Source organism: Alcanivorax sp. IL2 (genome assembly GCF_047495475.1).
GTDB lineage: Bacteria > Pseudomonadota > Gammaproteobacteria > Pseudomonadales > Alcanivoracaceae > Alcanivorax.
The window spans coordinates 2,450,906-2,566,248 of record NZ_CP179932.1 but is presented as its reverse complement, the minus strand read 5'-3'; the positions used below and the strand labels follow the sequence as shown (position 1 = coordinate 2,566,248).

Annotated in this window: 98 protein-coding genes and 1 tRNA gene (2 of these 99 running past the window's edge); 58 read left to right on the top strand and 41 right to left on the bottom strand. The window is 56.8% G+C overall.

The window, feature by feature from the left end:
• The 7 genes from ACMG4N_RS11915 to gloB all read right to left on the bottom strand — a co-directional run.
• Nucleotides 1-1,503: the 5' portion of an ABC transporter ATP-binding protein gene (locus ACMG4N_RS11915; protein WP_414431803.1), read on the bottom strand. It extends 72 nt beyond the left edge of the window; only the first 1,503 of its 1,575 coding nucleotides appear in the window; its start codon is at nt 1,501-1,503; the stop codon falls past the left edge of the window.
• Nucleotides 1,500-2,543 (bottom strand): ABC transporter permease, encoded by a 1,044-nt coding sequence (locus ACMG4N_RS11910; RefSeq protein WP_297764171.1) that lies wholly within the window; start codon nt 2,541-2,543, stop codon nt 1,500-1,502. Before ACMG4N_RS11910 ends, ACMG4N_RS11915 begins: the two co-directional genes overlap by 4 nt.
• Nucleotides 2,543-3,619, bottom strand: a complete 1,077-nt coding sequence (locus tag ACMG4N_RS11905; RefSeq protein WP_366516902.1) for a microcin C ABC transporter permease YejB — start codon at nt 3,617-3,619, stop codon at nt 2,543-2,545. Before ACMG4N_RS11905 ends, ACMG4N_RS11910 begins: the two co-directional genes overlap by 1 nt.
• Nucleotides 3,619-5,436, bottom strand: coding sequence for an extracellular solute-binding protein (locus ACMG4N_RS11900; RefSeq protein WP_414431801.1), 1,818 nt, complete (start codon nt 5,434-5,436; stop codon nt 3,619-3,621). Before ACMG4N_RS11900 ends, ACMG4N_RS11905 begins: the two co-directional genes overlap by 1 nt.
• Before the next feature lie 163 nt (nt 5,437-5,599).
• A complete protein-coding gene (locus ACMG4N_RS11895) occupies nt 5,600-7,378 on the bottom strand; it encodes an extracellular solute-binding protein (RefSeq protein WP_414431799.1) in 1,779 nt (592 codons plus the stop codon).
• Nucleotides 7,379-7,412: 34 nt separating this feature from the next.
• Nucleotides 7,413-9,014 (bottom strand): LysM peptidoglycan-binding domain-containing protein, encoded by a 1,602-nt coding sequence (locus ACMG4N_RS11890; RefSeq protein ID WP_297764160.1) that lies wholly within the window; start codon nt 9,012-9,014, stop codon nt 7,413-7,415.
• A 69-nt stretch (nt 9,015-9,083) separates the two neighbouring features.
• Complete coding sequence (gene gloB, locus ACMG4N_RS11885; RefSeq protein ID WP_297764157.1) at nt 9,084-9,857, bottom strand: hydroxyacylglutathione hydrolase; 774 nt, start codon at nt 9,855-9,857, stop codon at nt 9,084-9,086.
• 57 nt (nt 9,858-9,914) lie between these two features.
• On the opposite strand from gloB, the gene ACMG4N_RS11880 reads away from it, so the two are divergent.
• The 3 genes from ACMG4N_RS11880 to dnaQ are packed head-to-tail and all read left to right on the top strand — an operon-like array spanning nt 9,915 to nt 11,888.
• Entirely contained in the window at nt 9,915-10,691 is a 777-nt protein-coding gene (locus tag ACMG4N_RS11880) for a class I SAM-dependent methyltransferase (RefSeq protein WP_414431796.1), read from the top strand.
• A 4-nt stretch (nt 10,692-10,695) separates the two neighbouring features.
• Nucleotides 10,696-11,151: a ribonuclease HI gene (gene rnhA, locus ACMG4N_RS11875; protein WP_297764151.1), complete on the top strand. Its 456-nt coding sequence runs from the start codon at nt 10,696-10,698 to the stop codon at nt 11,149-11,151.
• Nucleotides 11,151-11,888 (top strand): DNA polymerase III subunit epsilon, encoded by a 738-nt coding sequence (gene dnaQ, locus ACMG4N_RS11870; RefSeq protein WP_297764148.1) that lies wholly within the window; start codon nt 11,151-11,153, stop codon nt 11,886-11,888. Before rnhA ends, dnaQ begins: the two co-directional genes overlap by 1 nt.
• Nucleotides 11,889-11,970: 82 nt before the next feature.
• On the opposite strand, the gene nhaB is transcribed toward dnaQ, so the two are convergent.
• The gene (gene nhaB / locus ACMG4N_RS11865; protein WP_414431794.1) at nt 11,971-13,560 is read right to left on the bottom strand and encodes a sodium/proton antiporter NhaB; all 1,590 of its coding nucleotides are present in this window, start codon (nt 13,558-13,560) and stop codon (nt 11,971-11,973) included.
• A gap of 515 nt (nt 13,561-14,075) precedes the next feature.
• Between nhaB and ACMG4N_RS11860 the strand changes: the two genes are divergently transcribed.
• From ACMG4N_RS11860 to ACMG4N_RS11835, 6 genes are all read left to right on the top strand, one after another.
• A complete protein-coding gene (locus ACMG4N_RS11860) occupies nt 14,076-15,755 on the top strand; it encodes a hypothetical protein (protein WP_414431792.1) in 1,680 nt (559 codons plus the stop codon).
• Complete coding sequence (gene nudC / locus ACMG4N_RS11855) at nt 15,755-16,561, top strand: NAD(+) diphosphatase (RefSeq protein WP_297764139.1); 807 nt, start codon at nt 15,755-15,757, stop codon at nt 16,559-16,561. The genes ACMG4N_RS11860 and nudC overlap by 1 nt, the downstream gene beginning before the upstream one ends.
• Nucleotides 16,562-16,573: 12 nt before the next feature.
• The gene (locus tag ACMG4N_RS11850; protein ID WP_273009575.1) at nt 16,574-17,221 is read left to right on the top strand and encodes a hypothetical protein; all 648 of its coding nucleotides are present in this window, start codon (nt 16,574-16,576) and stop codon (nt 17,219-17,221) included.
• 138 nt (nt 17,222-17,359) lie between these two features.
• Nucleotides 17,360-18,412: a protease SohB gene (gene sohB / locus ACMG4N_RS11845; protein ID WP_272979932.1), complete on the top strand. Its 1,053-nt coding sequence runs from the start codon at nt 17,360-17,362 to the stop codon at nt 18,410-18,412.
• A 188-nt stretch (nt 18,413-18,600) separates the two neighbouring features.
• Complete coding sequence (locus ACMG4N_RS11840; protein ID WP_273009574.1) at nt 18,601-19,590, top strand: YhdH/YhfP family quinone oxidoreductase; 990 nt, start codon at nt 18,601-18,603, stop codon at nt 19,588-19,590.
• Nucleotides 19,591-19,729: 139 nt separating this feature from the next.
• The gene (locus ACMG4N_RS11835; RefSeq protein ID WP_414431789.1) at nt 19,730-20,686 is read left to right on the top strand and encodes a zinc transporter ZntB; all 957 of its coding nucleotides are present in this window, start codon (nt 19,730-19,732) and stop codon (nt 20,684-20,686) included.
• A gap of 42 nt (nt 20,687-20,728) precedes the next feature.
• Here the strand turns inward: ACMG4N_RS11835 and ACMG4N_RS11830 are convergent, their stop codons facing one another.
• From ACMG4N_RS11830 to ACMG4N_RS11820, 3 genes are all read right to left on the bottom strand, one after another.
• Nucleotides 20,729-21,220 (bottom strand): DUF934 domain-containing protein, encoded by a 492-nt coding sequence (locus ACMG4N_RS11830; protein ID WP_297764130.1) that lies wholly within the window; start codon nt 21,218-21,220, stop codon nt 20,729-20,731.
• Nucleotides 21,213-22,859: a nitrite/sulfite reductase gene (locus ACMG4N_RS11825; protein WP_414431788.1), complete on the bottom strand. Its 1,647-nt coding sequence runs from the start codon at nt 22,857-22,859 to the stop codon at nt 21,213-21,215. The genes ACMG4N_RS11830 and ACMG4N_RS11825 overlap by 8 nt, the downstream gene beginning before the upstream one ends.
• Before the next feature lie 146 nt (nt 22,860-23,005).
• Nucleotides 23,006-23,239 carry a DUF2970 domain-containing protein gene (locus ACMG4N_RS11820; protein ID WP_273009567.1) on the bottom strand — a complete coding sequence of 78 codons (234 nt, stop codon included), beginning with the start codon at nt 23,237-23,239 and terminating at the stop codon, nt 23,006-23,008.
• Nucleotides 23,240-23,648: 409 nt separating this feature from the next.
• On the opposite strand from ACMG4N_RS11820, the gene nfuA reads away from it, so the two are divergent.
• Entirely contained in the window at nt 23,649-24,248 is a 600-nt protein-coding gene (gene nfuA, locus ACMG4N_RS11815) for a Fe-S biogenesis protein NfuA (RefSeq protein ID WP_035244235.1), read from the top strand.
• 159 nt (nt 24,249-24,407) lie between these two features.
• Here the strand turns inward: nfuA and ACMG4N_RS11810 are convergent, their stop codons facing one another.
• Genes ACMG4N_RS11810 through ACMG4N_RS11800 form a run of 3 tightly spaced genes read right to left on the bottom strand, consistent with a single transcriptional unit; the run spans nt 24,408 to nt 28,283 of the window.
• Nucleotides 24,408-25,199 (bottom strand): M48 family metallopeptidase, encoded by a 792-nt coding sequence (locus ACMG4N_RS11810; protein WP_335625642.1) that lies wholly within the window; start codon nt 25,197-25,199, stop codon nt 24,408-24,410.
• 7 nt (nt 25,200-25,206) lie between these two features.
• Nucleotides 25,207-26,868 (bottom strand): ABC1 kinase family protein, encoded by a 1,662-nt coding sequence (locus ACMG4N_RS11805; RefSeq protein WP_414431786.1) that lies wholly within the window; start codon nt 26,866-26,868, stop codon nt 25,207-25,209.
• Nucleotides 26,865-28,283 (bottom strand): haloalkane dehalogenase, encoded by a 1,419-nt coding sequence (locus tag ACMG4N_RS11800; protein WP_414431785.1) that lies wholly within the window; start codon nt 28,281-28,283, stop codon nt 26,865-26,867. The genes ACMG4N_RS11805 and ACMG4N_RS11800 overlap by 4 nt, the downstream gene beginning before the upstream one ends.
• Nucleotides 28,284-28,372: 89 nt before the next feature.
• On the opposite strand from ACMG4N_RS11800, the gene ACMG4N_RS11795 reads away from it, so the two are divergent.
• A complete protein-coding gene (locus ACMG4N_RS11795) occupies nt 28,373-28,696 on the top strand; it encodes an SET domain-containing protein (RefSeq protein WP_035244240.1) in 324 nt (107 codons plus the stop codon).
• 119 nt (nt 28,697-28,815) lie between these two features.
• On the opposite strand, the gene ACMG4N_RS11790 is transcribed toward ACMG4N_RS11795, so the two are convergent.
• From ACMG4N_RS11790 to ACMG4N_RS11780, 3 genes are all read right to left on the bottom strand, one after another.
• Entirely contained in the window at nt 28,816-29,493 is a 678-nt protein-coding gene (locus ACMG4N_RS11790; protein WP_414431783.1) for a pseudouridine synthase, read from the bottom strand.
• Nucleotides 29,494-29,584: 91 nt separating this feature from the next.
• Nucleotides 29,585-31,957, bottom strand: a complete 2,373-nt coding sequence (lon, locus tag ACMG4N_RS11785) for an endopeptidase La (protein ID WP_414433313.1) — start codon at nt 31,955-31,957, stop codon at nt 29,585-29,587.
• A 107-nt stretch (nt 31,958-32,064) separates the two neighbouring features.
• Nucleotides 32,065-32,700, bottom strand: coding sequence for a class I SAM-dependent methyltransferase (locus ACMG4N_RS11780; protein WP_414431781.1), 636 nt, complete (start codon nt 32,698-32,700; stop codon nt 32,065-32,067).
• Between the two features lie 123 nt (nt 32,701-32,823).
• On the opposite strand from ACMG4N_RS11780, the gene ACMG4N_RS11775 reads away from it, so the two are divergent.
• Nucleotides 32,824-34,071 (top strand): ABC1 kinase family protein, encoded by a 1,248-nt coding sequence (locus ACMG4N_RS11775; protein ID WP_414431780.1) that lies wholly within the window; start codon nt 32,824-32,826, stop codon nt 34,069-34,071.
• 16 nt (nt 34,072-34,087) lie between these two features.
• Here ACMG4N_RS11775 and ACMG4N_RS11770 read toward each other — a convergent pair whose 3' ends face one another.
• The 3 genes from ACMG4N_RS11770 to rimO all read right to left on the bottom strand — a co-directional run bounded on the left by ACMG4N_RS11770 (nt 34,088) and on the right by rimO (nt 37,342).
• Nucleotides 34,088-35,038: an alpha/beta fold hydrolase gene (locus tag ACMG4N_RS11770; RefSeq protein ID WP_414431778.1), complete on the bottom strand. Its 951-nt coding sequence runs from the start codon at nt 35,036-35,038 to the stop codon at nt 34,088-34,090.
• A gap of 128 nt (nt 35,039-35,166) precedes the next feature.
• Nucleotides 35,167-36,054 (bottom strand): DMT family transporter, encoded by an 888-nt coding sequence (locus ACMG4N_RS11765; protein WP_414431776.1) that lies wholly within the window; start codon nt 36,052-36,054, stop codon nt 35,167-35,169.
• The gene (gene rimO / locus ACMG4N_RS11760; protein WP_414431775.1) at nt 36,017-37,342 is read right to left on the bottom strand and encodes a 30S ribosomal protein S12 methylthiotransferase RimO; all 1,326 of its coding nucleotides are present in this window, start codon (nt 37,340-37,342) and stop codon (nt 36,017-36,019) included. Before rimO ends, ACMG4N_RS11765 begins: the two co-directional genes overlap by 38 nt.
• Nucleotides 37,343-37,472: 130 nt before the next feature.
• Between rimO and thpR the strand changes: the two genes are divergently transcribed.
• Both thpR and ACMG4N_RS11750 read left to right on the top strand, forming a co-directional pair.
• Nucleotides 37,473-37,985, top strand: coding sequence for an RNA 2',3'-cyclic phosphodiesterase (thpR, locus tag ACMG4N_RS11755; RefSeq protein WP_297764092.1), 513 nt, complete (start codon nt 37,473-37,475; stop codon nt 37,983-37,985).
• 84 nt (nt 37,986-38,069) lie between these two features.
• A complete protein-coding gene (locus ACMG4N_RS11750; protein ID WP_414431773.1) occupies nt 38,070-38,699 on the top strand; it encodes a YbhB/YbcL family Raf kinase inhibitor-like protein in 630 nt (209 codons plus the stop codon).
• A 64-nt stretch (nt 38,700-38,763) separates the two neighbouring features.
• Here the strand turns inward: ACMG4N_RS11750 and ACMG4N_RS11745 are convergent.
• Nucleotides 38,764-38,840 (bottom strand) — tRNA-Pro (locus tag ACMG4N_RS11745).
• Between the two features lie 141 nt (nt 38,841-38,981).
• On the opposite strand from ACMG4N_RS11745, the gene ACMG4N_RS11740 reads away from it, so the two are divergent.
• The gene (locus ACMG4N_RS11740; RefSeq protein ID WP_414431772.1) at nt 38,982-40,088 is read left to right on the top strand and encodes a methyltransferase; all 1,107 of its coding nucleotides are present in this window, start codon (nt 38,982-38,984) and stop codon (nt 40,086-40,088) included.
• A gap of 104 nt (nt 40,089-40,192) precedes the next feature.
• On the opposite strand, the gene mtnC is transcribed toward ACMG4N_RS11740, so the two are convergent.
• From mtnC to ACMG4N_RS11715, 5 genes are all read right to left on the bottom strand, one after another.
• A complete protein-coding gene (gene mtnC / locus ACMG4N_RS11735) occupies nt 40,193-40,867 on the bottom strand; it encodes an acireductone synthase (protein ID WP_414431770.1) in 675 nt (224 codons plus the stop codon).
• 114 nt (nt 40,868-40,981) lie between these two features.
• Complete coding sequence (locus ACMG4N_RS11730) at nt 40,982-41,527, bottom strand: 1,2-dihydroxy-3-keto-5-methylthiopentene dioxygenase (protein ID WP_414431768.1); 546 nt, start codon at nt 41,525-41,527, stop codon at nt 40,982-40,984.
• Between the two features lie 4 nt (nt 41,528-41,531).
• Nucleotides 41,532-42,167 (bottom strand): methylthioribulose 1-phosphate dehydratase, encoded by a 636-nt coding sequence (locus ACMG4N_RS11725; RefSeq protein WP_414431766.1) that lies wholly within the window; start codon nt 42,165-42,167, stop codon nt 41,532-41,534.
• A 4-nt stretch (nt 42,168-42,171) separates the two neighbouring features.
• Nucleotides 42,172-43,200 carry an S-methyl-5-thioribose-1-phosphate isomerase gene (gene mtnA / locus ACMG4N_RS11720; RefSeq protein WP_414431765.1) on the bottom strand — a complete coding sequence of 343 codons (1,029 nt, stop codon included), beginning with the start codon at nt 43,198-43,200 and terminating at the stop codon, nt 42,172-42,174.
• Nucleotides 43,190-43,645, bottom strand: a complete 456-nt coding sequence (locus ACMG4N_RS11715) for a PGPGW domain-containing protein (protein ID WP_414431763.1) — start codon at nt 43,643-43,645, stop codon at nt 43,190-43,192. Before ACMG4N_RS11715 ends, mtnA begins: the two co-directional genes overlap by 11 nt.
• A 123-nt stretch (nt 43,646-43,768) precedes the next feature.
• On the opposite strand from ACMG4N_RS11715, the gene ACMG4N_RS11710 reads away from it, so the two are divergent.
• Entirely contained in the window at nt 43,769-44,227 is a 459-nt protein-coding gene (locus tag ACMG4N_RS11710) for a DUF2489 domain-containing protein (RefSeq protein ID WP_286827491.1), read from the top strand.
• Between the two features lie 120 nt (nt 44,228-44,347).
• Here the strand turns inward: ACMG4N_RS11710 and ACMG4N_RS11705 are convergent, their stop codons facing one another.
• Nucleotides 44,348-45,085 carry a DUF3108 domain-containing protein gene (locus ACMG4N_RS11705; RefSeq protein WP_297764064.1) on the bottom strand — a complete coding sequence of 246 codons (738 nt, stop codon included), beginning with the start codon at nt 45,083-45,085 and terminating at the stop codon, nt 44,348-44,350.
• A 27-nt stretch (nt 45,086-45,112) separates the two neighbouring features.
• Here ACMG4N_RS11705 and ACMG4N_RS11700 point away from each other — a divergent pair, with 27 nt between their 5' ends.
• Nucleotides 45,113-45,790: a hypothetical protein gene (locus ACMG4N_RS11700; protein WP_414431761.1), complete on the top strand. Its 678-nt coding sequence runs from the start codon at nt 45,113-45,115 to the stop codon at nt 45,788-45,790.
• A complete protein-coding gene (locus ACMG4N_RS11695) occupies nt 45,780-46,169 on the top strand; it encodes a PilZ domain-containing protein (protein ID WP_273009543.1) in 390 nt (129 codons plus the stop codon). Before ACMG4N_RS11700 ends, ACMG4N_RS11695 begins: the two co-directional genes overlap by 11 nt.
• Nucleotides 46,170-46,227: 58 nt before the next feature.
• Here ACMG4N_RS11695 and ACMG4N_RS11690 read toward each other — a convergent pair whose 3' ends face one another.
• The gene (locus tag ACMG4N_RS11690; protein WP_414431760.1) at nt 46,228-46,854 is read right to left on the bottom strand and encodes a hypothetical protein; all 627 of its coding nucleotides are present in this window, start codon (nt 46,852-46,854) and stop codon (nt 46,228-46,230) included.
• Nucleotides 46,855-47,259: 405 nt separating this feature from the next.
• Between ACMG4N_RS11690 and ACMG4N_RS11685 the strand changes: the two genes are divergently transcribed.
• Complete coding sequence (locus ACMG4N_RS11685) at nt 47,260-48,177, top strand: 5'-nucleotidase (protein WP_297764056.1); 918 nt, start codon at nt 47,260-47,262, stop codon at nt 48,175-48,177.
• A 116-nt stretch (nt 48,178-48,293) separates the two neighbouring features.
• Here the strand turns inward: ACMG4N_RS11685 and ACMG4N_RS11680 are convergent, their stop codons facing one another.
• Nucleotides 48,294-49,091 (bottom strand): sulfite exporter TauE/SafE family protein, encoded by a 798-nt coding sequence (locus ACMG4N_RS11680; protein WP_414431758.1) that lies wholly within the window; start codon nt 49,089-49,091, stop codon nt 48,294-48,296.
• 179 nt (nt 49,092-49,270) lie between these two features.
• Here ACMG4N_RS11680 and cysB point away from each other — a divergent pair, with 179 nt between their 5' ends.
• Together cysB and thrH are read left to right on the top strand one after the other, a co-directional pair.
• Complete coding sequence (gene cysB, locus ACMG4N_RS11675; RefSeq protein ID WP_414431757.1) at nt 49,271-50,245, top strand: HTH-type transcriptional regulator CysB; 975 nt, start codon at nt 49,271-49,273, stop codon at nt 50,243-50,245.
• A 193-nt stretch (nt 50,246-50,438) separates the two neighbouring features.
• Nucleotides 50,439-51,056, top strand: a complete 618-nt coding sequence (gene thrH / locus ACMG4N_RS11670) for a bifunctional phosphoserine phosphatase/homoserine phosphotransferase ThrH (protein ID WP_297764046.1) — start codon at nt 50,439-50,441, stop codon at nt 51,054-51,056.
• A 144-nt stretch (nt 51,057-51,200) separates the two neighbouring features.
• Here the strand turns inward: thrH and pabB are convergent, their stop codons facing one another.
• Nucleotides 51,201-52,358, bottom strand: a complete 1,158-nt coding sequence (gene pabB / locus ACMG4N_RS11665; RefSeq protein ID WP_414433312.1) for an aminodeoxychorismate synthase component I — start codon at nt 52,356-52,358, stop codon at nt 51,201-51,203.
• Nucleotides 52,359-52,662: 304 nt separating this feature from the next.
• Between pabB and ACMG4N_RS11660 the strand changes: the two genes are divergently transcribed.
• The 18 genes from ACMG4N_RS11660 (at nt 52,663) to ACMG4N_RS11575 (ending at nt 80,822) form a co-directional block, all read left to right on the top strand.
• Nucleotides 52,663-53,493: a DUF6160 family protein gene (locus tag ACMG4N_RS11660; RefSeq protein ID WP_414431756.1), complete on the top strand. Its 831-nt coding sequence runs from the start codon at nt 52,663-52,665 to the stop codon at nt 53,491-53,493.
• A gap of 126 nt (nt 53,494-53,619) precedes the next feature.
• Entirely contained in the window at nt 53,620-55,536 is a 1,917-nt protein-coding gene (locus ACMG4N_RS11655) for a tetratricopeptide repeat-containing sulfotransferase family protein (protein WP_414431754.1), read from the top strand.
• A gap of 149 nt (nt 55,537-55,685) precedes the next feature.
• The gene (locus tag ACMG4N_RS11650) at nt 55,686-56,495 is read left to right on the top strand and encodes a C39 family peptidase (protein ID WP_273009530.1); all 810 of its coding nucleotides are present in this window, start codon (nt 55,686-55,688) and stop codon (nt 56,493-56,495) included.
• A 9-nt stretch (nt 56,496-56,504) separates the two neighbouring features.
• The gene (locus tag ACMG4N_RS11645; RefSeq protein ID WP_414431753.1) at nt 56,505-57,557 is read left to right on the top strand and encodes a transporter; all 1,053 of its coding nucleotides are present in this window, start codon (nt 56,505-56,507) and stop codon (nt 57,555-57,557) included.
• 30 nt (nt 57,558-57,587) lie between these two features.
• A complete protein-coding gene (locus ACMG4N_RS11640) occupies nt 57,588-59,255 on the top strand; it encodes an outer membrane protein transport protein (RefSeq protein ID WP_297764031.1) in 1,668 nt (555 codons plus the stop codon).
• Nucleotides 59,255-60,070, top strand: a complete 816-nt coding sequence (locus ACMG4N_RS11635) for a MalM family protein (RefSeq protein ID WP_297764028.1) — start codon at nt 59,255-59,257, stop codon at nt 60,068-60,070. Before ACMG4N_RS11640 ends, ACMG4N_RS11635 begins: the two co-directional genes overlap by 1 nt.
• A 44-nt stretch (nt 60,071-60,114) precedes the next feature.
• Nucleotides 60,115-62,052, top strand: coding sequence for a hypothetical protein (locus tag ACMG4N_RS11630; protein WP_414431752.1), 1,938 nt, complete (start codon nt 60,115-60,117; stop codon nt 62,050-62,052).
• Between the two features lie 97 nt (nt 62,053-62,149).
• Nucleotides 62,150-62,845, top strand: a complete 696-nt coding sequence (locus ACMG4N_RS11625; protein ID WP_273009520.1) for a GntR family transcriptional regulator — start codon at nt 62,150-62,152, stop codon at nt 62,843-62,845.
• Between the two features lie 72 nt (nt 62,846-62,917).
• Complete coding sequence (prpB, locus tag ACMG4N_RS11620; protein ID WP_273009518.1) at nt 62,918-63,805, top strand: methylisocitrate lyase; 888 nt, start codon at nt 62,918-62,920, stop codon at nt 63,803-63,805.
• A 138-nt stretch (nt 63,806-63,943) separates the two neighbouring features.
• A complete protein-coding gene (gene prpC / locus ACMG4N_RS11615; protein WP_297764020.1) occupies nt 63,944-65,071 on the top strand; it encodes a 2-methylcitrate synthase in 1,128 nt (375 codons plus the stop codon).
• 152 nt (nt 65,072-65,223) lie between these two features.
• Entirely contained in the window at nt 65,224-67,815 is a 2,592-nt protein-coding gene (gene acnD / locus ACMG4N_RS11610; RefSeq protein ID WP_414431750.1) for a Fe/S-dependent 2-methylisocitrate dehydratase AcnD, read from the top strand.
• A 123-nt stretch (nt 67,816-67,938) separates the two neighbouring features.
• Nucleotides 67,939-69,117: a 2-methylaconitate cis-trans isomerase PrpF gene (prpF, locus tag ACMG4N_RS11605; protein WP_414431749.1), complete on the top strand. Its 1,179-nt coding sequence runs from the start codon at nt 67,939-67,941 to the stop codon at nt 69,115-69,117.
• A gap of 166 nt (nt 69,118-69,283) precedes the next feature.
• Nucleotides 69,284-70,768, top strand: coding sequence for a bifunctional 2-methylcitrate dehydratase/aconitate hydratase (locus tag ACMG4N_RS11600; RefSeq protein WP_414431747.1), 1,485 nt, complete (start codon nt 69,284-69,286; stop codon nt 70,766-70,768).
• A 370-nt stretch (nt 70,769-71,138) separates the two neighbouring features.
• Nucleotides 71,139-72,425: a hypothetical protein gene (locus tag ACMG4N_RS11595; RefSeq protein WP_414431746.1), complete on the top strand. Its 1,287-nt coding sequence runs from the start codon at nt 71,139-71,141 to the stop codon at nt 72,423-72,425.
• Nucleotides 72,422-73,216, top strand: a complete 795-nt coding sequence (locus ACMG4N_RS11590) for a hypothetical protein (protein ID WP_198030598.1) — start codon at nt 72,422-72,424, stop codon at nt 73,214-73,216. The genes ACMG4N_RS11595 and ACMG4N_RS11590 overlap by 4 nt, the downstream gene beginning before the upstream one ends.
• Nucleotides 73,217-73,218: 2 nt before the next feature.
• Entirely contained in the window at nt 73,219-75,642 is a 2,424-nt protein-coding gene (locus ACMG4N_RS11585; RefSeq protein WP_414431744.1) for a DUF6160 family protein, read from the top strand.
• A gap of 145 nt (nt 75,643-75,787) precedes the next feature.
• Entirely contained in the window at nt 75,788-77,299 is a 1,512-nt protein-coding gene (locus ACMG4N_RS11580) for a hypothetical protein (protein ID WP_414431742.1), read from the top strand.
• 106 nt (nt 77,300-77,405) lie between these two features.
• Entirely contained in the window at nt 77,406-80,822 is a 3,417-nt protein-coding gene (locus tag ACMG4N_RS11575) for an FG-GAP-like repeat-containing protein (protein ID WP_414431741.1), read from the top strand.
• A 416-nt stretch (nt 80,823-81,238) separates the two neighbouring features.
• On the opposite strand, the gene ACMG4N_RS11570 is transcribed toward ACMG4N_RS11575, so the two are convergent.
• Nucleotides 81,239-82,057: a pyruvate, water dikinase regulatory protein gene (locus ACMG4N_RS11570; protein WP_035244330.1), complete on the bottom strand. Its 819-nt coding sequence runs from the start codon at nt 82,055-82,057 to the stop codon at nt 81,239-81,241.
• Nucleotides 82,058-82,511: 454 nt separating this feature from the next.
• Here ACMG4N_RS11570 and ppsA point away from each other — a divergent pair, with 454 nt between their 5' ends.
• Together ppsA and ACMG4N_RS11560 are read left to right on the top strand one after the other, a co-directional pair.
• Nucleotides 82,512-84,884 carry a phosphoenolpyruvate synthase gene (gene ppsA / locus ACMG4N_RS11565; RefSeq protein ID WP_273009502.1) on the top strand — a complete coding sequence of 791 codons (2,373 nt, stop codon included), beginning with the start codon at nt 82,512-82,514 and terminating at the stop codon, nt 84,882-84,884.
• Nucleotides 84,885-85,094: 210 nt separating this feature from the next.
• Entirely contained in the window at nt 85,095-85,397 is a 303-nt protein-coding gene (locus tag ACMG4N_RS11560; protein WP_297763992.1) for a Rieske (2Fe-2S) protein, read from the top strand.
• A gap of 11 nt (nt 85,398-85,408) precedes the next feature.
• Here the strand turns inward: ACMG4N_RS11560 and ACMG4N_RS11555 are convergent, their stop codons facing one another.
• Nucleotides 85,409-86,059: a transglycosylase SLT domain-containing protein gene (locus ACMG4N_RS11555; protein ID WP_297763989.1), complete on the bottom strand. Its 651-nt coding sequence runs from the start codon at nt 86,057-86,059 to the stop codon at nt 85,409-85,411.
• A gap of 350 nt (nt 86,060-86,409) precedes the next feature.
• Here ACMG4N_RS11555 and gorA point away from each other — a divergent pair, with 350 nt between their 5' ends.
• Nucleotides 86,410-87,774, top strand: coding sequence for a glutathione-disulfide reductase (gene gorA / locus ACMG4N_RS11550; RefSeq protein ID WP_414431739.1), 1,365 nt, complete (start codon nt 86,410-86,412; stop codon nt 87,772-87,774).
• 64 nt (nt 87,775-87,838) lie between these two features.
• Here the strand turns inward: gorA and ACMG4N_RS11545 are convergent, their stop codons facing one another.
• Complete coding sequence (locus ACMG4N_RS11545) at nt 87,839-89,182, bottom strand: cytochrome P450 (RefSeq protein ID WP_414431738.1); 1,344 nt, start codon at nt 89,180-89,182, stop codon at nt 87,839-87,841.
• A gap of 471 nt (nt 89,183-89,653) precedes the next feature.
• On the opposite strand from ACMG4N_RS11545, the gene ACMG4N_RS11540 reads away from it, so the two are divergent.
• From ACMG4N_RS11540 to ACMG4N_RS11525, 4 genes are all read left to right on the top strand, one after another.
• Nucleotides 89,654-90,436, top strand: coding sequence for a ParA family protein (locus tag ACMG4N_RS11540; protein ID WP_414431736.1), 783 nt, complete (start codon nt 89,654-89,656; stop codon nt 90,434-90,436).
• Nucleotides 90,426-90,815 (top strand): YkvA family protein, encoded by a 390-nt coding sequence (locus tag ACMG4N_RS11535; RefSeq protein ID WP_414431735.1) that lies wholly within the window; start codon nt 90,426-90,428, stop codon nt 90,813-90,815. The genes ACMG4N_RS11540 and ACMG4N_RS11535 overlap by 11 nt, the downstream gene beginning before the upstream one ends.
• 271 nt (nt 90,816-91,086) lie before the next feature.
• Complete coding sequence (locus ACMG4N_RS11530; RefSeq protein WP_414431733.1) at nt 91,087-91,881, top strand: hypothetical protein; 795 nt, start codon at nt 91,087-91,089, stop codon at nt 91,879-91,881.
• Between the two features lie 80 nt (nt 91,882-91,961).
• The gene (locus tag ACMG4N_RS11525; protein ID WP_414431732.1) at nt 91,962-92,726 is read left to right on the top strand and encodes a hypothetical protein; all 765 of its coding nucleotides are present in this window, start codon (nt 91,962-91,964) and stop codon (nt 92,724-92,726) included.
• 84 nt (nt 92,727-92,810) lie between these two features.
• On the opposite strand, the gene ACMG4N_RS11520 is transcribed toward ACMG4N_RS11525, so the two are convergent.
• Nucleotides 92,811-93,935, bottom strand: coding sequence for an alpha/beta fold hydrolase (locus tag ACMG4N_RS11520; protein WP_297763970.1), 1,125 nt, complete (start codon nt 93,933-93,935; stop codon nt 92,811-92,813).
• A 136-nt stretch (nt 93,936-94,071) separates the two neighbouring features.
• Here ACMG4N_RS11520 and ACMG4N_RS11515 point away from each other — a divergent pair, with 136 nt between their 5' ends.
• The 3 genes from ACMG4N_RS11515 (at nt 94,072) to ACMG4N_RS11505 (ending at nt 96,416) form a co-directional block, all read left to right on the top strand.
• A complete protein-coding gene (locus ACMG4N_RS11515; protein ID WP_232221947.1) occupies nt 94,072-94,542 on the top strand; it encodes a PaaI family thioesterase in 471 nt (156 codons plus the stop codon).
• Nucleotides 94,539-94,988 carry a PaaI family thioesterase gene (locus ACMG4N_RS11510; protein ID WP_414431731.1) on the top strand — a complete coding sequence of 150 codons (450 nt, stop codon included), beginning with the start codon at nt 94,539-94,541 and terminating at the stop codon, nt 94,986-94,988. The genes ACMG4N_RS11515 and ACMG4N_RS11510 overlap by 4 nt, the downstream gene beginning before the upstream one ends.
• Nucleotides 94,989-95,303: 315 nt before the next feature.
• A complete protein-coding gene (locus tag ACMG4N_RS11505) occupies nt 95,304-96,416 on the top strand; it encodes a ferritin-like domain-containing protein (RefSeq protein ID WP_273009486.1) in 1,113 nt (370 codons plus the stop codon).
• A 179-nt stretch (nt 96,417-96,595) separates the two neighbouring features.
• On the opposite strand, the gene ACMG4N_RS11500 is transcribed toward ACMG4N_RS11505, so the two are convergent.
• Entirely contained in the window at nt 96,596-97,369 is a 774-nt protein-coding gene (locus ACMG4N_RS11500; protein WP_414431729.1) for a patatin-like phospholipase family protein, read from the bottom strand.
• On the opposite strand from ACMG4N_RS11500, the gene ACMG4N_RS11495 reads away from it, so the two are divergent.
• Nucleotides 97,360-98,613 (top strand): MFS transporter, encoded by a 1,254-nt coding sequence (locus ACMG4N_RS11495; RefSeq protein WP_414431727.1) that lies wholly within the window; start codon nt 97,360-97,362, stop codon nt 98,611-98,613. The genes ACMG4N_RS11500 and ACMG4N_RS11495 overlap by 10 nt on opposite strands.
• A gap of 89 nt (nt 98,614-98,702) precedes the next feature.
• Here ACMG4N_RS11495 and ACMG4N_RS11490 read toward each other — a convergent pair whose 3' ends face one another.
• From ACMG4N_RS11490 to ACMG4N_RS11480, 3 genes are all read right to left on the bottom strand, one after another.
• Nucleotides 98,703-99,605 (bottom strand): DNA-3-methyladenine glycosylase family protein, encoded by a 903-nt coding sequence (locus ACMG4N_RS11490; protein WP_414431725.1) that lies wholly within the window; start codon nt 99,603-99,605, stop codon nt 98,703-98,705.
• Nucleotides 99,602-100,669, bottom strand: coding sequence for a bifunctional DNA-binding transcriptional regulator/O6-methylguanine-DNA methyltransferase Ada (gene ada / locus ACMG4N_RS11485; RefSeq protein WP_414431723.1), 1,068 nt, complete (start codon nt 100,667-100,669; stop codon nt 99,602-99,604). The genes ACMG4N_RS11490 and ada overlap by 4 nt, the downstream gene beginning before the upstream one ends.
• Nucleotides 100,670-100,808: 139 nt before the next feature.
• Complete coding sequence (locus ACMG4N_RS11480) at nt 100,809-101,477, bottom strand: OmpA family protein (RefSeq protein WP_035244359.1); 669 nt, start codon at nt 101,475-101,477, stop codon at nt 100,809-100,811.
• Between the two features lie 318 nt (nt 101,478-101,795).
• On the opposite strand from ACMG4N_RS11480, the gene ACMG4N_RS11475 reads away from it, so the two are divergent.
• From ACMG4N_RS11475 to ACMG4N_RS11455, 5 genes are all read left to right on the top strand, one after another.
• Nucleotides 101,796-103,415 (top strand): FAD-binding oxidoreductase, encoded by a 1,620-nt coding sequence (locus tag ACMG4N_RS11475; protein WP_414431722.1) that lies wholly within the window; start codon nt 101,796-101,798, stop codon nt 103,413-103,415.
• Entirely contained in the window at nt 103,415-104,914 is a 1,500-nt protein-coding gene (locus ACMG4N_RS11470; RefSeq protein ID WP_414431721.1) for an FAD-dependent oxidoreductase, read from the top strand. Before ACMG4N_RS11475 ends, ACMG4N_RS11470 begins: the two co-directional genes overlap by 1 nt.
• Entirely contained in the window at nt 104,911-106,470 is a 1,560-nt protein-coding gene (locus ACMG4N_RS11465; protein ID WP_414431719.1) for an FGGY-family carbohydrate kinase, read from the top strand. The genes ACMG4N_RS11470 and ACMG4N_RS11465 overlap by 4 nt, the downstream gene beginning before the upstream one ends.
• Nucleotides 106,471-106,723: 253 nt before the next feature.
• Nucleotides 106,724-107,557, top strand: coding sequence for a hypothetical protein (locus ACMG4N_RS11460; protein WP_414431717.1), 834 nt, complete (start codon nt 106,724-106,726; stop codon nt 107,555-107,557).
• Between the two features lie 2 nt (nt 107,558-107,559).
• Nucleotides 107,560-107,982, top strand: a complete 423-nt coding sequence (locus ACMG4N_RS11455) for a MerR family transcriptional regulator (protein ID WP_297763928.1) — start codon at nt 107,560-107,562, stop codon at nt 107,980-107,982.
• Between the two features lies 1 nt (nt 107,983).
• On the opposite strand, the gene ACMG4N_RS11450 is transcribed toward ACMG4N_RS11455, so the two are convergent.
• On the bottom strand, nt 107,984-109,876 hold the full coding sequence (locus tag ACMG4N_RS11450) for a cation:proton antiporter (RefSeq protein ID WP_297763925.1): 1,893 nt from the start codon (nt 109,874-109,876) through the stop codon (nt 107,984-107,986).
• Nucleotides 109,877-110,203: 327 nt separating this feature from the next.
• Between ACMG4N_RS11450 and ACMG4N_RS11445 the strand changes: the two genes are divergently transcribed.
• A complete protein-coding gene (locus ACMG4N_RS11445) occupies nt 110,204-111,391 on the top strand; it encodes a multidrug effflux MFS transporter (protein ID WP_414431716.1) in 1,188 nt (395 codons plus the stop codon).
• 146 nt (nt 111,392-111,537) lie between these two features.
• On the opposite strand, the gene ACMG4N_RS11440 is transcribed toward ACMG4N_RS11445, so the two are convergent.
• The gene (locus tag ACMG4N_RS11440; protein WP_414431714.1) at nt 111,538-113,946 is read right to left on the bottom strand and encodes an ABC transporter permease; all 2,409 of its coding nucleotides are present in this window, start codon (nt 113,944-113,946) and stop codon (nt 111,538-111,540) included.
• Complete coding sequence (locus tag ACMG4N_RS11435; protein WP_414431713.1) at nt 113,939-114,616, bottom strand: ABC transporter ATP-binding protein; 678 nt, start codon at nt 114,614-114,616, stop codon at nt 113,939-113,941. Before ACMG4N_RS11435 ends, ACMG4N_RS11440 begins: the two co-directional genes overlap by 8 nt.
• On the opposite strand from ACMG4N_RS11435, the gene ACMG4N_RS11430 reads away from it, so the two are divergent.
• Both ACMG4N_RS11430 and ACMG4N_RS11425 read left to right on the top strand, forming a co-directional pair.
• Nucleotides 114,615-115,250 (top strand): arylesterase, encoded by a 636-nt coding sequence (locus tag ACMG4N_RS11430; protein WP_414431712.1) that lies wholly within the window; start codon nt 114,615-114,617, stop codon nt 115,248-115,250. The genes ACMG4N_RS11435 and ACMG4N_RS11430 overlap by 2 nt on opposite strands.
• A protein-coding gene (locus tag ACMG4N_RS11425) for a DUF924 family protein (protein WP_414431711.1) crosses the window boundary here: on the top strand, nt 115,243-115,343 show its start. 514 nt of this gene lie beyond the right edge of the window; only the first 101 of its 615 coding nucleotides appear in the window; its start codon is at nt 115,243-115,245; its stop codon lies beyond the right edge, outside the window. The genes ACMG4N_RS11430 and ACMG4N_RS11425 overlap by 8 nt, the downstream gene beginning before the upstream one ends.

Below are 115,343 nucleotides of genomic sequence, written 5' to 3'. Positions count from 1 at the left end.
GCCTTGCTCAACCACCTTGCCATCCTTCATGACCATCACCCGGTGACAGATGGATCGTATGACTTTCAGATCATGGCTGATAAACAGATAGCTGAGATCATGTTTCTTTTGCAGGGATTTCAGCAGTTCCAGAATCTGGTATTGCACACTGCGGTCCAGGGCTGAAGTGGGCTCGTCCAGGATAAGCAGCTCAGGTTCCATGATCAGGGCACGAGCAATGGCGATACGCTGTCGCTGACCGCCGGAAAACTCATGGGGGTAACGATGTCGTGCTTCCGCTGGCAGGTCGACTTCTTCGAGCATCTGGGTAACTTTGGCATCCCTTTCCTGTGGAGTCAGACTGCCCGCATGCACGGCGAGACCTTCCGCCACGATCTGGCCCACGGTCATGCGCGGATTGAGACTGCCGAACGGGTCCTGGAAGACCACCTGCAGTCGGCTACGCCAGCCACGCAGCTGCCGGTGGTTCAGTTGTCGCAGATCGGTGCCATCCATGAGGATCTGGCCCTGGCTTTTTACCAGGCGTAACAATGCCAGCGCCAGGGTGGATTTCCCCGATCCGGATTCGCCGACAATGCCCAGGGTCTCGCCGCGCCTGACGCATAGATCAATCTCATCCACGGCGCGCATCAAGGGGGCAGGGGAGAACAGGCTCTGACGCTTTTCCTTGAAGGTCACTGCCATGGCGTTGGCTTCCAGCAGCAGCGGTGCATTCTCCGCCAGTGGTGGCATCTGGCCACGGGGCTCCGAACCGATCAGGTGGCGGGTGTAGGCTTCCTTGGGCTCTGCCAGCACCTGTGCGGTGGGGCCGGCTTCCACCTTCTTGCCGTGGTGCATGACCAGGATGTCATCGGCAAAGCGGCTGACCACCGCCAGATCATGGCTGATCAGCAGGATCGACAGGTTCAGTTCGTTCTGCAATCGCTTGATCAGTGTGAGAATGGTCTCCTGAACGGTCACGTCGAGAGCGGTGGTGGGCTCGTCGGCGATCAGGATCTGCGGATCGTTGGCCAGGGCCATGGCAATCATTACCCGCTGGCGCTGGCCGCCACTGAGCTGGTGTGGATAGCGCCCCAGCATTTCCTTGGTGGCAGGCAGTTCCACCTGGCCGAGTAACTCCAGGCAGCGCGCACGGGCCTTTGCTCGGCTCATACCCTGATGAACAAACAGGCTTTCGCTGATCTGTTTTTCCACCGTATGCAGAGGATTCAGGGCCGTCAGCGGCTCCTGGAAAATGGTGCCGATACGGCCGCCGCGCAGGGCGCGCTTGCGGTTTTCCGTGAGCCCGAGCAGGTTTTCACCATCCAGGGTCAGGGTGTCAGCGTGCCAGCTGGCACTATCCGGCAACAGATCAAGCATCGACAGGGCGGTCAGAGACTTGCCGGAGCCGGACTCACCGACCAGCGCCAGCATGTGGCCGGGTTCCAGATCCAGGGACAGGTTATCTACGGCCACATCCTGGCCGAATCGAATGGTCAGACCACGCAGGGATAGGAGGCTCATTGCAGAAACTTCCTCGTGTCGAAGGCATCACGGACGGCTTCGCCGATAAACACCAGCAGGGTCAGCATGACCGTGAGCGTGGCAAAGACGCTGATTCCCAGCCAGGGAGCGTGCAGATTGGCCTTCCCTTGACCCACCAGGCGGCCCAGGGATGGCGCATCCGGGGGTAGACCGAAACCAATAAAGTCCAGGGAGGTGAGCGTCACCACGGCACCGTTGAGAATGAAAGGCAGGAAGGTGATGGTGGCAACCATGGCATTGGGCAGCATATGGCGGAACATGATGACCGGTGTGCGCACGCCCATGGCGTGGGCAGCGCGCACATAATCCATATTGCGACAACGGAGAAATTCGGCTCGCACCAGATCCACGAGTGTCATCCAGGAAAACAGCAGCATGATGATCAGCAGGGTCCAGAAACTGGGTACCACGAAGCTGGAAATAATGATGATCAGGAACAGGATCGGCATGCTTGACCAGATTTCCAGAAAGCGTTGTCCGGCCAGATCCAGCCAGCCACCGTAGTAGCCCTGAATGGCGCCAATAATAATGCCGACGATGCTCGAAAACAGCGTCAACATCAGCCCGAACAGCACGGAAATACGAAAGCCATATATCAAGCCCGCCGCTACATCGCGGCCCTGATCATCGGTGCCTAACCAGTTATCCGAGGAGGGCGGCGCTGGTGCAGGCTCACTCAGGTCGTAGTTGATAGTGTTGAAGCTGTAGCGAATCGGTGGCCAGAGAATCCAGCCTTTGTCTTCGATCAGGTCTTTTACCACGGGGTCACGGTAATTGGCTTCTGACTCGAAAAAACCGCCAAAGGTGGTTTCCGGGTAGGCATTGAATACCGGGGTGTAGAGGTCGCCGTCATAGTGGACCAGCAGGGGCTTGTCGTTGGCGATGAATTCCGCACCCAGGCTGAGGATAAACAGCACCAGGAAAATCCATAACGACCAGTAGCCCCGCCGGTTGCTGCGAAAAGCCTGCCACTGGCGGGCCGAGACCGGATTGCTGAAACGCAGGGAGGATAAAGCCATTAGTTGTCCCTCCGCTCAAAGTCGATACGCGGGTCCACCCACATATAAGTCAGATCACTGACCAGTTTCAGCAGCAGGCCGATCAGGGTGAAGATGAACAGGGTGCCGAACACCACCGGGTAGTCACGATTGATCACTGATTCAAAGCCCAGCAGCCCGAGGCCATCCAGGGAAAAGATGAATTCAATCAGCAGTACACCGGTAAAGAACATACTGATAAAGGCGGCGGGAAAGCCGGCGATGATGATCAGCATGGCGTTGCGGAACACATGGCCGTAGAGCACCTGTTTCTCACTCAGCCCCTTGGCCCGGGCGGTTTGCACATACTGCTTGCGAATTTCGTCCATGAAGGAGTTTTTGGTCAGCATGGACAAGGTGGCGAAGTTGCCGACCACGATGGCGATGGTGGGCAGGGTAATATGCCAGGCGTAATCGATAATCTTGCCGAACAGGGTCAGTTCATCAAAATTGTCCGAGGTGAGGCCGCGAAGCGGGAACCACTCGAAATAGGAGCCCCCGGCAAAGAGTACGATCAATAGTATGCCCAGCAGAAAGCTGGGAATGGCAAAACCGATAATGATGGCGGTGCTCGACCAGACATCGAAGCGCGAGCCATCTCTCACTGCCTTGTGAATGCCCAGTGGAATGGAAATCATGTAGGCGATCAGGGTGCTCCACAGGCCCAGAGAGATGGACACCGGCAGGCGCTCTACAATCAGTTCGGTGACGGAGCGGTCCCGGTAATAGGATTCACCGAAATCAAAGCTGAAATAGTTTTTGATCATCAGCCAGAAACGTTCGTGGGCGGGCTTGTCGAAGCCGTACATCTTTTCGATGCGCTCGACCAGCTCCGGGGGCAGGCCCCGGGAGCCACGGTATTCACCGCCACTGACGGTGTCCGCACTGCCGCCGGCAAAACTGCTGCCGGTGCCGCCGCCACCGATGCCCTGCAGCTCCGCCAGGGTCTTTTCCACTGGCCCGCCAGGCGCTGCCTGTATCACCAGAAAGTTCAGCAGCAGGATGCCGAACAGGGTAGGGAGAACCAGCAGCAGCCGTTTGGCAATGTAGTAGCGCATCATTTCGCTGTGCTATCCCACCAGGTATCCAGGGCCGCATCCATGCCAACGTAATTGCCAAGTTCCGGGTGCCGCAGGCGGGACTGGTAGGCGAGGCGGTATTGGTCCGAATACCAGTTGAAGACACTGTAATGCTGCCACTGCAGCACCCGGTCCAGGGCCCGGCAGCGGGTGATCAGTTCTTCACGGCTCTGGGCTGCGACGACCTTGTCCACCAGCGCATCCACAACCGGATTCTTGATGCCGATCAGGTTGCGGCTACCGGGCTGGTCGGCAGCCTGGGAAGACCAGTATTCCTGCTGTTCATTACCCGGTGAGCTGGATTGCCCCATGCGATAGACAATCATGTCGAAGTCGAAATTCTGGATACGCTCCACCCACAGGGACGAATCAACCTTGGACACGTTGGCCACAATGCCCAGTGCCTTCAGGTTACGGGAGAAAGGCAGAACGATGCGTTCAAAAGCCGGAGAGCTGAGTAGAAACTCGAAGCGAACCGGTTTGTTGTCCGGGGTGTAAAGCTGGCCGTCACGGAGCTGATAGCCGGCTTCCTTGAGCATGATGGATGCTTTACGCAGGTTCTCACGGGGTCGACCGGAGCCATCGGTTTTGGGGGGCTGGTATTCCTTGTTGAAAACCGCTTCCGGCAGTTGCTCCCGGTAGGGTTCCAGCAATGCCAGCTCCGCTTTGGAAGGTAAGCCAGTGGCGGCCATTTCGGAATTATCAAAGTAGCTACGATTCTGTTTGTACTGTCCGTAGAACAGATTGTCATTGGACCATTGGAAGTCAAACGCGTATCCAATCGCTTCTCTCAGGGTCTCATCCTGGAATAATTCCTTGCGCAGATTGAAGATGAAGGCCTGTGCCCCCCAGGGGTTTCCATGGCTGACTTCATCGGTAACAATCTTGCCGTTTTCAAAGGCCGGGCCCCGGTAAGCGGTGGCCCAGAGCTTGGAATTGTTTTCATGGCGCCAGTCATAACGGCCACTTTTGAAGGCTTCCAGCGCGGCGGTTTCATCAAGATAGTAATCATAGATGATGCGATCGAAGTTGTTTCGTCCCTTCATCACAGGTAACGATTGCGCCCAGTAATCCTTGCGGCGCTGGTAAACGACTTTCTTGCCGGGTTTCGCTTCGGCCAGGGTGTAAGGGCCTGACCCTAGGGGAGGCAGCATGCCATCCTTGTCGAATTCCCGGTCTTGCCAGTGGTGCTTTGGCAAAATGGGGAGCTGGCCGATGATCAGCGGCAATTCCCGGTTGTCACTGGCCTTGAAATGAAAGGTCACGGTGCGCGGATCGTTGATTTCCACGCGTTCAACAGCTGCGTAGTAGTAGCTGTAGAAGGGTTTGCCTTTCTTCATCAGGGTGTCAAAAGTCCAGGCCACATCGTCAGCCTGCACCGGTTCGCCATCGGCGAAACGCGCCTTCTCGCGCAAATGGAAGCGCACCCAGCTGCGGTCATCCGGCCATTCAATGCTTTGCGCCAGCAATCCGTACTGGGTGAACGGTTCGTCTTCACCACGCACGGTGAGTGAATCGTACAGGTAGGAGTTGTCCAGATACGCCATGCCGGCAGCGGCGCGACCCTTGGAGACAAAGGGGTTGAGTGAGTCGAAGCCGCCAATCACATGAAGGCGTAGTTCGCCGCCTTTGGGCGCGTCGGGATTGGTGTAATCAAAGTGCGAGAAGCCAGCGGAATACATGGGCTCGCCATGCATGGCAATGGCGTGGCTCTTGTGGATTTCGGCATGTGCCAATGCTGTGAACGCACACAGCCCAACAAACAGCCCACGCAGCACAGTGCTGTGAATGGCCATAATGACTCCTTTTTTCATGCGGCACGCTCACTGGCAACATGCACGGCCTGTAGCAACAACGTCTGTTGTTGCTCCCGTTATCGTCGCGTAATCGGTGCTGGCACACCAAGGATAAGCGAAGCGTGGCCAGGCTTGTTACATGCCAGCGTGGAGCGTGCGCGCGTTATTTATTTTTCATCCACCAGGTATCCAGACCCAACCCGAACGGAATCGGTTCCGAAGGACGGGAAAATCTGTCCCACCAGGCAACCCGGTGATGGCGGATATGGTAATTCAGGACGCCGTAATGCTGGTAGCGCAACATCCGGTCCAGCGCTTGTAGACTGAGTACATACTCGGCTTCTGTCTCAGCAGACAGGGCTGTGCGGACCAGAAAATCGACAACCGGGTGGCTGATGCCAGCCAGATTCTTGCTGCCAGGGATATCTGCACTGCTTGAAGCGAAATAATCGGTCAGCTCCGGCCCGGGATAGTCGCGTACGGGCAGCACAAACAGCACCACGTCATAGTCGAAGTTGTCCAGCCGTTCCTTGTAGGCAGCGGGCTCTACTTCCCGGTAGTCGGCTTCAATGCCCAGGCGCTGCAGGTTGCGGAACCAGGGGGCGAGAATGCGGTAAATGCCGGGGTTGTGATAATTGAGAACGGTAAACCGAAGGGGCTTGCCTTCCTCGTTAACCAGTTTTTGATCCTGCAGGCGCCAACCGCTGGCCTGTAGCAGTGACAGCGCCTCGCGCATGCGATTGCGGATCTGGCCACTGCCATCATTGACTGGAGGGTGGATATCAGCGTTGAAGAAATTGTCCGGCAGGTGCCCGGCCTGATCCTTCAGAAGCTCCTGCTCTTCAGCAGTTGCAGGAACCGGGGCAGAGTAGGGGCTGTTGGGAAACCAGCTGACAGTGCGGCTATAGGCATTACTGAACAGATTGCGATTGGACCATTCAAAGTCAAACAGCAGGCTGGCGGCCTTGCGCACGTTGAGGTCATTAAAGGGGGCCTTGCGGGTATTGAAAAAGAAAGCCTGCACCGGACGAGGCATCTGGTGAGGGATTTCCTGTTTGATGATCTGGCCCTGTTCAACGGCAGCAAAGTCGTAGGCGGTGGCCCAATGCTTGGAACTGTAGTCGTAATGCAGATCATAATCGCCGGACTTGAAGGCTTCAAAACCCACGTCAGCATCGCGGAAAAATTCGAAAATAACCTGATCAAAGTTGTAACGGCCACGGTTGACCGGCAGGTCGGCGGCCCAGTAGTCCTTGACCCGTTGGAAAACCACCTGCTTACCCGGTTTGACTGAGCTGACCTGATAAGGGCCACTGGACAGTGACGGGGTCAGGGTGGCTCGCTCGAAATCGTGCTCCTGCCAGTAATGTTTGGGCAGGATGGGGATCGAGCCGACCACCTGGGGCAAATCCTTGCGGCCTTCCTTGAAGGTGAATTTCACGGTGAGCGGGTCCACCGCCTCCACATCGGCCAGGTCTGCCAGCTGCAAGGTATACTCGGGTTTTCCCTTGCTGAGCAGAACATCAAAGCTGAACACTACGTCTTCGGCGCGGATCGGGTGGCCGTCATGGAAGCGGGCCTGTTCGCGAATACGGAACGTGGCCCAGCTGCGGTCATCAGGGTATTCCACCCATTCGGCGATCAGGCCATAGGCGGCGCCGGCTTCATCGCCGAAGCGATTATGGGACTGGTTGCCCATCAGCAAACTGTCGGCCAGTTCGGTGACACCGTACATCTGCATGCCGGGAGTATCAGCCGGGCTGATGCCCTTGAGAATATATGGGTTCAGGCTATCGAAGGTGCCCTGGCCATAGAGGCGCAGGGTGCCGCCTTTGGGGGCGTCCGGGTTGACGTAATCAAGGTGCTGAAAGTCGGCAGAGTATTTGAGATTGCCGAAGGGATGATAGCCGTGGCTGCGGGTTACCTCGGCGTGGCTGGCCACGCCGAGGAGCAGGGCCGCAAGGGCCAGAAAGGGTCTAGAACGTTTTGCGAATATCAACGTAGAGTGTCAGCCGTTGCCCAGGTTTAATGTAACGATTGCTGGCTACACGGTCGTTCCAGCTCTTGATGTCGTTCACCGATACATTAAAGCGGTCTGCAATGGCATACAAGGAGTCTCCGTTGCGTACGGCATAGCGTAGCTTGCGGACCATCTTGTCATTTTCCGGCGGGACTGCGCTGCTGGTCTGAGCGGATTCACTCCATACGGCCAGGGACTGGCCGATACTCAGGCTGTCGCCGGGCGCCATGTTGTTCCATTTGGCCAGCTCCTTCACGCCCACACTGTAGCGACGGGAAATTTCCCACAGGGTGTCGCCGGATTGCACGGTGTAATTGACCCGTTGCTTGCCTTTGCGCTCCCGGGACTGATTGGCGGCCAGGCGAGAATCTTCGCTCAGGCTGTAGTCGCCTTTCCCGGACGATGGCCCCGGAATCAGCAGGGTGCGACCGGCGATGATGGTATTGCCGTTCAGCTTGTTGATGCTGCGCAGGACCTGCGGCGTGGTGCGATGCTTACGGGCAATGGCGCCCAGGCTGTCGCCGGGGCGGATTTCGTAGCGGGCCCACCGCATGCGCTGATCCTGGGGCAATTCGGCCAGCCCGTTACGGAAGCGCTCTTCCCGATCAACCGGAACCAGAAGGCGGTGAGGGCCATCTGGTGAGGTGGCCCAGCGGTTGAAGGATGGATTCAGCAGATAGAGTTCTTCCACGGAAATATCCGCCAGTCGGGCGGCCTGGGTCAGGTCAATCTGGCCGCCAATGTCCACGCTGCTGAAATAGGCTTCGTTACGGATCGGGTGCAGGGTAACCCCGTAGTTTTCCGGCTCCTGCACGATCTGGGCAATGGCCAACAGCTTGGGAACGTAGGCGGTGGTCTCCCGCGGTAGATTCAGGTTCCAGAAATCTGTCGGTTTACCCGCTTCTTCGTTGCGGCGGATCGCCCGCGATACGGTGCCGCCGCCGGCATTGTAGGAAGCCAGCGCCAGTAGCCAGTCGCCGTCAAATCGGTTGGAGAGCTTTTGCAGGTAATCCAGCGCTGCATTGGTGGATTTGAGAATGTCCCGTCTCTGATCCTGCCACCAGGTGCGCTCCATGCCGAAGTAATCACCGGTAGAGGGAATGAACTGCCAGGGGCCGGCGGCTCGGCCGTGGGAGTAGGCGAAGGGGTCAAAGGCGCTTTCCACGATGGGCAGTAGTGCCAGCTCCAATGGCATGTTGCGCGCTTCTGCCTGCTCGATGATGTAGTGAAGGTAGCGCTCGGAGCGGGTGGTGACACGGGTGAAGTATTGCGGGTGGCGGGCGTACCAGTCGCGCTGGACGCGAATGCGGTCATTTTCCACTGTCAGGTCAAGGCCATAACCCTGACGTAGCCTTACCCATAAATCGTTGTTTTCTTTTTCTTGATCCGGGCTGCTTTCCAGGGGCGTCGGCTCGTCCATGCCGTTGGCGAGATTGACATCGTCTACCGACGGTTCGGCGGCGGGCATGGGAGGAAGCTCATCCAGGGACTGATTCGAGGCACAGCCTCCCAGGACTCCCAGGCCCAGACACAGGGCGAGAGTAGTGATTTTTTTCATAATAATAACGACAGCAAAATATTTCAGTCATTTTAGGGGCATGCAAAGGGGCCCCACAAGCAGTGTCAGCTAAAAGTTGTCTTTCCAGCGACGCAAGGCGGCAAAACACTGCATATCAGAGCCGGCTGTTCCAGCTTCCCGGGCTTCGCAGGCGTGCTTGAGCGCCGGCTCATGGGCGCGCAGGAAGGGGTTGCTGCGTGTCTCTTCTTCCAGTGTGGAGGGCAGGGTGATCTGGCCCGTCTCGCGGGCCTGGCGAACAGCGTTGAGACGTTGTGCCACAGCATCATCATCCGGGGTGACTGCCGCAGCAAAGGTCAGGTTGGCCAGGGTATATTCATGGGTACAGAATACCTGCGTTTTGGCAGGCAGGCTGGCCAGCCGCTGCAGTGAGTCAAACATCTGCGCCGGGGTACCCTCGAACAGTCGGCCGCAACCGCCGGCAAACAAGGTGTCACCGCAGAACAGCCAGCAGTGGTTGGCGTCGTGGAAGGCGATATGCCCAAGGGTATGGCCGGGGACTTCCATTACTGTCAGGGACATGTCCACCCCCGCTGGCTGAATGGTGTCGCCCTCGGCAAGCGGGTGCGTCATCCCGGGGATGGTTTCCCTGGCAGGCCCATAAACGGGAATATCCCTTTCCCGTAGCAGAGCGGGAATGCCGCCGACATGATCCGGATGATGGTGAGTTACCAGAATGCTGGTAAGTCGCAGCCCGTTCTCCTTCAGGAACTGCTCGACGGGTGCGGCATCGCCTGGGTCAACCACTACGCAGCGGTCCTCCTGGCGGATGGCCCAGATGTAATTGTCGCGAAATGCGGGGATGGCGGTGGGGCTTGGCAACATGTCGTGCTACGCTCCTGAGAAACGGCAATCTTTTATGATCAAGGGCCATTGTCCGTCATGCAACTGCCTCCGCTCAACCGTATTTCCTATCATGCCTCCTCACCGGAGCTGGGCCGCAATTTTGATAACTGGCTGGACAGCGAGCCAGGGCAGGCGCTGTTGGCCGCAGAGCGAGCAATGCTTGGCGAATGGCTGCGCAGCCAGGCCGGCCAGCGTGCGGTGGCCCTGTATAGTGGCAGCGGCCGGGATATGCTGGCCGAGAGCCCGCTACCCTGGCAGACCAGTATCTCTACCCAAGGCTTCGGCGGTACCCAGGTGCGGGCCAGGCTCGAGTTGTTGCCCCTGGCCAAGGCCAGTGTGGATCTTCTCCTGCTTCACCATGTCATGGACTTCAGTCATGACCCCCACCAGGTGTTGCGTGAAGCCACTCGAAGTATCGCGCCGGGAGGCAAGGTGGCCATTATCGGCTTCCACCCGATCAGCCTGATGGGGTTGGCTCGCTGGTTCTTCTGGCGCAAGCGGCCGGGCTGGTCCGGGCGCTTTTACCGGCCCAACCGGCTTACTGACTGGTTGCAAGTATTGGGATTTGAGGTCGATGGCATGGCCAGTGGCTTCTATACTATGCCGCTTTCCGACCGTGGCCGGGAACGGCTTGGGCTGCTTGAGTGGCTGGGTAGTTTGCTGTGGCCCCGCCACGGCAATGCCTATCTACTGGTAGCTCGCAAACGGGCCGGTATGGCCAAGTTGTTGCCCAGCCGGCAACACAAGGTGCCGCGCAATACTGTGGTACCCGTACCGGTTGCCCGCTGGGGGCAGCAAAACAAGGAGTCCTGATTCATTGAAGCAAGTGATTATTTTCACCGACGGCGCCTGCCGCGGTAACCCCGGCCCGGGTGGCTGGGGAGCGCTACTGCGTTATGGCGCCACCGAGAAGACCCTGTTCGGTGGCGAACCTGACACCACCAATAACCGCATGGAACTGATGGCCGCGATCATGGCCCTGGAAGCCCTGACAGCACCCTGTCAGGTAGTGCTGACAACGGACTCGCGTTATGTCATGGATGGCATCACCAAATGGATGGTCAACTGGAAGAAGCGGGGCTGGAAAACGGCGTCCAAGCAGCCGGTGAAGAATGCGGATCTGTGGCGGCGGCTGGATGCCGCCCGCGAGAAACACACTATTGAATGGCAGTGGGTCAAGGGCCACAGCGGACACCCCGAGAACGACAAGGCCGATGCACTTGCCAATCGTGGCATTGATGAACTTCTTCAGAAAAAAGGAATGCCTAGCTAATGCGTCAGGTAGTACTGGATACGGAAACCACCGGCCTTGAGCCCAATGATGGCCACCGGGTGATTGAGATTGGCTGTGTCGAAGTCATTAACCGGCGGCTCACCGGAAACAGCCTGCATTTGTATCTCAATCCGCAGCGCGAGATCGATGAAGGGGCGCTGGCCGTACACGGCATCAGCACCGAGTTCCTGGCGGACAAACCCACTTTTGACAAGGTGGCGGATGAATTCCTCGCCTTTGTGGATGGTGCAGAACTGGTGATCCATAACGCCCCGTTCGATGTAGGGTTCCTCAACCATGAGCTACGTCGCCTTGGCAGTCGTTATGGGACCATGGAGCAGCGCTGCGGCGTGCTCGACACCCTGGTAATGGCGCGCCAGAAACACCCGGGGCAGAAGAACAATCTGGATGCACTGTGCCGCCGTTATGGGGTGGAAAACGGCCACCGGGAGCTGCATGGGGCCTTGCTGGATGCGGAGATCCTTGCCGACGTCTACCTGGCCATGACCGGCGGGCAGACGCGGTTGTCTCTCGACGGCAATAACAGCGCAGAGCAGGGCGGAGAGATGGCGGCTGAGGCGATTCGCCGGCTGGATGGTCAGCGCCCCGGACTCACCGTGGTGCGGGCCTCAGATCAGGAATTGCAGCGCCACCGCGACAAGTTGTCAGCCATCGCCGACAGTAATGGTGAGCCCACCCTCTGGGATCGCCAGGAAGAAGACAGCCCGCTGCATTGATGAACGCCTGACGCAAAGAAGGGGATGGGTTTGACGCCCATTTCCGCCCTACGACCCTGCCGGGCGTAGGGCGTCAGGATACTCAGTGCCCCTTTTCGGGTGATACCTGGAACTCACTGACATCGTGGTGTTCGATCCAGCCATTCTCGTAGAGATACTCCGTTGCCGGCCCCAATGCCATCATCGACATGAGCAGGCCGGTAATGGACATGACGATGGTATAGGGCAGGGCCATGACTACCATGCGTCCGTAGGACAACCGCACCAGCGGTGCCAGCGCCGAGGTCAGCAGGAACAGGAAGGCTGCCTGGCCATTGGGGGTGGCAACCGAGGGGATATTGGTGCCGGTGTTGATGGCTACCGCCAGCAAATCGAATGTGTCCCGGTCGATTTCGCCCTTGAGTAGCGCCTGCCCGACTTCATCCACATAGACCGTCGCCACAAAGACATTATCGGACACCGCCGACAGTACCCCGTTGGCCACATAGAAGGCCGGTCCCTGGATCTGTTTTTCCAGGCTCAGTACGTATTCAATGATCGGAGCGAAAAGTTGCTGGTCCGCAATCACAGCCACCACCGCAAAAAATACTGTCAGCAGAGCGGTAAAAGGCAAGGCTTCTTCGAACGCGGCACCCAGGCGATGTTCCTCGATGATGCCGGTAAAAGAGGTGGCCAGAATAATCACCGTCAGACCCACCAGGCCCACGGACGCGGCGTGGGTGGCCAGCCCGACCACCAGCCAGACGGCAGTCAGCGCCTGTACTACCAGGGCGGCCCGGTTCTGCATGGTCCGCTTGCGGTCCTGCTCCAGGGCGTATTGACGCATGATGCCACGGACCTTTTCCGGAATGTCTTCGCCGTATCCAAAGCTGCCGCTGATTTCCAGGAATACGCAGGTCAACAAGCCCATTACCAGCACTGGCAGGGTGATCGGCGCCATGCGCAGGAAGAATTCGCCGAATTCCCAGCCCGCCTTGTTAGCGATCAGCAGGTTCTGAGGCTCGCCCACTAGCGTGCAGACCCCGCCCAGGGCAGTGCCCACCGCTGCATGCATGAGCAGGCTACGCAGGAAGGAGCGGAAGCGGCGCAGGTCCTCGCGATGCAGGTCTTCAACGCTGGTGTCATCGCCGTGATCGTGCTTCTGCTGAAAGGTCTTGCCGGAGGCCACCTTGTGGTAGATGCCGAAGAAGCCGGTACACACCGCGATGACCACGGCGGTAACGGTGAGCGCATCCAGAAACGCAGAGAGAATTGCCGCCGCGACACAGAACAGTAAGCTCAGGCGTACCTTGGATTTCACCCCCAGCAGGATGCGCGTAAACAGGAACAGCAGCAGATCCTTGAGAAAGAAAATCCCCGCCACCATGAAGATCAGCAGCAGCATCACCTCCAGATTGCTCTCAACCTTGTGCAGAACAGTCTCCGCGGAGGTTAGACCGATCAGTACCGCTTCAATGGCGAGCAGGCCACCCGGCTGGAGCGGATAGCACTTTAGCGCCATGGCAAGAGTAAAGATGAACTGGGCCAGCAGCAGCCACCCAGCGACGACCGGACCCAGAGTCAGGTGGATCAGCGGATTCACGGCCAGGAAGGCAATGATGGTGTACTTGTACCAGGCGGGAGCTTGCCCAAGAAAGTTGTGCAAAAAGGCACGGCCAAGCGTGGCTGACATGGCGGAATCCTGCGCGAGGGATGAACGGGGTTTTTGCGGCCGCAATCATACGGCCTTGCCTTGCCCCAGTACAGTGCAGATAGCGGGTAGCGGGACCGGACGATGGTAGGGGTTGACACTCCCGCAACCGGTTTAAGGTTGGCGATGCATAAAACGCCATTGTCAGAGTGTGGCCAGGTTAACAAATGGCCAATAAATCAGTTGCTTACAAATGAAAGTTGACGCACTGTTTGATGACGTGCAAAAGTTGATGCGCCTTTCTCGGTCGGTGCTTAAAAGGACAGTAAAGCCCTTTTCTTGCCGCCTGGACGGCAGGCTGCCGCCAAGGTAGACACAGTAAACCATGCGCTCTGCGTGTTTGAGGTGACAGCAATGCTGTCCCGGTGTGTCTGCCCGGCTTGCATTTTGATGGCCTGCCGACACTTCTATCATGAGAATTGCGGCGTATCCGGGGGTTTGTACGGCTTTACGGATCGGACCGATGATAATAACAGTTGGGTGCTTGCGGAGAGTCCATGGTCGCCATAACGAATACCACCTCCCTGACTTTTCTCAAGGAAGCGATTGACGCCACCCTGACGGAAGCGGAAAACAGTCTGGAGGCGTTCTCCGACGATCCCTCCCGTCAGGAGGAGCTGGCACGCTGTGCCGATGACTTCCAGCAATTGCGGGGCATCTGCCAGGTGGTGGAACTGCCTGCTGCTGCTCTGATGAGTGAAGAGATGTCACTTGCCGCCCGGGAGCTGCGAGAAAAGCAGTCCGATGCCCGGGTACAGGCGTTGAGCAATGCCATTGTGCTGCTCACCCGCTATTTCGATTATGTCCAGCTGAAGAACCGCACTCTGCCGGCCCTGCTGATCGGTGGGATTAATGAACTGCGTCGTGCCGGTGGCAAGGCGCTGATTCAGGAAAGCCATTTTTTCAGTGCCGAGTTGTCCCGGCCCCGAAACCCGGCAGCGCCTGACAGTGAGCTGCCACGTGCAGAGTTGCCGGCCCTGGCCCGGCGCTTGCGTCACATGTATCAGACCGGCCTGCTGGGTGTGTTGCGAGACCTGAACCCGTCGGTAAATCTCCGCCTGATGGGGCGGGCCCTGGTGCGCCTGGATCGCGCCGCCGGTGACTGTGGGCTCAGCCGCTTCCTGTGGATCGGGCAGGCCGTCATCACGGCCATGGTGGCCGATGACATGGCGATCACCCCGGCGCGCAAGGCGTTGTTGTCCCAGTACGACCGACAATTGAAAAAGCTGGTCTATGGTGGGGATCAGGCGCTCAGTGAAGAGGCGCCGTTGTTGATGATCAAGGAAAGTCTCTATCTGGTGTCCCTGTCCTCCCTGGACACGGGAGTGGTTGCGGAAGTGAAGCAGGCGTTTGCTCTGAACAATGATGTGTCCGACGCCATCCTGCAGCGCGAGCTGGCACTAATGACCGGTGCCAGCGGCTCGGTGATCCGCTCTGTTGCCAGCGCCATGCGAGATGAAATCAGTGAGTTGAAAGAAAGCCTGGATATGGCCTCCCAGGGAGTGGCCGACACCAATTATCAGTCCGTGGCCGCCAGCCTCAATCGTCTGGGTAGCACCCTGGCCATGATTGGTAAGGACGATGAGGCCGGGGTTATCAAACAGCGGGCCGCACAGGTAAACGAGTGGCGTGCTGACCAAAATGTGGAAAGCGAGGCATTTCATGCGCTAGTGGATGATTTGCTGATGGTAGAGAACGTGGCGGCGAATCTGGAGCGCAGCATTGCGCCTGAAGACGACATCCACCGTGGCAGCAACAACAGTGGTATTTCCCTGTACCAGCTGGATGATGCCCGCATGACCGTGGTCGGGGAGTGCCGTGCCGGGTTGGCTCTGGCCAAGCGCTCTATCAGTTCCTTTATGGATAACAACTGGGATGCCATGCACCTTTCCAACCTGCCCGGAACCTTTGCCTCCATTGCCGGTGGCTTGATGTTCCTGGAGCTGCAGCGGGCCCGTGGTGTAACTGAGTCATGTCACAAATATATCGTTCATCAGCTGATTGAGGCTCCGACGACTCCCACCAAGGAACATATGGAAACCCTGGCCGACGCCCTCACCGGCGTTGATTACTACCTGGAAAGCATGGAAGAGCAGAAGCCCATCGGTGACGGTGTGCTTGAGGTGGCGGAAGAAAGCATGAAAGCGCTGGGTTACCCGGTGTCCAGAGTGGCTTGATGACCATGATTGATCTCTCCAGCCCCGAACCCAAGGACGCTGAACTCGCCCGTTGCTATGTGATCCATGAGCAAAATATCCTGATTGCCGCCGATCGATGGCAGTTGCCGGTACTACCGGCTTACATGCTTCGCCAGCACCCGCATTACCATTACCTGGGCTTGTTGAACGGTGAGCCCTGTTACGTCTGCGAACTGAGCAACCACGAACTGGATGATGGTTCCTTGCAACCAGTGCCGTTGCGGCAATTGATTTCCGGGGGGCTGGATGAGCCTGGCTTCTCGATGGTCAGCCGGGCCTTGCAGTTTCTCAGCTGGCAAAAGAACCATCGTTTCTGCAGCCGTTGTGGCTCACCCACTGAAGCGCACCATAGGGATCTGGCAATGACCTGTCAGGCCTGTGGCTATTTTCAGTACCCGAGAATCACTCCCTGCATCATTGCTCTGGTTACCCGCGGCGAGCATGCATTGCTGGGGCGCTCAACCCGTTTTCCGGAAGGAATGTATTCCTGTCTGGCGGGTTTCATGGAGGCAGGGGAGTCGGCGGAGCAGGCCCTGGCCCGTGAAGTGCGTGAAGAAAGTGGCATCGAAGTGACCAATCTTCAATATCTCACCAGCCAGTCATGGCCGTTTCCCCACTCGTTGATGCTGGGCTTCCACGCAGATTACGCCGGTGGGGATATCTGTATTGATGATGACGAGATAGTAGCGGCGGACTGGTTTCACTACCGGTCGCTGCCCATGATACCGCCACCGGGCAGTATCGCCCGAACCCTGATTGACCATTGGGTAGCGCGTTTCCAATAAAGGACAGAAGCAATGAATTACACACTCGCGCCTCTGGTGATTTTTATTTTCAGCCTGCTTTTTGTCTTGTTGGGCGCCTGGGTGCTGCTGCGCCAGCAATGGTTGATGCAATGGCTGAAAGGCACGGCAGGGCTGCTGATGGTAGGGCTGGCTATCTATCTGAGCCTGTTCGCCCTGAATATCTATGGCTACCGTGAATACGCTCAGGAAGTGTCCGTGGCCACGGTCAGCTTCCGCCAGTCCGGTGACCAATCCTTCATTGCCACCGTCACCCGCACCGATGGCACCACCGAAGACTTCCGTCTGAAAGGGGACCAATGGCAGCTGGATGCCCGTATTATCAAATGGAAAATGCCTTTCAGCCTGCTGGGCCTGCAGCCAGGCTACCAGTTGGACCGCATCTCCGGTCGCTATTACGCGCTTGAAGATGAGCGATCCCGGGACCGCACTGTCTACAGTCTGCACCGTGATCCGGTCGGTATTGATGTCTGGAAGATGGCTCGGGACGGCTGGAGTCTGCTGGTGGATGCCAGCTATGGCAGTGCCGCCTATTTGCCAATGGCAGAAGGTGCCCTGTTTGAGGTGAATGCCGGTGCTACCGGTCTGGTCGCCCGCCCCATGAATGGCAGTGCCCAGCAGGCCATCTCCGGCTGGGATTGAGGTCGTCTTGAGGTGCCATCACCGTGTTACTGTGGTGGCCGCCATACCCCATTGCCGCTCGGTTAGGTAGAATCCCCTCACTCCTTTTCATCTGCCGACCACGGGCAGGTACCAATCCTACGGACAAGCAGGTAAACAGTGATCGCGTTTTTATCCGAATATGGCATGTTTCTGGCCAAGGTCGTTACTCTGGTGGTAGCAATCTTGTTTGTGATCGGCGGCATCGCCGCTACCGCTTCCCGCGGCCGTAACAAGGCGGGCCAGGACGGAGAACTGAGAGTTCGCCACCTCAATGAAGAATTTGATGACCTCAAGGACTCTCTGGAGGCGGAAATCCTGCCCGAGGCACAGCGCAAGAAAGCCCATAAAGCGAAGCGCAAGCAGGAAAAACTGGAAGCCAAGCAAAAGAAAAAGGCTGGGACCGAAGACAAGGTCGAGCCACGCCTGTTCGTGCTGGATTTCGATGGTGATGTGCAGGCCAGCGCAGTGGATCATCTGCGCCGGGAAATCAGTGCCGTGCTGCAGGTGGCTACCCAGAATGATGAAGTGCTGGTGCGTTTGCAGAGCCCTGGTGGTTTGGTGCACAGCTATGGTCTGGCTGCCTCCCAGCTGCGCCGTATCCGCAATAGCGGCATCAAGTTGACGGTGACTGTGGACGAAGTGGCCGCCAGTGGCGGTTACATGATGGCCTGCATTGCTGACCGTATTGTGGCGGCGCCTTTCGCGGTGATTGGCTCCATTGGTGTGGTTGCACAGATTCCCAACTTCCATCGTCTGCTGAAAAAGAACGATATCGACGTGGAGCTGATGACCGCCGGTGAATACAAACGCACCATGACCATGCTGGGCGAGAACACCGAAAAAGGGCGCGCCAAATTCCAGGAAGAACTGGAAGAAACCCACCAACTGTTCAAAACCTTTGTTCGTGACAATCGCCGTGGCCTGGACCTGGACAAAGTCGCCACTGGCGAGCACTGGTTTGGCAGCCAGGCCAAGGAATTGGGTCTGGTTGACGAGATCATGACCAGTGACGAACTGTTGCAACTGCGCCAGGGTACCCATTCACTCTATCAGGTACAGTGGGAAGCCAAACGTAAGCTGGGCGAACGGCTGGGTTTCTCCCTGGAAACGAGCCTGCACCGTGCCGTAGAAAAATTCTGGCACCGTGGTAGCCAGCGACAGATTCATTAAATAAGCTGCGAGCTATGAGCTGCTAGCTTTGGGACGCGGGAAAGCGTGCTGCTATTCGAGAGAGTATTGTCACCGCGCCCAAGGCTGTAACACCATTGTTTCGCGGGCAGGGTTTTCTGTTTAAGAAGACCTTTATCCGCGTCTCACAGCTAGCAGCTAGCGGCTCGTAGCTTTAGAGGAGTTCGATCATGAGTTTCCAAGCCCTGTTGACCCGTGAAACCGAGAACGGCTACCAAACCGCACTGGAAGAACGTGAGCTGACCGATCTGGGGGAAGAGGGTGTATTGGTGCGCGTGCATTGGTCATCCCTGAACTACAAGGATGCGCTTTCTGCCACCGGCAACAAGGGTGTTACCCGCCAGTTTCCCCATACGCCAGGTATTGATGCGGTGGGAGTGGTAGAGGAAACCTCAGACGGTCCTTTCAGTGTTGGCGATACCGTGATCTGCACCGGTTATGATCTGGGTATGAATACGGATGGTGGCTACGGTCAGTACATCCGGGTGCCTGCAGAATGGCTGGTTCCGTTGCCGGATGGTCTGGCACCCCGAGATGCCATGGTGCTGGGTACCGCCGGGCTAACCGCTGCATTGTGCGTAGAGTCACTGCTCGATACCGGTCTTAATCCGGATCAGGGCCCGGTGTTGGTAACCGGCGCCACTGGTGGAGTCGGTAGCATCACCGTCGCCATTCTCTCCAAGCTGGGCTTTTCTGTCACCGCTGTAAGCGGCAAGTCGCAATCCCATCCGTGGCTCAAGTCGCTGGGCGCCAGTGAAGTGATCAGCCGTGACAGTTTTCTTGAGAACGCGGGCAAACCCATGCTCAAGGAGCAATGGGCCGGGGCGGTGGATTGTGCCGGTGGTGATATGCTGACGACGGCATTGAAGAGCCTTAAATATGGTGGCTGTGCCGCCTGTTGTGGATTGGCGGCATCTCCGAAGCTGGAAATGACGGTATTGCCCTTTATTCTGCGCGGTGTGAACCTGTTGGGTGTGGACAGTGTTGAGTTGCCCTGCGAAATCAAACAGCAGATGTGGCAGTTGCTTGCGGACGAGTGGATGCCTGTGGATCTGTCCCTGCTGGAAGCGGATGAGGTTGAACTGGACGGTGTTAATGCCTGGGTAGATAAAATTCTCCAGGGTGGCGTACAGGGGCGTGTGGTCGTGCGCTTGCCCTGATGCCGGAAGCATTCAATCTCTATAAAAAAGCGCGGCTATGCCGCGCTTTTTTATTTGTCTGAAGAAAGTCACTCACGCATTCTATAGTCATGCGATATTTCGATGAAATCCAGGCGGGACAACAAGGGCATGAGCCACAATGACTGACAGCAATTGGCTGAAAATTGCATTGCAACTGAATGGGCGGGGTGGCGCAACTGAATTGGCTGCCGAGCAGCCTCTGGCGGAAACGACCGCTTACTGGGTGCATCTGGACTATACACGCGAAGAAAGTGAGCAGTGGCTGCGCCGGCAGTCGATACCGCAGGCGGTGATTGATTCGCTGACCGCAGCGGAAACCCGCCCCCGTGCCTCGGAAGTGGCCGGTGGCGTACTGGTGTATTTGCGCGGCGTTAACCTGAATCCCGGTGCACGCCCTGAAGACATGATCGCCCTGCGTATGTGGGTTGGACCAAGGGGGTTGGTGAGCAGCCAGAAGCGGAGCTTGCTCAGTGTTGATGCGGTGAAGGGCTCCCTGGACAGTGAGCAGGGTCCGGCATCCATCAGCGCTCTGGTGGCCGAACTGGTGGATCAGCTGATCTGGCGTATGGAAGAGGTGATCGAGAATCTGGAGTCGGAAGTTGAGGGCTGTGCTCTACAGCTGGAAGAGGCTCCCACATCCAGCCTGACGCCACACCTGAGCCTGCTACGCCGGCGAGCGATTACGCTGCGACGGTATCTTGCCCCCCAGCGTGAGGCATTGATCAAGCTACAGAATGAATCGCTGTTTGCGGCGGCGGATACCATGCTGATCCGAGAAGCCACGGATCGTTTGCAACGTCTGCTGGAAGATCTGGATGCAGCAAGGGAGCATGCCACCTTGTTGCAGGAAGAGGTCTTTTCGGTGCAGAACGAAGCGATCAACGATCGTATGTATCTGCTGGCGATCATTTCGGCATTGTTCCTGCCGCTGGGGTTTCTGACCGGTCTGTTCGGTATCAATGTGGGTGGGTTGCCGGGCGTCGATGATCCGCATGCTTTCTGGTGGTTCTGTTCCGGCGTGGGGGTGATTGCCCTTGGCGTCGCCATCTGGATGCGAAAACGCCGCTGGTTGTAGCCAGCGGCGTTTTCGGAGATCTGCCGTTGAAGGGCTTGTCGTTCAGGCCCGGCGGTAGATCGGTTTGGGGTCGTTCACATCGCCCTGGTAGGTAATGCTGAAATCCTTGAGGCCCTGCAGTGCTTCTTCAATATTACGATCCGCACGGACTTCAAAGGCATTGAATCCGCAGCGAGTCATATAGAAAAGCTGGTCACGCAGCACATCACCGGTAGCGCGAACTTCACCCTTGAAGCCATAGCGAGTACGTAGCTCACGGGCATAGGAGTAGCCGCGACCGTCCTTGAAGGCCGGGAAGTGGATTGCTACCAGAGGCAGGCTGTCCAGATCGTCTTCCAGGTCCTTGGGCTCTTCGCCGGGGGCCAGCCATACGGCCACATCGCCACGGGCGATCAGGGTATCGCGGTTTTCCTGCCAGTAGGCCAGCGGCACAATGATTTTGCCTTGTGCTGGCACGCCGCTTTCCAGAGCATCGCTTTCCAGTCGTTGCCACTGGTTGTCCGCGATGGCGCCATCAATGATTACCTTACCCATAGATGCGCTCCTTGAACGGGTCCATGCCAATGCGCTCGTAGGTGTCGATAAACGGCTCGTTTTCGAGGCGTTTTTCCACGTAGAGCTTGATGATGTTTTCCACCACATCGGTGATCTGATCAGACTCGAACGACGGGCCCAGTTTCTCGCCGACACGGGATTCCCGGTCACCACGGCCGCCCAGGGTGACCTGGTAGAACTCCTTGCCTTTCTTGTCCACACCGAGAATACCGATGTGGCCAATGTGGTGGTGACCACAGGCGTTCATGCAACCGGAAATGTTCAGGTCGATGAGTCCCAGGTCGTGCACGTAATCCATGTTGTCGAAGCGGCGCTGGATGGATTCCGCCACCGGAATGGATTTGGCGTTGGCCAGGGCGCACAGATCGCCACCGGGGCAGGCCACGATATCGGTGATCAGGCCCAGGTTGGGAGTGGCGAAACCGAGGGCGTCCAGGGCTTTCCACAGGTCGTAGAGATCCGAGGCGGCCACGTCAGCCAGTACCATGTTCTGCTGGTGGCTGTTGCGCAGCACGCCGAAGCTGTACTGATCCGCCAGATCGGCAACGGCTTCAAGCTGCTCGTCGCTGATGTCGCCAGGTACCCGACCGGTTTTCTTCAGGGTCAGGGTAACCGCACGATAGCCGGCCTGTTTGTGGGCGCGGGTATTGGTGTGATACCAGCGGCTGAACGCCTTGTCTTCGGCCAGTTTGGCTTCCAGGGCGGCGGTATCCTCGGTTTGGTAGGCCGGGGCAGAGAAGCAGGACTGGATGCGTTCCACTTCTTCTTTGGTCAGGGTCATGGGGCCGTCTTTCAGCTCGGCAAATTCCTGTTCCACGAGCTCGCGGTACTTGTCGGCACCCAAGGCCTTGACCAGGATCTTGATGCGGGCCTTGTACTTGTTGTCCCGGTTACCGTACTTGTTGTACACCCGCAGGATCGACTCCAGGTAGGGCAACAGGTCCTGCCAGGGAACAAACTCGCCAATCACTGAACCGGTCATGGGGGTACGGCCCAGGCCGCCACCGGCCCACACCTGGAAACCGGTGTCGCCGTTGGCACCGTGAACCAGTTGTACGCCGATATCGTGGACGCCGATCAGGGCCGGGTCCGCATCGGGGACGGCATTGACGGCAATCTTGAATTTACGCGGCAGATAGGCGAATTCCGGGTTGAAGGTGGACCACTGGCGAATGATTTCGCACCAGGGACGCGGATCTTCAATTTCGTCCGGATTCACACCAGCGAATTCATCGGTGGTGATGTTGCGGATACAGTTGCCGCTGGTCTGAATGGCGTGCATCTGCACGTCAGCCAGCTCGGCAAGAATATCCGGCACTTCTTCCACGGACGGCCAGTTCAGCTGAATATTCTGGCGGGTGCTGACGTGGCAGAAGCCCTTGTCATAGGTACGCACAATATGAGCCAGACGGCGCAGCTGACGGCTCGCCAGTAAGCCATAAGGGACGGAAATACGCAGCATCGGCGCATAACGTTGAATATAGAGGCCGTTCTGGAGACGCAGGACGAGAAACTCGTCTTCGCTCAATTCTCCAGCCAGATAACGGCGGGTCTGGTCGCGATACTGCGCAACCCGCTCTTCCAGCAGTCGCTGGTCATGCTCCTGATAGACGTACATGGGACCGATTCACCGTCCTTTATGCTTGAAATTCAACAAGTAAGCTTCGCCCTCGGGGGAGGGAGAGCGGCACTCTAACAAAGCGCCCTTATAGTGAAAAGAAATATCTTGGCATATCGCTATAACGAAGGCTCATCTAAGCGGGCTTATTTCGCGGCGGCGTCCAGTACCATATTCACGGTAACGATCATGCCGATGATCAATGCCAGAACCAACACCACATAGACACCGATATAGTTGCCGGCATCGCCCTTGGTGAAGTCCCGCTCGCGGTTTTTCGAGCTCTGGACCCCGAATAAAGCGGCCAGAATGCTGCTGATGGTCTGGATTAACGTCGGTTTTTTGCCCTGATCGGAGGGGGTGTGATGCTGCTCGGACATGGAAAATCCTGCGTTTTGGCGATTGGCTGAACGATAAATTACGTCCGCTATTGTACGCTTGCCGGGCGCGGGGTAACAGCGGGGAAGGCCGGGATTGAATTCACTTCACCACGGCACCATTGCAACTGTGGAATACCTGACTAAAATAGTCAGGAAAGCATTACCACCCCCAGCAGGCTGGTGAAAAACCCGTTGCCTGCTCAGGCTTTCAGGCTGGCTCGTAATCTAGGCGCAATTTTGAAGGTGTGTGTCCACCCATCGAGAAATTGCAACAACGAGTACGGGGCAGCCTGAAAGCCCCGAAGGGCGTGGCCTGAAGCGCATATCTGCTGCGCGCTTCAGGCCACGCTGAGCATGCAAGGGGTTTTTCAGCAGCCTGCCAGGTGGCCATTCATCCCGAACAGGAATCATGATGGCAGAGCAGTTGATCGACATTACCGAAACCGCCCAGGATTACTTGCGTGACCTGTTGGGCAAGCAGGATCAGCAGGGCGATATCGGCGTGCGCATTTTTGTAGAGCGTCCCGGTACCCCCCATGCGGAGTGCTGCATGGCCTATTGCCCGGATGGCGAACAGGAAGACAGCGACGTTCGCTACGACTACGAGGGCTTTCACGCCTGGGTGGAAGGCAAGAGCGTGCGCTACCTGGAAGATGCGGTGATCGACTACAAGAAAGACAGCATGGGCGGTCAGCTCACTTTCCGCGCCCCGAAATCCCGGGTGCCCGATATCAGCGAAGACGCCAGCATCGAGGAGAAAATCAATTACGTCCTGTATGCCGAAATCAATCCCAATCTGGCGGCCCATGGCGGCAGCGTTCAATTGCTGGAGCTGACGGAAGATAACGTGGCCGTGCTGGAATTCGGCGGCGGCTGCCAGGGCTGCTCCGTGGTCGACGTGACCCTGCGTGATGGCGTGGAGAAAACTCTCAAAGAACGCGTGCCGGACCTGACCGGTGTGCGTGACAAGACCGACCACACTGTCACGGACAACGCTTACTACAGTTAAAAGTGGCAAGTTCAAAGTCGCAACGCGAGTAAGGCGACTCAAAGCCTGAAAGCAAAAAGGCCGCGCCCATACTTTGGACGCGGCCTTTTGCATTTCAGGACAGAGTTAACCGGTCCCGCGCGCTATTAACTATTCACTGTTAACTGTTCATTGCCTTTCTCATCCGCACTGCGGCTTGCGTCCCGCCGCCTGAGCTTGCTGATACAGCGGCATGACTTCCGGTATGCGCGCGCGCAGTCCGTTAATGCGGGTGGAATTGGAGGGGTGAGTGGACATGAATTCCGGCGGCTCGTTACCGCCATTGGCCGCTGCCATGTTCTGCCACAGATTGACGCTTTCGCGGGGATCGAAACCGGCCTGAGCCATCAGCTGCAGGCCAATGATATCGGCTTCCGCTTCGTGCTTGCGACTGAAGGGCAGGGCAACACCATACTCTGCGCCCACCCCCAGTGCGGCCATGATGCCCTGTTTGGCTGCGCTGTCCTGGCCAGCCAAGGCGCCCAGAAGCTGCATGCCACCCTGGGTGGCGTACTGCAGGGACATCCGCTCGTTGGAGTGCTGGGCTTGCACATGACCGATCTCATGGCCGATGACGGCGGCAAGCTGGCTCTGGTTCTTGGCCACATTCAACAGGCCGGTGTGAACACCGATCTTGCCTCCGGGCAGGGCAAAGGCGTTGGCGCTGTCTTCCTGGAACACGGTGACTTCCCATTGCTGGTTGCCACCCACGGTGTTGGTAATGGCATTGCTCACGCAAAGGACATAGTTCACTTCGCGGCTATTCTTGCTCTGTGGTTTTTCTTCCTTCATTTGTGCATAGGCGGTGGCGCCCATTTGGTCCATCTCACCGGCGGGCATCAGCAGGAACTGATTGCGGCCCAGTGGAGAGGTGGCACAGGCCACAAGCCCGGCGGTAAGGGCGGAAACCGTGATCAAACGGCGAAATTTCATTGTTCTGTTACTCCCATTCCCGCAGAAAACGGCGGGACACAAACATAAGCCAGCTTGCCCAGCCAGCGCTTCCGAGGAAGATGATAAGGCCAAACAGGGAAATTTCCCATGGTGCAGGAGGCACACGGCCGGCCAGCATCAGTGAACCGCCGATAAAACCGGCTGACACCAATAACGCTTGGACCTGACGATACTGGCCTCGTTCCAGTCTGGCCACCAGCCTTTCCAGGTGGCGTGGATCAATGCTTCCCTCCTGTTGCGACGGCAAATTGCCGGCGTGGGGCGGCGCATAGACCTTGTCCACCACGTCCAGTGCTCGCAGGCTCAGGCTCTTGGCCAGCCGCACCGGAGAGTAGCGGGTGCGGATCATGCGTTTGAGCAGTGGCTCAGCCTCGGTCATCAGATCAAAATCCGGGTTGAGCAGACGCCCGAACCCTTCCAGCGTGATAATCGCCTTGATGAACAGGGCGATATCACTGGGCAGCACCAGGTTATGGTTGCGCACCAGGGCGGTGATATCTGTGAGCAGAGCAGTAATGTCCAGCTGTGACAGGGAGATGCCGTGATACTGGCTGATTACGTCTTCCACGTCAGACACTAACTGATCGAAGCGGACCGGTTGGCCATCGGACCAGTTGGAGAGCACCGCCGCGCATTGCTCGGCCTCGCGCAGCACCACCGAGCGGGTGATCTGCAGTATCTGCTCGCGGCGGCTATGGCTGAGTTTACCGACCATACCGAAATCCAGCATGGCGATGCGGTTGCCGCTCTGGATGATGAAGTTACCCGGGTGCGGGTCGGCGTGGAAAAAGCCGTCTTCCAGGGCCATCTTCCAGGCGGCCAGCGCACCGCGCCGGGCGATTAGTACCCGGTCGAGGCCTTCTGCATCCAGCTGGTCCGTAGCGCGTGCGGGAATGCCCTGGATATGCTCCTGCACCTGCAGAGTCTGTGATGACAGCTCCCAATACACCTTGGGAACTGTCAGCCACTTCAGAGAGCGCAGGTTCTTGCGAATACGATCAGCGTTGCGCGCTTCGATGGTGAAATCCAGCTCCCGGGTCAGGGAGCGTTTGAACTCGCGCACCAGTTCCACGGGACGGTAGCGGCGAAGCTCCACGGAGTTGTCCGCCGCCAGCTTGGCGAGCTGGTCCAGCAGGCGCAGATCGGATTCGATTTTGGCGCGGATGCCGGGTTTCTGGATCTTCAGCACCACTTTCTGGCCACGGCGGGTAAGGCCGCTGTGCACCTGACCGATGGAGGCGACACCAATGGGTTTGGGATCGATGCGGGCAAAAGCCGACTCCAGAGATTTGCCCAGGGCCGCTTCGAGATGGGGGACCAGTTCTTCATAGGGGATGGCGGTGGCCTGGTCCTGGAGCTTCTCGAACTCGGCAATCCAGTCCAGCGGGAACAGGTCCACCCGGGTGGCCAGTACCTGCCCCAGTTTGACGAAAGTGGGGCCCATCTCTTCCATGGCATGGCGCAGTCGCTCGGCGGTACCCATGCGCAGCATGTCCGGGCGCATGGAACTGCGCACCAGCTTGCCGGCATGTTCCACCGGAGTGGAAAGCCCCAGTCGACGAATCACGTCGGCAAAGCCGTATTTGAGCAGAATGGTGGCCAGCTCATTCATGCGTAACAGATCTTTGCCGGTGTGGAGAATGCTCACGGGGAATTTCCTTTTGTCGTACTCTCCTGATCCAGCAACCGCTGTTTCAGTGCTGTGCCCCAGTAGAATCCGCCGTGACCCCCATCGGCACGGGTGACCCGGTGACAGGGCACCAGGACTGCCAGGCGGTTCTTGCCCACTGCCTGGCCTACGGCCCGGGCCTGGCTGCCAACTTGCCGGGCAATCTCGCCATAGGCGCGGGTGCTGCCGGGGGGAATGTGTAATAGCGCTTGCCACACCTTTCGCTGGAATGGCGTGCCGCAAAGATGTAGCGGGCTCGGCGCGGAATCGGGGTGGTCCAGGGTGGCCAGCAGTGCCGGGGTGGGTTGCTCTATGAGGTTAGCGGCGGGAAAGCGCTGCTTCAGTCTGCCCAGCGCGTCATCCTTGTTGTTGCAGAAATCGAAGTGGATCAGGCCGTAAGCGGACTCCGCGACCAGAGCATGGCCATAGCAGCTTTCGCCATAGTACCAGGTCAGTGGCTCTGCATAATCGTCGGATTCATGCAGGCGCGGACTGGCGGGGGTGGCGGCCTCTGCCATGGTTCCTGTCAAGGGATGCAGCCAGTGTTCGATCGCATCAGCGATCGCCTCAGGGTTATCTTCCTGCACATAGTGCAGCCCGCGACCGCAATCGGAAATATCCAGATTGGGGATCTGATCCAGCAACCAGCGAATGCGCGCCGGGCCGAGCACGGCCCCGGGGCGAAACCTCAGTAGCAGCATGGGCTGGGGCATGCTGCCCAGTCCCTTTTCAATCTCCTCAATGGCCTTCCAGGTTTCATCCTGGCGGTCATTGATCGGTAGTTGGTTGGGCCAGACATATACCGGGTAGCGGGACGCCCGCTGACGAAACGGCTTCTGGTAGATGCGCCTGACGCTGCGGGGAAGATGACGAATAACACCGAAAGGCAGCACCATTCTGACAAACAGATTGCGGTTGATAATCAGAAACCGGCCCAGGCGTTCTTGTCGGAAGGCAAAGAAAAGAGGGCGCAAGGGCAGGGGGAACTCATCCCAGTCACAGGTGAACGGGAAGGTTTCCATAAAACACAGACGGCTGACTGTCCGGGGTTGTTGCTGTGCCAATCGAAAACCCAGGGGGCCGCCCCAGTCGTGGAGTACCAGGGTGATGTCGGAGAGGCCCAGGGCGGCAACGAAATCTTCCAGATAGCGGTAATGGGTCAGAAAGCGGTAATCGATGTCGGGCTGGTCGCTGTTGCCAAAACCGATCAGGTCCAGAGCGATACAGCGATACTGGCCCCGAAGCGGCTTGATCACGTTGCGCCACAGGTAACTGGAGGTGGGATTGCCATGGATGAACATCAGTACCGGTCCTTCACCTTCATCAATATAGTGCAGGCGGTGGCCATTCAGCGTGACGTAACGTGACTCAAACGGAAAATCCGCAAAACCCATGACATGCATCCCTTGCATCGAATTTTTCAACTGTTACCGCTTTTCTGGCAAGATGCCATGGCTGTGTCAGTAACGTAAAGTGCGAAAAAATGTCAAAACCCTATCTCCGTGACGATCTAGTGGAAGTGCGCCATAGCGCCGTCCATGGTCGTGGCCTGTTTGCCACCCAGCGAATCAAGAAAGATACCGAGCTGGGTTTGTGTAAAACCAAGGTTGCCAAAAAAGATGGCCCCTATGTGTTATCGCTGGATGACGAGGGCAAAGAGCGCTACCGGGTGCTCTGTGATCTGCGCTTCATCAACCACGGCAAGAAACCCAACGTGGCTTACTATGACGACCTGACCGTGGTGGCCCTGAAGTCCATCAAGGCCGGGGAAGAGCTGCTGCATGACTACGGCGATGATTGGGAATAACCTGTAGGAGCTATGCTTGCATGGCGAACCTGCTCGCGATGATATTTATCGCGGTTTCCGGGCGGTTCGCCATGCAAGCATAGCTCCTACAGCTGCGCAGGGTGCACCATTTGGGTTGCTTAAAACGGGCAGGGTGAAGTGAATTCCTGCCATAGCCCGGTCACCGGGTGGTTGAAGGCCAGCCACTCCGCGTGCAGCAACAACCTCGGGCTCAGTGCCTCAATCTCCGGTGGCGCATACATGTCGCAGCCAATGATCGGATGACCCAGCTCCCGACAGTGAATCCGTAGTTGATGGCTGCGGCCGGTGACCGGGCTTAACGCCAGCCGGGTGCGGTTACGGGCTTCGTCCCGTTCCAGCACCTGGTAATGGGTGAGGGCGGACTTGCCTTTGTCGTAACAGACCTTCTGCAACGGGCGGTTGGGCCAGTCCGCGATCAATGGCAACTCGATGCTGCCGCTATCCTTTGCTACCAGGCCGTGCACCACCGCCTGATAGCGTTTCTTCACAGTACGTTGCTGGAACAGCCGGCTGAGTTGGCTCTGCGCCTGGCGGGTGAGAGCGAAGACCATGATGCCTGACGTATCCAGATCCAGTCGGTGTACCAGGCGTATATCCGGATCTTTTCGCGCCAGGCGTCGCACAGCACAGTCCTGATTTTCCGGTGCGCGCCCCGGCACACTGAGCAGATAGGCCGGTTTGTTGACCAGCAGAATATGCTCATCCCTGTACACCGTGCTCACCCGCTCATGGCAGGTGGGCACGACATAGTAGGGTTTGTCGGCGGGTGAATTCATCGGGCAGTTCGTCGTTGAGATCGCAGAGATACTGACTCCGGGACCTCAGTCCGTTTTTGCCTTTCGCTACTCATCACTCGTTTCTCGCAACTCATTGACCCCAGAGTATCTGAAAGACATCGTCGTACTGTTTGGCAAAATGCACAGTGAGTCCGTCTTTCAGGTACCCCGGCAGTTCGTCGAAATCCCGCTGGCAGGCGTCCGGCAAAATCACCTCACGAATACCCACCCGGCGAGCGGCGATAATTTTTTCACGGATGCCGCCCACCGCCAGTACCTGGCCGGTGAGGGTCAGCTCGCCGGTCATGGCCACCTTGCGCGGCAAACGCTTCTTAAGCAGTAGTGACAGCAGGGCGCTGGCCATGGTGATACCGGCACTGGGGCCATCCTTGGGGGTTGCCCCTTCCGGCACATGGAGATGGAGAAAGGCTTCATCCAGGCGCTCTTCGCTCAGGCCGTAATCGCGCAGATGGCTGGCCACGTAGCTGTAGGCAATCTCCGCGGACTCTTTCATGACATCACCAAGCTGACCGGTGAGCTTGAAGCCCCGCTGCTTGCTGTGCACCTGGCTGGCTTCCACGGAGAGCGTGGCGCCGCCCATGGAGGTCCAGGCCAGGCCGGTTACCACGCCCACGCCTCGCTGGGTCTTCTCGGTCTGGAAGTAGGGTTGGCCGAGGAAATCCGCCAGATTCTTGCCGGAGACGCTCAGTTTCTTTTCCCCGGCCAGCAGTTTCACTGCCGCCTTGCGGATGATCTTGTTGAGCTGTTTTTCCAGATTACGGACCCCGGCTTCGCGGGCATAGCCTTCCACTATCTGGCGCAGCGCGCTGTCGCTGATGCGCAACTGGCCGGGTTTTACGCCGGCACGTTCCAGGGCGCGGGGCCACAGGTGCTGGCGCGCGATCTGCACTTTTTCTTCGGTGATATAGCCGGACAGGCGGATCACTTCCATGCGGTCCAGCAAGGGACCGGGAATGCTGTCCATGGTATTGGCGGTACAGATAAACAGGGCGTGGCTCAGGTCCAGCCGTTCATCCAGGTAGTGGTCGAGAAAATCCTGGTTCTGTTCCGGGTCCAGCACTTCCAGCAGGGCCGATGCCGGATCACCCTGAAAAGACTGGCCTAGCTTGTCCACTTCGTCGAGCATGATCACCGGATTAGCGGTGCCGGTTTCCTTGAGTGCCTGCACCAGCTTGCCGGGCATGGCGCCGATGTAGGTGCGCCGATGGCCCTTGATCTCGGCTTCGTCGCGCATGCCGCCCAGGCTGAATCGGTAGAATTTGCGGTCCAGGGCATCGGCTACGGATTTACCGATGCTGGTCTTGCCCACACCCGGTGGACCCACCAGCAGGATAATGGAGCCTTTGACCTCACCACGCAGGGCGCCCACGGCCAGAAATTCCACAATCCGGTCCTTCACATCATCCAGGCCGCTATGGTGGGCTTCCAGGATCTCCCGGGCATGTTTCAGATCCAGATTGTCGTCGCTGTATTGGCCCCAGGGTACGCTGGTGAGCCAGTCCAGATAGTTGCGGGTGACGCCATATTCCGGTGAGCCGGTTTCCAGCACTGACAGCTTCTGCAGCTCGTCGTCAAAACGTTTCTGTACGGATTCCGGCGGCGCCAAGGCGCTCATGCGTTCGCGGAATTCCTCCGCTTCGGCGGTCTTGTCATCCTTGCTCAGGCCCAGCTCCCGCTGGATGATCTTGAGCTGCTCGCGAAGGAAGAAGTCGCGCTGGTGCTGACTGACCTTCTCGTTGACCTCTTCGGAAATCTGGCTCTGCAGTCGGGCCACCTCCAGCTCTTTCTTGACCAGAGTGAGCACTTTTTCCATGCGCGGTTTCAACGGCACGGTTTCCAGAATGGCCTGCAGCTCAGCGCCGTTGGCGCTGGTTAGCGCTGCTGCGAAGTCAGTCAGCGGCGAGGGGTCGCTGGGGGAGAAATTCTGTAGATAGTGGCGCAGCCCTTCATTGTAGAGCGGATTCAGGGGCAGCAGTTCGCGGATGGTGTTGATAATGGCCATGCCGAAGGCGCGGATGGTTTCATCCGCCTCGACACGAGGTTCCGGATAGCTGACCTCAGCCATGAAGGGCCGCTTGCGGGTCAGCCAGTTTTCAATATGAAATCGCGTGGTGCCCTGAGCCACCATCTGGAACTGGTCGTTTTCTTCATTGAGGGCGTGAACCTTGACCAGGCAGCCGTATTCCGGGAAATCTTCCGGCGTCACCGAATCCGGATCGTTATCGCCGACATAGACCAGCCCGAGCGACTGGTGTGGGGTCTGACTGACTCGTTCCAGTGTTGCCTGCCAGCGTTCCTTGTCCAGCATCACCGGCTGTACCAGCCCGGGCATGAAAGGCCGGTGCTGGACGGGAATCAGGTAGATGCGTTGGGGTTTCGGCTGGTCAGGCAGCGCCAGGCTGCTCGAGGGTTGCTCAACAGTATTGCTATCGTCTTGGCTCATCATGTTGTCACTTCCATTCAGCGTGGAAACAACATGGTGGCGAGGTGCGAAAAATCAATAGTGCGGCACTGGGGCGCCGCATGTTTGATACATCGCAGATCGCTGCGTTAGCGATTAATAATCAACAGATCCGCGCTCAGGACTTTTGGGGTTTTGGTCCGGCGCTCCACGACACGGGCATCCATACCGGCATTCTCGCATTTTTCCGCCAGGGCATAGAACGGCGACCGCCCCGGGTCGGCAATAATCACCTGTTTGACCCCGCTGCGCAGGCCCCGGCGTATCAGATTGAAAAGCACCGGGGTCAGTTCATCCCAGAAGCAGATGTCGGCACCGGCAATGATATCCACATCGGCCAGGCGCTTTTGGGTGAGCTTCTCGAAGCTATCCTGCTGTTGGTCAATCCGGACCTTGTTGATCTGGGCATGCAGGTCCAGATAGGGGAACACATCTGGATCTGCATCAACGGCTGTGACCCGGCAACCGAAACGCTTGGCGGCAAAGATGGAGAGGGGCCCCCAGCCGCAGCCAATATCCATCATATGCTCTTCGGCGGACACTTTTCGGCGGGTAAGGTGGTCCATGATCAGGAAGCTGGAGTTCCAGACCTTGTTGCCATGAATGGAAGGGGTGTGGTTTGCACGTTTCAGGCGGCGGATTTCCCGGTGGCCGGAACGCAGCAGAGTAATGCCGCGAGTGCGAATGGTATGCGGCTCTCCAGCGCGTATAACTGTTCCTGACATAATCGCTCACCAGCGGCAAAGCTAGAAACAGTACGGTCAAGGCCGATGGGTTTCAAGCCGTATCTATGCGGCTTACTCTGGGCAAACCGATTTCCGGTGAATAACCATAATGAATAAAGCCTGATGATGAAGAAAAGTATCGCCGGCGTTAGTGGCCTGGCTGGGGGCCGTTCCCGGTATCTACGGGCACTGACGGCCATGGCCCGTGTGGCGGCGATCTATGCGGGGGGCGTGGGCAAGGATGATCGCCACCAGCGCCACTGCCGGGGAGCAGAGATTGTCACTGCCCTGTGTCGACGTAATGGTGCTTTCTGGGTGAAGGCAGCCCAGTTCTTCAGTTGTCGGCCAGACGTGCTGCCGCAGGAATATATAGAAGCGTTTCAGCAATTGCAGAATGACGCGGCACCGGTGCCTTTTCCACGGATTGACGCTGCCCTGAAACGATCCCTGGGTGCTGACTGGCGTGACGCTTTTCGCTGGGTTGACGAGAACCCGGTGGCGGTAGCCTCCATTGCTCAGGTGCATCGCGCGCGCCTGGAAGACGGCACCGATGTGGCGATCAAGGTGCGTTTGCCCGGGGTGAAGAAACTGTTCGAGCAGGATGCCAAGGTGTTTGAGGTCCTGGCGGCGATTGCTGCACCCCGGTTTCGGGAATTTGATCTGAAGCAGGCTATAGAGCAGCTGCTGATCATGACCGCCATGGAACTGGATTTTCGTAATGAGGCCGCCAACACCCGGCGTTTTTCCCGCCAGCCCCATCATGCCCGTATTCGTATTCCCGATTTGATCGATGACCTGTGCAGTGAACGCATTCTGGTGACCAGCTGGGAACATGGCGCAAGGTTGCGTAACCACCTGGATGCGAATCCGGAACAGGCCAGGGACCTGCTCTCGGTACTGTTAACCAGCTACCTGCAGCAGGTGACTCGTTTCGGGGTCTACCAGGCGGATCCGCACCCGGGCAATTTCCTGGTCAACGACCAGGGCCAGGTAGTGATTCTGGATTTCGGTGCCATCGGCGTGCTGACGCCGGATGAAGTGCGTCGTTACTCACGGTTGCTGTACGGCCTGATGGGCTTTGAAGGGGATGTGGATATCGGCGAGCTGTTTGTTCAGGCAGGCTTTAAAGGCGGAAGCCCGGAAACATTGAAAGAGCTGGCTCTCTTTGTACTGACTGACAAGGTCAACCAGCAGGGGCCGGTGGCGGCGATGGGGGAGTTGATGCAGCGCTTCCGTGAAGAGCGAATCAGTATTCCCGATTCCTATATCGGCATCTCGCGGGTACTGATTACCCTGGGTGGTTTCCTGATGAGCTATCAGGTGCCGTTTGACTGGACACCGCCGGAGCAGCGGCAGGCCCAGTCAACGTAGCGACGGTAAAGACGAATCAGGAGCCTGATTGCGCTTCCCGCCAGAATACCCGGAAAGCATCGGCGCTTTTGGTCGGGGCTTCTGCCATGGGCACGTGGCCGATACCATCGAGAATCACCGCCCGGGCTTTGGGTAGTTCCTTGAGGAAAACCTCCACGTTGTCCACGCCTAACAAGCGATCCTCCCGGCCCCAGAGAACCAGTGCCGGTTGCTCCAGGCTGGCCAGTTTGCCGGTGCCTTCAAGGCTGACTCCCGGGTCAGTGTCCATATCCTTCCAGATCTTGTCGGCCACAGGAGCGTTCTGCGCCTTTTTCGCGCCCATGATATCGATGAAGAATTCCGGGATATAAGGTGCGTCTTCCATGGCCCACTTTAGCGTGGTGTGGAATTGTTCCGGGCTGCGCGGTATCAGCGGGTTGCTGTCACTGGTTGCCAGTAGTGAGCTGAACTCCTGGGTCTGGCGAGTCAGCCCGGCAGAATCCACCAGCCCCATGGAAAGCACCCGCTCGGGTGCTGCTTGCGCCAGAGCCAGGGTGATGGCGCCGCCCATGGAATTGCCGGCTACATGATAGGCCGGAATTTCCAGGGTTTCCATCAGGGTCACCAGGCGCTCGGCCTGGGCTGCCATGGTGTAATCCAGCTCCGTGTTACGGGTGGTTTCGCCATGACCCGGCAGGTCTGGAACGACAAAGTGAAAGTCGCCTTCCAGTTCGTTGACGAAGCGTACCCAGTTACTGGAATCGGCGCCGAAACCGTGAATCAACAATACCGCCGGCTTGTCCTGCTGGCCTTCACTGCGTAGCAGATGCCATTGAATGCCATCGCGGGTTTCCAGGGTCTGGTCTGTCAGGCCGGCGCGACCCTTTTCCAGGCTCAAGCCGCTCTCGTAGGCCCATTTGGCCAGTCCGTCGCAGCCGCAAAGGATGATCGTGCTGATCAACAGCAGGCTGAGTTTCAATGAATGCATGCACAAATCCCGTTTGTTGTTTTGCCGACCCACGAGCATAGGGGATTTTGTCGCCTCGTGTCCTTCTCTGCGGGCCAATATCCAATAGACTCTCGACGCTCGTCTCTCGGTATTGATTGAGGAGTTCCCTAGCGGCTTTTCAGATTCCAGACGCCGGCGGCGACAATTAGCAGGGTGCCGATCAGGGTGGTCAGTACCACGGTTTCGCCCCAGAACATCCAGCCCAGTAGTGCGGCCCAGACGACTGAGGAGTAGTTGTAGACACCCACCTGACCCGGGCGAGCGATCTGGTAGGCGGTAGTCATGGCGTATTGCCCGCCGGTGGCTACCAGGCCGATGGCGAACAACCACAGATAATCGGTGCCGGCGGGCATAGTGCTGGCCCAGGGCATGGGCAGGGCGGAAAACAGGGTCGCGAACAGGGCGAAATAGAAGACGACCCGTTGCGCCGGCTCCGATACGGCCATGCGCCGGATGCTGACCTTGGCCACACTCATGATGGCGGCGCCGGCCAGCGCTACCCACATCACCGGATTCACGCTGCCACTGCTGACATCCATGATCACGGCAACCCCGGCAAACCCTCCGATGATGGCCAGCCAGGTGCGCAGACTGATCACTTCCCGCAGCCACAACCAGGCCACGATGGGCAGAAAGAAGGGCACGGTCATTTTCACCAGTACGGCTTCTGCCAGAGCAATGTGACCAATCGTGTAGAAGAAACAGAACATGGCAGTGACCCCGGTAAAACCACGGATCATGTGCAGGTGTAGAAAGCGGGTGCGCAGTTGGCCAAAACCGCCACGGGAGGCAATGATCGGAATCAGAATCAACAGCCCTAACAGATTGCGGGCAAAGACGATCACCTCGGTGTCGAGGTGATCGGACAGATGCTTGATCATGGCGGCCATCACCGCCAGTAGACCCTCACCGAGGACCAGTAGCAGAGCGCCTTTGAGTGGCTGGTCGTTCACCGGATCAATGGCCGGACGGTACCGGAGTACCCCACAGGTCATGCTCGTCGGCGTGCTCGACATTCACCATTAGCCGCTGGCCGGGCTTCAGCTCACTTTGCCCGTTGAGATACACCAGGCCGTCGATCTCCGGCGCATCCGCCTGAGAGCGGGCGATAGCGCCTTCCTCATCCACTTCGTCCACCAGCACTTCCAGCGTCTTGCCGATTTTCTTCTGCAGTTTGGCGGCACTGATACGGGCCTGCACGTTCATGAAGCGCTCGCGGCGTTCTTGCGCCACGTCCGGATCCACCGGGTCGGGCAGGGCATTGGCCGAGGCGCCGTCCACCGGGGAATAGGTGAAACAGCCCACCCGGTCCAGTTGCGCTTCTTCCAGCCAGTCCAGTAGAAGCTCGAAATCCGCATCGGTTTCACCGGGAAAACCGGTGATAAAGGTGCTGCGCAAGGTGATGTCCGGGCAGATCTCCCGCCAGCGTCGAATTCGCTCCAGGGTGTTTTCGGAATGGGCCGGGCGCTTCATGTTTTTCAGTACGCTGGGGCTGGCGTGTTGAAAGGGAATATCCAGATAGGGGAGGATATGACCTTCGGCCATCATCGGGATGATGTCGTCCACATGGGGGTAGGGGTACACATAGTGCAAGCGTACCCAGGCGCCGAGCTGGCCCAGGGCCTGACACATTTCCAGCATGCGGGTCTTCACTGGCATGCCCTGCCAGAAACCGGTCTGATACTTGCGATCCACTCCATAGGCGCTGGTGTCCTGGCTGATCACCAGCAGCTCCTGCGCGCCGGATTTTACCAGGCGCTCCGCTTCATCCATCACATCGCCAATGGGGCGTGAATCCAGTTTGCCGCGCATGCTGGGAATGATGCAGAAGCTGCATTTGTGATTACAGCCTTCGGAAATCTTCAGGTAGGCGTAATGGCGGGGAGTCAGTTTAATGCCCTGTGGCGGGACCAGATCGAGAAAAGGATCATGGTTCTGGCTCGGTGGCACTACCTGGTGAACGGCGTTAACCACCTGTTCGTATTGCTGTGGGCCAGTGACGGACAGGACCGAGGGATGTGCCTTGCGAATGATGTCCTCTTCCACGCCCATGCAGCCGGTGACAATCACCTTGCCGTTTTCGCTGAGTGCTTCGCCAATGGTGTCCAGTGATTCGGCCTTGGCATCGTCGATAAAACCACAGGTGTTGACCACCACCACGTCCGCATCATCGTAGCTGGATGTGACGTCATAGCCTTCCGTGCGAAGCTGGGTCAGAATACGCTCAGAATCCACCAGGGCCTTGGGGCAACCCAGGCTGATGAAACCGACTTTACCGGACATAGTGATACCTCGAGATTGGCTGCCGTTCGCTGATGGCTAACACTGGCTGGGCGAGCAGGGCGCAATTCTACCGTCGTGACCGCTTTGAAGCCATGCCGCTCGGCAGGGCTTAATAGACAGGAGGTTTTTCATGCGCTGTTTTGTCGGCGTACCGGTCACCGGGTCTTTGGCCCGGCAGTGCAAGGAGCTTTCCCTGGGATTGCCACGGGCAACCCCTCGACCCAATCTGCACCTGACGCTGGCCTTTCTGGGGCAATGTACGCCGGCGGGAGTGGCTAGATTATCCGGAGAATTACAGTCGCTGGCCGACCGCTTTCCGGCGTTTGCTCTGGATTTCGATTGCTGTGAACCCTTCCCCGCGCAGCAGGGCCCTTTCCTGGCGCTGACCACTACCATTTCCGGTTCCCTCAATGCCTTGCATGAAGCCCTGTGGGAATCCCTCGGTCGCCAGGGGGTAGAGCGAGAACAGCGGGCCTTCCGGCCGCACATTACCCTGGCAAAGCCGGGGCTGGCCCTGGCGCCACAAACGGGCCAGTGGCTGCTGTCGGTGGATCAACTCTGTCTGTATCAGAGTGAACTGATACAGGGTGAGGTTCCTACGTACCGGCCATTATCCCAGCACCCGCTGACCGGTATCGCTTGAACCGAAATGGTGATGACAGGTTGAATTTATCGCCCGCAACTGCAAGGTTGGGGCTGTGCAAACACTGATTTAAGGAGTTGTATCATGGAGCTACTCAGTAACAGCCTCACCGATCAGGCTCCCATCGCTGAAAAGTTCGCTTTCGCAGTGATTGACCCTGACAACCATGTGGCTCTGTCCAGCAACATCAATCCTCATCTGGCCTGGAAAGGCGAGCCGGCCGGGACCCGCTCTTTCGCGGTGGTCTGTCATGACCCGGATGTGCCCAGTGCGGGGGATGATGTGAATCAGGAAGACCGCGAAGTCCCTGCCGACTTGCCGCGGGTGGACTTCTATCACTGGACCTTGTTCGACATTTCCGCTGATCAGAGCGAGCTGATGGAAGGCAGCCATTGCCAGGGGATAACACCGAGGGGAAAAAACGGACCGTCAGCTCCACAGGGTCTGCGGCATGGCCTTAACGACTACACCAGCTGGTTTGCCGGTGATGAGGATATGGAAGGGAGTTACTTCGGCTATGACGGCCCCTGTCCGCCCTGGAACGACAGCATTGTGCATCGTTATGTCTTTACCGTTTACGCACTGGATGTGAGCACATTGCCGGTCAAGGATGACTTCAGTGGGGCGGCCATTGTGGCGGCCATGGAGGGGCATGTGCTGGCCAAAGCCAGTATCACGGTGAGCTACACACTGAACCCGAGATTGGCAGACTGAGAAGACACAAAAAAGGCCGCAAAAGCGGCCTTTTTTGTAGGCCCTTGATGACAAGGACCTGAATTGGTCGGAATAGCAGGATTCGAACCTGCGACCCCTACGTCCCGAACGTAGTGCTCTACCAGGCTGAGCTATATTCCGAGTTCGCTGGCGCATTCTAGCAGCGAAATTGCAAAATGCCATACCTAAATAGGTGTCGCCCGGCTGTTTGCGCAGAATCTGGCCAATAGCCAGCAGGGCAGGCAGAATGCGCGCTCTGATCGATCGGCAAGCAGGAATGGTATGACAACCTTTGAGCACCCCTGGGGCGAATTGACCCTGCAGCGCTGGCCCCGTCGCCGGAATGAGCCTCTGCAGGCCTGGGACAGTGCCGACCTTTACCTGTTGAAGACTCTCAAGGAACGTCATGCCGGTCCGGTAACGCTGGTGGTCAACGATCAGCAGGGGGCACTGGCTTTGGCAGCAGGCCGCCATGGGCCAGTGGTCAGCAGTGGCGATTCTTACATGGCCAGCCGGGCACTGACCCATAACTGCCTACTCAATGAGCTGCCGGAGCCGGGAGCCACCCTGTGGCCGTTTGATAACCTGTCGCAAGCCCCTGATCAGGTGGTCATGCGGGTGCCCAAATCTCTGGCGCTACTGGAATGGCAGCTGCAGTGGCTCAGTGAGCAGCTGGCGGGCGGCACACCGGTCTGGCTGGCGGGCATGGACAAGCACCTGCCTCGTCAACTGGTGCCCTTGATGGAGCAGTACCTGGGCAAGGGCCGGGCGGAGCTAGGCTGGAAGAAGGCACGCCTGTTCAGTGCGACGGCGCCCGGTGAGCGGCTCGCAATCGCCCCGTACCCCACCCAGGTGGAGGGCCCCATGGGGCCGTTGACGGTTCACGCCGGGGTGTTTGCCCAGCAGCAGCTGGATATCGGGGCGCGGTTTTTCCTGGCCCATCTTCCCGGCAGTCTGACGGCGGGGGCGAAGGTGGCAGACCTTGGCTGCGGCAACGGCGTGATCGGGCTGGCACTGCTGCAGGCCCACCCGGACAGTCATCTGGTGTTCTGCGACGAATCCTGGCTGGCCCTGCAAAGTGCCCGTGACAATGTGGCCAGGTATTACCCGCAAAGTACCAGCGAATTTCATCTCGGTGATGGTCTGGCCGGGTGCGATGCGCGTTTTGATCTGATCCTTCTCAACCCGCCGTTTCATGAAGGGCATGTGGTCGGGGATCATGTGGCGCGGCGCCTGTTCCGGCAAGCGAAACAGGCGCTGAACGCAGGCGGGGAACTGCGGGTGATCGGTAACCGCCACCTGGGCTATCACAAGCTGCTGAGCAAACTGTTTACCAACGTGGAGGTGCTGGGCAGCAACCAGAAATTCGTCGTCTGGCGTTGTTCGTAGTGTGCACTGAGCCTCAGGCGAACTGCACCATCCGGGCGTCGAATCGGTGCAGTTCGCCTGAGGCTCAGTGCACCCTACATTTTCCGATTCCCCGTTGTGCGGTCCTACAGGGCGATTTCTTCGAATGAAGTGACTACCTGGTGCCGACTTTCCCCTTGGCTGCCTTCACGGTCCAAGCGAATAGTCCGGAATCCCGCGTCAGCCGCTGCATCCAGTTCTGCCTCTATATCCGACAGGAACAGCAACTGCTCCGCCGGCAAACCGATGGCTTGCTGGATAGTGCGGTAGCTGTCCGTTTCCTGTTTATGGCCAGAGGTAGTGTCGAAATAGCCAGACAGCAGACCGGTCAGATCCCCCTCATCGCTGTAGCCGAAGAACAGTTTCTGGGCGGCGATGGAGCCGGAGGAGTAGACGTAAAGGTCCAGCCCTTTTTCCTTCCAGGCTTGCAGGGCAACGGCAGTATCAGGGTAGAGATGGGCGGTGTAATCGCCATTCTGATAGCCGGCCTGCCAGATCATTCCTTGCAGGGCTTTTAGCGGGGTGGCTTTACGGTCATCGCGGATCCACTGCTGAAAGAGTGCATTGGCCGAGGCTGGGCTTTCCAGAGTGCGGCCGCTTTCCTGCTCGGCCGCGCCCACCTGTGCCTGTACCTCCGGTTGATTCCAGTGCGTTTCGAGAAACGCCGGAAATTGTCTGGCGGCATAAGGGAACAGGACTTCCTTGACGAAGGAAATGCTGCTGGTGGTGCCTTCAATGTCGGTGACGACGGCTTTAATCATGATTGCGCTACACAATGAATAGTCTGCAGGAGCCGTTTGCTGAACAGCAACCTCAGCGTTACAAGCGAGGGCACTGTCGCAATCCGAACGATGGCTCCTGACGGGGAGACGGTGTCAGTTTTCCAGGCGGTTGAAGCATTGGGCGATATCACTGCCGGTAAAATCAGCCACCCAGCCTTCCGGGTTATTGAACAGACGGATGGCGACGAACCGGGGATTCGGGCCCATATCGAACCAGTGTGGCGTGTTGGCGGGGACGCTGATCAAGTCGCCTTTGGTGCAAAGTACTTCGTACACCTTGTCGTTGATGTGCAGTGTGAACAGGCCCTGCCCTTCCACGAAAAAGCGCACTTCATCTTCGCTGTGGCGGTGCTCTTCCAGAAATTTCTGTCGGAAGGCGGCTTTTTCAGGGTGATCGGGCACCATGCTGACCACGTCCACGGTCTGATAGCCTTCCTCATCAATCAGGCGATCGATATCTGCCTTGTAGGCGGCGATGACCTGCTCCTGTTGTGGGGCGTCGGGCAGGGCCTGTGTGGCTTGCCACTGTTCATAGCGAATACCCGCTCCAGCCAGAGCTTTGGCCATGGATGCCTTGTCAGTCAGGTGCTGCTCAAGGGTGTCGGGTTGGCTGTCGTGGAAAATTTTCAGTTCACTCATGGGGTCATACTCCTTGCAAACGGCGGCGATCCAGCTCTATGGCGAGCAGGGTCTCCAGCGCTTCAAGTTGACGGTAGCAGGTTGGCAAATCGCTTGCCCAGGTATACAGACCATGGCCGCGGATCAGGTAGGCGTGGCTAATATCACCGTCCGCCATGGCCGCATCCACCTGGTCGGCGAGAGCGGCAATATCCTGGGTGTTATCGAATACCGGGATGACCAGTCGGCTGTCATGGGTCGTAAAGCCTTCCAGGGCCTTGAGCAGCTCGTAGCCTTCCAGGGTGATGCTGTTGGCGGGCCAGTGCATGGTCAGCACCGTGCTGGCATGGCTGTGGGTATGCAGGACGGCGCCCACGGCGTCATGGCGACGGTACAGTTGGGTATGCAGCAGGGTTTCTGCCGATGGCTTGCCATCGCTGGCGGCCTGGCCGTTCATGTCCACGGCCATGATATCGGTTTCCTGCAGCAGTGCCTTGTCCTTGCCGGAGCGGGTAATCGCCGCATGGGTGGCATTCAGGCGCACGGAGTAGTTGCTGCTGGTGGCCGGCGACCAGCCCTGCCGATAGATGCGCTGGCCAGTGGTTGCCAGGGCATGGGCAGCATCCCGGTAAACGGCGGTAGAGTAGGGGCGCTCAATCATGTTTTTATCCACGAAGATGTGCCAATAGTGTATCGGTGGTGGGGGCTCGTATCACGCCCCGCTCGGTGACGATGGCGGTGATCAGTTCTGCGGGTGTCACATCAAACGCCGGGTTGTACACCGGGCAGTGGGCCGGTGCCAGCGTCTTGCCCTGAATGCTGCGCACTTCGCTGGCGTCACGCTCTTCGATAACAATGTGGCTGCCATCGGGCAGTTCTGCATCAAGGGTAGACAGTGGTGCCGCAACGATAAAGGGAATGCCGTGGTGGCGTGCCAACACGGCCAGATTGTAGGTGCCGATCTTGTTGGCCGTATCGCCGTTGGCGGTAATGCGGTCGGCACCCACGATCACGGCCTGGACCTTGCCCTGCTGCATAAGCTGGCCGGCGGCACTGTCGGCGACAAGCGTGACAGGGATGCCGTCGTTGAGCAGTTCCCAGCTGGTCAGGCGGCTGCCTTGCAGCCAGGGCCGGGTTTCCCCGGCGTAGACTTCCTGCAGGTTACCGCGTGACCAGGCGGTGCGGATGATACCGAGCGCCGTGCCATGACCGCCGGTAGCCAGGGCACCGGTGTTGCAGTGGGTATAGACGCTGGCGTTGTCTGGCAGCAGATCGGCACCCAGTTCGCCCATGCGTTGATTGGCCGCCAGGTCTTCCTGGTGAATAGCCTGCGCATCGGCTTTGAGGGCGCTGATGAGCGCGGCACCGGAAAGGTCGCTGGCGACTCCCTGCAGACGCTCCAGGGCCCAGAACAGATTGACGGCCGTAGGGCGGCTGGCGGCAAGGGTGGCAATGGCAGGCGCGAGCGCCAACGCTGAAGCGTCATCGCCCAGACGCGCAGCCTCCAGGGCGAGGCCGTAGGCGGCGGTGATGCCAATGGCAGGTGCGCCGCGAACCACCATGTCATGAATGGCGGTAGCGGCATCGTCGCTGCCGTGGATCGGCAGCCAGATGGTTTCCGCCGGAAGACGTCGCTGGTCGAGCAGCTCGAGGTGGTCGTCATGCCAACGGATGGCAGCGCTGTTAATGGCCATCGGTGATGTCCTTGTCATGTCCGTCAGGATGTTTCAGGGGTGTTCTGTGGTATTTACGGCGAATCCAGTTGGCTGTCCGGAAGACGCCAGGGCGGCGCATGATAGCGCGTTCCAGACGGTATTTCCCCGGAAAAGTGCTGGCCATTAATGCTATCAGAATGGTCAGCAGCCCTTGCCCGGGAAGCACCAGCATCACAATGCCAGCAACCAGTAATAATATCGCCAGGACGTTTCGAATCAGCCAGAAACACCACGCCAGAGGGCCTCGATGGGTGTGGGGCTGATAGCTCTCGGTGAAATAATCCTCAGGCATGCGCAGTAATAGCCAGGGAATGGCGACACAGGAGGCCAGGGCCATGACAATACCGCTTACCGTGAGTGCCGGCAGCCAGGGTTCCAGTTGCTGGGCCAATGGCTTCAGCCAGACGGGTAACTCTGCGTTCAATGGGCCTCCGGTTTGCGGTGCTGTAGCAGAGAGAGTGTGCCGCGTACAATGCGGCTATGCCCAAGGATTTTCAATGCCGACGGCATGGCTTTTTATCTTCACAGACTCCAAGGAGAATGCGTTATGGCCCAGGCCGGACAACTTATACTGGCAGCCTTGATTGGGCTGTTGATTGGTGCAGCCCTGGGCCTGGTGCTTTGGCGATTCTGGCTGGCCCGCCGTGAGGCTCGGGAAACCCGCGCTCAGCAGGTGCACATTATCGAGAGTCTTGACGTGTTGTGCCGCGCTGTGGAGCAGAAACAGGTGGAGTTAAGCGAGGCCTCCATTCGTATCAGTGCCCTGTTGGATTGCCTGCCTGACAGCATCGAACCGAAAGTGGATCTGGCTGCCATCCATCAGTTTGCCGAAACCTGTCAACAATTTGATCGTGGTGAGCAGCGCCAGGAGCTGACCCCCCGGGCGCGATTCCAGCAGGATTCCCGTCGCTGGCAGCTGGAAGAGGATCAGGATGAGGTGGTGAACCAGGCGACTCGCCGCCTGGCAAAAGTGCTGCCAACCTGGCGGAGCGGCTTGAGAGTCTAGAGGCCCTCTCAATCACTTTTTGCGTACTCAGCCTGGCCTGAAGGGAACAGTTGTTGTGCTTTGTCGCGAGGGGCGGGTGGCTGCCTTTCCTGGCGACAAAGGGCAGCCGATGAGGAGGGTTCAGGGGTTCGTAGCCAGATAACGGAACGACGTCAACTCAATGCGCCCCCGCACGAACAGATTTTCCTGATGGTCCATGCGGACCATGAAGTAATCCAGCTCCCGGGCTGCCCAGAACCGGGAGCGCTTGCCCCGCTCCGGATAATCCCGCTCTATACTGGCGGCATCCCAGTCTCCGGCGGGAGTCTCCAGATTTTCCACACCCAGAGAGCGGTATTGGTAGTTTGCCATGCCGTCTGGTTCTGCTACCGGATAACTGAACTCGGCGTCTCCCCTGGCCATGTTGCAGCGCGCCACCATGGCGACACTCAAGGCATCCAGCGCCTCATCGACCAGTGGATAGATCGCCTTGCTGCCCTGGGCTTCACGGTCTTGCCAGTCAAACACAATCTCCCCTTCGCGGCGCAGGCCGAAGCCGGCGCTGGCATGGCGATAGTGATGGGGGCGAGCGGTGCAATCATGCCAGCGGAAGGTGGCGATTTCTTCATGTTGAAACAGGCGATTTTCAATCCGGAAATGCAGTCGGTAGTCCTGCTCTTCCTGCGTGAGCCGGATGGTGGCATTGAGGCCCAGGGGGATGCCATTGACCACAACGCGGTACTCGGCTTCAGCAGGCTGGAGCGCTATCGGGAAGGGGGCAGGCTGATCGCCGGGTTGAGCAAACAATGACTGGGACGCCAAAAGCAGCAGGCCCGACAGCAGCCGTAAGGGCCGCAGGATTACAGTATGATTCGCCACTTTCCCAGTGTCCCCAGTTAAATGAGTATGGATGATAGCACGCTCCACATTGCGTTCGAGGCCTCACAACCCCTTCAGCAGTCCATTGAAGGCTTTATTGATGGCATGCTGGCTGAGCCCGGACGTTGTCACCTTGAAGAACTGGATGCTCTGGTTGTGCCTTTTGTCGATGAAGTGCTGTCTGTGTTCTTCAAGGGGCCGCTGCAAGCCGCCGAGGCAAAGGGGGCATCGGCAAGGTTGATTCTGGGTGCCATGAGAGTGATAAACCGGTCAGCGAACAGTCTGATTGCTCGCTTGATGAAAAATACCACGCTCGACGAGCAACTGGCTCTGGCTCGATATTTCCAGAATCTGCGCCGTTATCAAGGTGGCAAATTGTATGTGGCTTACCCCCTCAGACCGGCCATGGCAGAAAAGGCCTGCCTGGTGTTCCAGGCAGGGTTGCTTGGCGAAGAAGACATGGCCGGACTGCTGGATGTGATGCAAGCGATCAATGATGGCGCGATCACTCATTTCATGGACAACTCCGTAGCTTGTCTGACATTGGGGCGGGTAAACCGTGCATTAGTATCGGCTGCTCGTGTTACAATTTGTAAAGCGACGGCATCAGCCACTCACAAGGGGTTGCCGGGCATGGAGGCCAGCGCCAGGACGGCGGTGGTGCGTTATTTTGATCAGATGCTGATACGGTTCGATGATGGATAGCAGGGAAAACCGCGGTGCCAACCGCCGCAAGCTGGCACGAATCAATACCCAAATGCGGGTAGATATCTTTCGCCACCGATTGATTGGCGGATGGCGCTTTGTGACCCGTGCCAAGGCCATGGACTACAACCGCTATGGAGTGGGTCTGACGTCACCGGTGAGTCTGTCACGGGGTGCCCGCCTCAAGCTGGACTTGTATGCGCCTGGCATGATTCTGCGTCAGGTATCGGCAGAAGTGGTCAGTTGTCATCGGGCGGGACAGGCATACCGGATTGGTTTACGCACCTATTCCAACTTGCGTGAGTTGGCTGGCGACGCGCGGCAGCATCAAATCCGTTATCTGGCAGGAATGGAAGAACAGCTTTCCCCGCAGGGGTAAGACTGATTGCGAATACAAAAAAGCCGCCCTGAGGCGGCTTTTTTGATAGTGGCTTGGCTCAGTTGCCTGAAGAAGGCGCTGCGGCTTTCTTCTTGGCGGGAGCCCGCTTGGCAGGTGCTTTCTTCTTGGCAGCTGCTTTCTTGGCGGGGGCCTTTTTGGCAGCTGCTTTCTTCTTGGCAGGAGCCTTGCGAGTAGCAGCCTTCTTGGCAGCTGCTTTCTTCTTCGCCGGTGCTTTTTTGGAAGCCGCTTTCTTGGGCGCTACACGGCGCTCAATTTCCTTGGCGCGTTTTTCCAGGTCTTTCTCGTACTGACCGATAACCCGGGACAGGCTGTGGGCCTGCTTGGCGGTGGCCTTCAGAACCCGAACCTCGGTTTCCAGGATGCGCTTGCGGCCCTGGGAGGTTTCCACCTGTTTGCGGGCATCTTCTGCCGCCTTGCGGGCGCGCTCGATCTGTTTCTTGACGGTGGCGGTGGCACGGTCACGGTATTCCGCCTGCAGCTTTTCAACTTTGGCGAAGTACTCCCGCTGACGCTTCATTTCCTGGTTAAGGCGATCGCGCACCTTCTCCAGCTGTTTCTCAAGTTGACTGATCTGTTTCTCGCGTTCCTTGTCGAAGCGCTCAGCCAGCTTGCGAATCTGAGCCTGAAGTTCCTCGACAGTATCTTTCACCTTGCTAGCAGCCATGGATGACTCCCTTTCCCCTTCGGATTGTTCGTAGTGGCTTTGTGCTGGAGAGCAGCAATGCCCGGATTCAATAGTAACGTGCAACGCCGTTGCTGTAGCAACTTTATGCCACATCCTACGACTGAACAACCATTGATCAATTAAAGAACGCCGGGCGCGACTTATCAGAAGCGGTTTGATTGCGGCCCTCGGAGGAGGGCGCAGGCAAGTAACAGCGGTTGTCGTGCACGAAGAGACAGACGAAACCGGTAGCGAAGCAATGCCTGGATCGCGAATCAGACCACACTGCAACACAGGGATCACCTCCTGCTAAAGCACTGGCACACCTGGTGCTGCGTTGTGCTGTTGCGATTCAAAGTGGCGCGCAGGATACTGGGCGAAACTCACCTTCACCCGGGACATATCATGCCGGTTTCCTTTGATGGCAAGCTGGTTATCGCGATCAGCTCACGTGCCTTGTTCAATCTTGCAGACAGCCACAAGGTCTACCTGGAAGAGGGCCTGGAAGCGTTTCAGGATTACCAGACCCGTCATGAAGACGATGTGCTGGAGCCGGGGGATGCCTTCACGCTGGTGCAGAAGCTGCTGGCTATAAACGAACTGAAAGAGGGAAAGGGGCGGGTCGAAGTCATTCTGCTGTCGCGCAACAGCTCTGATACCGGCCTGCGGGTCTTCAACTCCATTGAGCATTACGGATTGCCGATCACCCGTGCGGCCTTTGCCGGCGGGCAAAGCCCCCACCGTTATGTGTCTGCGTTCGGCGCCCACCTGTTTCTGTCCACCGACCCGGATGACGTACAGCAGGTACTGGAAGCCGGCTATGCAGCTGCCACCATTCTTTCCGGCGGCCAGTGTCAGCGCCCGGATGGCATTTTGCGGATTGCCTTTGATGGCGACGCGGTGCTGTTTTCCGATGAGTCGGAACAGATTTTCCAGAGTGATGGCCTGGAGGCTTTCACCGAGAATGAAAAACGCTCCGCACGTCAGCCACTGGACGGCGGCCCGTTCAAGCCTTTCCTGGCAGCCTTGCATCAACTGCAGGACAGCTTTCCGGTGGCATCCTGCCCGATCCGAACGGCTCTGGTGACCGCCCGGGGCGCTCCTGCCCACGAACGGGTAGTGCGAACCCTGCGTGACTGGAATATCCGCCTGGACGAAAGTCTGTTTCTGGGAGGCTTGGCGAAAGGGGATTTCCTGCGGGCGTTCGGTGCCGATGTGTTCTTTGATGATCAACAGGGCCACTGCGAATCCGCCGCCCGACATGTGGCGGCCGGCCATGTCCCCCATGGTGTGGCCAATCGGCGAAAAAGTGGGGAAGCCTGAGATCGCGCATTAGCCCGAGGCTTTCTCAGATCCTGCCGGAACCGGCGAACCTGGTTGAGACAGTGCGACTGTTCGCCATGCAGGCATAGCTCCTACGTCTTTAGCAGGGACTTCCTTCAAAACACCGCATACTTGATCCCCAGCGCCAACAAAACCGTCACCAATACCGGGTGCATGATGTGGTTGGGTACCCGATGGCCCACATGCGTGCCAATGTAGATCGCCGGCAGGGACCCCATCAGCAGGGCAGCCAGCAGACTCAGGTCCACATGGCCAAGAGCCAGATGGCCCAGGCCGGCGATCAGGGTAAGGGGGACCGCATGGGCCAGATCAGTACCCACTACCCGAATCGGTGCCAGGGCAGGGTAGAGGATCAGCAATACGGCGGTACCGATGGCGCCGGCGCCCACCGAGGACAGAGTCACGAACACGCCCAGCAGAATTCCCATTGCCACAGTCCACACGCCGGCCCGGTGCTGAGCGGATCCCAGTAAGCCAGATGGGCGGTGGTTCACTATCGCCTGCAGACGATGCTTGAACAGTAGCACCAGGGCGGTGACGATCAGGGTTATACCCAGCGCCGTTGTCAGCAAGGGGGCATAGTCGTCGGCATCGGAAGCCAGCAACCAGAGCGCCGCCGCGGTGAGCAGGGCGGCAGGGATGCTACCGGCCGCCATGCGTTTCATAATGGTCCAGTCCACGTTGCGGCGACGGGCATGCATCACCATGCCGGAAGATTTGGTAACGGCGGCATAAAGCAGGTCGGTGCCGATGGCAACCTGGGGCGGGAAACCGAACAGGAGCAGGAGCGGAGTCATCAGCGAGCCGCCACCGACCCCGGTGAGGCCAACAGCAAAACCGACCAGCGCACCGGCGCTTATATAGAGAAGCAGCTCCGGTTGCAGTATCGGCATACAGTGGCTCCAGGCAGGTTCTGTGGGAGAAGTACTTGACGGGGCTACTATAAAGACGGTTATCTATGCTTTGAACGAATAATTATTCATATTTTTATAACCAGGTTGAGTTGATATCCTGATTTGCCACAATGGATAGTGACTGAGTCTGGCGCCGTGTTCCGATTGCGGAGGCAAGGATGAAACTGCAGCAACTACGCTACATTTGGGAAGTGGCCCGCCATGATCTGAATGTGTCTGCCACCGCCGCGGCGCTTTTCACCTCCCAGCCGGGTATCAGCAAGCAGATCCGCATGCTGGAGGATGAACTCGGCGTCGAGGTCTTTGCCCGTAGCGGCAAGCACCTGACCCATATCACTCCGGCAGGCCAGGCGATCCTCAAGATTGTCGGCGAAATCCTCCAGCAGACCGAATCGATCCGTCGGGTCTCCCAGGAATACCGGGATGAATCCCGTGGCGAACTCAGCATTGCCACTACCCACACCCAGGCCCGCTATGCCTTGCCGCCGGTGATCCAGCAGTTCACTGGCCGTTTCCCGGATGTGTCCCTGCACATGCATCAGGGCACTCCCATGCAGATCTCCGAGCTGGCTGCCAACGGCAGTGTGGATTTTGCCATCGCCACGGAAGCCCTGGACCTGTTCACGGATCTGGTGATGATGCCCTGTTATCGCTGGAACCGGACAGTGGTGGTGCCGGAGGGACATCCACTGACCAAGGTGACGCCGCTGACTCTGGAAGCCCTGGCGGAGTACCCCATTGTCACCTACGTGTTCGGCTTTACCGGCCGCAGCAAGCTGGATGATGCCTTTGTCGACAAGGGTCTGGAGCCGAAAGTGGTGTTCACCGCTGCTGATGCGGATGTGATCAAAACCTATGTCCGCCTGGGCATGGGGGTGGGAATCATTGCTCACATGGCCGTGGATCCTGTGGAAGACAAGGGGCTGGTAGCGCTGGATGCCGGGCACTTGTTCGAATCCAGCACCACGCGTATCGGTTTCCGCAAGGGGACCTTCCTGCGCGGCTTCATGTATGACTTCCTGGAGGCCTTTGCGCCGCACCTGACGCGGGATCAGGTGGATGCCGCCATCAAGGCCCCCAACCGGGAGGAGCGTGAAGCCCTGTTCGAGGGCATCGAGCTGCCCATTCGCTGACAGTCGCAAACCGCTTTGGGCGCGATGCTCGCATGGCGGTAAGCGGGCAAAGCCTGGCCCCTGGGCGGTGTGCGCATCACCCCATAAGATCCACTTTCACACAATTGCATTACCCCAAATCCAGCCTCCCCGTTGCAAAGCCCCCGGGGCGCCGCTACATTGTGCGCGCCTTATTAACCCAAAGGGGAAAACCGTGGAATTGCTGTGCCTGGACCTGGAAGGGGTGTTGATCCCCGAAATCTGGATCAACTTTGCGGAAAAGACCGGTATCGACGAGCTGCGTGCCACTACCCGGGACATTCCGGACTATGACGAGCTGATGCGCATGCGCCTGCGCATTTTGGATGAGCATGGCTACGGGCTACCCGACATCCAGGAAGTCATCGATACCCTGGACCCCATGGAGGGTGCCAAAGAGTTTGTCGAGTGGGCGCGTGAGAACTTCCAGCTGATCATCCTTTCCGACACCTTCTACGAGTTTGCCAGGCCGCTGATGAAGAAGCTGGGTTGGCCGACCCTGTTTTGCCATCGCCTGGAAGTGGACGAAAACGGCAGGATCACCGACTACAAGCTGCGCCAGAAAGATCCCAAGCGGGCATCCATCAAGGCATTCCATTCCTTGAACTACCACTGCATCGCGGCAGGTGATTCCTACAACGACACCACCATGTTGTCAGAAGCGGAACAGGGCATTCTGTTCCACGCCCCGGACAATGTGATTGCCGAATTCCCCCAGTTCCCCGCCGTGCACAGCTACGAGGACCTGAAAAAGGAAATCGTCAAAGCGAGCCCTCGGGATATCCCGCTTTAAGGCAGGCAACACGCTTCGTGCACTAGCGTGAAGCGTGTATACCATGAGCTGGAAACGAAAAAGCCGCGCCCAGAATCCGGGCGCGGCTTTTTGATAGAAGGGCTTGGCTTTAGAGTGTTACCTGAGGCGTACTGCTAGTGCTGATTACAGAAACCGTTCTTCCAGCGCCCCCATCAGCTTGGCAACTTTAAAGCAGCTCTCCTCATATTCCGCCTCCGGCACAGAATCGAACACGATACCGCCCCCGCCATGACAATAGAGCCTGTCGCCTTCGGTTTGCAGTGTGCGAATAAGAATGTTGCTGTCCAGATTTCCCCGGTTGTCCATCCAGAAGAAGCTCCCGCAGTAGGCGCCACGGGGCGCTGGCTCCAGCTCGGCAATAATCTCCATGGCCCGCTTCTTCGGAGCACCGGTGATAGAGCCGCCGGGAAATGCGCCGAGCAGAGCATCCAGTGGGGATAGATCCCGGCGCAGGGTGCCAGTCACTGTGCTGACCAGATGTTGCACGTTGCTGAAACGGCGTAACTCGAAAAGCGGATCTGCCTGAATGCTGCCGGGCTCACAGCAGGCCCCCAGATCATTGCGTAGCAGGTCCACGATCATCAGGTTTTCCGCGCGATCCTTGGGGTTGGAGAGCAGCTCATCGCCAAAAGCCTGATCTTCTTCAGGAGTATTGCCACGCGGGCGCGAGCCCTTGATCGGCTCGGACATCACCTGTCGGTTACGGATAGACAGAAAACGCTCCGGCGAGACCCCGAATATCTGACTGTCTCCGGCATCAAAGTAGCAACTGTGTGGGGCAGGGTGTGCCTCTTGTAGCGCTAGCCAGGCGGTAAGGGGATCGCCGTGGAAGTGGGCGCTGAAACGCTGGGCCAGATTGACCTGGTAACAGTCGCCGGCAGCCAGATAATCCTTGATCCGCGCCAGGCTGCGAAGATAATTCTCCCGACTTTGTTCTGCCTTAAATTCCCCTTCGAGGGAAAAGGATGTCGTTGCCTGGCGGCTCTTCAGGCCGCGGACGGGCTTGGGGCCGTTCTTATAGAGGTGAATAACTGCAGGCATGACAGAATGGCTTTGGTCCCCGCTGCTGCGCAAGAAGGAGGGGGTGATTGCCCCTCTCAACCAGGCCCCAGCCTCATAAGGCAGTACTCCGGCAGCAAAGGTGAAGCCTCCCTTCAGGGCTTTTTCCGCTTCCCGAACACAAGTGACAAGCTCTGCCTTGCTATTGGCAGATAGCGTTAGCGCGGGCCGGCTTAGTGCGACTAGTCCGTTTGTATTATTGAAGAGACAGCTCGGTGACATCATGGGCAACCAGGTTCAGGAGCGACTAGTCTACCTGTCGGGCTGAAACTTGCCCAACTCTGTTACTGCGCGTAACAGATAGACTCTAATCGGCATAATGTTTACATCTGTGTTCGATTGATACGAGCGTGCACATGAGTACAAAAACTAATAAAAACAAATACCTATGCTATTAAAGTGACGTCATCGAGTTTTGTAACGGATGCATTTGTTTTTGTAACCATTGTGTTAACTTAGATGCGTGCCGATCAAACGTGGCACCCAAACGATTACAACAAAACGTTGTGCACACGAGGAGATAACAATGAAATTCAAGAAGCTTGCTCTGGCGGCCGCCGTTGCAGCCCTCCCGGCTACCGGTTTTTCCATGGAAGCCATGGAAGATAGCGCTCTGTCCGGTGTGACTGGTCAGGATGGTATTTCCATCTCTCTGGCATCTGATGTTACTGCTGGGCTGAAAGTTCACGATAAGGATGGTTTCACCGGGAATGGTGTTGCTACTGCCGACTCTGGTGCCCTGGTAATCAGCGGTTTTGCCATCACTCGCGCTAACACCACTGACAGCATTGATATTGATATCGATACGAATGGTGGTACTTCACCGACCCTGAACATTGGTGTGAGCCTGCCAACTGGCCTTACTGTTGCTCTGGGGTCTGTGGGTGTTGCGGATTCCGGTCGTACTGTGAACACTACTACTGGCGTTGCTGGTGGCACTTGGTCCTCTACTGGTACTGTTGCCAGTGTTCTGAACCTTGGCTCCATGACTCTGGGCGCAACCACCCTGAATATCCAGCTGGGTAACGAGCCGCAAGGCAACATGATTGCCCTGAACACCACCATTTCCGGTGGCATCAGCCTGACTGGCTTCTCCGTGAGCGATGCAAACAGTGGTGGCAGCTTGATCACTGATCTGCAGGTTGTTGACAACGCTGGTACGGATCTGACGCTGAACACCGGGATCAACATTGAGGCTGATGGCTTGCACATTGGTCTCGCTGGTTTGGGTGGGGCTACCGGCATGGATGTCCGCATGACTGACCTTAAGCTGGGTACCGCTGCTTCCGGTTCTATTGGCGATGTTGAACTGATCGGCCTTGATCTGACTGGCGACCTGGTAATTGCTGGCAAATAAAGTTTACTGGTCACTTTGAAACAAGAAACCCGGCTCAGGCCGGGTTTTCTTGTTCTATGGTATCGGTTTTTTTGGCAAAATTCGTATTGTTGAATGTTTATTCCAATTTTGCTTTTCAGGTGAATCTTGAGCATTGACACTATAACCAAAAAAGCCCTGCATGCCATGCAGGTTGGCAATTACCGTAAAGTCATGAAATGGGTTGTTGAGGCCCAAAAAATAGCGAATCCATTGCCGGTGGCACTTTATGAAGTGTCTGCGCAGGCTAGTTTGGCTCTCGGGGATCTGAGCACGGCAACGAACAGCATCAAAGGCGCAATTAATGTCGGTGGGGCAACGCTGCAACGGGTCATGTTCTATGGCGATTTACTGCTGCGTTCGGGGCAACTACAAGTTGCCGCCGATGTGTTCCAGCAAGTGATCCGGGAACAGGATGCGTACCCGCTGGCCTGGAAAGGGCTTGCTCATTGCCTTTTTCAAGCTGGAGATTGGGGGCGTGCACAGGCGGCCTATGCAGCAGTGCTAGAGAGGGACCCAAACGATATTGAGGCCAAGACTTTCATTGCGAATTGTATTCTGAAAACCGATGCGGCTGCCAAGGCTGGCGTATTACTCGAAGAGGTCGTTAGGGATAACCCCGATTATCCTCAGGCAGGGGTCTGGTATGGTGAGGCTCTGCGCCGAAGTGGCAGGGTTGAAGATGCCATCCCTTTATTTCAGCAATGGAGCTCCAATGAGGAGGTGGGCGAGTTAGCCAAACGTTTATTATTAGCCTCCTGGATATCGATTGAAGATTACAGCGAAGTGGAGAGTGTCCTTGAGCCTTTGCTGGAACGTTACCCTCATGATCCGGAGCTGTTGACGCTGCATGCCCGTTGGTTGGCCGTGGAGGGGCGTCGCGAAGAGGCTATTGGCACGCTTAAAAGTATTCTGGAAAGAGAGCCAAATTATTTCACTGCATGGTCACCTTTGCTTGATGCAATAAAAGAGCCGCTTGATGCCGCATTTGAAAAACGACTGTTTTCCGCTTGTGAGCAAGCAGAAAAAACAGCAGATAAGCGTGATACTGCGGGTATGTATTTTGCGGCCGCTCGTCAATATCAATTGGCAGGGGATCTGCAAAAAGAAATGCATGCGCTGGAGAAAGGCAACGCGACCATGGCGGAATTGGCGCCAATGGACTCCACTCGCCATACTGCTAATGTAAAGCGAGTTAGGGAAGCCTACCCTGCTAAAAAGATAGCAGAAGTTGGGGTTGCGCATAATGAGGACTCTTCAGGTTTCTCTCCCGTTTTTATTCTTTCTCTGCCCCGTTCTGGGAGTACTTTGTTGGAGCAGGCTCTTTCTCGCCACCCGATGGCTGCCGGCGCGGGGGAGGCGAACTTTGCCAGTGATGCCTGGAGGCAGTTGACTGGAAGCTGGAGCCTGACAGATTGCCCTGAGAATCATGAGTCGATCTCAACTGAACAGTTGGAGCAATTCAGGGTAGCCTATCTGCAGGCTGTATCTCGCTCCGGGATAGATCCAAATAAAGTGATGATCCATAAAGGGATAAATAATCACAAAATTGCCGGTTTACTGGCTGCTGCTTTTCCCAAAGCCAGGTTTATCGAACTAAATCGTGCGCCGCTGGATGTGGCTTATGGCTGTTATAAGCAAAATTTTGAGTTCCAGCACTTCAGTTTTACGGTTGGTGGCATAGCATCCGAAATTTCATTGTATCGTGACGATATGAATTGGTGGCATCAGGTGCTTTCCGGCAGGCTTAATGTGACAACTTATGAAAGGTTGGTTGAGAATTTTGAAGAGGAGTTGCGGCGGTTGCTGGTATGGCTCGAGCTACCTTGGGATGATGCCTGTCTTGACTTTGGCAGGGTCAGCAGAGTGGGTACTGCCAGTATGAATCAGGTCAGAGAAGGGGTTTTTACAACTGCAGTTGGGAAGTACGATAAATACGGTGAGTTGTTCAGTCCATTTGTGAAAGCCTTGGAGCAAAGGGGGGTGAATGTACGGTCCTCTCTTGAGTTAGGTCTGCATCCCTGATTCTGCTTGGGTTTGTTCATGGGAATGCCGTATTTCTGTTGATCCCGGTGCCTCCTGTCAGAATAGGTGGTTGCCTGCCCAGTGGGACATGGTTAACATGATTGGCCATGTTCGAAACAAACAATAACAATAACAGCGGATAACTTGCCATGCTGACGTCCATGCTGGGTGTAGCGCTGATCTACTTTGCCGCCAATGAGTCGGTTGTAGTCGAGCCCCCCGAGAAAGGCGTGATTTATTACGAGCACCCCACTGGTGACGGGCCCCTGCGCGAGAGAGGGGTGGCCGTTAAACCGGTTTCTGAATTCCGTTATCACAATGTCACGCGCCAGGCGTACGACTATTCCTGCGGCTCTGCTGCCTTGACCACCGTATTGAATCAATATCTTGGACGCCAGTTCCAGGAGCGCCAGATCATGGAGGGGCTTCTGCGGTTTGGTGAAACCGAGAAAATTGTTAAGCGGCGAGGTTTCTCCCTTCTTGATATGAAACGTTTGGCAACTGCCTTGGGTCACCCCAGTGGTGGGTTCAAGGCAGAAATGAAAGACATCAAGAGCCTTGATCACCCGGCAATCGTTCCTATCGCATATGGCGGCTTCAAGCATTTTGTGGTGCTGAAAAAATATCAGGATGGCCATATATATGTGGCTGACCCGGCGTTGGGAAATATCAGCTTCACAGAATCAAAGTTTTTAGAGGTTTGGGACCAGAATGTTCTGTTCATTGTCTTTCCCAACGGTTTTGAGCCACAGGATGGTTTGGAGTTAACTGATTATGATCTCCGTTTGTTGGACGAGCGCACGATTAATCGGCTGGCCTTCCAGGAGTTTCCAGTGTTTACCAATACCATCGAAAACTGGGCAGATAAAGCCAGTACGCTTCGCCGGGTATTGATTGAGGAAGAGGATGGCACAGAGCGTGTGATCAATGTGCCAACCCGCACCTATTTCAGAAAATAAGAGCCTGCAGTGGCAAATAAAAAACAGAATAAAGGACGGCTTTGCATGAATATGAAGTCTGGAAAAGTGGCGGCGATTGCTGCACTCCTGCTTGCCCAGCCCGTTGCCTGGGCGGCTGAAAGCGTTGAAGAAGCACGCGATGCCCTGCAGACCAAAGAAGATGATGTGACCGAAGAAAAGAACCTGGAAGAAGTTTTTCAGGCGGCTGAAAAACAGTACTCCCTGTTGCCCAGTGGCCAGATGTCACTGAATTTCTCGGCAAACTATAACTACTACCGGGATGATCGGATTGACATCGCTCTGGATGAGGATAGCGGTAATATCAGCCGATTCCGGATTGAGCAGGATGCCCAGCACTCCTTCGGCTCCTCGCTGTCTTTTGATTATGGTATCTGGAACAACCTGACATTCAATACTCGGCTGCCGGTTTCCTACAAGTACGATACTGAAAAGGATGTCTCCCAGGCAGCCCTGGGTGATGTGTCTTTTGGGTTACGTTATCAGCCGTTCCCGGTGCGTCCCGGCGCGGTGAACACCACACTTTATACCACACTGACGACGCCGACCGGGGACAGCCCTTACGACATCAACGTTAACACTGAGGTGTCCAGCGGCTCCGGTTTCTATTCACTGGGCGGCGGCGTCAGTATGAGCAAGGTTGTTGATCCGGTGGTGTTGTATGGCTCATTGGGTTATTCAATGGCGTTTGACATTACTGGTATCAATCAGCGGCGTGGCTCGGATACCCTCGAAGAGGTGAACCCGGGGGACAGCATCAACTTTTCCATGGGGTTAGCTTATGCGCTGTCCTACGAGGTGTCTCTGAGCGCCAGCTATCAGCAATCCTATAATTTCGATACCGAGTTTTTCTTTGATGGTGGGCGTATTGCCCGCTCCGAAGACTCTACATCCAGTGTTGTGAATACCTCTATTGGTTTGCGCTCTTCCAAGAACCGAATCATTAACCTGAGTTTCGGCTTCGGTCTGACCGAAGACTCTCCCGACGTGCTGCTTGGGTTGTCCATGCCGATTGATTTCAGCGGCCTGAAACCCGGTGCCTAAGCCGATATTTGCAGTTGTGAGAGGCATGCCATGAAGAACAATAATAAGGCTTTGGTCTGCGGCCTGGCGGCTTTGCTGGCGGGCTTGTTTGCGACAAGCAGCAGAGCCCAGCTGGCTAACAACTTGGCGATTGATGTGCGTGCCATGAGCATGGGCCATGCGGTAACCGCTGATCCCCCAGGCATTATGGCCATTCATTTCAATCCAGCAGGGTTGGCCAAGCTGGACGGACGCAGGGTCGACTTGCAGTTTCTGGCTGCGGACTTCAGTTTGAACTCCGAGTTTTCCGCACCCCCTGACTACAATGTTTTCGGTTTTTCCGATGATCCGGTTGTCTGTAACGACGCACCCAACGATGGTGTGGATTTCTGTCGGGATTTCAAAACCGCCAATAGTACTATTGAGGGTATTTCTCTCTATGTGCCGTTTATTAACGATACGGTGGATTTGCCCCCTGGTCCTTTGATTGCTGGCCCTCTGCCGGCCTTTTCCATTCGTCCAGCAGGTTCCAAGTTCACTTTTGGCACCGCCACGTATCTCCCTATGGCGGCTGGTTTTTACCGTGATGAAGATGATGTCGGCAACTTTATGGGGGAGCGGGTAGCGCTGGAGCGTATTACTTATCTTTCTCCTTCGGTTGGGTATCGTGTCAATGATGAGCTCTCAATTGGTGCTTCCATCGGTATGAGCTTTCAGGCTGTGGCCCTGGAGCAGGATTTTCGTGCCCCCAATGAGCTGTTGGGTTTTGCCAGGGTGCTGGATGAAAGCATCTGTGCGCCTTTTAAAGGCGAGTCCAATATCGCTCTGGATCTGATTCTCTTCGGGATCTGTCGTCCGGAAGAGGGCTTGGGACCGTTCAAGAATCTGGCTTCTCTTGATGTGAAAATGGACCAGCGTTTCAGCCCTTCCTATAACCTGGGGGTACTGTGGGAGCCCCATGAACGTTTTGCCTGGGGTGCTGTGTACCGCTCTGCAGCCAAAACGCATATGCGCGGTGACTACAAGATCAGCTACTCCAATGCTGCCCAGGAGACAATTAATGGTATTGGCGGCTCCGCAACGGGGGCTATTGCCCTGGCGGTGCTTGGCATTCCTTCCCGTGTCGCAGCAGAAGAAGTGGGGCGTGTAAGCATGGATTTGACGATGCCCGCCTCTTTCCAGACTGGCATCAAGATCAGGCCCACAGAAAGACTGCAGTTCAACATCGATGCTGTCTGGGCCGATTACAAAGAGTGGGATTCTTTTGATTTCACCTTTGATCGTAGCTCTGCGGTACTAAGCTTGGCTCGTTTGTTTTCGCCTGGATCCACTTCGTCCCGTTTAAGTTACCCGCTGAACTATCAGTCCACCTGGAATCTGGCATTTGGTGCTTCCTATGATCTTACAGGTCGTATCCAGCTTCGTGCCGGTTACGAGCCACGTGCTTCAGCGATTCCGGAGGATCGGCGTAGTCCGCTGGTTCCAATCAATGAGGCGAAGTATTACAGCCTTGGTCTTGGGTATAAATGGGACAAAGACACCGATATCGATCTGGGTATTGCACAGCTGCGAAGCAAGGATGAAATTCCCGCAAATACAAGCTGTGCAGCCAACTGCACTGGTATCGACAATGTGGTCTATAACCCCTACGCCGGACTTGATATCAAAACTGAAGCTACGGTAACTATCATGGGCCTGGCGTTCCGAACTCGGTTCTAATGCAAAAATACTCTTTTCTCTATCCGCTGATACTGTTGCTGGCTGCCTGCCAAGGTCAGCCCGGGCAGGGTGAGCTCTACGTCTATACGGATGCTCAGGGGAACTTGGTCACCATCGAGAAACCCGAAGACAAAAAACCGATTGATGCTGATGGCAGTGCTGGTGGGCTTTCTCTTGCTGAGCCGCTGGAAGACTACCGGCCCAGCGAAGAGATAGACCAGGAGCTTGAGGATAAAGAGCGAGATCGGTTTATTACCTACGTGGACGAAAGTGGCCAGCTAACCAGTCGCCCAGTGGATATGGTGGCTGAACGGGAGGCGCTGGACAGGGTCGAACCGGAGTATGCTGAGGTCGCTGAGAGCGGTTTTCTGGAAACCTACCGCACTATACGGCAGGATTGCTGCCAGCATCTGCTGGAGGAAGCCGTCGAACTTGCCCCAGGGGCCGAAATTCTTGTTACTTTTGACCAAGATAGCCCGGTAATGCTGGGCGATGAGCCACTCAAGGCGATGGCCCTGACACTAAACAAGAATGTGACTACTCTTGATCTGAAGGCCTTCATTCGAAAACAGGACTACGTGGCCGCACAATTGCTGTGGCTTGATGAAGCTGGCCGACCGCTGCTTCTGATTGATCAACCGTTCAGCCGAAAATACCCGGAGACCTGGTACCGATACGGCTATCTGCAAGGAACCTTGCCGCGCGAACCCGGTCAACGTCACTTGGTAGTTTTCCTGCCTTACTTACAAGAGCAGTCGAGTACTGATGGGCTGCAAGCGGTGCTGAAAGGCGAGTTGCTGCTTTCAGCCCAGTGAATTCAGCCGGGTAGAACCCGGCTTGCTATTACAGGTAACGATTTATGCGACACCTTACATTAATGGCTTTTGCCGCCCTGGCGTTTGCTGGCTGTAATGGCGGCGAGGATTTTTCCGATGCCACGGTCCCTGGTTGCCCGCTAGGCGCTAACTGTGACATCAACCCTCGTGGTGATTCCCTGATTGAACTACAGGGCCCGCGTGTGGCGAACCTGGGTTATCAATGTGGAAACTCCAACGGTTATACCCGTGACGAGGCTTATACCCCTGCTGGCCTGAATATCGAAGTTCCTGCTTTCCATGCACTCTGTCCGGCTAACTCGCGTAGCGTTGAATTCTATATTGGCAGCGCTATTTTTGAAGGTAATCGGGTGACGCTGGGAAGCTACAAACTGCCGCAGCAATTGCGTAAGGGAACTTACCAGCTAACCCTGGCTGATCTGATTGAGTCACCCCGCAGGACAACCGTTCAAGACGGCGCGGTAGGCACTGCCAGCCCGGCATTGAACCGGTCCGCGTTACTGCATGCCCTTAATCAGCAGGGTAATGATCCTGATGCGAAGATTATCATCCCGGGTGACCCGAATCTCCCCGCAGACTCGGGGGATCCGAATACTATACTCGATGCCCAGCCTGAGCTTGGGGCAGAAAATGGTTTTAATTACAGCGATTTCGACGAATTCAAGGCGGCTTGGCAGGGATTTATCGACCGGGTTAACACGGAAACGCCTGTTGATGGATTTGCCAACGATACCGCTGCGTATGAGGGTCGTCTTGTAGAAGGAAATGATCGGACCCGCGCTGGTCTCTATGCCTTTGAAATTGCGGGGGAATGCATCATTTTGGAGGGCTGTGACTTCGGCGGGGAAGATGGTTCTACGGTGTCTTTCACACTCAACGCGTTAGTTCTGCCAGATGGAGATATCCTTGGTGGCGGCTTGGGTGTTCGGGCGTCAGAAGGTGGTAATGAGGTTCTGGATTACCTGGGCTTTAGTTCCAGTGCAGGGCTGTCGGACATCCTTGAACTTCAGAATCAGGATGATGATTCGCTTTCCGTCAATCTGCTAAGTGCAGGCATTGGTGATGCTCCAGCCAACAATACTGATGCCCAGGTTGCCGGACGTTTCCTCGGATCTAGCCTTTATGCGGGGGTGGATATCGACGGCAATAGCGATTTTAAGCTTGATTTCCCGAGTGCCGGCACAAGTTTGCAGGAGGAAGAGAAAGGGAAAATCACCGATAAGTTGCTGGATGAACAGCTGACAGGTGACCCCCTTCCATTCCGAGCCACCAAAACCGGCTTTGTGCAGGCTAAACCTGCTATCGCTGCAGAGTTGGTCGGTGATTACACTATTCGTTTAATGCGGGCCTGTGTTGATGATGATCTTGGCGACGATGATGACACCGGAGTGTGTATGGATATCGCCGACCCTGACGAAGATACAGATGAAAACGAAGAAATCAGCAATTCCGGGGGCAATTATCCAGAGACCTTGGGTGGCGAAACCGTAACCCGTGAGCGTGTTCGCATGGACGAGAATGATATCGGGGAATTCTGTTTGAGAATTAATGCGGATGGACTGGTAACCACTGGTGCAGGCGGCGCTTGCGGGAATGCTTATGGCGTTGGTTTGGTGACACGCAGTTTTGACGACCCCAAGAGCGCCAACCTGTCTATCCGGTTGGCGCCGGGCTTTGATCTCAGGGCTGACACTCCTCATTTTAATGCCACCATTGAAGGGCGGGTTGATTTGACGGTTGATGCCGATGATTGTGCTCCGCTTTATCGCTTGTCTGATGAGAATTTTGATACAGGCCTCCGTGCCCGTTGGGTAGAAGAGACTTTCTTGCCGCGAATCGTTCTGGCTGATTTCGGGGACGAGCCAAGCGATCCTGAAGTTCGCAGGTTCAATGCTCTGCGCAGCGGCGCGGTACAATTCTTCAGGGCTGGCGTTGCAGGCTGTGACCCCATGGCGCCATAAAGCTGAGACAAGTTGTCAACAATGCCTCTTGAAACATCCTGTTTAGGGGCGTAAAGTCCGGCCCGGTTGTTCAGATTGTCAACAATCGGGCTGTTTTATGTCTGTTGCTTCCCCGGGCTCCTTGCCTGAAAACACACGCACACTGGCAGATCGGGTCTTCGCCCGGCTCCAGGACGATATTGTGCGCGGGGAGATCCTGCCCGGTTCCAAGGTCAGCGAAACCGAACTGGCCAGCCGCTACGGTGTCAGCCGTGGCCCCCTTCGTGAAGCTATCCGCCGTCTGGAATCCCGCAAACTGCTCGAGAGAGTGGTGCACGTGGGCACCCGGGTCGCTTCCCTCAGCGTCAACGACCTGATCGAAATCTATCATGTTCGCGAAGCCCTTGAGGGCATGGCCGCCCGGCTCGCAGCGGAACATATGACCGCTGACGAAGTGCGCGGACTTTATGATGTGCTGGCCCAGCATGAGCAACAGCAAGATCTCCGTGAAGATGTCGCCTATTTCCAGCGCGAAGGGGATCTGGATTTCCATTACCGCATTATTCAGGGCAGCCACAATGCCACTCTCAGCCAGTTGCTGATCGGTGAGCTGTATCACCTGGTACGAATGTACCGCTACCAGTTCAGCACCGTGGCCAATCGGCCCCAGAAAGCCCTCAATGAGCATCGTCGAATTGTTGAGGCTATTGAGTCTCGTGATGGCGAAATGGCCGAGCTATTGATGCGTCGTCATATCAGTAGTGCGCGCAAGAACATCGAAAACCAATATACCGTGCAGGGTAATACCCTGTAGGGGCCATGCTCGCATGGCGAACGCTGTTCGCTTGCAGGCAAGCTCCTACGGCACATAACGAGGAGATCTACCATGAGCAAACTCACCGCCGGCGGTCGTTTCCGCAAGGCACTAGCCGAAGAAAAACCGTTGCAAGTGATGGGTACCATCAACGCCTATGCGGCTATGATGGCAGAGCAGACCGGCTACCGGGCTATCTACCTGTCTGGCGGTGGTGTGGCGAATGCCAGCTACGGCATGCCGGATCTGGGGATGACCAGCATGAATGATGTGCTGGAAGACGTGCGCCGAATCTCCAGTGCCGTGGAAACCCCGCTCCTGGTGGATATCGATACCGGCTGGGGTGGGGCGTTCAATATCTCCCGTACCGTGAAAGAAATGATCAAGGCCGGTGCCGGCGCCGTCCACCTGGAAGACCAGGTGGCCCAGAAGCGTTGTGGTCACCGCCCGAACAAGGAAATCGTGTCCCAGGAAGAGATGGTGGACCGGGTCAAGGCGGCTGTTGACGGCAAGACCGATGATGACTTCTTCATTATTGCCCGCACTGATGCCTTTCAGAAGGATGGCCTTGAATCGGCGATCGAGCGTTCCCGAGCCTGCATCGAGGCCGGTGCGGATGGCATCTTTGCCGAAGCGGTACACACCCTGGAAGATTACAAGGCCTTCAAGGAAGGGCTGGGCGACGTACCGTTGCTGGCCAACATCACTGAATTTGGCGCCACACCGCTGTTTACCCGCGAAGAGTTGGCTGAAGCCGGTGCGGACATGATCCTGTATCCGCTGAGTGCCTTCCGTGCCATGAACCAGGCCGCGCTGAGGGTATACCAGAGTATCCGCGAGCAGGGCCACCAGAAAGACGTGGTGGACATCATGCAGACACGCATGGAACTGTACGATTTCCTGAATTACCACGATTACGAGCAGAAGCTGGATGCGCTCTTTGCCAAGGGCAAGGGCTAAGAGATTTTATGTAGGATCACCTCTTGAGGTGTGAATCATGCCTTTGAATATATCGGCAAGCCGGTTCGCGCCTCGAGAGGCGCTCCTACAGAACTGAATTCGTATTGGCGAAATATTAGTTTCACAAGGAGATACACAATGGCAGAAGGCAAAAAACTCGGCGGCGCTGGCCTGCGTGGCCAGGTAGCAGGCAAAACCGCACTGTCCACCGTCGGCAAGAGTGGCTCTGGCCTGACTTATCGTGGCTACGACGTGAAAGATCTGGCCGAGAACTGTGAATTTGAGGAAGTGGCACACCTGATCCTGAAAGGGGAGTTGCCCACTCAGGACCAGTTGGCCACCTACAAAGCCAAGCTGAAAAGCCTGCGTGGTCTGCCTGATGCGTTGAAAACCGTGCTTGAGCAGATCCCCAAAGATGCGCACCCCATGGATGTGATGCGCACCGGCTGTTCCATGCTGGGTAACCTGGAAACGGAAACCGATTTCAGCCAACAGGAAGATGCCACCGATCGTCTGCTGGCCGCATTCCCGAGCATCATCTGCTACTGGTATCGCTTTAGCCACGACGGCGTGAAGATCGATCCGGAAACCGATGACGACTCCATTGGCGCCCATTTCCTGCACCTGCTGCGTGGTGAAAAACCCAACGAACTGCACGAGCGGGTGATGAACGTGTCCCTGATTCTCTATGCAGAGCACGAGTTCAACGCCTCCACCTTCACCGCTCGCGTTTGTGCGTCCACCCTGAGTGATTTGCACAGCTGTGTTACCGGTGCTATCGGCTCCCTGCGTGGCCCGTTGCATGGCGGCGCCAACGAAGCGGCCATGGACATGATCGAGAAGTTCTCCGATGCGGATCATGCCGAGAAAGAAATGATGGGCATGCTGGAGCGCAAGGAAAAGATCATGGGCTTCGGCCACGCGATCTACACCGAATCTGATCCGCGTAACGCCATCATCAAGCAGTGGTCTGAAAAGCTGGCCAATGATGTGGGCGATACCGTGCTGTACCCGGTATCCGTTCGTTGTGAAGAGGTCATGTGGCGCGAGAAGAAGCTGTTCTGTAACGCCGATTTCTTCCATGCGTCTGCTTACCACTTTATGGGCATTCCCACCAAGCTGTTCACCCCGATCTTTGTGATCAGCCGTCTGACCGGCTGGGCCGGCCACGTGTTCGAGCAGCGCGCCGATAACCGCATTATTCGTCCCAGTGCTGAGTACACCGGTGCGGAACTGCGCAAGGTAACGCCGATCGCCGAGCGATAAAAAACCACCCTCTCCCTGCCCCTCTCCCATAAATGGGAGAGGGGGCCCTCCAGACAGGTTGGGTTTAAGCTCCCCTCTGCCGCTTGCGGGAGAGGGGTCGGGGGAGAGGGCGCCTTTCCCCAGGATTCACCCCTGAACAAGAGTCCCAGGCTATGAACACCGAATACCGCAAACCCCTTCCCGGCACCGAGCTGGAGTACTTCGACACCCGTGCGGCTGTCGATGCGATCCAGCCTGGGGCCTATGACAAACTGCCGTACACCTCCCGCATCCTTGCCGAACAGCTGGTTCGCCGCTGTGCGCCGGACGCGCTGACCGATTCGCTCAAGCAGCTGATCGAGCGCAAACGCGATCTGGATTTCCCCTGGTACCCGGCTCGGGTGGTCTGCCACGACATCCTTGGCCAGACCGCACTGGTGGATCTGGCCGGCCTGCGCGACACCATCGCCGAGCAGGGCGGAGATCCTTCCAAAGTCAACCCGGTGGTGCCTACCCAGCTGATCGTGGATCACTCCCTGGCCGTGGAACACCCGGGTTTTGAAGAGAACGCCTTCGAGAAAAACCGGGCAGTGGAAGAGCGCCGCAATGAAGACCGTTTCCACTTCATCAACTGGACCAAGACCGCCTTTGATAACGTGGACGTGATTCCGCCGGGCAACGGCATCATGCACCAGATCAACCTGGAGAAGATGTCGCCGGTGGTACAGGTCCGCGATGGTGTCGCCTTCCCGGATACCTGTGTCGGCACAGACAGCCATACTCCCATGGTGGATGCACTCGGTGTGATTTCCGTTGGGGTAGGGGGGCTGGAAGCCGAGAACGTGATGCTGGGCAATCCGTCCATGATGCGTCTACCCGACATTGTCGGCGTGGAGCTCACCGGCAAACTGCGCCCGGGCATTAACGGTACGGACCTGGTACTGGCAATCACGGAATTCCTGCGCCGCGAGCGTGTTGTTGGCGCTTACCTGGAGTTCTTCGGCGAAGGCGCAGACAGCCTGTCCGTGGGTGACCGCGCCACCATTGCCAACATGACGCCAGAATATGGCGCCACTGCCGGCATGTTCTTTATCGACGACAACACCTTGGAATACCTGAAGCTGACCGGCCGCGAAGACAAGCAGGTGGCGCTGGTGGAAAACTACGCCAAAGCCACCGGCCTGTGGGCGGACAGCCTGAAGACCGCCGAATACGAGCGCGTGCTCAAGTTCGACATGACCAGTGTCGGTCGTAACCTGGCTGGCCCGTCCAACCCGCACGCCTTGCTGCCGGCCTCCGAACTGGCCAACCGTGGCATCTCCGGCAAGTGGGAAGAGAAAGAGGGCGAAATGCCCGATGGCGCGGTGATCATTGCGGCCATCACCAGCTGCACCAACACCAGCAACCCGCGCAACATGATTGCTGCCGGCCTGATTGCCCGCAATGCCAACAAGCTGGGCCTGATCCGCAAGCCCTGGGTGAAATCCTCCCTGGCGCCGGGTTCCAAGACGGTGAAGATGTACCTGGAAGAAGCCAACTTGTTGCCGGAATTGCAAAATCTGGGCTTCGATGTGGTGGCGTTCGCCTGTACCACCTGTAACGGCATGAGTGGCGCGCTGGATCCGAAGATCCAGAAAGAAGTGATCGACCGCGACCTGTACGCCACGGCGGTACTGTCCGGCAACCGTAACTTCGATGGCCGTATTCACCCCTACGCCAAGCAGGCCTTCCTGGCCTCGCCGCCGCTGGTAGTGGCTTACGCCATTGCCGGCACTATCCGTTTCGATATCGAGAAGGATGTGCTGGGGCACGACCAGGACGGTAACCCGATCATGCTCAAGGACATCTGGCCTGCGGATGAAGAGATCGATGCCATCGTCAAGGCATCGGTGAAGCCGGACCAGTTCCGCAAGACCTATATCCCCATGTTCGAGAAGAAGGGCGACGGTGCACGCGCTGCCAGCCCGCTGTACGACTGGCGCCCGCAGAGCACCTATATCCGTCGCCCGCCGTACTGGGAAGGCACCATGGCCGAGGCTCGTGCCCTGAAAGGCATGCGTCCGCTGGCGATCCTGCCGGACAACATCACCACCGACCACCTGTCGCCGTCCAATGCCATCCTGCTGGACAGCGCTGCGGGCGCCTACCTGGACAAGATGGGATTGCCGGAGGAGGACTTTAACTCCTACGCCACCCACCGCGGTGATCACCTCACCGCCCAGCGCGCCACCCTGGCCAACCCGAAACTGTTCAACGAAATGGTCAAGGACGAGCAGGGCAACGTGATTCAGGGGTCTCACGCTCGGGTCGAGCCGGAAGGCGAAGTGAAGCGTATGTGGGAAGCTATCGAGACCTACATGGATCGCAAGCAGCCGCTGATCATCATCGCTGGCGCCGATTACGGCCAGGGCTCGTCCCGTGACTGGGCGGCCAAAGGCGTAGCACTGGCAGGTGTGGAAGCCATCGTCGCCGAAGGCTTCGAACGCATTCACCGTACCAACCTGATCGGTATGGGCGTGATGCCTCTGCAGTTCGAGGAAGGTACCACCCGCAAGACCCTGGGCCTGGATGGCACCGAGATCTTCGACGTGGAAGGTGAGCGCGCGCCGGGTGCGACCATGACCCTGGTGATCCACCGCGCCAATGGTGATGAGGAACGCGTACCGGTGATCTGTCGGCTGGACACCGCGGAGGAGGTCTCCGTGTACTCCGCCGGTGGTATCCTGCAGAAATTCGCCAAGGATTTCATGGCAGAAGCCAGCTAAATCATTCGCCTGATAATGCGGGCAATGCCCCAACAGCAAACCGTTGGAGCCTTGCTCGCAAGGTGAAGAATTTGAAACCCCGATGGCTTCGCACGTCGGGGTTTTTTTGAAGGAGAAACTCGCATGGCTCATGCACCTCAAATTAAAGTCCCCGCCACCTATATGCGTGGCGGCACCAGCAAAGGCGTTTTCTTCAGCCTCACCGATCTGCCGGAAGTGGCCCAGGTGCCCGGCGAGGCCCGTGACAAACTGCTGCTGCGCGTCATCGGCAGCCCGGACCCCTACGGCAAGCACACCGACGGCATGGGCGGCGCTACTTCCAGCACCAGCAAAACGGTGATTCTGGCCAAGAGCGACAGCGCCGATCACGACGTGGATTACCTGTTCGGTCAGGTTTCCATCGACAAGCCCTTCATCGACTGGAGCGGCAACTGCGGCAACCTGACCGCGGCGGTAGGGGCCTTTGCCATCAACAACGGGCTGGTCGCCGCCGACCGCATCCCCGAAAACGGCATTGCCGTGGTACGCATCTGGCAGGTGAATATCCAGAAAACCATCATTGCCCATGTGCCCATCACCAACGGTGACGTCCAGGAAACCGGTGACTTCGAACTGGACGGGGTGACCTTTCCGGCCGCGGAAGTGCAGGTGGACTTCATGGATCCGGCAGATGGCGACGGCGCCATGTTCCCCACCGGCAATGTGGTCGACGAGCTTGAAGTCCCCGGCGTCGGCACTTTCCCGGCAACCATGATCAATGCCGGCATTCCTACGGTTTTCGTGAACGCAGAAGATATCGGCTACACCGGTACCGAGCTGCAGGGCGACATCAACGAAAACAAGGACGCGCTGCAGATGTTCGAGACCATTCGCGCCTATGGCGCCGTGCGCATGGGTCTGATCGACAACATCGAAGAAGCGGAAGCCCGTCAGCACACCCCCAAAATTGCCTTTGTGGCAAAACCCAAGGCTTACACCGCATCCAGTGGCAAGCAAATTGCTGAAGGAGAGGTGGACCTGTTGGTTCGAGCCCTGTCCATGGGCAAACTGCACCACGCCATGATGGGCACCGCCGCCGTGGCCATTGCCAGCGCCTCTGCAGTGCCGGGCACCCTGGTTAACCTGGCTGCCGGCGGTGGCGAGCGCGACAGCGTCACCTTCGGCCATCCCTCCGGCACCCTGCGCGTCGGCGCCGGCGCCCAGCATGTGAACGGCCAGTGGACCGCCACCAAAGCCAGCATGAGCCGCAGTGCCCGCGTGCTAATGGAAGGCTGGGTGCGCGTCCCTGGCGACTGCTTCTGATTTGTCTGTCCGACCTCGCTTTGCTAGCAAGGCTCCAACAACATTCACCCCTGTTGGGGTCTTGCTAGCAAGGCGAATACCCACCGATTTAGTCTTCTCCAGCCCTTGACCCTCCGCCATCCCGGGGCGACCCTGAAAGCCAACCCAGCCAGGGGAGGCTCCTGCCATGTCCGCCAACGTCGACCACAATGAACGCCCGGATTACGATCAGGAAATCCAGGCCATCGCCGACTATGTCCTCGATTACAGAATTGACTCGGAAGAGGCGTGGGACACGGCTCGCTACTGTCTGATGGATACCCTGGGTTGTGGTCTGCTGGCCCTGCGTTTCCCGGAATGCACTAAGCATCTGGGGCCTTTAGTGGTAGGAACGCTGGTTCCCCATGGCGCCCGGGTGCCTGGAACCCCGCATCGACTGGACCCGGTCAAAGCGGCGTGGGATATCGGCTGTGCTATCCGCTGGCTGGACTATAACGACACCTGGCTGGCAGCGGAGTGGGGGCATCCGTCGGATAATCTGGGGGCGATCCTGGCCGTAGCAGACCACCTATCACAACAGAGGGCGGCACAGGGTGGAGAGCCGCTGACAATGAAAGATGCCCTCGATGCCATGATCCGTGCTCATGAAATACAGGGTGTGTTGGCGCTTGAGAATTCCTTCAATCGGGTCGGGCTTGACCATGTGGTGCTGGTAAAAGTGGCGTCCACTGCGGTTGCGGCAAAAATGATGGGCGCCAACCGCGAACAGCTCTTGTCTGCGATTTCCCATGCCTGGGTGGATGGCCAATCACTGCGTACCTATCGCCATGCTCCCAATGCGGGTTCGCGGAAATCTTGGGCCGCCGGGGATGCCACCAGTCGAGCCGTGCGGCTGGCCGATATTGCCCTTAGGGGAGAAATGGGTATACCCGGTGCCCTTACCGCAGAACAGTGGGGCTTCTACGACGTGCTGTTCTCCAAAACCAACAAGGATCAGAAGGTCAAACCTGACGCGGAGCGAAAATTCCGTTTTCAGCGGGACTATGGCTCATACGTCATGGAGAATATTCTCTTCAAGCTTAGCTTCCCGGCAGAGTTTCATGCGCAGACCGCCTGTGAAGCTGCTGTTACGCTGCACGCCCAGGTAAAGGATCGTCTCGACCTGATCGACAAGATCGAACTATTCACCCACGACTCGGCCATTCGCATCATTTCCAAACAGGGTGCGCTGGCCAATCCGGCCGACCGGGACCACTGCCTGCAATACATGGTTGCCGTACCGCTGATATTTGGTGAGCTGACCGCCGAGCACTATGAGGACGATTTCCACAAAAGCCATCCTCTCATCGACACCCTGCGGGACAAGATGAAGGTGCAGGAAGACAAGCAGTACTCAGCGGATTACCACGACCCGGCCAAACGCTCTATCGCCAATGCCATCCGGATAGTCTTCAAGGACAGCACCCACACGGACAAGGTGGTCGTTGAGTATCCCATTGGTCATCGTCGTCGCAGAGAGGAGGGCACCCCCGTTCTGGAAAGCAAATTCCGACGAAACCTGCTGACCAGTTTCCCGCGAGCGAGAGCAGAACGTATTCTAGAACTCTGCCGGGACCGTGATGAACTGGAAGCCATACCCGTTAACGAATTCATGGACATGCTTGCGTTGTAGGCCTGTAAAGCCAAATGGATCAGGTCTTTCCCCCGTAGGAGCTATGCTCGCATGGCGAACCCGCTTAGTCCCTTAATATCCGTACACCATTCCTACATAGCCTTGGCATCTACAGTTCTCGGCAAAGTGTGCATATTTGTAACAGATCCTCGCTTTTGGTAGCGCACGTATATTCATAGAAAGTGTAAACTTGATGTTTACAATCTATAACGTATTGAAATTAATGAAAATTTAAACCTAACATCATGTAGTGTTTGTGTTAACACATGTTGTCTAGCGTTATCATGCTGTGTAGTCTTGTGGCATAAGTAACCAGTCCTGCCCAAAAACCGTTCACGGTCAGACTGATAACAACAAGACAGAGGTCACAGTGCGGCGCAACAACTCCCTTTCCCACATGCTGCTGGGAGCGGCCCTCACCCTCGGCGCTTCCCAGGCAATGGCTCTGCAAGAGCTGGATGACTCCTCGCTGTCTGATGTGCAGGGCGCAGGTTTGGCCTTTGCAATGGATGATTTCAGTTTTCGCTTTGCACCTACCAGCTATATAGAACTGACCGGAACCCAAGCACAGGGTGCAGGTTGGGAACGGGGTGATGCCCGTTATTACGGCCTTTCCATTACCAATGGGGAGCAAATCGCCGGTATGGATTGGCATGGTTCAGGCTGTGGCTCCGGCGGTGCTTTTGGCAATGATTACCTGGCTTGCCCAATGGGTACTGACAATGGTGGGGGAATCGGTGCCTTTGCCTCCATTTACGACCCCTACGTCCTGCGTGCCTACCAATACGAAGGCTATGACTATTCGGGCGCTTACCTCAGCACCCCTGCAAATATGCCTACCGTGATGGAATTGATAGGCCCCAGCGATACTGACCGCTGGCGCTGGTCTTTCTGGGGTGAGCTTGAGGTGGATCGGTTAAATAACAATCCGGCCGATGGCGCTCTCAACAATAGCTATAACGTTGGTGGTGCCGATTTCCTCCAGAGCCAGACCATAATCCACGGCAAACCGGTAACGACAGATGGCAGGCCCGCGCGACTTAGACTGATGCGCACCACTGGTATGGACTCGGCACTCTACCCTTGGGCTGACTCAAATACGTTTGGCATCACCTATGAAAGTGCTCTTTCAGGTGACTTCCGCTTCTCTGTGCGTCAGAAAGCAAACTCTGAAGATCGCCTGCATTGGGTGCCGGACTTTGAAGATAATGAAGGCATGTACTTCAAAAATGTTGATGCCTACCTACCTCTTGGACAATTGCACTACCAAGCACTAACTCTCGATGCAGTAAGAAGTGGCAGCGAACGCGGTAACTTTATTATCGAATTAACCCAAATTCCCAATATTGCTGCAGTTTATGAGGATTTTTACTGCGTTGGACCTTGCAATATTGTCAACGGAGAAATTCAAAACCCCAACAACGATACGCGTGGTTATGTACGCTGGGGGGATTTCACCCGTTTCGACGATCCTGGGTCCACTGAAGGTTTTGCAGTACCGGGTGCACAATCTACCGATAACGGTATCTACTTTGTCAGTGGCGGCACCGGCGCCGGTACGGTGATCCCTGATGCGGTCACTAATCTTGGGATTTCCAGGATCGAAGGCATGCGAATCAACCATATGAAAATCACAACTTTGGGGGCAGGGCTGTGACGACTTGTGTTAAAAAGCTATCTGGTTACCCATTAATTTTTTTGCAGCGCCGTTTCGTGGTGTCTTTACTTGTGATGCTATTTTTGAATGTGAACCCTGCGCAAGCACTTGAGCCCATGGATGATACAGAAATGGGCACTGTTACTGGGAAAGAAGGGGTTCTGATCAGCTTGCAATATTACTACAACAGCAGGCCGCCTCATGACGTTGCTAATGATGAAGACATTGGGTCCGCTAACGCTGATTGTACTGGTTTAGCAAGTGTGAACTGTCGTCTTGCTTTGCAACTTGAGAATCGCGACTTTGGTTGGTTGGTCTTCAAAAACGGGCATGCCTCACTGGAAATGAACCGTTTGAGTCTGGATGCCGCATTTCTTGGCGGCGATCCAGAGGCAGAAAATGGGGTCAGTGCTGCTAACAAATTAATAGACCTCAATGATGAAAAGTTTCGTAATGAGTCAGGAGATTGCCTGTTTGGGGACTGTACAAAATCATGGATTGATAACTCTCCTGCTGTTCGAGCTCAATACCCTGAGAGTGGCGGAATCTATACGGCAGGTAATGCAGGCCAACCAGGAACCAGTCAAGGCTACAATGACGTTCTCCTAGGGGTTTATGTTCAAGGGCTAGCCGTGGAATATAATGAGCCAGAAATCGGCGAGACTTGGGCTGCAGCACCTGGCTGGCAGGCAAACAACTTTGGTTCATTTTTAGGCTTCGAAATTGCCGACAATAATAGTCACCAGGCTGGCATTGCTATCGGTGGCAACTTCTATATGTACGGGTTCTGATTATGAAAAAACGCAGAATAACAATAAAAAGCGTTTATTTCTCAGTGGCTCTTCCTGCCGCACTGTTGGCTTCAGCCATTCCAGCTAATGCCATGCAGGCACTTGATGATAAAGATTTAGCCGGTGTATCTGGTCAAGACGGCCTGACAATTAATCTCGAAGCAAGTGAAGGTTGGAGTGCCGACGCTGTTAAATGGAAGCCGGATGCGACCGAGCTAAGCCTCAATAATATCAATTTAGATGGAGTAGGTGATGATGGCACCATGGCTGGTGCTGACCAGGCCGCAGCTACTTTTACGGTTGACGCTGGTACTGCTGGTGATGGTGTGCCGCTGATGGCGCTGGGTCTTCATACAGACAGCCGTATACGTGTGCGCACTGATTCGTTGACTATTCCTTCCGCAAGCAACTCTCGTTCAATGGGGACGTTTGCCTTCGACTTCGAAGGTGGTATCGACCTTGTTAATAATGGCATTTTTAACATGGGCTATGACAAGGTCTACCTGCTGGGTGAGATCCGAGATGCAGATCTTTTTTATCGTCAAGGAGACGATACTAATCCTTGGTTAGCTCTGCATGATTTTGCTCTTCGTTGGGAAATTCAGGAAGGCACCTTGGGAGTTGATAATCAGGGCATCGTGCATCGAGCAGGTAACCCGTTTGACCCAAACGCAGTTTCTGGCCCTTCATCAGAAATACCAACGTCTTCTAACATCCAAGCTTCAGATTTGATCAATTTAGCGTTGGACTTCGATTTAATCTATGGCCAGAAAGTTGGTGCGGAAGAGTTCCGCATTACTAATAACGCAAGAGGTTTAATGCACTTTGGTTTTCTCGGTAGCGTGCGTGACGCCGAACTCAAGTGGATGTCAGGCGGTGTTTGGCAAGGAGCAACTGCCGGAGCCTTTGACCCATATGGTGCAAATGCTGTGACTTCGGAAGGTTTACGCTTTAGCTCCCAATGGGACTATGTGAATCTCGATGACATTGCTGCAAAGAGTTTTCTTTCTGCTGACAATGAATTCCGCTGGAGGCTTGGTGAAACTGCCGATGTTGCAAGTTTAGATCAGTCAAGAGTTAACTTTGAGCTCGGTGACTGGACCATGTGGGGCGTACGGACAGAGCGCAAACCGTCGGCTCACTATTTTCCTTTGATTGCTATAGATGTGATTAATGGAGCAGGGCAAGGCCCTGGTGGACTCTGCTGGGGCCATGGAACCAATTTTCAGGCCTCCGGTTGTGCTGGTGCAGGCGGGCAGTTTATGAATATTCAGCCTGGGCGGATTGGCAATTATTACGGGTTTACCCATGGCGGTGATTCCGGGGCTCTTGCCATTGTTGTTCGCGATGGGCAACTTCAAGCGTACTCTCGTAAGGTGCGGCTTCTTGAGAGGCAGTCAGATGGTGAAACAGTAAATACCCGAGAGTTTAATTGGGGGCTCATATATTCACTGGCGAATATTGATGCCAACTTTTATTTGTATCCCGGTGGTAGTCGTTATGATTCCGGGTCTGCTTCTTATGTCGGCGGAGATGGGATTATTGCTGATATCTTGCTCAAGTCACAAACTCTTGACGCTAGCAATGAACTACAGACTCAGAATTGGGATCACGGCACACATTTGATGATTGCTGATACTGAAGCCAGCATGGGTATTGGTTTTATGAGTTCAAGTTTTGTGGTGGCTGGTAACGATACCCGGATATGGGTAAAACCACAGGTTGGAAACGACTATTACTCCGGCGGCCTCGATATTTTTTCCCCTGAAGCACGGTTCAACTACCGTGCCACCTTTGGTGGAGGTTTGTTACCTGGACATCCTGACTACGACCCTGAGAGTACAACTCGTGCTCAGACCGTCAATGGAGCCAATCTGGATTTGAATTTGGAGGGTTTGGTAAATCTAAGATTTTCACCATCTGATCCTGCTTCTACATCTGGCAATAATTATTTGGGGTATAGCGGCGCTTTGAGCCTCGGTACTAGCCACAGCGATGGTATGTTAGGCGGCACGACTGACGTGTCAAATTGCGGCTCTTTAGGAGATTCAAATTGCGGTAGTTACCTTTCTATCGCTGAACCGAGTCAGCCTGAAGCAGCAATTAAGCTTGCCAATATAACTGGCGATCTTGCCTTTACTGACGGCAGGGTAGACATCGTGGGGACTAATGAAAGAGCAATGAGCCCTGAGCCCAAAATGATAATCGCTAATAACATAAAAGTCGGCTATGCGGCGGCAGCTCATCTGGGTAGTGTTCTTGATACTGTTCCAGGTATTTCAAGTGCTAATGCGGGACAGCCGGTAATAATTGACAGCATTATGCTAGGTGACGCCAAGCTTGGACGAATGGTTATTCCTTCGGCACAAATTTACTCAAGTATCACACTAGAACCTCAAAGTGCAGCAATACCATTCTCTCCGTAATTGTAAGAAATGTTTACCTTGCATATGCATCTGGTCGACCAAACAACAGAACAGGCAAAATGATGAGCAACCAGAGAATAATGATAAAGGCCGCCATTGACGCTCTCGCCTCTCTAGGGATTTTTATTCAGAGAGCTTTTTTTTCATGAAAAAGACCTTTTCCAATGAGTGTCAGAACTGCTCTGGATTTACCCGTGGTTTTTTATTCTCTCCAATCCAGGCTAATAAAGCAGGAATAGCGTTGGCATTTTGTATGACGGCTATTTTGTTGAGTATTGCTTCACCGGTCACTGCAATGACCGAGATGGCTGACAAAGAAATGTCTAATGTGTCTGGTCAGGCGCTATTGCAAATGGATAAGGAGTTCACCAATGGCTTTACGTTTTATAAAGCGGGCCTTGATGCAAAACTTGAACTAAATACAAATTTCGAGAAGCTGCAGTTAGGCTGTGGCGGAGTTAATGGCCCTGGAGCTTGTGATTTAGATATCGACAATTTTTCTCTAGGTTGTGTTGCTGATTCATCAGGAGCATGCCTTTCTTTGGATCCACGTGGGCGCCAAATTCCGGGTGCCCCAGCTGGAACTGCCAGTCAGCTGAAAGACTTTTTGATTGAGCGTCCTTTTTTTCAGTTTGCTATAAAAAATGATAATTCAAAAACTCTCAGGGAAGTGGTGGGTATTCGGCTAGGTGGTGAGGATGTATCCGGACCCTTAAGCTTTGGTTCACTAAATACTTTCAGCGGGTATATGTCTGGCCAAGCAAACCTGGAAATGCAAGGCGCAGACAATGTTGCTATTACCTGTGCATATGCAGATCGCCCTTGTGTGGCTCCAGGTGCTGATACGAGCGGAATGAACAATGGTGGCGCCAGTAGCTGGGGATCTCCTCCTGCCGCTTGTGGTTTTTTTGGTTGTAATAGAGCTGGGTTGCCAGCCCCAGAAGGTGGATATCTTAATCTCGGTGACGATATGATTCTTGATATTGGGATTGCGTCTATTCGCTTTCAGGAAGCTCTGGTTAGTTATGGCACAGTTACCCGAAATGGTAATTCGGTTCTTCTCAGTGGCAACCGTCAAAATCAGGCGGCAGTAAGTGGTATTGAGCTTGGAGGAGTTGTTAATAGCCTTGTTTACGGCAACAACGATGGTTCTACCAATGTTGGTGCCTCTCCCCTTGAATTGGCTGATACTGATGCTGGAGCATTAGTTGGTATTTTTGGTCCTACATTACTTCCGTTGCTCCGCGGTGGGGTCTCAGATCAAATTAAAAGACAGCTTGCTGCAGGCCTGCGAATTTATGATCCTAATGAGGCAACGAATCAAGCTATAATTAATAGTAAATCTGATGGAGCTATCAACACTGATCTAAACAACTACGATCTTCCATTTAATGTGACAAATGTGCATCAAATTGATGTGACCTCTGATCTTTTTGGGCTTTCTTTTCAAAAAGAAGATGTTCAGTATCCAGGCTATGTTGAGTCAGTAAAAAGAGGATGGGCTATGTATGCTCCTGACGCTTTTACTTTAGATATAGCTCAGCCTGTTACAACTTTTGTTTCTGGTATTACCGGTTCTTCAGCCGCAAGGGATGGCAATATCGTTGGGCTAGAGCCTCCATTTAAGAACTGCTGGGGAAGCGCTAGGTTTTGTTGAATAAAAGCCATACGCGGCTCTACTTTGATGATTCAAAATGTATTCCATACAGAAAATGCTTTTGTGTTGCTTTAAACCTATTAAATAAAGAATCCCGGATACGGTAATGACATCAGGAAAAATAGCTGACCAATGCCAGCGTCTATTGTGGCTTTTGGTGGTTTCATTAGTGTTGTCTGCCTGCGGGGGTGGTGGCAGCACTGGTAAAGCTCCTGTGGATGCAAATCCAGCCATAAAGACACCTCCTAACCCCGATCACGGCTCAGATTTTGGTGAAACAGATATTGGATCTGATGAGCCGAATGCAACGTTGGATGATTGGCTCCGTAACGTAATCATGGAGAATGGTCTAACTGGGGATCCGGCAACTCCACGACAGCAGCGCCAGCGAACCCCTTCAGAAGACCCTAAAATTAAATTAGGGCAATTGCTCTTCTTTTCCCATTCCCTTTCAGGTGATCTGACATCCTCGTGTGCTACTTGCCACACGCCCGATTTCGGTGGAAGCGACGCGCTTTCACTTGGAATTGGAGTTGCTCCTGTAGATGCAGCTAAAGTCGGCCCTGTGCGTCGACTGGACAGCACCAAAGATCTGGATCCAGCTGCTGATCGCGGCCCCAACATGCACCGGAATAGTCAGACAATTTTTAACTCTGCCTTGTTTGACCGCAGTATGAGTTTTGATGGTCGAGTATTTGTGGAGGATGAGAACGTTGTCGCTGGCGGTAAAGGGCAAGCAATCCGCACTCCTGAAAGCGGTAATTTCCCCGATTCATCAGATGCTGACGGTATACTGGAAATTTTTGTCAAATTCCCCCTCACCAACCATAATGAAATGCGGGCCTATCTCTTTAGTGCAAAATCTCAGGAGGAGTACCGGGAGTACCTGGCAGCTCGGCTGCGAGGAGAGCAGGATGAGGGTATGTTGTCAGCGAATGGGCCCGAAAATTGGCTGCAACGATTCCGGCAGGGATTTGACCAACCACAGGCTAGCGCTTTAGAGGTTATTACCTTGATTAATATCCAGCGAGCCCTTGCTGAATATATCCAGTCTATGATTTTTATTGAATCCCCGTGGAAACGTTATGTGGAAGGTAATGATCATGCGATTTCATTATCTTCTAAGCGTGGCGCTCGCTTGTTTTTCGAGCCCATTGATGAGGGTGGCCTGGGTTGCGCAAGTTGTCATAGCGGTGATTTTTTTACCAATGAAGGATTCTACAATGTTGCTTTTCCGCAGATTGGGCGCGGTTTTATGCGTGCTGAAAAAGATGACATTGGCCGTTGGGCTAGCACAAGAAGGGAAGAAGATCGATACGCTTTTCGAGTGCCCTCCTTGCTGAATGTTGAAGTTACCATGCCGTATGGTCATGCAGGGACCTTTGATCTTTTACAAGATGCTATTCGTTACCATGCCAATCCGCGTCAGGGTATACAAGATTATGATTTTACACTGGCTAGTCTGGCACAGTTTCAAGGAACCCAGTCTTATGGCTATGCTTTATCGCATTCACAGAGCGCACTGAATGCCAGTAGCTTTTCTATTGCTGAAGCGCTTCTTCCTGGAAGGGCCTTGACTAATCAGGAAGTGTCTGACCTGGCTTCTTTTTTGCACACGCTTACCGATGATTGTGTTAAAAATCATACCTGCAGAAACCAGTGGGTTCCTAGTCTCAACGATGACCCTGATGGTAATTTACTCGTCAGTGGTATTAACCCGACGGCTGAGCCGATTACGCCACTTGATCCACCCACTGATGATAATGAGCTGCCTGCACAACCGGGCGATTATCCGAAAACTGTGGATTTAAATTTTACTGCCCAAGCTCGTAGTACCTTTGCTGAAATCGAATATTGTTCTGAATATCCAAGCCAGAGCACCATTAATGTTGGACATGGTTTTTTGCCACGAAACTCGATTTTATTCGGGCTTTATGATCTGTTCGGCAACCCGATACATCCACATGGTTTTAATGCGGAGACTTGGGGTCTTACTGGCGGACTCACTTCTGAACCAACTATGATCGCTGGCGGTGTCAGTGCCAGCTATCTGAATGACGACTGTTGGTTAGACTTGGCTTATGCAGGTGGTGATCGGTCTGGAATGGTATTTTATATCAACCGTGGTGGGCAGGCCGGTTTCGATGCCCAGCCATTGCTAGAAGATGATCCTGGTGGTCGTTTTACTGGTGTTGCCATGGCCGATTTGAACGGTGATTATCGGCGAGAATTATTGTTTGGCAATATCAAGGACAAGATGTTGCCGATCTATTCCGGTAATGATAAGGGCAGTTATTATCGTGTAGCAGACCTTTCTATCAGTCGTCATACCTACGGTATATCGTTTGCCGACAGTAATCACGATGGTTATCCAGAGATATTTTTGGCCCACTGGTTTCTCGGCAACATTTTGACCGCACCGGTTTTTTGGAAAAATAACAGAGGAACTGAGCTCGAACATTATGATTTTGAGGGTGGTCTCTCTGACAACAATCTTTCTCAGAATTGGAATTTTTCACCACAGCCTGGCGATTTCAATGGCGATGGCGAATTAGATTTACTGCTGGCTTCGGATTTTGGCACCAGTGTTGTAATGCAGGGAGCAGGAAAAGGCACTTTTGTTAATATAACTGACAGATCCGTTATTACTGATGAGAATGGCATGGGCTCTGCACTCGGTGATTATGATAACGATGGTGATCTTGACTGGTTTGTTACTTCGATTTATGACCCGAATGGAGAGGCAGAGGGCAACTGGGGTGTAACCGGGAACCGACTTTACCGAAACGATAGTGGTGGCGGAGATATCTTGCTGAAAGATGTGACTGAACAGGTGGGTGTTGCCGACGGAAACTGGGGCTGGGGCGCTTGTTTCGCAGATTTCAACAATGATGGTTTTCTCGATATTTTTCATGTAAATGGTTTTGGGAATATCCCTGAGAGTGCCGTTATAGATGAACAAGGCCAGAAGCTGAAAGATAGAATTCGGGACATTGCCAGCGAGTATCAAGGTTCCTTGCCGCGGCTTTTCATGAACCAAGGGGATGGCACTTTCTCCGAACAGGGGGCTTCTTGGGGGCTATTGTTAACTAGCGATGGACGTGGGGTTACTTGCCTGGATTATGATCGTGATGGGGATATGGATGTCGCTCTTCTTGATCACTCCAATGGGCTGCAGTTTTTTAGCAACCAAGTAGGGTACGGCCCGGGTAACCACTTCCTGTCAATCAGATTGGTGGGTGAATCGCCTAATACCGAAGCCTTGGGTACTAAAGTTTCCATAGAAGCTAATGTTGGGGGCAATTACGGTACGCAGACACAAACCCGTGTCAGCATGGCTAACACGAATTTCAACGGGCAAAACCCACCCGACCTGCATTTCGGTATGGGCGAAGCTCAGGCGGGAGATATCACTCTTACCTGGCCGGATGGTGTGCGTTGGCAGTGTGAAAGTATGGAAACCAACCGCTTCATAATTTTTGATCAACGCGCGCTTCATGCCGGCTGTAGCATACAGCCTTAATACTGTGTCGGCCTGGCGTATCAGATGAGTTTTCTTCTGGCATGGCGGAACTTTAGCAAGAGGTTTCCGTAATTAATTTCTTTTTGCAGAAAGCTTCGCATAGTCTCAACTTGTTAACCGTTTGTTCTCTATCTGAAATTTCCACTTTTAGTAGAAGGCTGGTTGCAGCTTAACCGGCTGGTCACCACACCTATTTCGAGTGCAAGCACAGTCTAACAAAATCAGGTTCTGGAGTTTCAGCGTTAACCGGGGATACTCATAAGCTCCGTCAAACGGAACGTTATACCGAGTACCTCATTCAAACTACTACGGCCTTTCCGAATGGCTCTGCCGGCGGATGAAGATTTCTTGGAAAGACCGCAAAGACTATGCTTTGGGTGTCAATCGCTTTCAGATTAGCTCCTATGGCAGGGCGGCTACTGCAATCGCCGCTCCAGCCCCTTCATCGCCAATACCCGCGTACTAATCTCCTCGATCGACAACTCCGTGGCATCCAGGTACGGAATGTTGTGCTTGTTGTACATGGCTTCCAGGGCTCTCAACTCCATATCGCACTGACGCAGGGAGGCGTATTTGCTGCCGGCCTTACGCTCGCTGCGGATGGCGCTTAGGCGGTCCGCGTTGATGGTGAGGCCGAAGAGCTTTTGTTTGTGCTCGACCAGGGGCTTGGGCAGGCGCAGGTCGTCAAAGTCGTCTTCGGTGAGGGGGTAATTGGCGGTGAACAGCCCGAACTGGAGTGCCAAGTAGAGGCAGGTTGGGGTTTTACCGGAGCGGGAGACACCAATGAGAATCACATCCGCCTGATCATAGTGGCGGGTGCGGGCGCCGTCGTCGTTGTCCAGCGCAAAATGTACGGCATTGATACGAATGCGGTAGGACTCCGCATCGCGGATGGCGTGGCTCTGGTTGATCTTGTGGCTGGAGCGCACGCCCAGTTCGTCTTCCAGGGGGTTCAGAAAGGCGCCGAACAGATCCAGTACCAGTCCGTCGCAGCCGTGTAGGAGGGTGCGATGGTCGTTGTTGACTAGGGTGGAAAAGACAACGGGCTTCTGGCCATCCTCTACCGACGCTCTGTTGATGCGAGCAATGGCTTCCCGGGTCTGTTCATCGGACTGGACGAAGGGCAGGGTGATCTGCACAAACTCAATATCACCGAACTGGCTGAGCATGCTGTGACCGAGGGTTTCTGCGGTGATGCCGGTGCCATCTGAGAGATAGAATGCCGTTCTTTTCATTGGTTTCAGCCGTTTTCTGTGCCCGTAGGAGCGGTGCTTGAGCCGGGAAATGCAGCTGACAAGAGACGCCTAAAGCCATTCGCGGCTCAAGCGCCGCTCCTACGGGGTTTGTAAGTCATTGTTTTCAATGATGACAGTCTAGAGGGAGCGATAGGCAGGGGCTAGTGCTATCTTTCAAGTTGTCGGGCAAATCCTGCCTTGGGCGTTGTCCCTGCCTTCACATCCTTCTAAACTGCGCCGCATAGGCTGGTCCGCAGGTTAAATACCCTTTCATTTTCAATGGGATAGTGCTCCCGAGAGGGGCAGGACTAGCCGCAGATGCAGGGATTGACCAAAGTCGTACCCAAATTACGACGAGGGGCGGGCAAACTGTGCGGGTTTTGAGTAGAATGGCGGCTCGATTAGAGCCGGCTCAGGCCAGTAATCAACGGTAATACGTAAAAAGGAGACGACCTTGGCGGAATATGTAGTCTGGTTTCAGGACCTGGGGAAAAATGACGTTGAGCGCGTAGGCGGCAAAAATGCATCCCTCGGTGAGATGATCAGCAATCTGTCGGCAGCGGGTGTCTCCGTTCCGGGCGGTTTTGCCACCACTGCTGAAGCCTTTCGCGAGTTCCTTGAGCACAACAATCTGACCCAGAAAATCAACGAGGCCTTAAGCGCCCTTGATGTTGAGGATGTGGTTGCTCTGGCCAAGACCGGTGAGCAGATTCGCCAGTGGGTTGTGGACGCACCGTTCCAGCCAGCGCTGGACAGCGCTATCCGCGAGGCTTACGCAGAGATTGGCGAAGGAAATGCTGATTTACCGGTGGCGGTACGTTCTTCTGCGACTGCGGAAGATCTACCCGATGCGTCCTTTGCCGGTCAGCAGGAAACCTTCCTCAATATTCGTGGCATCGACAGCGTGATGATCGCCGTCAAGGAAGTGTTCGCGTCCCTGTTTAACGATCGCGCCATCAGCTACCGCGTTCACCAGGGCTTCGACCACAAGCTGGTCGCCCTGTCCGCTGGCGTGCAGCGCATGGTCCGCTCCGAGACCGGCGCCGCTGGCGTCATGTTTTCCATGGACACCGAGTCCGGCTTCAAGGACGTGGTCTTTATTACTGCTTCCTACGGCCTGGGTGAAATGGTGGTACAGGGCGCGGTAAACCCGGATGAGTTCTACGTCCACAAGAAAACCCTGCTGAACAAGAAACCAGCCATCCTGCGCCGCAACCTGGGCAGCAAGATGCAGAAGATGATTTATGGTGCCGAGGCAACTGCCGGCAAGTCCGTGCAGATTGTGGACGTGGATAATGCCGAGCGAATGGTCTACTGCCTGAATGATGAGCAGATCGAAAACCTGTCTCGTCAAGCCATTGAGATTGAAAAACACTACGGCATGCCCATGGATATCGAATGGGCGCTGGACGGCGACGACAACAAGCTCTACATCGTGCAGGCCCGCCCGGAAACCGTGAAGAGCCGCTCCGATGTGAATGTCATGGAGCGCTACCTGCTCAAACAAACCGGCAAGGTATTGGTCGAGGGCCGCTCCATTGGCCAGCGTATCGGTGCCGGTAAGGTGCGTATCGTCACCAACATCAAGGAAATGGACAAGGTCCAGCCCGGCGATGTACTGGTTACCGACATGACTGACCCGGACTGGGAGCCGGTCATGAAGCGTGCAGCGGCCATTATCACCAACCGTGGCGGCCGTACCTGTCACGCGGCAATCATTGCCCGTGAGCTTGGTGTGCCGGCCATTGTAGGCTGTGGTGATGCGACGGATGTGCTCAAGGACGGTCAGGAAGTGACCGCGTCCTGTGCCGAAGGCGATACCGGCAAGATCTATGAAGGCCAGCTGGAATTTGATATTCAGCGTAACTCCATTGAGTCCATGCCCAAGCTGCCGTTCAAGATCATGATGAACGTGGGCAACCCGGACCGGGCCTTCGATTTCGCCGGTCTGCCGAACCAGGGTGTTGGCCTGGCGCGTCTGGAGTTCATCATCAACCGCATGATCGGGGTTCACCCGAAGGCGTTGCTGAACTACGACACTCTGCCCAAAGATGTGAAGCAGAACGTGGACAAGCGCACTTCCGGTTACGGTGATCCGGTGGACTTCTACGTGGAGAAGTTGGTCGAGGGTATCTCCACCCTGGCCGCCGCATTCCACCCGGAAAAGGTGATCGTTCGCCTGTCCGACTTCAAGTCCAACGAATATGCCAACCTGATCGGCGGCAAGCTCTACGAGCCGGAAGAAGAGAACCCCATGCTGGGTTTCCGTGGTGCCAGCCGTTATATCAGCGAAAATTTCCGCGACTGTTTCGAGTTGGAATGCCGTGCGCTGAAAAAAGTGCGTGATGTAATGGGCTTCACCAACGTGGAAATCATGGTGCCTTTCGTGCGGACTGTAGGCGAAGCCGAGCAGGCCGTTGATCTGCTGGCCAAGAATGGCTTGAAGCGTGGCGAGAACGGTCTGCGCGTGATCATGATGTGCGAGCTGCCCACCAATGCACTGCTGGCCGACGACTTCCTGCAACACTTTGATGGCTTCTCCATCGGCTCCAATGACTTGACCCAGCTCACGCTGGGCCTGGATCGGGATTCCGGTATCGTCAGCCACCTGTTTGACGAGCGTGATCCGGCGGTCAAGAAGCTGCTGAAGATGGCCATTGATGCCTGTAATGCTCAGGGCAAGTACATCGGTATCTGTGGCCAGGGCCCTTCGGATCATCCCGATCTGGCCAAATGGCTGATGGAGCAGGGCATCTCTTCCGTGTCGTTGAACCCGGATTCAGTACTCGATACCTGGTTCTACCTGGCGGAGAAGCACGGCAACTGATCGTTTGCCTGCTTGACCTGAAAGGTGCTTCACAGCACAGTAAAAAGCCCGCGATTGCGGGCTTTTTACGTTATGGGCGGTTTGGCAGAGACGCGTCTCAGTTGTTCCCTTTCCTCTTTTATTATCAAGAGTCGGGTCTCAACGGATGAGCAAGAGAAGTGTGGGCTGCCATGGACCGCAAGCTCTCAACCGCCAGGACGAAGGTAAGCCATGTTTCATCGCCTGCTCAGGACTCTGGATTTGTACGACGGTTTGCGACTGCCTGTGAAAGTAGGCCGGTTGGAGTTGTTGCTGATCCATGAGGAGGGGGAAACCCGGTTAATGCAACGGCGCTGCCCCCATGCGGATTTTCCACTGGATCGTTGCACCATCAACCATGGCGAGCTGCGCTGCCCCGGGCATGGCCTGACGTTTTCCCTGAGAAGTGGTCGCTGTCTTAGTGCCAGCTACCAACTTGAGCAATATCCACTGAGTTATGATGGGCCCTGGTTGGGAGTGGATCTGCCGGCATAGGGGAGGGCAGCTTAGTGGCGAATAGGGGAGGCGTAGACGACTTTCTCCTCGCCCAGGCCGGCAACAAAGTGGCTGCTGTAGCGCTGGCGTAATTGTTTGACCTTACGCACATAGGCCTGGGTTTCCTTGAAGGGGGGGATGCCGCCGTAACGGCGCACATTGCCTTCTCCAGCGTTATAGGCCGCCAAGATATGGTCCAGGGTGGAGAATTTGCCTTTCAGGTACGCCAGGAAGCGGGTGCCGCCGAGGATGTTTTCTTTGGCATCAAAAGGATTGCTGACTTCCAGGTAAGCAGCGGTTTCTGGCATCAGCTGCATCAATCCCTGGGCGCCAACTCGGGATATGGCCTGTGGGTTGAACAGGGATTCGGCATGGATTACGGCCTTTACCAGTGCCGGGTCCACCCGGTGCTGGCCTGCCGCCAGCGTAATCAGGTTGTCGTAGCGGTCTCGCTCTGCATCGCTCAGTGCTCGGGGCTGGTAGTTCCAGCCTTTGCGTATGGATAGCAGGGTATGATTACGGCCAACCCGGTCCTGAGGCTGGTCGGTAAACAGAATGGTGCCGTCAGCGGCCCGATACTTGTAAATATCACTAGCCCCGACAGTGCCTGAAAAACTGATCATGCCGCTCATTAGTAGAGCCAGCAGCCCGCTCAGTCGCATTAGTGTCCCGTTCCCCGTTGAATGCGCTGTGGTGTGCCACGCGTCGTTGTTTTGTAAGGAAAAACCCTTGGGGCTTTTCTGGCCAAACGTTACCCCCATGATAACGTCAGGCCTGACAGGTATTACCCATGACCGACGAGTTGTCGGAATGAGCCGCTGAGCGTACCCGGCCAGCGCTCAAACATCATACTATCGCAGCCCTTGACGCCCAAGAGTTCTGGCTCACATTTCCACCTCATTCTGGCATATGGGCAAATCCATTGCTGTTGGCTATGGCATGTATCAGCTCATCAGCCTTGTTAATCCTTTCGCCCTGCGCACAATAGGGGCAAACCAAGCAGGAGACAGCAGTGACAACAGAATTTGATCTGGTGGTGATCGGTGCCGGTTCCGGTGGTGTTCGAGCTGCGCGGATGGCGGCAAGCCATGGCGCGCGGGTAGCCATCGTCGAAGAACGTTTTTTTGGTGGTACCTGTGTCAATGTGGGCTGTGTTCCCAAGAAGCTGTTCTCTTACGGCTCCCATTTTCCCCAGGAATTTGCGCTGGCCGAGGATTTCGGTTTTTCCGTGCAGGGCTGGTCATTCGACTGGGCAACCCTGCGCGATAACAAGAGCCGGGAAATTCACCGCTTGAATGGCATCTACCAGCGCATCCTCGATCAAGCCGGGGTCACTGTTTTCGAAGGACATGGCAAGGTTCTGGGCCAGGGACGAGTGGCTGTCGATGGCCGGGAACTGAGCACGGCCAATATCCTGATCGCCACCGGCGGCAAACCCTTTGTGCCTGAATTTCCTGGCTGTGAGCTGGCACGGATCTCCGATGACCTTTTCTATCTGGAGACGCTGCCCGAGCGAGTAGCGGTGGTGGGGGGCGGCTACATTGCCACCGAATTCGCCGGCATCCTGCATGGCCTGGGCTGTGAGGTTACCCAGGTGTATCGGGGCGAGCTCTTCCTGCGCGGATTTGACGGCGATATTCGCCAGTTTGTGGCAGAGCAGATGCGCGGGCAGGGGGTGGATCTGAAGTTCAACAGTGATGTCACCCGCCTGGAGGCTTTCGGCAGCGGCAAGCAGGTCACCTATCAGGACGGTAGTCAGCAAACCTTTGACGAGGTCTTCTACGCCACCGGCCGCGTACCAAAGCTGGATGGGTTGTTTGCAGAAGGGGCGGTGCCGGCGCTGACGGATAAAGGGGCGATCAAGGTCAATGACGGCTTTGCCACCTCAATTCCGGGCCTTTACGCCCTGGGTGATGTGATCGACCGTGTCCAGCTGACCCCTGTGGCACTGGCTGAAGGTATGTGGTTGGCCGCCCAGCTGTTCGGCGATAGCAAACCGAAGAGCACCATGGATTACCGCAATATCGCCACCGCTGTTTTCAGCCATCCGAACATCGGCACCGTCGGACTCAGTCAGGAAGAGGCGCTGCAGCAGGCCTCGGCAATCCGGGTTTACAAAAGTGGTTTCAGACCCATGCGTTACACCCTGGGTGACAAACAGGAACGCAGCTTTATCAAGCTGATCGTGGACGACGAAACTGACAAAGTGCTTGGGCTGCATATGGCCGGTGAGGACGCGGCAGAAATTACCCAGGGGTTCGCCGTTGCTATCAAGATGGGCGCCAGCAAAGCGGATTTTGACGCTACCGTGGGCATCCACCCGACGGCCGCTGAAGAGCTGGTCACCATGCGTCAGGGGGAAAGAATTACCGCCTGAGCACTCCAATATTGTTTCCCCCCGCCGCAGGACCGTCGCCAGCGACGCTCCTGCGGCCAGGAGCTCAGAGTCTCTCCAGTTTCACCGGTAGCCCGTCGCCGGGCACCGGCAGGCTGGTGGTATCTACCGGCATCTCGTAGTCCTGCGGCACGCTCCAGCGATAATTGAGCAGCACCTGGTGAAGAATCGCCTTCACCTGCATTTCCGCAAAGTGCAGGCCGATACATTTGTGCGCACCACCCCCGAACGGCACCCAGGCATAAGGGTGCACCTTGTCTTCCCGGCGGGCTTCACTGAACCGTTCCGGATCAAACGTTTCCGGCTCCGGCCAGTACTCTTCCATGTAATGTGTGAAGTAGGGCACCACGTTGATAAAGCTGCCTCGGGGGATGAAAAACCCCTCGTATTCCACGTCCTTGACGGTCTTGCGCGGCAGGGACGGCACCGGAGCGCAGAGCCGCAGTGCTTCTTTCATGGCCATACCAATCCCTTCCAGCTGGGGGAGGTCTTCATACTCCAGGCAGGTTTTGCCAAGGGCCTGGCTTTCCTTGCGCAGACGTTCCTGCCATTGCGGATTCTTGGCCAGATAATAAAAGAGGGTGGAGAGCGTGATGGTGGACGTATCGTGGGCCGCCATCATCAAGAAGATCATGTGGTTAACCACATCGTCGTCGCTGAATTGTTCACCGTCTTCCGTTTCGGCGTGACAAAGCACACTGAACAGGTCGGAATCGCGGCTTTGCCGTTTGGCGGCAATTTCCTTGCGGAAGAAGGCTTCCAGAAGCTTGCGCCCCTTGAGGCCTTTTGACCAGCGCAGGCCGGGAACAGGGGTGCGCACTATGGCGGTGCCGGCACGAACCGTATCCACGAAAGCCCGATTGATGTCGTCAGCCTCCGGGCCCAGCTCATAGCCCATGAAGACATCGGTGGCCAGATCCAGGGTGAGCTGTTTTACTGCACTCAGCACATGAAAATCGGCGATAGCGCCCCAGGGGGCAATTCCCGAGGTGATGTGCGGGCCCATCCGCTCCAGATAGCCCTTGAGCACATCCCGGTTGAACGCCTGCTGCATGATCTTGCGATGCCAGCGGTGCTCCTCAAAATCCAGCAACATGATGCCGCGATGAAAAAAACGACCAATAAAGTAATCCCAGCCCTGGTGGTTGGAAAACAGATCACCCCGATTGAGCATGACGAACTGGTTGGCATCCGGGCCCAGCAGTTGCACCATTTTCAGGCCAAACACGCTAGTCCATGAGACCGGACCGTATTGGTCGTAGCGTTTGCGCATCAGGCCGATGGGATCGCGCATGAAGGAGAGGGTGTGGCCGATGAGTGGCAGCCCCTTGTCGCCAGGCACAGCGCGAAGCTGGCTTTGCGCGGGCAGCGGACAAAACGGTTGTGACATGGATCTCTCCAAATAAACAGAGCGTTTACTATTAGCTGGATAACACGCCCAGCTCAATACCACTAAACAGATTTCGTTATGGCATTTCCCTGTCAGCCGAACGGCTCAGTTGTTGTCGTTGTTGGGCTCTGTGTGCTGTTTTTTTGATCTGCACCTGTCCGGCTCACAGCCCGGCAAGGCTGGGGCCAGTCACTCAAGGGTTATGCACCCGGTTATCCACAGAAACTGTGGACAGAAAAAGAGAACCGGTGGGCACTGGGAGAGCCACCAAGGCCTGTGTATGATTCGGCAACAAACAAAAACTGCGTGCAGGCCCAAGGTTGAGCCCGCCTCGAAAGAGGAGGCTTCAAGTGGTCGAATTGCTTACATCAAACCGGATCGCGCCAGGCGCCATTGCCAATAGGCGCGAATGCCCCTGGAGCCCCGGCCTGCAGACAGTCCGCAAGCCTGCTGTATTAAGGAGAACAAGGAATGCGTCGTGTGGTGTTTAACCAGAAGGGGGGAGTGGGGAAATCCAGTATCACGGTAAACCTGGCTGCCATCAGTGCCGCCGAGGGAAACCGCACCCTGGTGGTGGATCTGGACCCGCAGTGCAATGCCAGTCAGTACCTGTTAGGGATGCCCGCCTACAGCAATGGGGAAGGCCCCAAGCCGAATATCGGCACCTTCTTTGCCCAGACGCTGTCGTTTCGGTTGAAAGAAAAAGACGCTCGCGACTATGTGCACGCCACGCCTTTCCAGAACCTGTTTGTATTGCCTTCGGATGGCGAGCTGGGGGAAATCGAGCACATGCTCGAATCCAAGCACAAGATCTACAAACTTCGTGGCCTGCTGAAAAGCTTGTCCAAAGATTTCGATACCATCTTTGTCGACACCCCTCCAGCGTATAATTTTTATACTCTGTCAGCGCTGATTGCTGCGGACCGTGTATTGATCCCCTTTGATTGCGATGCCTTCTCACGCAAGGCGCTGTATACCCTGCTGGAGAACATCCAGGAGGCACGGGAAGATCACAATGACGAGTTGCAGGTGGAGGGCATTGTCGTCAACCAGTTCCAGCCCCGTGCTCGATTGCCGCAGGAACTGGTCGCGTCGCTTGAAGATGAAGGGTTGCCGATGCTGAGCAGCAAGCTTTCTGCCAGTGTGGTGATGCGGGAATCCCACGAACAGGCGACTCCCTTGGTTAATTTGCAGCCCAAACACAAGCTGACCGAGGAATATCGGGCATTGTTCCACGAGCTCAATGGCCGCTAACCCGTTTCGCAAACAGGCGTCTCGACGTGCCGAGCGGATATTGCGCTCGGCCACGGCTAGTCGATGGTTGGCCAAGGCGGTATTCAACCGCTCTGATCAATTGCAGCAACGGCTGGGCGAAGCGGCAGGGCAGCTCAAGTTGCTGGCCAGGATGCTGCTGGACTGGACCGCCGGGCGCTATCGGCAGGTGCCCTGGGCAACCCTGCTGACTATCACCGGAGCGCTGGTGTATTTCCTGATGCCCCTGGATGCGATTCCGGACCCTGTCATTGGCCTCGGTTTGCTGGATGATATTGGGGTGCTGGCCAAGGCCTGGCAATTTGCCGGAAAGGATATCGAGCGTTATCAGCAGTGGCGTGAGAGGCAGGAAGATCCATGAAGCCTGTTTGGCCTAAGCTTGCCAGGCCTTGAGAACATGAAATGACCATGGCACCAGCCACGATTTAGGGGTAAGGCGCAGCCGGGACAGGCTTGCGGGCAAAAGGTGGAGTGATAGAGGCCATTTTGATATCAGTGCCGGGTTCCTCTCTCTTATGAATTTTGTGATAGTGTTTACTCATATTGAGTGAGTGCCTGCCCTGGGCCGGCGTGATCAGATCAAAAACAAGCAATTCACAACAACAATTAGCGATCAGGAAAAGGGAGTAGTTATGGGCAAGCGTCTGCTGGGGAGCCTTCTGGCTATCGCCTTGCTGCCAGTGCAGGGGATGGCAGCCATTACCAATGCGGATCTTGAAGAGTTTGAGTTGTCGCTGTGGAAGGTGCGCACAAATTTCCATATGCTCACAGTGATGGCAGGCAGTGATATTTATGCGTCTGACCTGAAGCGGACTATTTCCCAGGCCGGGCAGGCCCTTTCCGAACTGAGAGCCAATGCCGAGGGCAGCGAAGAACGCCAGTTTGTAGCAAATCTGGAAAAGGAATTGACGCTTTACGTAGATGCCGCCAAGGGAAACACCATGGCAGAGCAAGGCTACACCAATGCTTATGTCATCAAGGACGTGAACGAACTTCCCGCCATCATGGCGGAAAAAATGGATGCTTTCGAAACTGCCACCAGTGGCAAGTATGATGAGATTCGTGAGCTATCGGCCTTCCTTCAGCGGATGACATCTGAGTACTTGAATGTGGCTGCAGATCCGGCGGGAGGCATGGCAGCAGGTTCGGATGAGGGCCGCTTGGATTTCAAGAATGCCGTACCGGAATTTGAGAAGATGCTGAAAGCGGCCCAACAACAATATGCCGGGGATGAAGCCATGACCCGGGCTCTGGACCAGGTGGCGGTCAAGTGGAAGTTTATTCGTCAGTCCATGGTCAAGTTCTATGAAAATGCGGTGCCGTTTCTGATTTACCGCTATACCAGACAGATGGTGGACACAATGGAGCAAGCCATCAGCCTGGCCTCTACAGATATGGCCAAGCCCACCTTCGGGCCTGTTGAATAGTCATAACTGCCATATTGGCATGCATTCAGGCCCCCGCTAACGGCGGGGGTTTTTCGTGGGGTAAAGAAAGAGGAATCGGGGTGAAAAAACAAGGAATGTGGATGTTGGCGGGGGCGCTGATGGCGACTGTTTCCGGCGCGCAGGCAGCATTTTCTGCAACGGAACTGGCAATGATGGAAGCGGATGCCTGGCGTGCCCGGATGGGATTCCATCTACTGTCGATTCGTGGCGATAACCCGGAGGATCGAGATGCACTCAGACAGCTGCTCGATGATGGGCAGGGTCGGGTGGCCGAGCTAAAAGGGCAGGCCGAGGGCAAAGAGGTAGCTCAGGCCAGTGCTTTTGACACGGCCTGGGATGACCTGTCTAAACGCGCGCTCGACAACCCGCTGGCGTCTCTGGGTTATGCGGACTACGGCGCCATGAGCGAGATGAACACGACCACCCTGGCGGTTGCCGAGCTTGTTGAAGAGGCTGATCCCGGCGAGCCAGAAGGCGCCTATCTTGATATCGCGGAATTGTCGGTATCCATGCAGCGCCTGGCCAGTGAATACCTGGCGTTGGCCGCTTTCCCGTCGGCAGGTATGCCGACTGGCACCGGGCTGCCGCCAATGGACTTTGCCATCGAGGCAAAATCCATCGATGACCAGCTGGAGAGTCTCAAGGGGCGCTATGCCAGTGATGTGCCGGCGAGCGAGGTGCTGGCATTTGTTGAGCAGCGTTGGGTTTTCGTGCGCAATACCATCCCGCGGATGAACGAAAACGATGCCAACAAGGTCCCGTATCTCTTTTATCGCTATGCCACTCAGGTCGCAGAGCGTGTAGAGGAGCTGGTAGCTCCCTGAGTTAAAACCAGCTGATCATGGCAGTACTTTCCAGGAGCGTGCACCTTGCTTCTCCGGGAAAGTGCTGCAATGTGTGCTTCAGTATTAATCCGAGCGAGTAGCCAGCCAGTCCGCGCTGATACGCCAGGCATGGCTGGGCGCCTTGGAGCCGGAAAATACGCCGGCATGGCCGCCGGGGACCTCCTCGAAACGCTTTTCCTGGCTACCTACCAGCCTCAGCACTTCCCGCGCTGCACGCAGGCTGACGATATTGTCAGTGGTGCCGGCAAACGCCAGCAGATCCTGGTGTATCGCGGAAAAGTCTACACTGCGGCCTCCGATGCGGATTTTCCCCTTGGCCAGGCTGTTGGCCAGAATCATCTTCTCGATCACCTCTCGCACTACCGCACCCGGGTAATCCACCATATCGTTGAACCATTGGCCCATGGTCATATACTCGGTGACGTATTCCCGGTCGGCGATGTTCTTCACCAGATCCAGGTAGGCCTGTACCACCCCCGGCGGGTTGGTCATTTTGAAACCAAAGGTCAGTAGCCCTGCGGGGATGTGGAATAACTTGTCGTCCAGCGGCTCGAGGCGCACCTTGAACCATTCATGGATTTGCATCGCGGGAATGGAGGCCAGGCCCAGCGCCTTGCCGAAGGGACCGCTTTTGTGAAAATTCACCGGGCTGGCAATGGTGATCAGGCTGCGTACTGGCGCATCCGGATGGCCCCCCAGGTACATCATGCAGAGCAGGCCTCCCATGCAGTAACCCAGCAGATTGACCTGGTCCTGGCCAGAGTGCGTCTTGACGGTGTCCACCGCCGCCGGCAACCAACGGTTCACATAGGTATCCAGGTCCAGGCTGCGCTCTGCCTGGGAGGGTTTACCCCAGTCCACCAGATAGATGTCATAGCCTCGGGCCATCAGATAGCGGACCATGGAGCGGTTCGGCATTAAATCATAGGTCCAGCAATGGATGCCCAGTGCCGGCACCAGAATCAGGGGCGTACGGTATTTGCTACGCGCCACCGGCATCATCTCGTCGTTGACCGGGATTTCGCTCATGGGTGGCAGGCTGTAATGGCGAACGGCCATGATGCCGTCGCGGTAGATTTCATCCCAGGGGCATTTATCAATCTGGATAAACCGCTGCGGATGTCGCCGACGCTCGACGATATGCCCAACGGCACGCAGACTGGTCTTCAAACGGGATGACGTCGCCATGGGAGGCCTCCGACAATGAGGGGGCTGGGATACTATCGGGAAAGCAACGTATTACCAGGGTGAAAAAGTAACACTTTGCAGAGTAATGTCGACTCGTTAATCTAGCGCGCCCGAGGCACAGGAGGCATTGGCCGTCGTGACAACTTCATCGCAATCATTTACCCGTCTGGATGTCTGCAACCGGTTTCTGGAGTCGGTCAGGCACTCGGTAGTGCTGGGTCTGGAAGTGCTCAGTGCTGAAGAAAATGCTGTCAGGGTACGCGTGCCCTGGCGCGAAGATCTGGTTGGCAACCCGGAAACCGGTGTCATGCATGGTGGTGCCATCTTCGCCATGATGGATCATGCTGGCGGCATGGCAGTGACCTGTCGTACCTTTCCGACTTTCGAAATTACCCCCACCATCGACTTCCGCGTGGATCATCTGCGCGGCCCTGAAAAGGGCGCAGCGGTATTCTGTGAAGCTACCTGCTATCGCCTCACTACGCACGTGGCCTTTGTACGTATTACCACGTGGGAGGAGGGCAATGAGGATGAGCCCATCGCAACCGGGCTGGCAACCTACACCCGACTGAAAATCGAAACGGCAGGCAAGGTGGTGGGGCAATGAAAGCACTGAAAACCCTGATTGAAGAATGTCGCGCTGGCGAGGCGGATTACCAGAGTTTGATTGACCGGGTGCCCTATGCCCGCTTTCTGGGTATCCAGGTAGTCGCGCAAGGTGATGAGCTGACTTTTGTGCTGCCAAAGCATGACAATGTAGTGGGTAATCCGACCCTGCCGGCCCTGCACGGTGGGGCGGTGGCGGGCTTCATGGAGCAGGCCGCGATTATCTTCATCCTGCTGCAAATGGGGGAACCACGGGTGCCCAAGACCATCGATTTCACTATTGATTACCTGCGGGCCGGCCTTTTCCGTGACACCTATGCGGAGTGCAGCGTCACCCGGCTGGGGCGACGCATTGCCAATGTACATATCAGCGCCTGGCAAAAAAGCCGCCAGGAGCCCATCACCATCGCCCGGGCGCATTTCCTGCTGTCGGACGATGCTGGTTGACGCCGGTAAGCCGTAAAGCTTTCTTTCAAACTCGAGCATCTGCTGTTATGTAGGGTGCACTGAGCCTAAGGCGAACTGCACCATGATCCAACCGCGGAATTGGTGCAGTTCGCCTTAGGCTCAGTGCACCCTACGTCTTCCTGAGAGGTTTTTCCGGGCTTGGCGCTCGATTGTGATTTTGCGCCAACACCCGGCCCGATTGTCAGAACGCGACATTGTTCCGGCACTCACATCCGCCTAGCGTTTAAGTGAACCTGTTCAGGACGCGCCTTTGCGTCCTGAGGTGTGCGCTACAACGCTAAAAAAGGTTTTTCCATGAAAATAACCAACGTTACCTCTCCGCCCACATCGGTGAGCATCTATGAGAGCTGGGATGGACCCGGTGCAGAGGATATTGAAGACAAGCTGACCCCGGGCCATGTGCAGGATGTGGTGGAAATCTTCCAGACCCCGCTCACCGGCCACTACAACTGGGACTATTCCAGTGCTGATGGCCGAATCCGTAAGCTGTATCGGTTGGGCAAGGAACTGAACTGGAATGCGGACATGGATCTGGACTGGACCCAGACTTTTCCGCGCAGTGAAATCCCCCTGGATCAGGCCTTCAACCCGTTCAATGGCTGGCCCACCTTCGAGGCGCTCAGCGAGGACGAGAAACTGCGTTTTGGCTGGCACAACCTTGCCTGGATGCTGGCGCAGTTCATGCACGGGGAGCAGGGCGCCCTGTTGGTGGCATCGCAACTGGCCAGTTGCGCGCCGTCCTACGACGCCAAACTCTATGCGGCCAGCCAGACCTTTGACGAGGCGCGGCATGTGGAGGTCTTTACCCGTTACCTGCAGGAAAAGATCGGCATTTTTTACCCGGTGAACCCCAATCTGAAGGCCCTGCTCGACAAGATCCTCTCGGACCCGCGCTGGGATCTGAAATTCATCGGTATGCAGATCATCATCGAAGGCCTGGCCCTGGCCGCCTTCAACACCCTCAAACTGACCGCCCATGATCCGCTTCTCAAGCAGATCATCCACCTGGTCATTCGCGATGAAGCACGGCACGTTACCTTTGGTGTCAACTACTTGGAGGACTTTGTTGAGACTCTTTCTGAAGAAGAAAAAGAAGAGAGGGCGCACTTTGCCTTTGAGGCCTGCGTGGTCATGCGCGAGCGTCTGATCAGCACCGAGGTGTTTGAACATTTTGGCTGGGATGTGGACGAGGCCCGTGAACAGGTGCTGTCTTCCACCATCATGGCCCAATTCCGCAATCTGCTGTTCACTCGCATCATGCCCAACCTGAAGCGCATCGGCCTGCTCACCGAGTCGGTTCGCCCCCGTTTTGAGGAGCTGGGAATCCTGCAATTCGAAAATCTGGTGGATGACGGCGAAGTGGACTGGGCGGAACTGTCCAAGCCGCTCTACGACGAAGTGTCCTGAGAGCTGTCTTGGTAGGAGCCAGCCTGCAGGCGAATCGGAGCACTCTGGCTCGCCTGCAGGCAGGCTCTTACAGAAGAGCAACGGCGCCCGTGTAGGGTGCACTGAGCCTGAGGCGAACTGCACCATTCAAACGTTGGATCGGTGCAGTTCGCCTTAGGCTCAGTGCACCCTACGCTTCATCAGACGCTGGCGACTTTCACCATTCCATGGCGAACCGGTTTGGCTAGCGCCTGGCGGGTAGCGTCATAGGCTTGCTGTAATGCGACACGCCCTTGCTCCAACTTGCCGGGGCCGCTACGGGTCAGGCCGTCAATGGCCAGGGTTGTCAGGTTGGCGCGCAAAGGCGCCTGCAGGGCAGGGCTATTGGCCCGTCGCCACGGGGATCGGGATTGCAGATGGTGATAGAGTACGCGCTCGCCGGGCCAGGTGCCGGCCAGACCATGCCGGTCGGCAATGCCACCATCCCAGTAGTAACCCCCATCGATGCGTGCGGGCTGGAAAAGAAATGGCACCGCACAGGATGCATAAACAGCTTCCACCGGGTCCCCGGCGTTCAGTACCCGGGTGCGGCGGCTGGCGGCATGCCAGACGGAAAGGGCCACCGGGGTGGGACTATGGGCCAGGTCCGTTATGGGTAGCAATTCTTTCAGCAATGCCCGGAAACGGTTGCCGGCGAGTAAACCCAAGCCTGGAGCCGGGTCCCAGAAATGCTCCCGGGACAACCCAAGCAGGGTGTGCTCCATGCTTTCCGGGCACGCCTGGCTGGCCATGCAGGCGGCCACCAGCGCACCGGCACTGGAGCCGCAATAGCGGGTGGGCTGCAATTCATGTTCTTTCAGGGCTTTGACGACACCAAAATGGGCAAAGAAACCAAAAAAACCGGACGACATGGCCAGGGTAAAGGGGCGCTCGGCCAACCAGTCCGCCAGGCTTGGGGCGGGGTATGTCTTCATTGAACTCTTCCTCTGCGGCGACAAACCCTAACCCGGGCACCCTCAGCCATACAATCCTGTTGACCGCCGTGGCGGTGACCGCACTGGGCCAGACCCTGGTATTTACCCTGCTTCCGTCCCTGGGCCGGGCCACTGGCCTGGCGGAAATGCAGGTGGGGCTGATCATCAGTTGTTCGTCGCTGATTTTTGCCCTGGCCAGTCCGGTGTGGGGCACCCTCAGTGAATCCCTGGGTCGCAAGCGGGTGCTAGTGATCGGGCTGAGCGGCTATTCCCTGGGCACGCTGATGTTTGCGGTGGTGTTCGATATCGGTCTGCACGGCGGGCTGGTCGGCGGGTTATTGGTGGCAGGCCTGGTACTCAGTCGCATGGTGCAGGCGGCGATCATGGCGGCTACGCCGGCAGCCGCCGCAGCCTATACCGCTGATATCACTACTCCAGAGCAGCGCACCCAGGGTATGGGCCGTATCGGTGCAGCGAACAATCTGGGGACGGTGATCGGGCCGGTATCCGGTGGTTTGCTGGCGGCGGTGGGGCTGGTTTTCCCGCTTTACGGCGTGGCGGCCCTGACCGCACTGATGGCTATCGCAACAGCCTTGTGGCTGCCCCCATCGCCGCACCAGCCTAAGGCGCGCACCGTGTCCCTGGGCAAGGTCCTGCGCAGTGGTCTGGGCGCCTATGCGGACCCGCGTTTGCGGGACTTGCTGCTCACCGGGGTGATGTTGTTCATGAGCTTTGCCCTGATTCAACAGACCCTGGGCTTCCTGTTTCAGGATCACTTCGGATTATCCCCCGCGGCGGCAGCCCGCGCCCTTGGCTTGACCATGATGGCGGCGGCGGTCACGTCCCTGTTCGGCCAGATTGTCGTGGTGCAATGGTTGCGGGCACCGGCCACGCTGCTGGTTGCCCTTGCTGTCCCGGCGCTGGGTACCGGCGCGTTGATTCTGTGGCTTGCAGACCGGCAACTGGTGATGAGTTTTGCGGTATTGCTGGTGGGGCTCGGCCTGGGCTTCGGCATGCCGGCGATCATGTCTCTGGCCAGTCTGCGCGTCAGCAGCGAAGAGCAGGGGCGGGTGGCCGGTCTGGCCAGCGCTTGCCCGGCGTTGGGGTTTATTCTCGGGCCGCTGGTTGGCACCGGGCTGTACACCCTGGATCACCGCTGGCCCTATCTGCTGGTATTGTCTCTCATGGTGCCGCTGGCCTGGTTGGCTTGGCGGTTAGTTCGTGCTGCGCCCGCTAGTGCGTAGGGTGCGCTGAGCCGAAACACCGGGATGGTGCAGTTCGCCTTAGGCTCAGTGCAACCTACGGAAATGCCGGCGCGATAGGCCAGATCTGGTCAGGCGTTTACCGACAGGGATTTCCACAGATGGGCCGCCATCAGGCTGCGCCATGGGCGGAACTCAGCCAGCCAGCGTTCGGCTTCGCTGGTGCTCGGTGCAGTGGCATTGCCCAATAACTGCTGGATTGCCCGGCGCACGGCCACGTCCCCATGGAGGCTACCGTCCATCCATGCGTAGCCCCTTAGTAGTGCATAGTGAACGCTCCAGGGTCCCAGGCCACGTATTGCCAGCAAGCTCTTGCGCAGAGTTTCCAGATCGGGCTGCGCCATGTGGATCTCTGGCAGAAGGGCCTCGTCAAGGCAGCGACGAGCGACGGTGAGCAGACACTCCGCCTTGCTGCGCGAAAAACCACAGGCCTTCAGCGCTTCCACGTTCGTGCTGGCAACATCGCTGGCATCGGGGTAGCAGTAAAGGCCGTTACTGTGCCTGCGGCCCAGGCGCTGTATAAAACGTCGGCGAATGGAAACGGCGGCAACCACACTGATTTGCTGGCCGATGATCGCCCAGCTCAGTGCCTCAAACGGTGAGGCAGATTGTGGTACCCGCAATCCGGCCTGCGAGCGCACCATTGCACCCACCAGAGAGTGCCTGCCGGCCTGCGCCTCGAAGGCTTGCGTTGGCTGATCCAGACCCAGTAAATGACCCGCAAAGGCGTCCAGTGAAGCGCTGGCAGACGGTGGCTTATCGTCACAATGCAAAGTGACACGGGCATGGCCGGGCTGATCAAATTCCACTGTCAGCAGGGTGGGCACCTGTTGCCAGATAAAGGCTTTCTCCAGCGCCCCGGCATCGACTTTTTCGGCGACGGCTTCGGTATCCCGGCGGTGGAAATCCAGGAAGGCTTCGCGATTGAAATCTGCAGGTAGCGTTAACGTCAGCTCGGCTGTTTTTTTCCTCACTCACTCTCCTTGTTCTCAAGCTCGCGTTCCAGCAGGGCCCGCTTGCGCTCCACGCCCCAGCGATAGCCGGACAGGCTGCCATCACGGCGCACAATTCGATGGCAGGGAATCGCCACGGCCAAGGTGTTGGCGGCGCAGGCCGACGCCACTGCCCGGGCGGCGCCCGGTTGGCCAAGTGTCTCGGCCAGGGCCTGATAGGACAGGGTGGTGCCCGGAGGTATCTGTTGAAGCGCCTGCCAGACTCGTTGCTGAAACGCAGTGCCGCGAATATCCAGTGGCAACGACAGGCGCTGTTGCGGATCTTCGATCAGTGAAACAACCCGGGCCACCTTGGCGTCAAAAGCCGGGTCCGGCGGGAGCAGCTCGGCGTCAGCAAAACGTGTCTGAAATTCCTTGAGCAACGGTTCCGGTTCATCACCGAGACTGATGGCACAGATACCCTGTGCGGTTTCTGCCACCAGCAGGCAGCCCAGGCTACATTCGGCCATGGCAAAACGGATCGCTGTCCCCGTGCCGCCGGAACGATACTGGCCGGGCAACATCCCCAGCATCTGTTTGCCCCGGCTATAAAGCTGGCTGCTGGATTCCATTCCCGACTCCTGCATGGCGCGGCTGATGGATGTATGGCGTTGTAAATTCCCGCTGAGGCGCCGCCGGCGCACTGCCATCGCATAGTCCCGTGGTGAAAGCCCGGTGACCGCCTTGAACTGGCGCTGCAAATGGTGGCGAGACCAGCCGCATTGAGCGGCTAGCTCTTTCAGTGTCGGCGGACTGTGGCTTTGCTCAATATGGCGGCACAGGGCTATGACGGTGTCTGTCACTGGTGAACCCGCCAGGGAAAACGGATTGCAACGACGACAAGGGCGCAAGCCCGCCTGCAAGGCTGCCTGCCCAGTGGGAAATATCCGCACATTGTCCAGTTTAGGCCGTCTTGCCGGACAACTGGGCCGACAGAAAATGCCGGTGGTGATAACGCCATAGACAAAGCGCTCGTCCGCACTTCGGTCACGGTTCTGGATGGCATGCCACTGTGTGTCGGTAATCTGCCCCGTCGCTGTACTCACGATCTGTTCCTTTGGCTTAATGAAGGGTCTGACTTCATCATGGCCCGAAGAAAATCGTGATGCACTCTGGATGTTGCGGGGGAATTGAAAAAAGAGGAAGGAGGGGGAGGTGGGTGCTGGGCACCCACCCCGGGTTGTCTTACTCGGTGTAAGGCAACAGGGTCAGTTCAACACGACGGTTTTGCTCACGGCCACTGGCGGTGCCGTTGCTGGCAATGGGCTGGGTCTCGCCGAAACCGACGGTATCCATGCGCACTTGCTCAACGCCGAAGCCGCCCAGAATATTGGCCACGGACTGAGCGCGTTGCTGGGACAGCATCAGGTTGTACTTGTCACCGCCGGTGCTATCGGTGTGGCCGGCTACCTGGATCATGGTGGACTTGTATTCCTTCAGGACTTCAGAGACGGCGTCCAGTACCGGGCGGAAAGAAGACTTCACCGTGGTGCTGTCGGTGTCGAAAGTCAGGTTGCCCGGCATGTTCAGGATAATGTTGTCGCCATCACGGGTAACGGACACGCCGGCGCCTTCCAGTTTCTCGCGCAGCTTGGCTTCCTGGACATCCATGTAGTAGCCCACGCCACCACCGGCAACAGCGCCAATACCGGCGCCTTTCAGTGCCCGCTCTTTACGCTCTTTGGCACTGTCTGACGTGGCAATACCGATCAGGGCACCGGTGACGGCGCCAATGCCGGCACCCATACCAGCCTTGGAGGTCTGCTTTTCACCGGTGTAAGGGTTGATGGTGCTGCAGCCTGCCTGCAGGGACATAGCGCCTGCGAGCGCCAGACAACCAACGAAACGTTTCATGAGAACTCCTTGTAAGTCTTATAAGGTATTGGTTTTTAAATAGTTTGGATGTGATATGAACCATAGCCCTGAGAGCATGGCTGGTAAAGCGGCGTCTTCACGAGTTTACGAATTTGTACGAAAAAAACCGAGTGCCCGTTTGTAGATGGTTGTTATCTATTCAATACGGCCTGTATCAGCGGCACAAATCAGGCGGGTGTCAGAAATAGTCCATCTACTGTCCCGCTGCGCCAGTGAAACCCCTTGCCGTCAGGGCTACCATGACATCAGCCTGTTACACGATCTTGGCAGGCTTTCCCAAATCAAGGAGTACGTTGCATGCGACGCTGGAACGGCTGGGGCGACAGCGCCAATCATTACCCGCTGAAGGCCTCCGGCCTGACTTTTCTGCAATCGCGTCTTGGCACGGCCACACCCTTGCCGGATGCGGAAATGGCAACGGTGTTGCAGGCAGTGCCCGCGTCGCGCATGCCTGACCACCCGCTGATCCGCACCGATGCAGAAACACGCATTCGTCATGCTCGCGGGCAAAGCCTGCCGGACTGGCTGGCCATGCGCTCCGGTGATTTCGGTCGTTTCCCGGACGGAGTCGCCATGCCGACCAAAAGCGCAGAGGTGAAGCGCCTGCTGGTCTGGGCCCAGGACAATGATGTGCTGGTGATTCCCTATGGCGGTGGCACCTCTGTGGCCGGGCATATCAATCCACCAGCCAGCGACAAACCGGTGCTGACACTGTCACTGGCTGGCATGAACAAACTGCTCCACCTGGACAAGGAAAGCCAGATTGCCACCTTCGGCGCCGGTACCCCGGGACCGGAAGTGGAAAGCCAGCTGCGCGCGCAGGGCTACATGCTTGGGCATTTCCCGCAATCCTGGGAACTGTCTACGGTAGGTGGCTGGGTGGCCAGCCGCTCCAGCGGCCAGCAGTCCATGCGTTATGGTCGCATCGAACAGATGTTCGCCGGTGGTCGTATCGAAACGCCCAGGGGCACCCTGGATATCCCCACCATTCCGGCGTCTTCCGCCGGGCCGGATCTGCGGGAAATCATCATGGGCTCGGAAGGGCGCATGGGAGTGATCAGCGAGGTCAAGGTGCGCGTTACCCCCTTGCCGGAAACGGAAACGTTCCAGGTAGCCTTCGCGCCGGACTGGGAAACGGCCAGGACGCTGGTGCGCAGCCTGACCCAGGCCAAGCTGCCGCTTTCCATGCTGCGGCTATCCAATGCGGAAGAAACCCGCACCCATCTGATGCTCGCCGGCCATGAAAAGCTGGTGTCGGTATTGCATCGATACCTGTCACTTCGTGGCTGCCGGAACGAAAAATGCATGATCACTTTCGGGGTGACCGGTGAAAAGTCACTGGTGCGCCATACCCTGGCCACGGTAAAAAAACGCATTCGTGCCGCCGGTGGCACGGTGGTGGGTGAGCTGCTGGGCAAGAAATGGGAAGAGTCCCGTTTTCGTTCCCCCTACCTCCGTCATGGGCTATGGGAGCATGGGTATGTGGTGGACACCTTTGAAACCGCGGTGGACTGGAATCAGGTCACCCCGGCCATGAATGCAATGGAGCAGGCGGTGCGCGACAACGTGGGAGAGGGCGAAAAAGTGCATGTCTTTACCCATCTGTCACACCTTTATCCGCAGGGTTCCAGTATCTATACCACCTATGTGTTTCGCTGCTCGGACAGCTACCACAATACCTTGCAGCGCTGGCGCGCCATGAAAGAGGCGGCCAGTGATGCCATCGTGGCGCATGGGGGCACCATCAGCCATCAGCACGGGGTAGGGCGCGATCATGCGCCCTGGCTCCGCCACGAGAAAGGCGAGCAGGGCATCGCGGCACTGACGTCATTAGTGAAGCACTTTGATCCGCAGCAGCGACTGAACCCGGGCTGTTTGCTCGACGACACCCAGCCGCGAATTGAAAAGGAATCTTGATGTTAGGCAAACGCCACTCCCTGGACTCCCTCGCTGACGAAAACTGGGATCTTATTGTCATCGGTGGCGGTATCACCGGCGCCGGCGTGTTGCTGGAAGCGGCCCGTCGGGGGCACCGGGTGCTGCTGCTGGAGCAGACCGATTTCGCCTGGGGCACCTCCAGTCGCTCCTCCAAAATGGTGCATGGCGGGCTGCGTTATATCGCCCAGGGGGACATTCGCCTGACCCGCCACTCCCTGCTTGAACGCGAACGCTTGATTGAAGAATTGCCGGGGCTGGTGGAGCGGGCCACTTATCTGTTTCCGCTACGAAAAGGGGTCTTCCCCGGACGGTTGCCGATGAAGGCGATTCTCTGGTTGTACGATTTTCTTGCCGGCATCCGTGATCATCGTTACCTGAACCGTGAGCAACTGCTGGAGCGTGTGCCGGGGCTCAACAGCCAGTCCCTGACCGGCGCCATGAGCTATACCGATGCCCTTACCGATGACTGCCGCCTAGTGGTTCGGGTGATATTGGAGGCGGCTCGCCACGGTGGACTGGCACAGAATTACTGCCGGGTAGAACAGACCGAGCCCAGTGCTGAAGGTTACGCTGTCACAGTGACGGATCGAACCACCGAGCAGACGGCCACGCTTCGTGCGCGACGGGTGATCAGTGCCACCGGCGCCTGGGCAGACCGTTTTTCCGGCAGTGACCCCCGCGTGCGCCCCCTGCGCGGCAGCCACCTGTTTGTGAACCCCGAACGTCTGCCGGTGAAGGATTGCCTCACCGTCATGCATCCTGACGATGGTCGCCCGGTGTTTGTGTTCCCCTGGGAGGGGGTGACCTGCGTGGGCACCACGGATCTGGATCATCCCCAGGATATGGATATCGAGGCAGCGGCCAGTGGCCAGGAAGTGGATTACCTGCTCCGTTTGATCAACAGCCAGTTTCCGAAGGCGGCTCTCAATCGGGACGATATCTATTCCACCATTGCCGGCGTCCGTCCGGTCATTGCCTCCGGCAAGGGCATGGATCCTTCCAAGGAGCGCCGTGATCATGCGGTATGGGGTGAAAACGGTATCGTTACCGTCAGTGGTGGCAAGCTCACCACGTTTCGGCTGATTGCCCTGGATGCCTTGCTGGCCAGCGGTCTGATCGACAGTGCCGCCCACAAGCGCGGCCAGAAAACCACCGAGCCCGGCTTTATTCCCATCAGTGATGCCCCGCAGGCTGTGGATGCTTTTCTGCATGCAGATCAGGGAGACCCGGCCTTTATTCAGTGGATTCTCGAGAACGAAGATGTGGTGCACCTGGATGACCTGATGCTGCGCCGTACCCGGCTCGGGCTGCTGCTGCCTGAAGCCGGCAAGGTGCTACTGGATACCCTGCAACAACAGATTCAGGCCACCCTCGGCTGGGATGATGCCTGCTGGGAAGAGGAGAGAAGACGCTATCTGGACATTCATCAGCGCTACTACGGTGTGCCAGCCTCACCGGTAGAGCAGGCCGCCGGATGAGTGCACCGCTGCTGCTTGCCCTTGATCAAGGCACACAAAGTGCCCGGGCCATGCTGTTCGATGGCAACGGCGAACTGATTGCCAAGTACCAACAACATATCGAGCCCTATCTGCCAGACCGCCCGGGCGAAGCCGAGCAGGACGTTAACTATTTCTGGGAACAATTGGGTCAGGCCTGTCAGGGCTTATGGCTGGAGCATGGCGAGCTGCGATCCCGGGTGGTCGCGGTGTCTTTGACTACCCAGCGAGCCTCGGTGGTCTGCCTGGACAAGGCCATGCGCCCCCTGCGCCCGGCAGTAATCTGGCTGGATCAACGGCGTACCCCGGATTTTCCTCGCCTGCCCTGGTGGTATGCAGCGCCAGTGAACTTGCTCGGCCAGGGAGAAACCCTGCGCCAGTTTCAAGCCAAGGCGGAGTGCAACTGGCTGGCGGAGGATGAGCCCGAGATCTGGCAACGAACCGCCCATTTCCTGCTGCTGTCTGGCTATCTCAACTATCGTCTGACCGGTGAAGTGCGTGACTGTACCGCCTCGCAGGTTGGCTACATCCCTTTCGATTACAAGGGGCAGTGCTGGGCGCCGGACCATGACCTGAAATGGAAAGCCCTGCGGGTAACCCGCGAGCAGCTTCCCGAGCTGGTCGCTCCCGGCGAGGCACTGGGCAAGGTCACCGCCGCCGCCAGTCGCCATACCGGCATCCCTGCCGGCTTGCCGGTGATTGCCAGTGGCGCGGACAAGGCCTGCGAGGTACTGGGTTCGGGCGCCTTTACACCGGAAATCGGCAATCTCAGCTACGGCACCACGGCCACCTTCAATACCTGTAATGAGCGTTATGTGGAGCCGATTCCGTTTGTGCCCGCCTACAGCGCGGCCGTACCAGGACGCTACAACTCGGAAGTCATCGTTCAGCGTGGTTACTGGATGGTGAACTGGTTCAAGCGGGAGTTCGCCCAACAGGAAGTGCAGCAAGCGCAGGAGCTGGGTGTCAGTGCGGAAACCCTGTTCGAGTCTTTCCTGCATGACTCGCCGCCCGGCGCCATGGGGCTGGTGCTGCAGCCCTTCTGGAATCCCGGCGTGCGCATCCCGGGACCGGAGGCCAAAGGCGCCATCATCGGCTTTGGCGATGTCCATACCCGGGCTCACCTTTACCGGGCGATTATCGAAGGCATTGCCTATGCCCTTCGCGAGGGCAAGGAGCGCCTGGAGAAACGCAATCGGGTGTCGGTGCAGTCCTTGCGGGTGTCCGGTGGTGGCTCACAAAGCGACGCAATCATGCAGATCACCGCGAACCTGTTTAACCTGCCTGCGGAACGCCCGCATACCTCGGAAACCTCCGGGCTGGGTGCCGCCATCAATGCGGCCGTTGCCATGGGGTTGCATGCGGATTACGCCAGCGCAGTAGCGGCAATGACACGCCCCGGCAAACGGTTTGAGCCAGATCCTGAAGTGGCCCGTCAGTACGATGCGCTTTACCGTCAGGTCTACCGGAAAATGTACCCGCGGCTGTCCCCCCTGTATCGCTCCATCCGAAAGATCACCGGTTATCCGTCGAGATAACACCGCATCGCTTTTATCACTGAGGGCATGGTGCTCACGGACACCTGTAGCAAATCAGCGTTTGCAACACGGGGCACCAGCAGCCCCGGGTGTGGCTAACCCCTGTCTTTTTGCCTAGTCTGTGCTGGATTCAATGAGGCTTCGCATGACTGACCGCTTTTTTATTTCGCTCTTATTATTCCTCTTGGCGCAAACCGTTTCCGCTGACAGCCGTACTCTGGCGACACTCAGAGCGGACCTTGCTAGTGGCTCTTTGCAACCTGTACTGGCCCGGCAGGCGTTAGTGCCGGTTCCTGACCGGGTTGTTGCCCGCTGGGTACAGGATGTGGACATCAAGCAATTCGCCATTACCGGATTCAACGAAAACCGTGAGCGTTTCGCGGCCCGAGTCAGACTGCTTTTTGCTGACGGTGATGTGGGCTTTCTCCGCCTGGAGGGAGAGCCTGGTGCCCGTTATCGTCTCACCGAGTGGTACGACTACAGCAGCGGCCTGCAATTGAGCGAGCTGGTGTCCTACGGTGAACGATTTGAAGCCGGGAAGGGGAAGGCATTTCTGACCCTGCTGCAGGATAACCCCGGCGCGCCGGCACTTGGCGATCTGGGCGCAGGGGAGCCGGCATTACTGGCATTATGGCTGGCACAGTGTAGCGGCCAGCCCTGTGAAGAGCAGGCCCTGGCCGCTCAGACCGCAACGGGCAAGCCGGCCCTTTGGCAACTGAAGCGCGCACTGATGGTCTTGGACCGGAATGCTTACCGGGAAATCAGCGGGCAATTGCACGCGGCCCTCGGCGATGACCCTTACTTCTGGTGGCTGGAAGGGCAGCTCGCCCTGAATCATCAGCGTTGCGACTGGGCTCACAGCGCATTGCGCCAGGCCTGGCGGCGACACCCGGACAATCGGCTGCTTGCTGATGTCGCCCTGCAGTGCCACCTGGCGACGTCGCAGCCAGGAACCGCCTTTCTGGGTGCGCTGTCAGAGTCACTGGGTGCTGACGCCCTGGCTGTCGCCATCCGCCGTTATTTTCAGCAGCAGGATGCGTCTGTTCCCGCTGCCTACCAACCCTGGGCACAACCGGGAGAGGAATGACCATGCGTGTTTCCGATCTGGCCCGCAAGGCGGGTACCACCACCGAGACGGTGCGGCACTACACCGACATTGCGTTGCTGAAGCCGGAGAGAGATCCCAACAACGGCTACCGCCGTTACGGAAATACGGATTTACGGCTGTTGAACTTTGCTCTGAAGGCCCGCTCCCTGGGCTTCACGCTCGCTGACATCCAGGCATTGGCGGACGCTTCCCGGGAGGGTGAAACACCCTGCGGTCAGGTTCGCACGCTGATCGAAACGCGCCTGGAGCAGGTAGAGAGACAAATTGCCGAGCTGCAATCTCTGAGTCTGCGCATGCGCAGCGCCATGGAGCAATGGCAGGGCAGTCCGGATTGTCGGCTGGATGATGGCCGGGTCTGCGGGTTAATCGATACTTTCGTCGATGCCCCGGACCCGGCCGGATAGATCAGCTTTTCTGGCTGACTTTCTCGGTGCCTTTGCCCTTGTCTGCGGCAGCTTTTTCTGCGGCAGCTTCGGCCCGCGCCTCGGTGCGGGCCTCTTCCTTGGCCGCATCTTCCTTGATCAGGCCCAGCACGTGCCAGCCTGCCTTGGGCGCGGGCTGACTTTCTTCACTGAACACATAGATACGATCGCGGGTATCGATGGCGAAAAGCGGCCATACCCGGCGGTGCGGGGTTTGCTGGTAGGCGGTGAAATCGAACTCTTCAGTGAGCCGGGTCTTGCGGATTTCCGCGCCCTGACTTAGCAGGCTGGCCAGGCGAGCATAGGTCATCTCGGCACCGAACAGGGTGGCACCACGGTGTTCCGGGGCCACTTCATGCTTCACTTCCTTGTCGCTTCTCTGCGTTGGCAGGCTGAAAATATTCGGTTCTCCGAATTCCAGGCGATAGCGCATGGTGGCCATAGTGTTCAGCTCACGCCGCGGGCTCAGCCCGAGCAATTTACCGTAGCCCACCAGATCCATGTATTGGTCAGCATGCTGGGAAACCGGGTTGCCATAAAATGTACTCAGGCCTTCCATTCGGGCCAGTCGAATGGATTCCCAGCTCGAGTCCGTGACCATCACCGGGAACTGGTTTTTCTGCAGGGCAGAACCAATCGCTCGGGCTACCGGGTTGGCCCCTACAATCAGGAACCCCCGCGGTGCCGGCTCGGCGACCTTCAATAAACGAGCCAGGGGTCTGGCGGTGAGACTCTGCAGTGCCACGGTGCCGATGATGACCATGAAGGTGAGAGGAACCAGCATTTCGGCTCCCTCCACACCATTTTGCAGCAACCGTTCGGCAAACAGGGCGGAAATGGCCGCTGCCACGATGCCCCGGGGGGCAATCCAGGCGAGCAGGGATTTTTCCCGCCAATTAAGGTTGGAGCCCAGTGTGGCGACCAGCACGGACGCCGGGCGGGCGACCAGTTGGATAATCGCCAGCACTACCAGTGCCATCCAGCCGAGTTGCTCGAGTTCCTGCATTTCCAGACGTGCCGCCAGAACGATAAAAAGCCCGGAGATCAGAATGACTGAGAGGTTCTCCTTGAAGTGGAGAATATCATTGGTGCGAACCCCCTTGAGGTTCGCCAGCACGATGCCGGTAACGGTAACGGCCACCAGGCCGGATTCCTCGCTGAGCGCATTCGCCAGCACGAATTCGCCGATTACCAGCGACAGCACCAGGAAGCTGCGCAGATATTCTGGTACCAGATGGCGGCGCAGCAGCGCTGCCAGGCCCATGGCGACCACTGCACCGATGGCGGCGCCGACGGTGATCGTCTGGAAAAACAGCCACAGGGTATGCAGTAACGCACCTTCCTGCCCGCTGGCCACCACCAGCTCATAGGCCAGTACCGCAAAAATGGCACCCAGCGGATCGATAACGATGCCTTCCCAGCGCAGCAAGCGGGCCACGCTGCTGACCGGGCGTACGCTGCGCAGAAGCGGAACAATGACGGTAGGGCCGGTGACGACCACCAGAGCACCAAACAACAGGGCAAGGTCAAACGACAGTTTGAGTAGCCACCAGGCAGACACGGCCACGATTGACCAGGTTACCAGCGCCCCCCAGGTCACCAGGCGGCGAACGGTTTTCTCCAGGCCGCGAATCTCATCGAAGCGCAGGGTCATGGCCCCTTCAAAGAGAATGATCGATACCGCCAGTGATACGCCGGGGAGTAGCAGATCACCCAGCAATTCTTTGGGTTGCAGTACCCCGGTCAGTGGCCCCAGTGCCAGGCCAGTCAGTAGCAGCGGCAGAATGGCGGGTAGCTTGATACGCCAGGACACCCACTGACACAGGAAGGCCACAACGGTGATGATGGCCAATTGGTACGCAATCTCTAAATTCATGCAGTTTCCGTTTGGTAATGACGGGTGGCTGGGCAGAAAGTGTCAGCAGAGCAAGCAGGGTCAGCCCCGGAAGGTTGAATCACGGGCACAGACGAGGACCAATTCTGGTCCGTTGATAGTGTTGTCATCGCGGTTACCCATTGCGTTTCTGGAATCCCCATGGGCAGGGGCGCTTTCATTAACCCGCCAAAGCGGCTAATGGTCACAGGACAACACGATGGCCGCAACCCGTTTTTCATAACAAGGACTGAATACGGTTCATAAATTCACTGAAGCTCAGCGTCACATGCGTTACCATCCCGATCTCACTGCCTCACTGGACATTCCATGCAAGCCCAAATTTCCCCTCGTCGATTGGCGATTCTACTCGGCACCCTGGTCGCACTGGGGCCTCTCGCCATTGATACCTATCTACCGGCTCTGTTGGCGATGTCCGAGCACTTTGCCGTGCCGATCCACGATGTGGAAATTTCGGTGAGTGTCTATGTACTCGGCGTGGCACTGGGCCAGTGGTTGGGCGGCCCGTTGTCGGATCACTTTGGTCGCAAGCCGGTCGCTTATATAGGGTTGCTGCTTTTCATTGCCGGCAGCTTGATCATTCCTTTCAGTAATGACATCCAGATGCTTTACCTGCTACGTTTCCTCCAGGCCGTAGGGGGAGGTGCATCTGTAGTGATTGCCGCCGCCTCGGTACGGGACCATTTCACCGGCCAGCAGGCCGCCGGGGTTCTCACCAGTATTGGCCTGGTCATGCTGATTGCGCCGCTGGTGGCGCCGGCGGTGGGTGTGGCACTGCTCAATCTTGCCGGCTGGCAGAGCATTTTCTTCATGCTGGCCGGATACGGGATGATGTTGATGCTGCTGGTTCGCTTCCCGCTGCCCACGGTTCCCCGGCGGCAAGACAATGAGACGTTGTGGCACCGGTTGTTCAACGCTTATGGGAGAGTGCTGCGCAATCGCCCGGCGATGGGCTTTATTCTTGCCAATGCGCTGGCATTTTCCGCCCTGTTTGTCTTCATTACCGATGCTGCCTTCCTCTACATGGATCATTTCGGCATCAGCCCCGACCAGTTCCCGCTGTATTTCGGTGCCAATGTGGTGACCATGCTCGGGCTCAATCGCCTGAATGTTGTGTTACTGCGCCGTTATGCCAGCGCAGACATCATGCGTGCAGGGCTAATCTTGCAAGCCCTGGCCGGGGTGGCATTGCTGGTGCTGACGCTGACAGACAACCTGGTTCTGTGGGCAGTGGTGCCACTGATTATGGTCACTGCAGGTATGGTGGCGCTGGTGATCCCCAACGGTATTGCCAGTTTCCTCAGCCTGTTTGATCGCGACAGCGGTGCGGCTACCGGCCTGAACGGTACGCTGCAATTTCTGCTGGCCGGGCTGATCGGCACGGTATTGGGCGCCTGGCATGACGGCACGCCGGTGCCGATGACACTGTTGATGGCCGGCAGCAGCATTACCGCACTAGCGGCCTTCCTGTGGTTGAGGAAAGGGGCGGAACGTTAGAAACGGTCTCGCGGTAACCGTATCAACCGTAGGGTGGATTAGCCTAAGGCGTAATCCACCTTCCTGCGATTCGACGTCTGCTGCAGTGAATTTTGTGGATTACGCCTTGGGCTAATCCACCCTACGAAGTCGCCGTGTTATCTGCGTCAGACTTTCCCGCTAAGGGAAGCTGGCTGCAAGGGTGGCGCCAGCCGCGCTGCCAGCACCAGCAACGCAGTGACGCCCCAGGGCAGCAGTAACCACAGGCTCAACGGCAACTCGCCGTCGAACAGTTTCTGCCCCAGTGGAAACAGTGCGGCAAAGTGAATCAGATTGGCCAGCAGGGCGGCGCCACCAATCAGGAACAGGGCCTGCAGAGCGGCGGTGCGCCGCAGCAGGCTCTGGCGGGCGCCAATCACAACCAGCAGCCGGTTATCCTTGCGCATCTGGTCAGCGGTTGCCAGCAGGGCAGCAGCCAGCACCAGTAGCGCCGCCAGCATCAGCATCAGTCCCACAAAGAAAGCGGCGCGACTGGCCTGGGCAACGATGTCCTCCAAGGTGGCAAGGATGGCGTTCACGTCCAGCAGGCTGATCTGGGGAAACTGTTGCACCAGGCTCGCCAGCTCTGTGCTTTTCTCGGGGGGCAGATAAAAACTGGTGATCCAGGTGCGACTCTGGGCTTCCAGCGTGCCCGGGGAAAACATGAAGTAGAAGTTAGGCGCAAAACTTTCCCAGTCCACGTCCCGCAGGCCGACAATTTCAGCTTCAATAGGCGTGGAGGCCCCGGTAAAGATCAACTGGTCACCCAGCTTCAACCCCAGTGACTCCGCCAACTCACTTTCCACGGTGACCTCGCCGGCCCCCTCGATCCAGCGGCCTTCCAGCAGCTCGTTGCTGTCAGGCAAGGTATCCGCCTCGGTGAGAGACAGATCCCGGTTCAATGCCCGGTCGCCCCGGTCCTGCTCCTTGGTCACGGCATCCCGTACAGGCTCGCCGTTAATAGCGGTGAGCCGGGCGCGAACCACAGGATAAAGAGGCTGGCTGTCGCTGTTGTGCTGTGCCAGCCAGTCATTGAAAGGCGCCAGGTCCTGGTCAAACAGGTTGATGACAAAATAGTTGGGTGCATTGTCGGGCAGGGTAGAGCGCCAGTCGCTCAGTAACTGTCTGCCGGTCTGGATCGACATGGACAATACCGCCAGTGACACCACCAGCGCTGCCAGCAGGGGCAGCGTGGTTGTCTTGCGACGGCTCAGGCGGCGCAGGGCCAGACGGGCAGCCAGCGGCATCCTGCCGCTGACCCGGTCCAATAGCGACACCAGGGGCCACAGCACCAGCGGTAGCCCCACCGCGATGGCAAAAGTCAGCAGCAGCAGGGGCCACAGACTGGTCAGTGAACCACTCATCACGGCGGCCAGCGGGATCGGGGTGAGAAGGGCAATTAGCAGGGTCCAGCGCTGACGGCCCGGCTGGCTTTCACGCTGTTGCAGCAAGGCGGTGGCTGGCAGGCCCAGATGCGCCCACAGGGTGGGGGCAGCAAACCCAAGCCACAGCAGCACCGGGCCAATCAGGCCCAATACCGGTGCAGCAACGGGAAAGGTCATGCCTCCCCCCATTAGTGTGATCAGATACAGGCCCAGCGCACTGGCCAGGGCAATACCGCTGAGCGTGGGGATCAACAGGGCAAGGGCGTCGCCGCCCAGCAAGCGGCGGACAATGGCTGCCTGGCTGGCGCCCACGGTTTTCATCACGGCACAGAGCGTTTGCTGGTGACGGGCACGGTGGCTTGAGGTCAGGTAGATGGCCGCCGCGCACAGCAACACCACCAGCATCACCGCCAGTTGCGACCAGAGGAAAAGTTGCTCCACCGGCCCACGACTGCGCAACTCGGTATTGGCCACGGTTTCCAGTTCCTGATCCGGCCGCAGCCCCGGGGTCAGGCGACTCTCCAGCTGCTGGCGAGTGGCATCATCGGCAGCCACCAGAATGTTATGGCGGTAGCGACTGCCCTCACCGAGTATTGCTGCCTGTTGCAGATCATCAATATGGATCAGGGCCCGCGGGTTCATGCTGTAGAAGCCGGCTTGTTGATCCGGCTCCTGAACGATGACCTTATCGATCAGCAGGCTGCGTTCGCCCAGGGTAATGAACTCGCCGGTCTGTAAGCCCAGCCGATCCAGCCCGGTGCCGGCAATCCAGACATGACCGGGCTGTGGGCCATGATCCACCGGGTACGGATCCGCAAAGCGGCTGTCACTGATCTGGATCTCACCATAGAGCGGGAAGCCGGCAGATACCGCCCTGATGCTGGCGAGCAGGAAGCTGTCGTCATTTACCAGCACACTGGAAAATTTCACGCTTTCCGTGTGACGGGTTTCTGCCAGTTGCTGTCGTTGTGCCGGTTCCGGGAAGCGAGTGCCTTCCAGAATCAGGTCTGCACCCAGGGCAACGGCGGTCCGCTGGTTGAATCGTTGGTCCACGGTGTCGCGCAGAATCAGCATGGCGGTCATGGCAAAGGCTGCCACCAGCACCGCCAGTGCCTGAACGCGAAATGCGGGGGAACGCCAAGCCTTAAACACCAAGACGGCCCTCCACCAGGGACATGGCTCGGCTGCAACGCCGGGCCAGAGCCTGGTCATGGGTGACCAGTACCAGGGCGGTGCCCTGTTCCTTGTTCAGGGAAAACAGCAGGTCTGCCACATGCTCACCATTGGCATAATCCAGACTGCCGGTGGGCTCATCGGCAAACAGCAGGGAAGGGGACACCGCGAAGGCCCGCGCCAGCGCAACGCGTTGCTGTTCCCCGCCAGATAGTTGGGCCGGGAAGTGATGATGGCGTTTGCCCAGCCCCACCTGGTCGAGCCAGTGGCGGGCGGTGTCGCGGGCCTTGGCGCGGCCCAGGATTTCCAGCGGCAGCATGACGTTTTCCTGGGCGGTGAGATCGGCCACCAACTGGAAATGCTGAAATACAAAGCCGCATTGCTCACCGCGCAGGCGGGCCCGTTGATCTTCGCTGCCACTACTGAACGGCTTGTCTCCCAGCAGCACCTCACCGCTGGTGGGCACATCCAGGCCGGCGAGCAGAGACAATAGGGTGGATTTGCCGGAGCCGGATGGCCCGGTAATGGCCAGACTGTCACCGGCATTCACTGCCAGCGTGATATCCTGCAATAGATCCAGCCCGCCCTCTGGTCCCTGTACACGTTTGCCAAGATTTCGGGCGCTTAATACGGGAGATGTTGTGTTCATGATTCGGCTTCTTTTAGTGGCAATTCTGGCCATGGCGGCGCTGTCCGTGCAGGCTAGGGGCTTACTGGTTCTGGGCGATAGTATCAGTGCTGCCTATGGGATTGAAAAATCCGCAGGGTGGGTCGCCCTGCTGGAGAAGGAACTGGAACAGCGCTGCCGTGATTTCCCCGTGATCAATGCGTCGGTCAGTGGTGAAACCACCGCCGGCGGCAATGCCCGGCTGGCAGCATTGCTGGACAAACATGCGCCGCAAATCGTGATCATCGAGCTGGGCGGCAATGATGGCCTGCGCGGACTGTCCCCCCTAGCCATGGGCAACAACCTGGCACAGATGATCGAAAAAAGCCGTGCCGCAGACGCCACACCGGTATTGCTCGGCATGCGTATTCCCCCCAATTACGGGCAACAGTATACCCGTCTGTTCGAACAACAGTTCCGTCAGGTATCTGACGACAAAAAAGTGCCGTTGTTCCCGTTTTTCCTGGAGGGCGTGGTGGAGCAGGGCTGGATGCAGAAAGATGGCATTCATCCCACCGGGGAAGCCCAGCCCTTGTTGAAGGCCCATGCCGCTTCTGTGCTTGAGCCTTTATTGCCGGCTCAGTGCGATGACGCCGCAGGAGGTGACGATGTTTGAATTGACGCCGCCCTGGCAGGACGTACTCAATTACTGGTTTGAGGATGGTCTGAGCCAGGACTGGCCGCAGGCATCGGTGACGCGCAAATGGTT

Bases quoted from the DNA above. Each gene is read 5' to 3' on its own strand.
- ACMG4N_RS11770 (WP_414431778.1), bottom strand. From the start codon at position 35,038: ATGCATTCATTGAAACTCAGCCTGCTGTTGATCAGCACGATCATCCTT.
- ACMG4N_RS11680 (WP_414431758.1), bottom strand. From the start codon at position 49,091: ATGCCGATACTGCAACCGGAGCTGCTTCTCTATATAAGCGCCGGTGCG.
- ACMG4N_RS11445 (WP_414431716.1), top strand. From the start codon at position 110,204: ATGCAAGCCCAAATTTCCCCTCGTCGATTGGCGATTCTACTCGGCACC.
- ACMG4N_RS11835 (WP_414431789.1), top strand. From the start codon at position 19,730: ATGACTGACAGCAATTGGCTGAAAATTGCATTGCAACTGAATGGGCGG.
- ACMG4N_RS11450 (WP_297763925.1), bottom strand. From the start codon at position 109,876: ATGAATTTAGAGATTGCGTACCAATTGGCCATCATCACCGTTGTGGCC.
- acnD (WP_414431750.1), top strand. From the start codon at position 65,224: ATGAACACCGAATACCGCAAACCCCTTCCCGGCACCGAGCTGGAGTAC.
- ACMG4N_RS11470 (WP_414431721.1), top strand. From the start codon at position 103,415: ATGTTAGGCAAACGCCACTCCCTGGACTCCCTCGCTGACGAAAACTGG.
- ACMG4N_RS11530 (WP_414431733.1), top strand. From the start codon at position 91,087: ATGGGCAAGCGTCTGCTGGGGAGCCTTCTGGCTATCGCCTTGCTGCCA.
- nudC (WP_297764139.1), top strand. From the start codon at position 15,755: ATGACCATGATTGATCTCTCCAGCCCCGAACCCAAGGACGCTGAACTC.
- ACMG4N_RS11890 (WP_297764160.1), bottom strand. From the start codon at position 9,014: ATGAAAAAAATCACTACTCTCGCCCTGTGTCTGGGCCTGGGAGTCCTG.
- ACMG4N_RS11740 (WP_414431772.1), top strand. From the start codon at position 38,982: ATGACAACCTTTGAGCACCCCTGGGGCGAATTGACCCTGCAGCGCTGG.
- ACMG4N_RS11660 (WP_414431756.1), top strand. From the start codon at position 52,663: ATGAAATTCAAGAAGCTTGCTCTGGCGGCCGCCGTTGCAGCCCTCCCG.
- ACMG4N_RS11710 (WP_286827491.1), top strand. From the start codon at position 43,769: ATGGCCCAGGCCGGACAACTTATACTGGCAGCCTTGATTGGGCTGTTG.
- ACMG4N_RS11690 (WP_414431760.1), bottom strand. From the start codon at position 46,854: ATGGCTGCTAGCAAGGTGAAAGATACTGTCGAGGAACTTCAGGCTCAG.
- ACMG4N_RS11725 (WP_414431766.1), bottom strand. From the start codon at position 42,167: ATGATTGAGCGCCCCTACTCTACCGCCGTTTACCGGGATGCTGCCCAT.
- ACMG4N_RS11475 (WP_414431722.1), top strand. From the start codon at position 101,796: ATGCGACGCTGGAACGGCTGGGGCGACAGCGCCAATCATTACCCGCTG.
- ACMG4N_RS11575 (WP_414431741.1), top strand. From the start codon at position 77,406: ATGACATCAGGAAAAATAGCTGACCAATGCCAGCGTCTATTGTGGCTT.
- pabB (WP_414433312.1), bottom strand. From the start codon at position 52,358: ATGTCACCGAGCTGTCTCTTCAATAATACAAACGGACTAGTCGCACTA.
- ACMG4N_RS11750 (WP_414431773.1), top strand. From the start codon at position 38,070: ATGGAGCTACTCAGTAACAGCCTCACCGATCAGGCTCCCATCGCTGAA.
- ACMG4N_RS11465 (WP_414431719.1), top strand. From the start codon at position 104,911: ATGAGTGCACCGCTGCTGCTTGCCCTTGATCAAGGCACACAAAGTGCC.
- prpF (WP_414431749.1), top strand. From the start codon at position 67,939: ATGGCTCATGCACCTCAAATTAAAGTCCCCGCCACCTATATGCGTGGC.
- ACMG4N_RS11505 (WP_273009486.1), top strand. From the start codon at position 95,304: ATGAAAATAACCAACGTTACCTCTCCGCCCACATCGGTGAGCATCTAT.
- thpR (WP_297764092.1), top strand. From the start codon at position 37,473: ATGCGCTGTTTTGTCGGCGTACCGGTCACCGGGTCTTTGGCCCGGCAG.
- ACMG4N_RS11790 (WP_414431783.1), bottom strand. From the start codon at position 29,493: ATGAATTCACCCGCCGACAAACCCTACTATGTCGTGCCCACCTGCCAT.
- ACMG4N_RS11545 (WP_414431738.1), bottom strand. From the start codon at position 89,182: ATGTCACAACCGTTTTGTCCGCTGCCCGCGCAAAGCCAGCTTCGCGCT.
- ACMG4N_RS11700 (WP_414431761.1), top strand. From the start codon at position 45,113: ATGGATGATAGCACGCTCCACATTGCGTTCGAGGCCTCACAACCCCTT.
- ACMG4N_RS11640 (WP_297764031.1), top strand. From the start codon at position 57,588: ATGAAGAACAATAATAAGGCTTTGGTCTGCGGCCTGGCGGCTTTGCTG.
- nhaB (WP_414431794.1), bottom strand. From the start codon at position 13,560: ATGTCAGCCACGCTTGGCCGTGCCTTTTTGCACAACTTTCTTGGGCAA.
- mtnA (WP_414431765.1), bottom strand. From the start codon at position 43,200: ATGGCCATTAACAGCGCTGCCATCCGTTGGCATGACGACCACCTCGAG.
- ACMG4N_RS11730 (WP_414431768.1), bottom strand. From the start codon at position 41,527: ATGAGTGAACTGAAAATTTTCCACGACAGCCAACCCGACACCCTTGAG.
- ACMG4N_RS11555 (WP_297763989.1), bottom strand. From the start codon at position 86,059: ATGCGACTGAGCGGGCTGCTGGCTCTACTAATGAGCGGCATGATCAGT.
- ACMG4N_RS11905 (WP_366516902.1), bottom strand. From the start codon at position 3,619: ATGCGCTACTACATTGCCAAACGGCTGCTGCTGGTTCTCCCTACCCTG.
- ACMG4N_RS11810 (WP_335625642.1), bottom strand. From the start codon at position 25,199: ATGAAATTTCGCCGTTTGATCACGGTTTCCGCCCTTACCGCCGGGCTT.
- ACMG4N_RS11850 (WP_273009575.1), top strand. From the start codon at position 16,574: ATGAATTACACACTCGCGCCTCTGGTGATTTTTATTTTCAGCCTGCTT.
- gloB (WP_297764157.1), bottom strand. From the start codon at position 9,857: ATGTTGCCAAGCCCCACCGCCATCCCCGCATTTCGCGACAATTACATC.
- ACMG4N_RS11625 (WP_273009520.1), top strand. From the start codon at position 62,150: ATGTCTGTTGCTTCCCCGGGCTCCTTGCCTGAAAACACACGCACACTG.
- ACMG4N_RS11435 (WP_414431713.1), bottom strand. From the start codon at position 114,616: ATGAACACAACATCTCCCGTATTAAGCGCCCGAAATCTTGGCAAACGT.
- ACMG4N_RS11825 (WP_414431788.1), bottom strand. From the start codon at position 22,859: ATGTACGTCTATCAGGAGCATGACCAGCGACTGCTGGAAGAGCGGGTT.
- ACMG4N_RS11495 (WP_414431727.1), top strand. From the start codon at position 97,360: ATGTCTTCATTGAACTCTTCCTCTGCGGCGACAAACCCTAACCCGGGC.
- ACMG4N_RS11480 (WP_035244359.1), bottom strand. From the start codon at position 101,477: ATGAAACGTTTCGTTGGTTGTCTGGCGCTCGCAGGCGCTATGTCCCTG.
- ACMG4N_RS11630 (WP_414431752.1), top strand. From the start codon at position 60,115: ATGCGACACCTTACATTAATGGCTTTTGCCGCCCTGGCGTTTGCTGGC.
- prpC (WP_297764020.1), top strand. From the start codon at position 63,944: ATGGCAGAAGGCAAAAAACTCGGCGGCGCTGGCCTGCGTGGCCAGGTA.
- ACMG4N_RS11560 (WP_297763992.1), top strand. From the start codon at position 85,095: ATGTTTCATCGCCTGCTCAGGACTCTGGATTTGTACGACGGTTTGCGA.
- ACMG4N_RS11775 (WP_414431780.1), top strand. From the start codon at position 32,824: ATGATGAAGAAAAGTATCGCCGGCGTTAGTGGCCTGGCTGGGGGCCGT.
- ACMG4N_RS11540 (WP_414431736.1), top strand. From the start codon at position 89,654: ATGCGTCGTGTGGTGTTTAACCAGAAGGGGGGAGTGGGGAAATCCAGT.
- ACMG4N_RS11795 (WP_035244240.1), top strand. From the start codon at position 28,373: ATGTCAAAACCCTATCTCCGTGACGATCTAGTGGAAGTGCGCCATAGC.
- ACMG4N_RS11585 (WP_414431744.1), top strand. From the start codon at position 73,219: ATGAAAAAACGCAGAATAACAATAAAAAGCGTTTATTTCTCAGTGGCT.
- ACMG4N_RS11650 (WP_273009530.1), top strand. From the start codon at position 55,686: ATGCTGACGTCCATGCTGGGTGTAGCGCTGATCTACTTTGCCGCCAAT.
- ACMG4N_RS11510 (WP_414431731.1), top strand. From the start codon at position 94,539: ATGAAAGCACTGAAAACCCTGATTGAAGAATGTCGCGCTGGCGAGGCG.
- ACMG4N_RS11455 (WP_297763928.1), top strand. From the start codon at position 107,560: ATGCGTGTTTCCGATCTGGCCCGCAAGGCGGGTACCACCACCGAGACG.
- ACMG4N_RS11570 (WP_035244330.1), bottom strand. From the start codon at position 82,057: ATGAAAAGAACGGCATTCTATCTCTCAGATGGCACCGGCATCACCGCA.
- cysB (WP_414431757.1), top strand. From the start codon at position 49,271: ATGAAACTGCAGCAACTACGCTACATTTGGGAAGTGGCCCGCCATGAT.
- ACMG4N_RS11860 (WP_414431792.1), top strand. From the start codon at position 14,076: ATGGTCGCCATAACGAATACCACCTCCCTGACTTTTCTCAAGGAAGCG.
- ACMG4N_RS11500 (WP_414431729.1), bottom strand. From the start codon at position 97,369: ATGAAGACATACCCCGCCCCAAGCCTGGCGGACTGGTTGGCCGAGCGC.
- ACMG4N_RS11780 (WP_414431781.1), bottom strand. From the start codon at position 32,700: ATGTCAGGAACAGTTATACGCGCTGGAGAGCCGCATACCATTCGCACT.
- dnaQ (WP_297764148.1), top strand. From the start codon at position 11,151: ATGCGTCAGGTAGTACTGGATACGGAAACCACCGGCCTTGAGCCCAAT.
- ACMG4N_RS11900 (WP_414431801.1), bottom strand. From the start codon at position 5,436: ATGGCCATTCACAGCACTGTGCTGCGTGGGCTGTTTGTTGGGCTGTGT.
- ACMG4N_RS11635 (WP_297764028.1), top strand. From the start codon at position 59,255: ATGCAAAAATACTCTTTTCTCTATCCGCTGATACTGTTGCTGGCTGCC.
- ACMG4N_RS11430 (WP_414431712.1), top strand. From the start codon at position 114,615: ATGATTCGGCTTCTTTTAGTGGCAATTCTGGCCATGGCGGCGCTGTCC.
- lon (WP_414433313.1), bottom strand. From the start codon at position 31,957: ATGAGCCAAGACGATAGCAATACTGTTGAGCAACCCTCGAGCAGCCTG.
- nfuA (WP_035244235.1), top strand. From the start codon at position 23,649: ATGATGGCAGAGCAGTTGATCGACATTACCGAAACCGCCCAGGATTAC.
- ACMG4N_RS11910 (WP_297764171.1), bottom strand. From the start codon at position 2,543: ATGGCTTTATCCTCCCTGCGTTTCAGCAATCCGGTCTCGGCCCGCCAG.
- ACMG4N_RS11685 (WP_297764056.1), top strand. From the start codon at position 47,260: ATGCCGGTTTCCTTTGATGGCAAGCTGGTTATCGCGATCAGCTCACGT.
- ACMG4N_RS11880 (WP_414431796.1), top strand. From the start codon at position 9,915: ATGCAACTGCCTCCGCTCAACCGTATTTCCTATCATGCCTCCTCACCG.
- ACMG4N_RS11535 (WP_414431735.1), top strand. From the start codon at position 90,426: ATGGCCGCTAACCCGTTTCGCAAACAGGCGTCTCGACGTGCCGAGCGG.
- prpB (WP_273009518.1), top strand. From the start codon at position 62,918: ATGAGCAAACTCACCGCCGGCGGTCGTTTCCGCAAGGCACTAGCCGAA.
- ACMG4N_RS11695 (WP_273009543.1), top strand. From the start codon at position 45,780: ATGATGGATAGCAGGGAAAACCGCGGTGCCAACCGCCGCAAGCTGGCA.
- ACMG4N_RS11520 (WP_297763970.1), bottom strand. From the start codon at position 93,935: ATGGCGACGTCATCCCGTTTGAAGACCAGTCTGCGTGCCGTTGGGCAT.
- ACMG4N_RS11580 (WP_414431742.1), top strand. From the start codon at position 75,788: ATGAAAAAGACCTTTTCCAATGAGTGTCAGAACTGCTCTGGATTTACC.
- ACMG4N_RS11830 (WP_297764130.1), bottom strand. From the start codon at position 21,220: ATGGGTAAGGTAATCATTGATGGCGCCATCGCGGACAACCAGTGGCAA.
- mtnC (WP_414431770.1), bottom strand. From the start codon at position 40,867: ATGATTAAAGCCGTCGTCACCGACATTGAAGGCACCACCAGCAGCATT.
- ACMG4N_RS11800 (WP_414431785.1), bottom strand. From the start codon at position 28,283: ATGGGTTTTGCGGATTTTCCGTTTGAGTCACGTTACGTCACGCTGAAT.
- ACMG4N_RS11820 (WP_273009567.1), bottom strand. From the start codon at position 23,239: ATGTCCGAGCAGCATCACACCCCCTCCGATCAGGGCAAAAAACCGACG.
- rimO (WP_414431775.1), bottom strand. From the start codon at position 37,342: ATGTCCGGTAAAGTCGGTTTCATCAGCCTGGGTTGCCCCAAGGCCCTG.
- ACMG4N_RS11840 (WP_273009574.1), top strand. From the start codon at position 18,601: ATGAGTTTCCAAGCCCTGTTGACCCGTGAAACCGAGAACGGCTACCAA.
- ACMG4N_RS11765 (WP_414431776.1), bottom strand. From the start codon at position 36,054: ATGACCTGTGGGGTACTCCGGTACCGTCCGGCCATTGATCCGGTGAAC.
- ACMG4N_RS11600 (WP_414431747.1), top strand. From the start codon at position 69,284: ATGTCCGCCAACGTCGACCACAATGAACGCCCGGATTACGATCAGGAA.